Annotated in this window: 94 protein-coding genes, 3 tRNA genes and 1 pseudogene (1 of these 98 only partly in view); 29 read left to right on the top strand and 69 right to left on the bottom strand. The window is 45.9% G+C overall.

The window, feature by feature from the left end; all coding sequences use genetic code 11:
• Positions 1-1461 precede the first annotated feature (1461 nt).
• A complete protein-coding gene (locus V513_RS02015) occupies positions 1462-3126 on the top strand; it encodes a dipeptidase (protein ID WP_006487104.1) in 1665 nt (554 codons plus the stop codon).
• 283 nt (positions 3127-3409) lie between these two features.
• Here the strand turns inward: V513_RS02015 and V513_RS02010 are convergent, their stop codons facing one another.
• Positions 3410-4528, bottom strand: a complete 1119-nt coding sequence (locus V513_RS02010) for a YibE/F family protein (RefSeq protein ID WP_257211890.1) — start codon at positions 4526-4528, stop codon at positions 3410-3412.
• A 695-nt stretch (positions 4529-5223) separates the two neighbouring features.
• Here V513_RS02010 and V513_RS02005 point away from each other — a divergent pair.
• From V513_RS02005 to V513_RS01995, 3 genes and pseudogenes are all read left to right on the top strand, one after another.
• A complete protein-coding gene (locus V513_RS02005; RefSeq protein ID WP_099771470.1) occupies positions 5224-5478 on the top strand; it encodes a hypothetical protein in 255 nt (84 codons plus the stop codon).
• Positions 5479-5888: 410 nt separating this feature from the next.
• Positions 5889-6158 carry a hypothetical protein gene (locus V513_RS02000; RefSeq protein WP_099771469.1) on the top strand — a complete coding sequence of 90 codons (270 nt, stop codon included), beginning with the start codon at positions 5889-5891 and terminating at the stop codon, positions 6156-6158.
• A 184-nt stretch (positions 6159-6342) separates the two neighbouring features.
• Positions 6343-6810 (top strand): annotated as a pseudogene (locus tag V513_RS01995) (transposase); the annotation flags it as partial.
• 537 nt (positions 6811-7347) lie between these two features.
• Here V513_RS01995 and infB read toward each other — a convergent pair.
• From infB to V513_RS01960, 7 genes are all read right to left on the bottom strand, one after another.
• Positions 7348-9432: a translation initiation factor IF-2 gene (gene infB, locus V513_RS01990; protein ID WP_099771468.1), complete on the bottom strand. Its 2085-nt coding sequence runs from the start codon at positions 9430-9432 to the stop codon at positions 7348-7350.
• A 3-nt stretch (positions 9433-9435) separates the two neighbouring features.
• Positions 9436-9762 carry a L7Ae/L30e/S12e/Gadd45 family ribosomal protein gene (locus V513_RS01985; RefSeq protein WP_006487088.1) on the bottom strand — a complete coding sequence of 109 codons (327 nt, stop codon included), beginning with the start codon at positions 9760-9762 and terminating at the stop codon, positions 9436-9438.
• A 13-nt stretch (positions 9763-9775) separates the two neighbouring features.
• Complete coding sequence (locus V513_RS01980; RefSeq protein ID WP_257211883.1) at positions 9776-10402, bottom strand: MBL fold metallo-hydrolase; 627 nt, start codon at positions 10400-10402, stop codon at positions 9776-9778.
• A gap of 64 nt (positions 10403-10466) precedes the next feature.
• Positions 10467-10985 carry a phosphodiesterase gene (gene yfcE / locus V513_RS01975; RefSeq protein ID WP_257211882.1) on the bottom strand — a complete coding sequence of 173 codons (519 nt, stop codon included), beginning with the start codon at positions 10983-10985 and terminating at the stop codon, positions 10467-10469.
• Positions 10985-11632, bottom strand: a complete 648-nt coding sequence (locus V513_RS01970) for a thiamine diphosphokinase (RefSeq protein WP_099771466.1) — start codon at positions 11630-11632, stop codon at positions 10985-10987. The genes yfcE and V513_RS01970 overlap by 1 nt, the downstream gene beginning before the upstream one ends.
• Entirely contained in the window at positions 11629-12819 is a 1191-nt protein-coding gene (locus V513_RS01965) for an RNA polymerase subunit sigma-54 (RefSeq protein WP_099771465.1), read from the bottom strand. The genes V513_RS01970 and V513_RS01965 overlap by 4 nt, the downstream gene beginning before the upstream one ends.
• 13 nt (positions 12820-12832) lie before the next feature.
• The gene (locus tag V513_RS01960) at positions 12833-14320 is read right to left on the bottom strand and encodes an NAD(P)H-hydrate dehydratase (protein ID WP_099771464.1); all 1488 of its coding nucleotides are present in this window, start codon (positions 14318-14320) and stop codon (positions 12833-12835) included.
• Between the two features lie 77 nt (positions 14321-14397).
• On the opposite strand from V513_RS01960, the gene V513_RS01955 reads away from it, so the two are divergent.
• Positions 14398-15114, top strand: coding sequence for a hypothetical protein (locus V513_RS01955; protein WP_099771463.1), 717 nt, complete (start codon positions 14398-14400; stop codon positions 15112-15114).
• Here the strand turns inward: V513_RS01955 and V513_RS01950 are convergent.
• Positions 15105-15356, bottom strand: a complete 252-nt coding sequence (locus tag V513_RS01950) for a hypothetical protein (RefSeq protein ID WP_099771480.1) — start codon at positions 15354-15356, stop codon at positions 15105-15107. The two genes, V513_RS01955 and V513_RS01950, sit on opposite strands and share 10 nt — an antisense overlap.
• A gap of 168 nt (positions 15357-15524) precedes the next feature.
• Between V513_RS01950 and V513_RS01945 the strand changes: the two genes are divergently transcribed.
• Positions 15525-15932, top strand: coding sequence for a methylglyoxal synthase (locus tag V513_RS01945; protein WP_006487072.1), 408 nt, complete (start codon positions 15525-15527; stop codon positions 15930-15932).
• Here V513_RS01945 and V513_RS01940 read toward each other — a convergent pair.
• From V513_RS01940 to V513_RS01895, 10 genes are all read right to left on the bottom strand, one after another.
• Positions 15849-17087 (bottom strand): DNA polymerase Y family protein, encoded by a 1239-nt coding sequence (locus V513_RS01940; RefSeq protein WP_099771462.1) that lies wholly within the window; start codon positions 17085-17087, stop codon positions 15849-15851. The genes V513_RS01945 and V513_RS01940 overlap by 84 nt on opposite strands.
• A gap of 5 nt (positions 17088-17092) precedes the next feature.
• Positions 17093-17332 carry a hypothetical protein gene (locus V513_RS01935; protein WP_257211880.1) on the bottom strand — a complete coding sequence of 80 codons (240 nt, stop codon included), beginning with the start codon at positions 17330-17332 and terminating at the stop codon, positions 17093-17095.
• Positions 17333-17406: 74 nt separating this feature from the next.
• Complete coding sequence (locus V513_RS01930; protein ID WP_099771479.1) at positions 17407-17865, bottom strand: SprT-like domain-containing protein; 459 nt, start codon at positions 17863-17865, stop codon at positions 17407-17409.
• Positions 17866-17961: 96 nt separating this feature from the next.
• Complete coding sequence (locus V513_RS01925) at positions 17962-18387, bottom strand: biotin/lipoyl-containing protein (protein ID WP_099771460.1); 426 nt, start codon at positions 18385-18387, stop codon at positions 17962-17964.
• A complete protein-coding gene (locus tag V513_RS01920) occupies positions 18384-18734 on the bottom strand; it encodes an OadG family protein (RefSeq protein WP_099771459.1) in 351 nt (116 codons plus the stop codon). The genes V513_RS01925 and V513_RS01920 overlap by 4 nt, the downstream gene beginning before the upstream one ends.
• Positions 18735-18744: 10 nt before the next feature.
• A complete protein-coding gene (locus tag V513_RS01915) occupies positions 18745-20283 on the bottom strand; it encodes an acyl-CoA carboxylase subunit beta (protein ID WP_099771458.1) in 1539 nt (512 codons plus the stop codon).
• 12 nt (positions 20284-20295) lie between these two features.
• Positions 20296-20703, bottom strand: coding sequence for a methylmalonyl-CoA epimerase (gene mce, locus V513_RS01910; RefSeq protein WP_099771457.1), 408 nt, complete (start codon positions 20701-20703; stop codon positions 20296-20298).
• A gap of 5 nt (positions 20704-20708) precedes the next feature.
• Entirely contained in the window at positions 20709-21557 is an 849-nt protein-coding gene (gene meaB / locus V513_RS01905) for a methylmalonyl Co-A mutase-associated GTPase MeaB (protein WP_257211879.1), read from the bottom strand.
• Positions 21558-21562: 5 nt separating this feature from the next.
• Complete coding sequence (locus V513_RS01900; RefSeq protein WP_099771455.1) at positions 21563-21952, bottom strand: cobalamin B12-binding domain-containing protein; 390 nt, start codon at positions 21950-21952, stop codon at positions 21563-21565.
• A gap of 15 nt (positions 21953-21967) precedes the next feature.
• Positions 21968-23632: an acyl-CoA mutase large subunit family protein gene (locus tag V513_RS01895; protein ID WP_099771454.1), complete on the bottom strand. Its 1665-nt coding sequence runs from the start codon at positions 23630-23632 to the stop codon at positions 21968-21970.
• Positions 23633-23796: 164 nt separating this feature from the next.
• Between V513_RS01895 and V513_RS01890 the strand changes: the two genes are divergently transcribed.
• Together V513_RS01890 and V513_RS01885 are read left to right on the top strand one after the other, a co-directional pair.
• Positions 23797-24795 carry a M42 family metallopeptidase gene (locus V513_RS01890; protein ID WP_099771453.1) on the top strand — a complete coding sequence of 333 codons (999 nt, stop codon included), beginning with the start codon at positions 23797-23799 and terminating at the stop codon, positions 24793-24795.
• Positions 24795-26573, top strand: coding sequence for a radical SAM protein (locus tag V513_RS01885; protein ID WP_099771478.1), 1779 nt, complete (start codon positions 24795-24797; stop codon positions 26571-26573). Before V513_RS01890 ends, V513_RS01885 begins: the two co-directional genes overlap by 1 nt.
• On the opposite strand, the gene murC is transcribed toward V513_RS01885, so the two are convergent.
• The 7 genes from murC to V513_RS01850 are packed head-to-tail and all read right to left on the bottom strand — an operon-like array spanning position 26551 to position 35138.
• A complete protein-coding gene (gene murC / locus V513_RS01880) occupies positions 26551-27894 on the bottom strand; it encodes a UDP-N-acetylmuramate--L-alanine ligase (protein WP_099771452.1) in 1344 nt (447 codons plus the stop codon). The two genes, V513_RS01885 and murC, sit on opposite strands and share 23 nt — an antisense overlap.
• Positions 27891-28961 (bottom strand): UDP-N-acetylglucosamine--N-acetylmuramyl-(pentapeptide) pyrophosphoryl-undecaprenol N-acetylglucosamine transferase, encoded by a 1071-nt coding sequence (locus V513_RS01875; protein ID WP_099771451.1) that lies wholly within the window; start codon positions 28959-28961, stop codon positions 27891-27893. Before V513_RS01875 ends, murC begins: the two co-directional genes overlap by 4 nt.
• On the bottom strand, positions 28948-30063 hold the full coding sequence (locus V513_RS01870; RefSeq protein WP_099771450.1) for an FtsW/RodA/SpoVE family cell cycle protein: 1116 nt from the start codon (positions 30061-30063) through the stop codon (positions 28948-28950). The genes V513_RS01875 and V513_RS01870 overlap by 14 nt, the downstream gene beginning before the upstream one ends.
• Positions 30064-30065: 2 nt before the next feature.
• Positions 30066-31400, bottom strand: a complete 1335-nt coding sequence (murD, locus tag V513_RS01865; protein WP_099771449.1) for a UDP-N-acetylmuramoyl-L-alanine--D-glutamate ligase — start codon at positions 31398-31400, stop codon at positions 30066-30068.
• The gene (gene mraY / locus V513_RS01860; RefSeq protein ID WP_099771448.1) at positions 31401-32327 is read right to left on the bottom strand and encodes a phospho-N-acetylmuramoyl-pentapeptide-transferase; all 927 of its coding nucleotides are present in this window, start codon (positions 32325-32327) and stop codon (positions 31401-31403) included.
• Positions 32320-33645: a UDP-N-acetylmuramoyl-tripeptide--D-alanyl-D-alanine ligase gene (locus V513_RS01855; protein WP_099771447.1), complete on the bottom strand. Its 1326-nt coding sequence runs from the start codon at positions 33643-33645 to the stop codon at positions 32320-32322. The genes mraY and V513_RS01855 overlap by 8 nt, the downstream gene beginning before the upstream one ends.
• Positions 33642-35138, bottom strand: a complete 1497-nt coding sequence (locus V513_RS01850) for a UDP-N-acetylmuramoyl-L-alanyl-D-glutamate--2,6-diaminopimelate ligase (RefSeq protein WP_014731098.1) — start codon at positions 35136-35138, stop codon at positions 33642-33644. The genes V513_RS01855 and V513_RS01850 overlap by 4 nt, the downstream gene beginning before the upstream one ends.
• A 107-nt stretch (positions 35139-35245) precedes the next feature.
• Between V513_RS01850 and hrcA the strand changes: the two genes are divergently transcribed.
• The 5 genes from hrcA to tsaB are packed head-to-tail and all read left to right on the top strand — an operon-like array spanning position 35246 to position 39655.
• A complete protein-coding gene (hrcA, locus tag V513_RS01845; RefSeq protein ID WP_099771446.1) occupies positions 35246-36289 on the top strand; it encodes a heat-inducible transcriptional repressor HrcA in 1044 nt (347 codons plus the stop codon).
• 12 nt (positions 36290-36301) lie between these two features.
• The gene (locus tag V513_RS01840; RefSeq protein ID WP_099771445.1) at positions 36302-36976 is read left to right on the top strand and encodes a nucleotide exchange factor GrpE; all 675 of its coding nucleotides are present in this window, start codon (positions 36302-36304) and stop codon (positions 36974-36976) included.
• Between the two features lie 24 nt (positions 36977-37000).
• Positions 37001-38128, top strand: coding sequence for a molecular chaperone DnaJ (gene dnaJ / locus V513_RS01835; RefSeq protein WP_099771444.1), 1128 nt, complete (start codon positions 37001-37003; stop codon positions 38126-38128).
• A gap of 1 nt (position 38129) precedes the next feature.
• Complete coding sequence (locus tag V513_RS01830; protein ID WP_099771443.1) at positions 38130-38987, top strand: YitT family protein; 858 nt, start codon at positions 38130-38132, stop codon at positions 38985-38987.
• Positions 38988-38995: 8 nt separating this feature from the next.
• The gene (gene tsaB / locus V513_RS01825; protein WP_099771442.1) at positions 38996-39655 is read left to right on the top strand and encodes a tRNA (adenosine(37)-N6)-threonylcarbamoyltransferase complex dimerization subunit type 1 TsaB; all 660 of its coding nucleotides are present in this window, start codon (positions 38996-38998) and stop codon (positions 39653-39655) included.
• On the opposite strand, the gene V513_RS01820 is transcribed toward tsaB, so the two are convergent.
• The 5 genes from V513_RS01820 to V513_RS01800 form a co-directional block, all read right to left on the bottom strand.
• A complete protein-coding gene (locus V513_RS01820; RefSeq protein WP_099771441.1) occupies positions 39652-40836 on the bottom strand; it encodes an alkaline phosphatase family protein in 1185 nt (394 codons plus the stop codon). The genes tsaB and V513_RS01820 overlap by 4 nt on opposite strands.
• A 281-nt stretch (positions 40837-41117) precedes the next feature.
• Entirely contained in the window at positions 41118-43889 is a 2772-nt protein-coding gene (locus tag V513_RS01815) for an ABC transporter permease subunit (protein ID WP_099771440.1), read from the bottom strand.
• Entirely contained in the window at positions 43889-45631 is a 1743-nt protein-coding gene (locus V513_RS01810; RefSeq protein WP_099771439.1) for an ABC transporter permease subunit, read from the bottom strand. The genes V513_RS01815 and V513_RS01810 overlap by 1 nt, the downstream gene beginning before the upstream one ends.
• A gap of 93 nt (positions 45632-45724) precedes the next feature.
• Positions 45725-46915, bottom strand: a complete 1191-nt coding sequence (locus V513_RS01805; RefSeq protein ID WP_099771438.1) for a sugar ABC transporter substrate-binding protein — start codon at positions 46913-46915, stop codon at positions 45725-45727.
• Between the two features lie 202 nt (positions 46916-47117).
• Positions 47118-48512 (bottom strand): pyruvate carboxylase subunit B, encoded by a 1395-nt coding sequence (locus V513_RS01800; RefSeq protein WP_099771437.1) that lies wholly within the window; start codon positions 48510-48512, stop codon positions 47118-47120.
• A 48-nt stretch (positions 48513-48560) separates the two neighbouring features.
• Between V513_RS01800 and mnmG the strand changes: the two genes are divergently transcribed.
• Positions 48561-50447 carry a tRNA uridine-5-carboxymethylaminomethyl(34) synthesis enzyme MnmG gene (gene mnmG / locus V513_RS01795; protein ID WP_099771436.1) on the top strand — a complete coding sequence of 629 codons (1887 nt, stop codon included), beginning with the start codon at positions 48561-48563 and terminating at the stop codon, positions 50445-50447.
• Positions 50448-50468: 21 nt separating this feature from the next.
• On the opposite strand, the gene V513_RS13805 is transcribed toward mnmG, so the two are convergent.
• Positions 50469-50642: a hypothetical protein gene (locus tag V513_RS13805; RefSeq protein WP_006487012.1), complete on the bottom strand. Its 174-nt coding sequence runs from the start codon at positions 50640-50642 to the stop codon at positions 50469-50471.
• Between the two features lie 62 nt (positions 50643-50704).
• Here V513_RS13805 and V513_RS01790 point away from each other — a divergent pair.
• Positions 50705-50782 (top strand) — tRNA-Ile (locus tag V513_RS01790).
• A gap of 149 nt (positions 50783-50931) precedes the next feature.
• Here V513_RS01790 and V513_RS01785 read toward each other — a convergent pair.
• A complete protein-coding gene (locus tag V513_RS01785; protein WP_099771435.1) occupies positions 50932-52371 on the bottom strand; it encodes an amidohydrolase in 1440 nt (479 codons plus the stop codon).
• A complete protein-coding gene (locus tag V513_RS01780; protein WP_099771434.1) occupies positions 52371-53228 on the bottom strand; it encodes a pseudouridine-5'-phosphate glycosidase in 858 nt (285 codons plus the stop codon). The genes V513_RS01785 and V513_RS01780 overlap by 1 nt, the downstream gene beginning before the upstream one ends.
• Before the next feature lie 190 nt (positions 53229-53418).
• Here V513_RS01780 and V513_RS01775 point away from each other — a divergent pair.
• Together V513_RS01775 and V513_RS01770 are read left to right on the top strand one after the other, a co-directional pair.
• Positions 53419-53493: transfer RNA gene (locus tag V513_RS01775), tRNA-Arg, on the top strand.
• A 182-nt stretch (positions 53494-53675) separates the two neighbouring features.
• Complete coding sequence (locus V513_RS01770; RefSeq protein WP_099771433.1) at positions 53676-54929, top strand: Glu/Leu/Phe/Val family dehydrogenase; 1254 nt, start codon at positions 53676-53678, stop codon at positions 54927-54929.
• A 68-nt stretch (positions 54930-54997) separates the two neighbouring features.
• Here the strand turns inward: V513_RS01770 and V513_RS01765 are convergent, their stop codons facing one another.
• The 8 genes from V513_RS01765 to V513_RS01730 form a co-directional block, all read right to left on the bottom strand.
• On the bottom strand, positions 54998-55618 hold the full coding sequence (locus V513_RS01765; RefSeq protein ID WP_099771432.1) for a metallophosphoesterase family protein: 621 nt from the start codon (positions 55616-55618) through the stop codon (positions 54998-55000).
• Complete coding sequence (locus V513_RS01760) at positions 55615-56232, bottom strand: hypothetical protein (protein ID WP_099771431.1); 618 nt, start codon at positions 56230-56232, stop codon at positions 55615-55617. The genes V513_RS01765 and V513_RS01760 overlap by 4 nt, the downstream gene beginning before the upstream one ends.
• A gap of 3 nt (positions 56233-56235) precedes the next feature.
• On the bottom strand, positions 56236-58644 hold the full coding sequence (locus V513_RS01755; protein WP_257211872.1) for an efflux RND transporter permease subunit: 2409 nt from the start codon (positions 58642-58644) through the stop codon (positions 56236-56238).
• Between the two features lie 98 nt (positions 58645-58742).
• Positions 58743-59417, bottom strand: a complete 675-nt coding sequence (locus V513_RS01750) for a hypothetical protein (RefSeq protein WP_099771429.1) — start codon at positions 59415-59417, stop codon at positions 58743-58745.
• Positions 59414-60652, bottom strand: a complete 1239-nt coding sequence (locus V513_RS01745) for a S41 family peptidase (protein WP_099771428.1) — start codon at positions 60650-60652, stop codon at positions 59414-59416. Before V513_RS01745 ends, V513_RS01750 begins: the two co-directional genes overlap by 4 nt.
• Positions 60639-61424: a tRNA (adenine-N1)-methyltransferase gene (locus V513_RS01740; protein WP_099771427.1), complete on the bottom strand. Its 786-nt coding sequence runs from the start codon at positions 61422-61424 to the stop codon at positions 60639-60641. The genes V513_RS01745 and V513_RS01740 overlap by 14 nt, the downstream gene beginning before the upstream one ends.
• Entirely contained in the window at positions 61425-61700 is a 276-nt protein-coding gene (locus V513_RS01735; protein WP_099771426.1) for a metal-sensitive transcriptional regulator, read from the bottom strand.
• A gap of 9 nt (positions 61701-61709) precedes the next feature.
• Complete coding sequence (locus V513_RS01730) at positions 61710-63377, bottom strand: nucleoside kinase (RefSeq protein ID WP_099771425.1); 1668 nt, start codon at positions 63375-63377, stop codon at positions 61710-61712.
• Between the two features lie 56 nt (positions 63378-63433).
• Here V513_RS01730 and V513_RS01725 point away from each other — a divergent pair.
• A tRNA-Gln gene (locus tag V513_RS01725) sits at positions 63434-63509 on the top strand.
• A 32-nt stretch (positions 63510-63541) separates the two neighbouring features.
• Here V513_RS01725 and V513_RS01720 read toward each other — a convergent pair.
• From V513_RS01720 to V513_RS01670, 11 genes are all read right to left on the bottom strand, one after another.
• Positions 63542-65743, bottom strand: coding sequence for a peptidylprolyl isomerase (locus tag V513_RS01720; protein WP_099771424.1), 2202 nt, complete (start codon positions 65741-65743; stop codon positions 63542-63544).
• Between the two features lie 139 nt (positions 65744-65882).
• Positions 65883-67487, bottom strand: coding sequence for a glycoside hydrolase family 57 protein (locus V513_RS01715; RefSeq protein ID WP_099771423.1), 1605 nt, complete (start codon positions 67485-67487; stop codon positions 65883-65885).
• Positions 67488-67491: 4 nt separating this feature from the next.
• A complete protein-coding gene (locus V513_RS01710) occupies positions 67492-68232 on the bottom strand; it encodes a DUF4912 domain-containing protein (protein ID WP_099771422.1) in 741 nt (246 codons plus the stop codon).
• Between the two features lie 134 nt (positions 68233-68366).
• A complete protein-coding gene (hisS, locus tag V513_RS01705) occupies positions 68367-69629 on the bottom strand; it encodes a histidine--tRNA ligase (RefSeq protein WP_099771421.1) in 1263 nt (420 codons plus the stop codon).
• A 4-nt stretch (positions 69630-69633) separates the two neighbouring features.
• Positions 69634-71118 (bottom strand): TrkH family potassium uptake protein, encoded by a 1485-nt coding sequence (locus V513_RS01700; protein WP_099771420.1) that lies wholly within the window; start codon positions 71116-71118, stop codon positions 69634-69636.
• Positions 71119-71778 carry a potassium channel family protein gene (locus V513_RS01695; RefSeq protein WP_099771419.1) on the bottom strand — a complete coding sequence of 220 codons (660 nt, stop codon included), beginning with the start codon at positions 71776-71778 and terminating at the stop codon, positions 71119-71121.
• Positions 71775-72227, bottom strand: a complete 453-nt coding sequence (locus V513_RS01690; RefSeq protein ID WP_006486984.1) for a potassium channel family protein — start codon at positions 72225-72227, stop codon at positions 71775-71777. The genes V513_RS01695 and V513_RS01690 overlap by 4 nt, the downstream gene beginning before the upstream one ends.
• Positions 72228-72230: 3 nt before the next feature.
• Positions 72231-72836, bottom strand: a complete 606-nt coding sequence (locus tag V513_RS01685; RefSeq protein ID WP_099771418.1) for a response regulator — start codon at positions 72834-72836, stop codon at positions 72231-72233.
• Between the two features lie 77 nt (positions 72837-72913).
• Positions 72914-73309 (bottom strand): hypothetical protein, encoded by a 396-nt coding sequence (locus tag V513_RS01680; protein WP_099771417.1) that lies wholly within the window; start codon positions 73307-73309, stop codon positions 72914-72916.
• Positions 73306-75255 carry a ferrous iron transport protein B gene (feoB, locus tag V513_RS01675; protein WP_099771416.1) on the bottom strand — a complete coding sequence of 650 codons (1950 nt, stop codon included), beginning with the start codon at positions 75253-75255 and terminating at the stop codon, positions 73306-73308. The genes V513_RS01680 and feoB overlap by 4 nt, the downstream gene beginning before the upstream one ends.
• Before the next feature lie 8 nt (positions 75256-75263).
• Positions 75264-75710, bottom strand: coding sequence for a FeoA family protein (locus V513_RS01670; protein ID WP_099771415.1), 447 nt, complete (start codon positions 75708-75710; stop codon positions 75264-75266).
• 518 nt (positions 75711-76228) lie between these two features.
• Here V513_RS01670 and V513_RS01665 point away from each other — a divergent pair.
• On the top strand, positions 76229-77032 hold the full coding sequence (locus tag V513_RS01665) for a PhzF family phenazine biosynthesis protein (protein WP_099771414.1): 804 nt from the start codon (positions 76229-76231) through the stop codon (positions 77030-77032).
• On the opposite strand, the gene V513_RS01660 is transcribed toward V513_RS01665, so the two are convergent.
• Both V513_RS01660 and V513_RS01655 read right to left on the bottom strand, forming a co-directional pair.
• A complete protein-coding gene (locus V513_RS01660; RefSeq protein ID WP_257211870.1) occupies positions 77010-77819 on the bottom strand; it encodes a hypothetical protein in 810 nt (269 codons plus the stop codon). The two genes, V513_RS01665 and V513_RS01660, sit on opposite strands and share 23 nt — an antisense overlap.
• Positions 77820-77825: 6 nt before the next feature.
• Positions 77826-79556 carry a phospho-sugar mutase gene (locus tag V513_RS01655; RefSeq protein ID WP_099771413.1) on the bottom strand — a complete coding sequence of 577 codons (1731 nt, stop codon included), beginning with the start codon at positions 79554-79556 and terminating at the stop codon, positions 77826-77828.
• A gap of 194 nt (positions 79557-79750) precedes the next feature.
• Here V513_RS01655 and V513_RS01650 point away from each other — a divergent pair, with 194 nt between their 5' ends.
• The 6 genes from V513_RS01650 to V513_RS01625 all read left to right on the top strand — a co-directional run bounded on the left by V513_RS01650 (position 79751) and on the right by V513_RS01625 (position 85872).
• A complete protein-coding gene (locus tag V513_RS01650) occupies positions 79751-81067 on the top strand; it encodes a sigma 54-interacting transcriptional regulator (RefSeq protein ID WP_099771412.1) in 1317 nt (438 codons plus the stop codon).
• Between the two features lie 70 nt (positions 81068-81137).
• The gene (locus V513_RS01645) at positions 81138-82118 is read left to right on the top strand and encodes a PhoH family protein (RefSeq protein ID WP_099771411.1); all 981 of its coding nucleotides are present in this window, start codon (positions 81138-81140) and stop codon (positions 82116-82118) included.
• Positions 82081-83574 carry an HDIG domain-containing metalloprotein gene (locus V513_RS01640; RefSeq protein ID WP_099771410.1) on the top strand — a complete coding sequence of 498 codons (1494 nt, stop codon included), beginning with the start codon at positions 82081-82083 and terminating at the stop codon, positions 83572-83574. Before V513_RS01645 ends, V513_RS01640 begins: the two co-directional genes overlap by 38 nt.
• Complete coding sequence (gene ybeY / locus V513_RS01635; protein WP_099771409.1) at positions 83516-83944, top strand: rRNA maturation RNase YbeY; 429 nt, start codon at positions 83516-83518, stop codon at positions 83942-83944. Before V513_RS01640 ends, ybeY begins: the two co-directional genes overlap by 59 nt.
• Before the next feature lie 3 nt (positions 83945-83947).
• Entirely contained in the window at positions 83948-85189 is a 1242-nt protein-coding gene (locus tag V513_RS01630) for a DUF1015 domain-containing protein (RefSeq protein ID WP_099771408.1), read from the top strand.
• Complete coding sequence (locus V513_RS01625; protein WP_099771407.1) at positions 85186-85872, top strand: IspD/TarI family cytidylyltransferase; 687 nt, start codon at positions 85186-85188, stop codon at positions 85870-85872. The genes V513_RS01630 and V513_RS01625 overlap by 4 nt, the downstream gene beginning before the upstream one ends.
• Before the next feature lie 22 nt (positions 85873-85894).
• Here the strand turns inward: V513_RS01625 and V513_RS01620 are convergent, their stop codons facing one another.
• The 11 genes from V513_RS01620 to V513_RS01570 all read right to left on the bottom strand — a co-directional run bounded on the left by V513_RS01620 (position 85895) and on the right by V513_RS01570 (position 100773).
• Positions 85895-87064, bottom strand: coding sequence for an alpha/beta hydrolase (locus tag V513_RS01620; protein WP_143752410.1), 1170 nt, complete (start codon positions 87062-87064; stop codon positions 85895-85897).
• Between the two features lie 693 nt (positions 87065-87757).
• Entirely contained in the window at positions 87758-89581 is a 1824-nt protein-coding gene (locus V513_RS01615; protein ID WP_099771406.1) for a PfkB family carbohydrate kinase, read from the bottom strand.
• The gene (locus V513_RS01610) at positions 89578-90579 is read right to left on the bottom strand and encodes a hypothetical protein (RefSeq protein ID WP_257211869.1); all 1002 of its coding nucleotides are present in this window, start codon (positions 90577-90579) and stop codon (positions 89578-89580) included. The genes V513_RS01615 and V513_RS01610 overlap by 4 nt, the downstream gene beginning before the upstream one ends.
• Positions 90580-90610: 31 nt before the next feature.
• Positions 90611-91192: a D-sedoheptulose-7-phosphate isomerase gene (locus V513_RS01605; RefSeq protein ID WP_099771404.1), complete on the bottom strand. Its 582-nt coding sequence runs from the start codon at positions 91190-91192 to the stop codon at positions 90611-90613.
• Positions 91193-91195: 3 nt separating this feature from the next.
• Positions 91196-92125 (bottom strand): ROK family protein, encoded by a 930-nt coding sequence (locus V513_RS01600; RefSeq protein WP_099771403.1) that lies wholly within the window; start codon positions 92123-92125, stop codon positions 91196-91198.
• 22 nt (positions 92126-92147) lie between these two features.
• The gene (locus V513_RS01595; protein ID WP_099771402.1) at positions 92148-95264 is read right to left on the bottom strand and encodes an alpha-mannosidase; all 3117 of its coding nucleotides are present in this window, start codon (positions 95262-95264) and stop codon (positions 92148-92150) included.
• Positions 95265-95325: 61 nt separating this feature from the next.
• A complete protein-coding gene (gene aar / locus V513_RS01590; RefSeq protein ID WP_099771401.1) occupies positions 95326-96480 on the bottom strand; it encodes a bifunctional L-alanine/L-glutamate racemase in 1155 nt (384 codons plus the stop codon).
• Between the two features lie 19 nt (positions 96481-96499).
• On the bottom strand, positions 96500-97339 hold the full coding sequence (locus V513_RS01585; RefSeq protein ID WP_099771400.1) for a carbohydrate ABC transporter permease: 840 nt from the start codon (positions 97337-97339) through the stop codon (positions 96500-96502).
• Positions 97336-98220, bottom strand: a complete 885-nt coding sequence (locus V513_RS01580) for a carbohydrate ABC transporter permease (protein ID WP_006486938.1) — start codon at positions 98218-98220, stop codon at positions 97336-97338. The genes V513_RS01585 and V513_RS01580 overlap by 4 nt, the downstream gene beginning before the upstream one ends.
• 119 nt (positions 98221-98339) lie before the next feature.
• On the bottom strand, positions 98340-99590 hold the full coding sequence (locus V513_RS01575) for an ABC transporter substrate-binding protein (RefSeq protein ID WP_099771399.1): 1251 nt from the start codon (positions 99588-99590) through the stop codon (positions 98340-98342).
• Between the two features lie 31 nt (positions 99591-99621).
• Complete coding sequence (locus tag V513_RS01570; protein ID WP_099771398.1) at positions 99622-100773, bottom strand: ROK family transcriptional regulator; 1152 nt, start codon at positions 100771-100773, stop codon at positions 99622-99624.
• A gap of 295 nt (positions 100774-101068) precedes the next feature.
• Here V513_RS01570 and V513_RS01565 point away from each other — a divergent pair, with 295 nt between their 5' ends.
• Entirely contained in the window at positions 101069-101968 is a 900-nt protein-coding gene (locus tag V513_RS01565; protein ID WP_099771397.1) for a type II secretion system protein, read from the top strand.
• A 776-nt stretch (positions 101969-102744) separates the two neighbouring features.
• Here V513_RS01565 and V513_RS01560 read toward each other — a convergent pair.
• The 3 genes from V513_RS01560 to V513_RS01545 all read right to left on the bottom strand — a co-directional run bounded on the left by V513_RS01560 (position 102745) and on the right by V513_RS01545 (position 106870).
• On the bottom strand, positions 102745-104244 hold the full coding sequence (locus tag V513_RS01560) for a thioredoxin-like domain-containing protein (RefSeq protein WP_257211888.1): 1500 nt from the start codon (positions 104242-104244) through the stop codon (positions 102745-102747).
• A gap of 281 nt (positions 104245-104525) precedes the next feature.
• Positions 104526-105569 carry a LacI family DNA-binding transcriptional regulator gene (locus V513_RS01550; RefSeq protein WP_099771394.1) on the bottom strand — a complete coding sequence of 348 codons (1044 nt, stop codon included), beginning with the start codon at positions 105567-105569 and terminating at the stop codon, positions 104526-104528.
• A gap of 20 nt (positions 105570-105589) precedes the next feature.
• Positions 105590-106870 carry an MFS transporter gene (locus V513_RS01545; RefSeq protein WP_099771393.1) on the bottom strand — a complete coding sequence of 427 codons (1281 nt, stop codon included), beginning with the start codon at positions 106868-106870 and terminating at the stop codon, positions 105590-105592.
• 284 nt (positions 106871-107154) lie between these two features.
• On the opposite strand from V513_RS01545, the gene V513_RS01540 reads away from it, so the two are divergent.
• The 3 genes in view from V513_RS01540 to V513_RS01530 are tightly spaced (at most 44 nt apart) and all read left to right on the top strand, a layout consistent with a single transcriptional unit that may run on beyond the window.
• Positions 107155-108144 (top strand): Bug family tripartite tricarboxylate transporter substrate binding protein, encoded by a 990-nt coding sequence (locus V513_RS01540; RefSeq protein ID WP_099771392.1) that lies wholly within the window; start codon positions 107155-107157, stop codon positions 108142-108144.
• 44 nt (positions 108145-108188) lie between these two features.
• Positions 108189-108641: a tripartite tricarboxylate transporter TctB family protein gene (locus V513_RS01535; protein WP_099771391.1), complete on the top strand. Its 453-nt coding sequence runs from the start codon at positions 108189-108191 to the stop codon at positions 108639-108641.
• Positions 108642-108656: 15 nt separating this feature from the next.
• Positions 108657-109871, top strand: the 5' portion of a protein-coding gene (locus V513_RS01530; protein WP_099771390.1) for a tripartite tricarboxylate transporter permease. 297 nt of this gene lie beyond the right edge of the window; the window shows 1215 of its 1512 coding nt (coding positions 1-1215); the start codon lies at positions 108657-108659; the stop codon falls past the right edge of the window.

Below are 109871 nucleotides of genomic sequence, written 5' to 3'. Positions count from 1 at the left end.
TGATCCTTTCAGTCTGCCTTTTTTATAACTGTTGACATAGTAGAAGCCCATCGTCCAGGAGCATGGTCCCGTCCTTTGAAAGAGCCGCTGTGCGCTTAAGAACAAAAACCCGCTGGCCGGTGAACGCTCCGCGTCCACGTTCATTTCAAGAGTTCCACCATGCTCAGAAAGCCGGTCCTTCGATTGGATCGAAGAGATCCCGAAACAAGTTCGGGATGACAATGTTGTGACTGCGAATATGTCACATCATGAACTTGTTTCAGCATCCCGGCGGGCTTTCTGAAAACGTCTAATCGCGTCATGCTCGTTTCAGCATTACGGTTTTGAGAGCCGCTGGGCACTTGCTGAGAGTTGCTAAGCGCTGTGAAGAGCCGTCCTTGGTTTTTCATGAAGAGCAGTTGCAAACTGCGGTGTGCCAAAAGTAAAAACACTACATTCAGTTCTTTGCTGTGTCATCCTTCCACTTATATATTCATTCGTTGTAATTGTCTCCAAAGATCCCGAAACAAGTTCAGACGGAATCCCTGACGAAGACCAAGAACCTGGACGCGTAGCGTCGGAACGAAGAACTGCTCTTTTTTGGGATGGCTCTTCACATCGATCAGCGTCTCTAAGGATCGAGATTCTAAAACAAGTTCAGAATGACGGGCTGTTGTGTTTTTGCTTTCGGGTCTTTAACCTCCAACTAGGAACTGAGAACTTACGACTGATCTTTCAGTATGTCGGATTGCGTCGTTTGATCTCCATCTTCGTGCCTCTGTTCTCATGCCTCTTTCTTCCCTAACGATTTTGATCCAATCGGAAAGCAAATCATTGATTTTGGACGGCGGAGGACGTCTTTTCGAAGCGTTAAACGAGCAGCGAAATTCGTTTCTTATTCTGCGTCGGCAGACCAGGTTCGAATCGACTCCCTACGAAGTTATAATTGTCACCTGGAGAATTCGTTCCAGCTTCGCCTTCACGGATGCACTTCAGTGCATTTTATTCCGCTATCTCATATTCGAACAAATCGAGTCTGCTTCTCCTCATTTTCCACACTTTAGATCGGAGCAAATATATCCTATTTAAAACTTCTGTTTCAAATTCCAAAAAAGTTAGCTTGTCACAGTATTTCCTGTTATAATGTGGTTGAGAGATCTCATTGCAGGCAATCCTAGACAAAATGCTTCTGAGACAATAGAGCGATTTATCCTTGCATTGCTGTGGAGTACCTGTATACTATCTCATCAAAGCATCGAATTTTGTAAAACGGACTTGTCTCACAATGATTCTTACTTGCGCCTTTCAAACGACGCAATTCTCTAGGAAAGAGATGATACACCTCAATTCTTATGAAACAGCTAATGGGCTGTGTTTTCTTGACGTAGTCACATGGCGAGGTTTTTTCATGTGCTTTAAGAGGTCAAAGGCCTCTAAACTGGGGATGTTCCCCATAAATACATTTTGTAGGAGGGGTTTCATTTGCGCAAAACGTTGTTAGTCCTGATTGTGGTTGCCGCAATCGTAAGTCTTGGTTGGGCATGCACAACTGTAGTTGTGACCAAGGGTGCATCTGTTGATGGCTCAGTAATGACGAGTCATTCATGCGACTGTGGAGAGTGCGATTTCAGGTATGTTTACATTCCAGCGGCCGATTTCGAGGCAGGTTCAAAGAGACCGGTTTACCCGTTCCACGAACCGTATCCTCGATATATTGGTAAGGATATGGGTCCAACATACGATGATCCTAACTTCTCACCTTACGAACCACTTGGCTACATTGATCAAGTCGAGCACACTTTCGCCTATTACGAAGCTGCTTACGGAGTTATCAACGAACATCAGGTTGCCATCGGCGAATGTACCTGCTCAGCAAAGGTCTACGCTCAGCCCGTAGCAAACGAGTGTATCTTTGATATTTCGGCTCTTTCAAAGGTAGCTCTTGAGAGATGTACAACCGCCAGAGATGCAGTCAAGCTCATGGGAGATCTCGCCGTTGAATACGGTTATTACGGATGGGGAGAAACTCTTACAGTGACAGATCCTAACGAAGCATGGGTCTTCGAAGTCTGTGCATCACCGGACAAGAAGAGTGCACTATGGGCAGCCAAAAAGGTTCCCGATGGTGAAGTCTTCGTCGAGGCCAACATCTTCAGAATTAGAGAGCTAGATCCGGAAAATCCAGATATGATGTTCTCTCCAAATCTGATCGAAGTTGCAACGGAAGCAGGCTGGTATGATCCTAGCACGGGTCCTATCGACTGGATGGCAACAGTTAGCACAGGTGAATATTCTCAGCCATATTACAGTTTGAGAAGAATCTGGAGAGTTCTTGACAGAGTGGCTCCTTCAAAAGAGTTTTCTCCATGGGTAGAAGACGGCTTTACAACTGATTACCCGTTCTCCGTTGTCCCCGATGAAAAACTCTCTGTTGCCGACGTGATTTCTCTGTTCAGGGATTTCTACGAGGGTACGGAATTTGATCTTACCGAAGGACTCGCAGCAGGACCTTTTGGCAATCCAAATCGCTACGCAGGCTCCAGTAAGCTAATAAAGGGCAGCTGGGAAAGGGCGATTTCAATATTCAGATGTGATTATGTCTTTGTTTCACAGGTAAGAAGCTGGCTTCCCGATCCAATCGGTGGAGTAATATGGTTCGGCGCAGCTGCACCGCACGAATCGATACTAGTTCCTCTATACTGTGGTATCAACGACGTCCCCTACGCATTTGATCACGGAAATCTCCATGAATTCGATCGTAATGTAGCCGGTTGGGCAATGAACTTCATGGGCAACTGGGCAGAACTAAAATTCAGCTACATTTATCCTGAGATACAGGCCCTTCAACAGAAGATTGAAGACAAGCTCTTCGCGGTTCAGCCTGCAATAGAGGCTGCTGCACTCAAGCTTTACGAAGTTGATCCCGAACTCTGTAAGGAGTTCCTCACAGATTACGTTGCCGGTATCACTAATGATGTTATGGACCAGGTATGGGATTTCAACGAATATCTAATTACGAAGTACAGAGATGGGTACATAAACATTCCGAATGTTGGTTCTTCGGCAGGATATCCTGACTGGTGGCTTGATGCAGTTGGATACGACGAAGGTCACATCTTCGGAGATGACGGTTACAAAGCAAAATAGCGTCTCATAGCACTCCTTTCGTATTAAAGGTTGTTCAAAAGAGGCCGTCCCTAGTGGGCGGCCTTTGATTTTCGAAAATTATTACTGATTGCAAATCGCACTTTTTTTCGTTGAATTAGAAGATTGTTGTGACCTGTATTTACATATGATCAATCGATAAAAACGATTATCAGGAGCCTCTCTAGAGATAATGAAAATGGTTGACAGTATAGGTTGAAAGTTTACCATTATAAGCCTGAGAACACAGTAGTGTTTGTGCGCAAGAAAACGATGCGTACGAAAATCATTGCTTTCCGGTCGTTGAACCGTTTCTACCTCCGTACTTATTAAGAAGAAAGGCCGAAAGAAGAACAGTGGCAGGTATTGAGAGTATTATTCCTATGCTTCCGGAAACGGCTCTAATAATCTCCGTTGCAATTACATCCATGTTGATTATCCTTATGACTGTCGTCTCATACGCAAGAAAGACGAGCATGAGGAAAATTGAACTTCCCGTATAGGCGAGAATAAGGGTGTTAGTCATGGTTCCCATTATGTCCCTGCCAATATTGAAGCCGGATTTCACGAGTTTGCCAGTTGTCATTTCTGGGTTGATGGATTTCATCTCGTACATTGCCGAAGAGATAGACATGGCAACATCCATAACGGCACCGAGCGTTCCAATAATTATCCCTGCGAAGAGCAGGCCCATAAAATCGAATTCAATATTCTGGGGTATGTAGACAAGCATTGTTGCTTCATCGCTGCTTAGGCCGGTAAGGTTCGCCAGCGAACCGGTTACATATGCTATTAAGCTTGCAGAAAGCACACCACATAACGTACCGAAGATCGCTGATAGGGACTTTGTGTTCACTCCGGCAACGATTGCAAAGGTAAGAATAGTGATCACTGCCGCTGACAGCGAAGAAGCACCAATGGGGTTGAACCCCTTAAGAATCAAAGGCAGCATCACTTTGATTACTATCAAGCCCGTGAGAGTAAGAGTAATGAAGGACTTGAGTCCAGAGAGCCTCCCGATAAGAAGAAGCAGACAAATGAAAACCAGAACGATCACGAAGACGTATCTTTGCCTAACAAAGTCGATAATATGAAAGGTCACCTCACCCCTCTCATCCATATACAGCACCACAGTATCGCCCTTTTCAACTCGGATATCCATCGCCGGATTATCTGTGAAGTGATTCTCGATCACAACTTCTTCTCCGGCATAGGTCCCAGTCAGTACCTTAACTCTGAGAGTCTGTAGTCCCTTTGCCGAGTAGCCACCAGTTTCATCGAAACTGATTATTTCGATCACTCTTCCTTTTATTGTGCTTTGATCGTTTACCGAAGCATCGATGAACGTGAATAGCACATACCCAAACACAACCGCTCCAATGACGTAAAGAAAAACGTTTTTCATGCTCAACTTGAATCCTCCTGAATTCCCATGGTGACGTTAGAAATTATATCATCATCTCGAAGCCAAGGAAGTAGTATTGCCCTTTCAATTAGCTTCAGATGCGTCTCATAGCCATCGAATTGTTTGAGGCCATAGATCACCTACCGTGAGAAACGAAATCCATCAGCACCATTTTAAAAAAGACGCTTACTGGATCTTCCAAAAGAGTGATCTTAATGAGAGATCTTGATGCATAACGAAATCACTCTCTTGGGAGCCTCTCTTCTCGCTAACTTAAACGGTATTTCTAGGGCGAAGCAATAACTTCATTAGTTTCTGACAGTCAGTTCTCAATGCAGCATTTGCAGTATCTGGTGAGTTGAGTTTCTTTTCATTTCTGACATTCTCTTTGATTTCCCGGTTAAGAAGGCCCTGAAGATTTTCGCAAATGAGAAGGTAACAGGTGTCGAGATCTGCGCCGACATCTCTGGAAAGGAAAGAGAGATTTGCAGGCTACAGGAGAAACGCTGGACGACCTCGGTCTTAAGCGGACCGTTAATTCTCCAAGCAGGGATGTAAATATTACCTCTTCAAATCCCCGAATACGAAGGGAATCCATGCAACAGAGCATATAAGCTCTGGAAATTGCAGCGCAACTTGAAGCTACTGTTGTAACTATTCATCCCGGACGCATGTCCACCTAGAAGGATAGGTTCGTGCGTTGTTTCGAAGCGAATCTTGAGAGTTTTCACAGGATCGCCAGAAAGGGTAGAGATCTAGATTTGAAATTTGCAGCTGAAGTAATGGAAAAGAAGCCAGTGGAGATCATTGCTGAGCATGAACACCTTGACTCGCTTCTCGAGTACATTGACCTCGACTGTATCGAAACTGCTTTCGACATAGCACATTTGACAACCTGTTTGAAGAATCTTGTGGATGGAGAAGCCTTAAATAGGATGATCATTAATTAAATGCGAAGGACTTAGGAAGATATACATTGTCCAGCTAAGCAATGCTACATTGGCAAAGGTACATACTCCATTGCTAAGGGGTTAATACGATTTCTTCTCGGTTCTTAAAATCTTGCGAAAATCTACGAAGGCATTGTCACAATCGAAGAGTTTGCTCCCAGAGAAGGAATGCAGATTCTTCGTGAGGATGAGGTAGTCACTTCTAAGTGGAAGGAGATGCTAAGTGATGTCGAACAAAAAACTACCGACTCCTAAAGAATCGAATCATCGACAGTAGGAAGCTGATGAGACTAGTGATTACTGGATTTAACCCCCTGGTCGCCTGCTGAAGTGGAAGCGAAATAGTCAGAATCTCCGAACACAGCATCGTTCTCTTCTGCTGCCGCAGAGGCGAGGGGGAAATCCAGCTTATGAAAAGCTTTGTAGACGAAGAATTCAGTATTTTTCCAGTTACGCATTTCGGATGTCTTAGATTCGTGCCTCCAGTCAAGTATCACGAGAGATTTTCTAGAATCAATCCCATTATTGAGTCAGTGAGACCCTCCATTACACCGGGCAAGGTTCTTAGCCCTGAAGACTTCAAGCAGCTCCTGACAACTGATACAAGAAAGGAGTTTCGTGTTCCTTCTTCTTCAATGGAAGAAGGTCCAGACTTTTCTAACGCCAGGTTGCAGAGATAACACCCGCTGGCAAGATTTTGCCGGTCGTCCCGAGATGAAAAACGCTCAAGTAGACAGTTCCGTTGCAAGAGCAATGGACAGGCGCAATTTCATTCTTGTGAATTTTCCCGCGGGAGATGTCAGTCGTCGCTTCCCGATATGCAGCGGAAGGTTAGGGCTGCACAGAAATCGACAAAGCTCCTTTTCTGAGGTTCAGAAGTGCATAGTTCACCAGATAAGGAACACCATGAGATATGTTACCTTGAGGGATCGTAAACCTCTTGCACTTGATCTAAAGACAGTTTATCAGGCGCCTACAAGAGAGGCGGGATGGAATGCATTACTTGCACTCGAAGAGAAATGGGGGAACAAATACCTCTTGTCAATAAAAAGCTGGAAGGATAACTGGGAAACTCTATCAACCTTCTTTCAATATCCAGAGGAACTGAGAAGACTGGTTTATACAACTAATCCCATTGAATCAGTTAATAGACAACTCAGAAAGGTAACGAAGAACAAAGGAGTTTTTCCAACAGACAATTCTCTCTTAAAGATGGCTTATCTAGCAATAATAAACATAACAAAGAAATGGACAGTAAGAACTCTTGATTGGTCCAGGATCCTTACTCAACTTGTGATAAAGTATGAAAGATTAGCTAAGTATATAAGCTGATTCTTAAACCCATAACAAAAAAGGGGTTTACACAAAAAAAGAGACAGAACCTCGATATGACAAAATACCATCATCCCCTGTCGAAATATTCGATACTTGATCCATGAGCCGTGTACTCGGCCCGTACGCACCTTTCTGTGAGAGAACGAGGGGCTCCGCCCCTCTCCCACTTGTGGTACTTCTTTCCCATCTGTGGTCATACGCTGTTCTCGGCGAACGGGGAACCTCTCAACGGTCAACGAGTCTCTCTTGCTCTTACGAACCCCCGACCTCCGACCACGGTCTTACAACTCCAGATCCTGGAATAAATCTGATGACATAGTGAATGTGTTACGGAAAGTTACGGATGTTCGATGTGCTCGGTAAAACTGAGAATCATGAACGGTGCAGCGCTTCTGCTCGCCAGATTCAGACTCGGGACCTAAGATCCGCTCTGTTGATAAGAGTTTTCTCTTCTGAAACCGATGCCACTTTGTCCAGGCCTCTCATCCGAAAAAAAGTGGCCCCATAAAGGGACCTCTTTCATCTAACGGGGACTTATTCGGTGAAATCTATTGTTCTCTTTACGCTCTTTTTGCTGTGAAACTCTAACTGATCTTCTTCCTGGAAATCATCGAAGCCTACCGCCTTGATTCCGCACTCTTTTGGGGCGTCGACTCGGCTTACATCATCCTTGTAGTGTTTTAAGACTTCTATTGCAAGGTCTGCCACTTCCTCGTTTCTTCTGTAAACTCTCATCTTGCCCTTTTTCAATACATATCCGTCGTTGATCTGTACACCTGCAATGGTCCCAACCTTACTAATTTTGAAAAGCTGCTTTATATGGCCATGACCGATTACTTCATCGACTTCTTCCGGTTCTAAAAGCCCCTCAAGAGCTTTCTTCAAATCGTCTATCAGATTGAAGATTATCTCGTAGACCTTTATCTGAACTCCTTCAACTTCGGCCTGCTTTCTCGCCATTGCATCGGGTTTTACCTTAAACCCCATTATAACTGCGTCGGATGCAGATGCAAGCATCACGTCACTTGAATTCACTGAACCTATACCGGAATGAACTACTTCAATCTTCACGTCACTGTTCTCAAGCTTAGCCATTGCCTGTTTCAAGGCTTCGACAGTGCCAAAAGAATCTGCCTTTAATATAAGCTTAAGTTCCTTTTTCTCATCGGTGGTTCCGGTCATTGACAGGAACTCTTCGAGTCTGACGTGGCGTTTGGTGGTGACAGATTTCTCTTTCTGGGCTTGACTTCTCGCAAAGTCCGCCAGAGACCTGGAGGTATCGAGATCATCAACTGCGTATACTATGCTATGTACATCTGGCACCTCATCAAAACCAATGATCTGTACCGGGTCGGATGGATTAGCCTCCTTAACACGCTTTCCATATTCGTTTATCAGCGCTTTTACTCTGCCTGAAGCCGAGCCCGCAACAACATAGCTTCCCGGTTTCAGCACCCCATCTTTGATCACCAGAGTAGCTAGCGGGCCCACTGCCTTGTCCAGCCTGGAATCTATTATAATACCTCTTGCATTTCCTTCCGGGATGCATTTGATATCGGCTACTTCGGCAACCAGGAGTATCATTTCGAGGACATCTTCCACGCCCTTTCCAGTCTTGGCAGATACGGGAACCATTACTGTGTCTCCTCCCCAGTCTTCTGGAACAAGTCCAAGCTTTGAAGCAAGCTGCTGTTTTGTGAGGTCAACATTGGCGTTCGGTTTATCGATCTTGTTTATTGCAACTATTATGGGAACGTTCGCTGTCTTGGCGTGGTTATATGCCTCTATGGTCTGTGGCATAACTCCATCGTCCGCCGCGACAACAAGAACTACGATATCCGTCGCCTGAGCGCCTCTAGCTCTCATTTCGGTAAAAGCTTCGTGCCCTGGCGTGTCGATGAATGTTATCTTCTTATTTCTTATTTCGACCTGGTAGGCACCGATCGTCTGTGTAATTCCACCGATCTCGTCTTCAGCAACTTTTGCCTTCCTTATTCTGTCAAGAAGGGTGGTCTTACCATGATCGACGTGCCCCATTACAGTCACAACAGGTGGTCTCTGAACAAGTCTGGAGCTCTCCTTATAAGCATCGGAGTATGCACTTACAATAGCATCAAAAGGATTGATCTCCTGTTCATGTATCAGTTCCACTTCCCATTCGTAGTTCTTAGCAATGTTCATCGCGTCTTCAAGAGAAAGTATCTGACCGGGACGAAGTATTATGCCGTTCATAAACTGATCCTTGATCACCTTAGAAATAGGAACGTTCATTTTCTTCGCGAGTACATCGAGCTTGAATTCATTACTCTTTAGCTTGATTGTCCTTGCTTTATGTTCAACCGGTATTTTCTTCTCGGTTGGCGGCTCCTCTATGGAGACCAGTTTCTTTTCAAGTTTTTTTGCCTCTTTTTCCTGAATCTTGCTCTTCGCCTTTTCGGCCTTCCTCAGAGTCTCTTTCTTTTCTTCCTCATAGAGACCGACGATAATATTCACGGTCTCTTCGTCAAGAACTGACATATGGTTCTTGACGGTAACACCGAGCTCCTCAAGTTCATCCAGCAGCTCTCTTGCCGTTATATTAAGTCTCTTAGCAAGCTCGTACACTCTGGCTTTTGGCATAGCTCAGTCACCTCCCGCCTGTGTGATTATCTTTGAGATTTCGTCTGCAAGGCCGTCATCGGCAATTGCCACTGCAGATATGTTGTCCTTGCCGATGGCCCTTCCCAGAGCGACGCGGTCGTGTTCTTTGAGGAGGATACAGCTTGCCCCATGGCTCTTGCACCTCTTTACCCAGTCTTCCTTTATCGAATCGCTGGTATCGCTAGCCAGAATCAAAGATTTCCTCTTGAATGGCTGCCTCAAGTAACTTCTTAGTTGTTCTTTACCAAACACAACCTTGTTTGCCCTTCTACCTATTCCTAGGAGAGATAAAACTCTCTTTTCATCCATTTTATGCCCTCGATCAACGATATTTGAGGACTACTACTCTGGTTCCCACATTCGCCTTTTCTTTCAGTTCCAGCTTTTCACACTGTTCAAAGGGCTCTCCGGCAAGAAAGTCTTCAACTCCCGCAAGCTGGAAAGTGAGGTCCTTCGTCTTGAAGTGCATCGGCACGACGTAAGAGGGAGCTAGATCTCTAGTAAGCTCTCGAGCTAACCCTGCATCAATCGTATACACTCCACCGACAGGAACAAGGAGAATATCAGGACTCTTCAATGTCTCTGTTAAGTCTGGGCCCAGTCGGTGGCCAAGATCGCCGCAGTGAACAACTCTGAATCCGTCGGGAGTTGTCACCTCGAAGATGATATTCTTACCGCGTTTCTTTCCTTCAACATCATCATGAAATGTGGGATGGCCTTTGATAATGAAACCGTAAACTTTCTCGCTCACCGGCTGATTCACAAGTATGTACCCTGACTCAAATCGGTTGTGTGCATTGTGGTCGTGGTGCTGATGAGATTCCAGAATAATGTCCGGCTTAACCTCGGGCAACTCATAACCGACGCCTTCATCGAAGGGATCGATCAAAAGAGTCTTTCCATCGCACTCAAGCGAAAAACACGAATGTCCATGCCATCTCAAAACCATATTCATCACCCAGATATTTATTATATCATGGGTTCAGTCACATGTTTATCGAAAGCAAGCGCCGCTAGAGAGCCAAAGCCTTGAGCTCAAAGCCATTGCTGTTCCTGAGAGATATGATCCCCTTTTTGAAGTCGATTGTCCCGCAGGAGCCACCGGTCTGGTCTTTAGGCAGAGAAAGGCTGCCCGGATTCATGAAGATGATCCCATTATCTCTTCTGAGGAGGGAAATGTGGGTATGACCGGAAATTACAATTCCACGTTCGAAAGGCACCTCGTGTTTCATGTGGCCATGCGAAATGAAGATTCCTAAATCGTTTATCAGCAATGTGAGTGCGCTCGCCGCATTTTCCAATCCGACAAGTTCGAGGTCTATCTCGCTGTCGCAGTTACCTCTGACGCCTACAATTCTGCCGCTGAACTTTGCTAGAAGAGTTGCAAGTCCTTTTGGATCGTATCCTTCAGGCAAAGGATTCCTTGGACCGTGATATAGGAAATCACCACTATGCATGATCAAAGTATTTTGACCTACTTCTTCAAGTATTCTCGTCAAAGGCGATAAAGCACCGTGAGTATCGGACAGCACTAGTACCTTTTCAACCATCTGAAATATAAGGCAGTGCCTCCCTTGCAGGAAATCTGTATTTCTTCATCAACGGTTTCATTTGAAACGCCAAGCGGCTTTCCATAATCGAGAGATGCGTCGGTTAGTGGAAATTTGAAACCTTCAAGAGAGACTATTGTCTGCTGGCCGCCATATGGAAAGAGGGACCAGATCTCACCTCGATTTACAAAGAGGGTCATTTCTCTAGAGACCATACCGATTTCGACGTTCTCTTCGATAATAGTAGCTTTGAGAGTGTGTCTTAGACCATATATAGACGCTAAGGTCCCCATGAAATGATCTAGCCGGAGACCCGTTGCGCCAAAGATTTCTACATTTGAAAAACCACGCTCCTCAAGGGCTTGAAGCGCGATTTGGGTGTCTGTGTCATCCTTCTCGGGTGGATAAATTAACACAAGCGATCCTCTTCCTCTGCACCACTGGAGGGTCTCCTGGCTTACGGAATCCATATCGCCTACAAGGAGATCGGGATGTCTCCCCAGGCTTTTAAGCATTTCTGCCCCTGAATCGGCGGCCGAAACAAATGATGTCTCATTGAGTTTTCTGAAATAGAACTCAATAGTAGATATGTATTGTCCACCTACAAACAGCAGGGCCTTCGTCTTCATTTCGACTTCCCCAGTCCTAACTGATTTCTATATTTATTGACGGTTCTTCTGGCTATGCTGATATCTCTGTTGTTAAGCACGATAACAAGCTCTGCATCTGAAATGTCTGGGTTGCCTCTGACAATTTCGGCAATCACCTCAAGAGCCTGTTCCTTCTCCTGCAAATTTCCAAAGAAGTACCTGATCGGAAAAGTCCCTACAGGAGTCTGAACGAACTTATCCTTAACAGCTCTGCTTACCGTTGAAACTACAACTCCTATCTTGTCGGCAACTGAATTCATCTTCAACGGTCTTATCTTTTCGCTGGTCTTAAGTAGAAATGGCGCGTTCCTTATCACTATTTCGTTGCCAATTGTTATCAGCGTTGCCTTTCTCCTTTCGAGAGCGCTTATGTAGAACTTTGCTTCCTCGAGTTTCTCTTCAAGATATTTCTTTGCTGTTTTTTCGCCGTGTTCCATGATCTCCTCATACGACTCGTCAACACTAAGTACAAGTGAATAGTCCCTTACCGTAACAATGAACTTCTCATCGATAAACTCTATATAGAGATCTGGTTCAACGTATCTTACAAAAGCGCCGTCACTGTATCCCGAAGAAGGGAAGAGACCCGGTCCCAACAGGGCCTCTATCTCTTCCCTTGAAGATGCAAAGATGCCGTCGAAACCCCCGTCCCTCATAGTCGAGATGACACAGCAAAGCCCATCGACGGAACAGTGATTCTCGCGAGCAATCTTTTCCAGATCCTCAGTAAGCATTCCTAGATCGTCCATGTAATCAAGGAGTATTTCGAAAAGGGAGAAAAGATCATCGTCAAGGATATAGAAAGCGAAATCTCTGAGTATTTCTCTGAACGTTGGTTGCTGTGCTTCAATCCGGTCGAAGTCCCATCCATCCCTGTCAGTACTTTCAGGTTTCATGTAGATCGAGTTGTTTTCGGGAAGTGAGTAAAGATCTCCATCTTCTGTATTTTCCTCGTCTTCTGGAGAGCTTTCCAGATCGCTTTTCCCTTCTATTAGCTCATAATCCTCTCTCTTCATTTCAAGAAGCGGGTTGGCTTGAACTATCTCTTCTAACTCGGCCGTAATTTCCATTGAATTCAGTTGAAGGAGCTTCAAAGCCTGCTGAGCTTTGAGAGAAAGTCCGAGTTTTTGTTCGAGACGTTGAGAGACATTATGATTGAGTTCCATTAATTCTTCCCCTTCACTTCTGTTCCAGTTCCTTAAAAACCAGTGAGTAAAAATCGGCTATTTGAGAAGCTGAGTTGCAGGGCTCTGAAACAATCGATAGCTCTGCAGCTCTGCCCATGAAATACATAGCAAGTATCGCCGATTTGGTCAGTTCGCCCGTTTGTGAAGCGAAACCGGCAATAGTTCCTGAAAGAAGGTCACCGCTCCCTGCCTTTGCGAGACCGGTATTCCCCGTCGTATTTATGGTTATCTTTCCTTTGTCATCACATAGTACAGACGAAGCCCCCTTCAGAATGGCAGTTGTTCTGTTACCAACGCAAAACTGAATGAAGGATTTGAGATCAGTCTTACCTTCGTTCATCCGCGCAAACTCACCAATGTGCGGCGTTATTATGATTCTTTCAGATCGGGCGAGGACCGAGAGATCCTTTGAGAGAGCGTAAAGTCCATCTGCGTCTACGACGAAATTTCTATCCGGGAAACTCTGGAGCAATTTAAGAATGAACTCAATACTTTCTTTTTCTCTTCCAGCACCCGGACCAACAACAATCGAGTCGATTTTTTCCATGATTTTTGGAAGTAGCTCGATATCTCCTGGGATGAGGAAGTCCCCCCGACTTTCATAAGCGATGGCCTCGGGAAGGTTGTTTCTTATAACGGTTGCAGATCCCTTAGGGGTGTATGTGTAGACCATTCCACAACCAGATCGGAACGCCCCTAGAGCGGAGAGATACGGAGCACCTGTATAAATGTTGCTTCCCCCTACAACAAGCACGGAACCGAACGTGCCTTTGTAACTGTTAGGAGCTCTTTCCGGAATGAGTTTTGAAACCATCTCATCATCAATGATTTCTGGCTCAGCAAGAGAATCCATCACATTCTTTGGAAAGCCTGCACTTCCTACCACTATATCGCCGCAGAACTCGCGCCCCGGATAGAGAAAATGGCCTGTCTTGGCCAATCCAAAGGTAACCGTTTTGTGAGCCCTGAAGCAGGATTTTGAAATGCTGCCATCGAATCCAGACACTCCGGAGGGAATGTCCACGGCCAGCCTGATTACGTCCAGTCGATTAACAAAATCAAATATCTGTGCGACTCCTGATTCGAGGTCTCCGTGAAACCCAGTCCCAAAGACTGCGTCGATTACTATGTCAGCTTTTGAAAGGAGTTCCTCCACGTCGGTCTTCTCTCCGATTACTATGATCTGGCCGCCAAGCGAACTGTACAAAGTTGCGTTCGCTTTACAGTCAACCGTCGAGGGAACATAGCACTGAACAACCTTTACACGAATTCCAGCACATAGAAGCAACCTTGCAACTGTGTATCCGTCTCCCCCGTTATTACCTCCGCCGCATAGGACGACTGCGTTACTCAAGCTGAATCTTCTAATCTCTTCGAAGACACTGCGAGCTGCTTCTTCCATTAGAAGTAATGAAGGCACTCCGCTGTCTATTATAGTTTTATCTATTTTCCTCATTTGGTCGGGAAACGCTACTTTCAAATCATCACCCCTAAATCAGATCTTATCATTTTTCTCTTTCTCCTGGCATGTTATAATCTCGCGAAGAGGTGGACAAGATGAAACATTGCTTGGTACTCGTCATCGCTTTTTCTTTGCTTGTCGGAGCATCGTTGCTCGCTTCTGAAAGTGTATACGATGACCTGACCCTGTTTATCCAGCAAGTCGTTGAAGCGGGCGATATAGACGCACTGGTTGGGATTCACTTTCATTTAGCCGATACTGAAAGTGCCGATTCAGGATACAGAGACCTAGATTTGAAGGCAAGAATTATCATGGTCGGCGGTGAGGATTTTTACATAGAGTTTTTCGAGCCGGACGAACTGAGTAAGATAGCTCTGGTTTATCTTATCAGGGAGGAAGTGGTCTTCAGCGTTGTGGACGGCGACCCCTGGAAGCAGTACAAATCTACTTACCAGACGGATTTTATTGCGAAGTTAATTGAGGATTTCTTCAGCGGTCTCCTTGATTCGAGAAACTTCACCTGGACAGTAAGTACCGAAGAGGAGAGAAGGATTTATATGATCGATCCTTCCGAGCAAAGGCTGAAAGTTCTCGGCCTTCTCGGTGGTGGGGGTTATCTTCCAAATCTTATGCATATCCACGTCTCTTTGCTGAGAAAAGAAGGCTACTTTCCGAAAATAGAGTACGTGAAAATAACCGACAGGGTAGGCGACGAGTATCTTCTCATCGAAATAGAGGAGTTCAAGACTGTAGTCGATAGATCGATATTCACTGAACTCAGAAGTAAATACTACGAAACCTTTCAGAAGTAATCGCTCCTTATATGTATCAGTATTCTTGGAATGTCTATGTCTAGGTCTCTGTCGTGGGGTCTGGTTGTTACAGTGAAATCTCTGAGCCTTATATATACGCTCTTTCTTACCCTTACCTCACCTCTGATCAACAGATAGCAACCTTTATATATCTCGGCAAAGACTCTTTTTGAATTCCTTTCGTCAAAACGGATATCGAAGATCTCCTCTGTCTCCCTTGCACTTCTGTAACCGAAGATCATCACTCTAAAAAATCCTCCCCGGACAGTTGATTCCGGGTCTGTTATTGCCTCTCCGTATAGTGTTATCTCGTTAAATGAAAGGGACAGATCGACTCACCTCAGCTAACCGCTTGAAATTTCGATGGCCCGAATGTGTTATCATCTTCTTGTCAGATAACGGAGGTAGCCATGAGCGAAAAACCACGAATTGCTTTAATAGCTCACGATAAGAAAAAGATAGATCTGATAATGTTCGTAAGGGAGCACGTAGATGTCTTCAAAAAGTGCGCCCTTTTTGCAACCAGCACGACCGGTAACATCCTAAGGGAGAAAGTGAAACTAGAGCTCACTTCCTTCAAATCAGGCCCCTTGGGGGGAGATCTTCAAATAGGCTCCCTGGTTGCCAGCGATGAAATCGATTTCGTCATCTTTTTGAGAGACCCGCTAACGGCTCAACCTCATGAACCGGATGTAAGCGCACTTCTAAGAGTGTGCGATGTTCACAATAAGCCGTTAGCAACTAACCTCGCGACGGCAGAAGCCCTGGTAATGGAGATCAGAAGGTTTCTCAAGCTTTCTGATGTCGGGAAGGAATAGTATATTTCCCGGGAATATAGCGTATTCCCCAAACTTCTTCTCTATTTCCAGCACAGTTTCCAGAAGTTCTTTTTCTTTTTCAAAGAGAGAGAGCTGTCTTTGATTCTTCTTTTCGCTTAGAGCCCAGCACGATATTCCTATTGCCCTCACAGATGTACCGTTCCAGATTGATCTGATAAGCCAGGGGGTGATCTCCGTAATATCCTTTATCGATGAAATTGTGAAACTCAACTTCTTTGAAAGAGCCTTGGAGCTTCTATCTGCATATCTCAAGAAGAGACTGATACCGGAACCTTCCATCTTGTATCTTCCCATCCTGTAGATTACCCTTGCCGCCAGGAAATTAGTTACTCTAACTATGAGATCGAAATCGCTTATGTCTCCCGAAAGTGTCATTGAATGACCCACGGATTTTGGTCTTTCTTCTTTGAAAAACTCCTTTCTGGAAAACCTGTTGTTTTTAAGGCTCTGGAGAAAACCCATGAAGGCGTTCCCAAACATTGTGTAAAGATCCATCGGAGAGTCATCCAACCCTTTTAAAAGCTCCCCTGTCGTTCTGTACCCCATAGATTCCAACTTTATTAGTGTGTGTCTTCCGATCCCCGGAACGTCTTTCACGGGTATCTCGTTCAAAAACTCTCTTTCCATACCATCTTTGACAACTACAAACCCATTTGGCTTTGAATAATCACTTGCGATTTTAGATATTATCGGGTTTACCGATATTCCAACGGAGGCCGTTATTCCAAATCTCTCTTTCAAATCTCTTTTGAAGGAAATAAATCTATTTATGGATTCCTCCAGCCTGGTGTGAAAGCTCAGGTCTAGATAAGCCTCGTCCACACTTGCAACCATTACCCTGGGCGATACCGACGTCAACATCTTCATGATCTCTTTCGAGACATAGCCGTATTTCTTTGACTGTACTCCAACAGCTATCAGATCGGGACAGAGCTTAACAGCCTCGAAGAAGGCCATTCCAGATTTGACCCCGAATCTCTTAGCCTCGTAACTCGCCGAAGTCACTACCGAATGCCTCTTTCCGATTCCCGTTACGGCTATCGGTTTGCCCTTTAAAGTTGGATTTGCCGCCTGCTCGATACTTGCGAAAAACGCATCCATATCTATATGAGATACATAAGAAATTCCTTTCAAGACAATCAACCCCCAAGAGTATAGCTGTACCACTTCTTCGAATCTTCTTCGAATTCAAGATTGTAAGCTCCAAGTGTCGTCAATACGGAAAAATGGTAGACTTTCTGGGTTCCCACAGCCTCTACCCAAAAAGAAGTGACAGCATTTACGATTATTTTTATACCATCATAACTGAATTTTATCGGAACAAAATAATCTTCATGAAAATATACAAGCACCTTTGTAAGCCTCTTATAGGTCCCCATAAATATCACCACTTAGATATTAGGTATAAATAATTATAACAGATGAATTTCCAAAAAGGCAAGTATTGTTAGAATTATTTTCCTTGAAGTTCTATAGGAGCTTTACAGCAAGAAGACAAGCCGTTCTTCCTTCTACGGTTGAAGGAAATTGCGACTGTCCTCTTGCATACAGAGCATACCCATATGTGTACCGGAAGTCCTTCATATTCGGCCACAATATCGAATCCCAACTCTTGAGAGAGCTTGCGGAACTCCGGAGAATTATGAGAGAAGTCCCTGTCGTTCATCATCAAATAGAAGTGGGAAAGCTCATGAAGCAAGGTTTTCTTAAGAAGCTCCTCATTGTCGGATATAGAAGAAGAGATTTCGATCCTCAGCGGCGTCAGCATCTCACGGCTCTTAGAGTAAACAAGCCTGCCAAGTACCCTCTTAAGTCTGGAGTTGAAGGAGAAGGGTATGTCGGGAAAGACCCCGAAGGCCCTAAGGGAAAGCTCTCTAGCCTTTGTAGCAAGGTTTCTGTCTGCTGAATCCATCCTATCTCCCTTCTGTTGAAGAAGAACGGCTTGCACGAAATCAACTGCGAAAAGTAGTTGCTCATGCAAAAACATTAGGAGCGGTAATCACCGCTCCTATGACAGTACTATCATTACTTCGCCTGCGTCTATGTTATCTCCTTTTTTTACCCTGATCTCTTTCACAGTACCTGCATCTTCTGAAAGAACACTGTTCTCCATCTTCATGGCTTCCAGCATCACAACTTTCTGACCTGGGGAGACCGAATCTCCAACAGACACGAGCACGTCGAGTATAGTGCCTGACATCGGAGAAAGTATGTCGATCCCTTTTCCCGATCCACTGGTATGCTGTACGGGTTCAACCGATTTTTCAGCCTCCCTAACCGTCTCTGTAGGTTTGGGTCTTTCCACTGCTTCTACTTTTTGAGCAGTCTCCTGTTTCTGAGCTGCGCTCACCGGATTAGAACCTGCCGCCGAAGAAAGCTCCTCAATCTCGACGTCGTATTCCTTACCGTTAACTCGCACTATAAATCTTCTCAATTTCTGCTCCTCCTCACTTTCCAGTAGACGGTCGGTTCTCTACGTTTCCACTGCGAAGCTCTGGCCGAGGGAACCGGAGAGACACTTCTAATTCTGAAATCGCTGTGACCGATTACGGCGTTGACCGCCGCGGCTATCGCCGCAATAACTTCTTCCTCATCGTCCGCTATACTCCTCAGAGGCGCCAATACAGAGTTGAAAGTGGTCTTTTCACTAACGGCTTTCATTCCGTGCCCCTCTTCTCTGGATAGCAGTTTCCCTAGAACATTGAAAATTACGTACAGCATTGCGAGAACAAGAAAAACAATGGCAACTCCTATGAGGGTTATCTGAACATAATCTGGCATCAGATGCACCTCAAAGCGGAATATTCCCGTGCTTCTTCGAAGGTCTGCCTTCGACCTTCGTGTCCAGTGTCTCCAGGGCCCTGATAATCTCCCTTCGACTTTCAGCCGGGTCTATTATCGATTCTATATAGCCTCTCCCGGCGGCGACAAAGGGATTGGCAAACACATCTTTGTATTCCGTTATCTTTTCCTGTCTAGTTTTCTCGGGGTTGTCGGAAGCATCTATTTCTCTCTTGAATATGATATTTGCTGCTCCTTCAGGGCCCATCACGGCGATTTCTGCCCCAGGCCAAGCAAAAACGATGTCCGCGCCGAGATGCTGACTGCCCATTGCAATATATGCCCCTCCGTAGGCCTTTCGCAGAATTAGCGTAATCTTCTGGACGGAGGCCTCGCTGTAAGAATAGAGGAGCTTGGCTCCGTGACGGATTATTCCTCCGTGTTCCTGAGATATCCCGGGGAGGAAGCCGGGCGTGTCGACGAATGTGATAATAGGCAAATTGAAAGCATCTAGAAACCTTATGAATCTTGCGGCTTTGTCGGAAGCATTTATATCTAGAGAACCCGCAAATACTGAGGGCTGATTTGCCACAATTCCTACGGATCTACCGCCAATTCTTGCAAAACCTATGACCATATTCTTGGCGTAGTGTTCGTGTACTTCCAGAAATTTACCATCATCTACGACAAGAGAGATAACTTTCTTTATGTCGTATGACTGCTTCGGATTGTCCGGGACTATTTCTCGAAGTTCCAGAACAGGATCACTGACGGTCGATTCTGTCTTCAAAGGCTCTTCCGAGTTATTCTGCGGAAGGTATTCCAGCAACTCTCTTACCAAGAGCATTGCGTTCTTATCGTCTGGTACTAGGAAATGAGCATTCCCACTCTTAGTGTTATGTACGAGTGCTCCCCCGAGTTCTTCCATAGAGGTCTCTTCACCGGTAACGGCCTTTATAACCTGTGGCCCCGTGATGAACATCTGAGAGTGTTTGTCCGTCATTACAATGAAATCGGTAATTGCCGGCGAATAAACGGCTCCTCCAGCGCATGGACCACAGATAACAGTTATTTGCGGGATAACTCCTGAGGAAAGAGTGTTTCTGTGGAAAATTCCACCGTAGCCAAACAGTGAATCAACGCCCTCCTGAATTCTCGCACCACCGGAATCGTTTATGCCGACGATTGGTATGCCGAGCTTCATGGCCATGTCCTGTACCTTCATTATCTTTTTCGCGTGCATCTCTCCAAGGGAGCCGCCCTGTACCGTGAAGTCTTGAGAGAAGACGGCGATTTTTCGCCCGTTGACGGTTCCTATGCCGGTTATCACGCCGTCGGCGGGAAATTCCTTGTTTTCAAGACCAAAACTGGTGGCCCTGTGCTTCACAAATCTGTCGAATTCTTCAAAGCTTCCTTCATCGCAGAGAGCGTCGATTCTCTCCCTGGCAGTAAGCTTTCCAGATTTGTGATGCTTTTCAATCTTGTCCTGACCACCGCCTAGGGTGATCTTTTCGTTTTTTTCAAAGAAGTCTTCAAGTCTACCGGTCACATCGTTCGCCCCCTAGTGGTGTCCTTCGACAAGTTCCATTAGAACTCCGCCTGTGCTCTTTGGGTGGAGAAATACCACTCTCGTTCCTCCTGCCCCAATCTCGGCCTCCTTCGAAAGCGGTTTCAAATTCAGTGAAACAGCTTCTTCGATCGCAGCTTCAACATTGTCTACATGAAAGGCTATGTGGTGAATTCCCTCTCCCCTGCTTTCGAGGAATTTTGATATCTGGCTGTCTTCAGATATCGGTTCGAGTAGCTCGATTCTCGTATCGCCGGCCTTCACGAAGGCAACTCTCAAACCACGATCGGGAAGCTCTTCGATCCCGGTTAGTTCGAGCTTCAACAGATCTCTGTAAACAGAAAGTCTTTCCTCGATTGATCTAACGGCTATGCCTATATGGTCTATCTTGTCGGATCTCACTTCGACTACCTCCCGATATTCTCTAGAAGATATTTTATCAACTCTTCAAGTTTAGCATTTTCAGCGTAGTGTTCCTTTATAATCTGGTACGCGCTGTTCAAGTTATTGTAAAGGTCGCGCTTTCTTCGCTTTTCGGATAGCTTTCCCGAATTTATATAGTCTTCCAAAATTTCTCCGATCTTCTTGTGAAGCTCTTCAATTCCGTTGCCCTTGATGGAATTCGTTCGGACGACAGGTAATTGCTTTCCAGAGAGCTCAAGGATTGCTCTTGTTCTCGAAAACAGCTGATCGGAGCCGGGGAGATCACTCTTATTTACAACAAATATGTCACCGATCTCCATAATACCGGCCTTCATTGTCTGTACATCGTCTCCAAGACCCGGTGCCAATACGAGAACCACTATATCGGCGAGATTTGCAATATCCGTCTCAGACTGGCCGGCTCCAACTGTCTCGACATAAATCCAGTCGTAACCGCTTCTACCGAGAAACTCAACCGTGTTGTATATCGAAGGACTCAGTCCACCAACATTTCCGCGACTAGCCATCGACCTAACAAAAATCCCGGGATCATCGGTAGCCCTTCTCATCCTTATCCTATCCCCAAGAAAGGCTCCTCCTGTGAACGGGCTTGAAGGATCTATCGCAACAACGGCCGTTGACTTCTCAACTGCACTCATACATGCAAGGCGGTCGGTTAAGGATGATTTCCCTGCTCCCGGGCTCCCTGTAACGCCAATTACGAAGTAGTCTCTTTGAGGTAGTTTGTCGATTATCTTCCTGGCTTCGTCCGTGTCGTTTTCTATTATACTCAAAACTCTGGAAACCTTTAACTGATCTATCTTTAGTTCCATGGATCTCATTTCTTTACCGTTTTCTCAATCTTTTCTGCGATAGATTTCAGGGAAGTTCCCGGTCCAAAAACCTCGAAGATCCCTGCCTTCTTAAGCTCTTCGGCGTCTTCTGGAGGGATAATTCCACCAACAAAGACGGGCTTGTCTCCAATTCCCGAATCTTTCATCAACTGTAGAACTTTGCTGCAGATCTTCATGTGAGCGCCTGAGAGTATGGAGAGTCCTACGACATCGACATCCTCCTGAAGGGCGGCTTTCACAACAGATTCGGGAGACTGCCTGAGGCCCGTGTATATCACTTCCATTCCCGCATCCCTGAGCGCCATAGCAACAACCTTTGCTCCCCTATCGTGTCCATCTAACCCTGGCTTTGCCACTAGTACCTTGATCTTCATCGTCTCCACCCCTCTCTAGAGAATAACGGCTTCGGTGTATTCTCCGAAAACGTCCCTAAGAGCATTCGCGATCTCTCCCAGAGTAGCATAGGCTTTGACAGCCTTAAGTATGAACGGCATGAGGTTATCACTACCCCTTGCCGCCTCTCTGAGATCGTCAAGCAGACTCTCGACTTTGCCATTGTCTCTTCTGGTTCTGAGGATTTCGATCTTCTTTTTCTGCCTGTTTTCGATTGCAGGATCCAGCCTGAGAATATCTTTGACTTCCTTGTCTTCACTTACAAACTCATTTACACCTACGATTATCTGTTCTTTGTTTTCGATAGAAACCTGATATTTGTAGGCGCTGTCAAGGATCTCCTTTTGCACAAATCCATTGCGGACGGCCTCAACCATGCCCCCAAGGTCATCGATTTTCTGAATGTAGTCTATCGCCAGTTCTTCCATTCTGTCTGTAAGCTCCTCTATGAAGTAAGCTCCGCCAAGTGGATCGACAGTATCTGCAACGCCGGTTTCGGAAGCAATTATTTGCTGCGTTCTGAGGGCTATCGTGACGGAGTCTTCTGTTGGCAAACCGAGAGCCTCGTCGAACGAATTTGTGTGAAGTGATTGAGTGCCTCCAAGAACGGCCGCTAATGCCTGAAATGCCACTCTCACAATATTGTTCATGGGTTGCTGGGCGGTCAGAGTAGATCCTCCAGTCTGAGTGTGGAATCTCAGCATCATTGCCTTTTCGTCAGTTACACCGAATCTTTCTTTCATTATTCTGGCCCAAAGTCTTCTCGCTGCTCTGAACTTAGCTATTTCTTCAAGGAACCCATTATGTGAGTTGAAGAAGAAGGACAATCTCTTTCCAAAAACATTGGGATCGAGTCCTGCATCTATGGCCGCCTGTACGTAGGCAATACCGTCTGCCAAAGTGAAGGCGATCTCCTGGACTGAATTGGCTCCGGCCTCTCTTATGTGATATCCGCTAATGCTTATAGTATTGAAGTCGGGGAGGTTCTTTGAGCAGTATTCGAAGATGTCCGTGATCAACCTCATAGATGAATCTGGTGGAAAAATGTAGGTTCCCCTGGCTATGTACTCTTTGAGAATATCGTTCTGAATCGTTCCTGTCAGCTTTGAAGGATCCACACCTTGTTTTTCGCCAACGGCGATGTACATCGCAAGAAGAATCGCAGCTGTAGAGTTGATAGTCATAGAAGTACTGACTCTTTCGAGAGGAATTCCTTCAAAAAGTGTCTCCATGTCCTCAAGCGAGTCAATCGCGACTCCAACCCTTCCTACTTCGCCTTCCGACATGGGGTCATCTGAGTCGTATCCAATCTGAGTCGGAAGATCAAATGCCACCGAAAGGCCAGTTTGTCCCTGAGAGAGAAGATATCTGTATCTCTGGTTAGACTCTTCGGCTGTTCCAAAACCCGCATACTGTCTCATTGTCCAGAGTCTTCCACGGTACATGGTTGGTTGAACTCCCCGTGTGAAGGGATACTGGCCGGGGAATCCGATTTTCTCTTCGTAATCTTCGTTCTCCTTAGGTGTATAGAGAATCTCAACCGGTCCATCAAATGATGTCTTGAACTCCTTCTTTCTTTCGGGAAACCTTTTCAGGAGAGGTATGACTCTTTCTCTCTTCCAGTCGTCTTTGAGTTTTTCCAGTCTCTCTCGATTGCTCACAAAATCTCCTCCATTCATAGGATCTGAATAATGGTTCTAAGATGGACCAATTACTTTCCTCAGTCAAATGCTATCATCTTCGATTATAACTGTCCTGAACGTCTTTGTGAGTCTAACTTCCTAACTTCTTGGCCTTAGGCTATAATTGTTAGGGAGGTGTTTTCATGAATTTGGATAGGCTTACGGAAGTTGTATTTGTTCCGGGCATGACCGGAAGAGAAGAGATGATTAGAGCAAAGATTATCGAGATGCTTCCCGAGGGCGTAGAACCCTTTGTGGACGATCTGGGAAACGTTGTTTTAGAAGTAGGCAACGGAGATTCAACAATCGCTTTTGCAGCTCACATGGATGAAATTGGATTGTTAGTAACTGGTGTGAATTCCGACGGTTCATTGAGCTTCAAGAAGGTTGGAGGAATTGCCGATGAGCTTCTAGTAGGAAGACACCTGGATGTAATAACCTCTTCCGGCGAGTCCATAGATGGAGTGATAGGTATGACACCTCCCCATCTCCGAGAAAAAACCGATCTTTCCTGGCAGAACCAGGTAATAGATGTTGGCACTTCATCAAAGGAAGAAACTGCATCACTGGGAATAGAGGTTCTTGATTACGCAGTATTCAGAAAACAGATCTCAATACTTAACGATAAATATGTGGCAGTTAGGTCCCTTGATGACAGATCTGGCTGTCTTGCCCTTCTGGATCTTCTCGATATGCTTATGGAGACCGACCTCGACAGACGGATTGTTCTTGCTTGGACTGTACAGGAAGAGATCGGATTGATTGGAGCAAGGGCACTATCCGAAAGGCTGAAGCCGAATCTCTTTTTTCCCGTTGATTCTTTTGCATGCTGTTCAAGGCTTACAGGTCACGTTAGGCCCGGGAATGGACCGGTACTAAGAATGTCGGATACTTCATCACTGGGTGATTACGGTCTCGGAAAACGACTTATGGAGTTTTCAAGAGAAAGGGATATTCCTCTTCAGGTGGGGGTAACCGGCGGAGGAACAGATGGAATCCCCTTCCAGCAGAAGGGGACAAAGATGGTTCCACTCGCCATGGCAGTTAAGTATCTTCATTCCGAAACGGAACATATTTCGATGGAAGACTACGACAATCTCGTTAGATTGATGTTTCTTATTTCCACTGAATTCACGGTTTGATGATCAACTCTGACGACATTAGGAAATGGCTAGTCTCTTCGGGAGTGCTAAACAAAGTCGGAAAACCTAGCCGGTACATCGGCAAGGAACTGAATCGCGTCATTAAGGATCCAGACGGCAAGCTGCGTATCCTTCTCTCCTTTCCAGACACATACGAAGTCGGTATGTCACATTTAGGTCTGAAGATCCTCTATAAAGAGCTCAATAAAACCGATGAGTTCTATGCAGAGAGAGCTTACCTTCCGTGGAAGGACATGATCGACGAAATGATCAGCGCTCGTATCCCCCTTTATTCATTAGAGACATACACTGCCGCTGCCCAATTCGACATCGTTGGAATAACGCTTCAGTATGAGCTCTGCTACAGTAATGTGCTCGCGCTGCTTGAACTTGCAGGCATTCCCATTCTACAGAGAGAGAGAACTACGGAGCCCATAGTGTTGGGTGGCGGTCCATGTTCGACCAACCCAGAGCCAATGGCCGACTATTTCGACGCCTTTGTCATTGGAGACGGAGAGGCCGTAACACCTCAGATTTGCAGTGAAGTAAGAGAAAACATAGAACTACTTAGATCTGGCAGAAGAAGGGAACTTCTGGAACTGTTATCAAAGATTCAGGGAGTTTATGTTCCTTCACTAGGAAGAAGAAAGGTCGTCAAAGCAGTTATTGCCGACCTCTCTGACTACGAGATAGACCCCTCTCCACTGGTTCCTTACATGAAAACCGTTCACGACAGAGCTGTCATGGAAGTGATGCGGGGTTGTAATCGCGGCTGCAGATTCTGCCAGGCGGGGATGATTTACAGGCCTGTTAGAGAACGTGGAGTCGATGAGCTAAGGGAATCCGTGCAGAAGGTACTCAAGGCAACGGGATACGATGAGCTCTCCTTTCTCTCACTCTCGACAATGGATCACTCCTCTATAGATGTCCTGACCGAAGAGATCCTGCCTTTACTTGAGCCGCAGAGAGTTGCGCTTTCTCTTCCCAGTACTAGAATAGATTCTTTTGGAGTCGAGATAGCCTCACAAATCGCGTCAATAAGAAAGACCGGCCTAACATTTGCTCCGGAAGCAGGTTCTCAGCGCCTCAGAAATGTAATAAACAAAAATGTTTCCGAGGACGATCTGATGGCTACCGTTAAGGCTGCCAAAAATAGTGGCTGGCAAAGAGTGAAGCTATATTTTATGATTGGTCTGCCTACCGAGAGGGATGAAGATCTTGAAGAGATAGTCAGATTGGCTAGAAAAGTGAAGGCTGTCGGTTTTAAAGAAGTATCTGTTTCTGCTGCAATCTTCATACCAAAACCCCATACACCGTTCCAGTTCTCGCCCCAGATTAGCGAGGTAGAGGCTTCAAGAAGGCTTGGAATCTTGAGAAAGCTGTCGGGAAGGGGAATACAGCTCGGCTGCCACGATCCATCCAGCAGTACAGTTGAAGGTGTGCTAAGTAGGGGCGACAGAAAAGTAGGCAGGGCAATACTAAGGGCTTACAAGTCTGGAGCGATCTTTGACGAGTGGAACGAGGAATTCGATGCTTCAATATGGCAAGAAGCCTTCAAGGCAGAGGGAGTAGACGTACAAGACTATATGAAAGGCTACTCTACTCAGGATGAACTCACCTGGGACCACATTTCACTTGGTATTTCAAAACGCTTTTTTATCGAGGAATATGAAAAAGCCCTAAGAGAAGAGACGACCGGCGATTGCAGATGGGTGGGTTGCACAGGCTGCGCCGTCTGTCAGACTCTAAATGTCACTAATGTGCTTCGCAAAGCTTGAGAGCGCTCATCTTTGAGGCTTCGGTAATATCTCCCGCACCAAGAAAAAGGATTACCGCGTCTCTCTTCTTTTCCAACCACTCAAGTATTTCCGAGTAGTTAACTGCGTGGACAGCAGGAACTCCATAGCTGCTAAGACCCTTCAAGACCTCGGTCTCGTCAATCGCATACTGTCCTTTTTCATAGGCTTCGTAGAGCTTAAAAACACAAACTTCCGTAGCGTCCTTTAGGGAGTTAGCGAAACGGCCGTTCTCTCTTACCAGTCTTGAGTACCTGTGAGGTTGGAAAACCACGATGACATTTTTACCGGGAAAGAACTCTCGAGCTCCTCGAATGGTACTGCTTATCTCATCGGGGGTATGAGCATAATCATCGAAGAAGAAGAGGTTTCTGAAATCGTCGAGCCCTCTGAACGTGAACCTTCTGTCCACAGATCTATATGATTCAAGAGAATTTCTGATGGATTCAGTTGGGACCCCCATTTCATGGGTTAAAGCAATGGCTGCTGTGGCATTGTATACGTTGAACTCTCCAGGGATCATTAACTTGAAAAGACCAAGGTCTTCATTACCTCTAAAACATCTGAAAGTCTGATTCATTATTCCGGTTGATCTATCCGTGAAGCGGTAGTAGCCCCTGTCTCTACCAAACGTTAGAGTATCCGTGAAAATCCTCTCTGAAGCAGGATCATCGGCGTTTGTCACCAGTAGTTTTCCCACACTTCTGGAGAAGTATCTGAAGTGGCTCTTGAGATTGTCAAATGAGTTGTCGTAGTGCTCGAGGTGATCGCCTCTTACATTTGTTATCACGGCAAAGTCAGGCTTGAAAGAAGCAAAGAAACCGTCGCTCTCGTCCAGTTCGCTGACGATTAAATCTCTGCCCTTCCTGTAGTTTCCGTCCTTCAAAATGGGATTAATGCCACCGAGAAAGACTGTGGGATCTCTTCCAGAATCTATCAGTATCTTTGAAACCATTGCAGTAGTGGTCGTCTTTCCATCAGTTCCGGTTATACAAACAGAAGTATCTCTCAAAAGAAGACTCTTTAGAAGCTCCATCCTGTAAATTGTGGGGACGCTCTCGAAGATAGCTCTTTCCAATTCGGGATTGCCCTGTTTTATGGCTGTCGTTCTTACAACGACATCCGGTTTTTCGAAGTTCTCATAGGAGTGACCTATAAAAACACCAATACCCTTCCCCCGAAGGTAAGCTACTCTTTCATTTTCTTCATAGTTCGATCCATAAACCTGGTCACCCTCAGATGCTAAGTGCATTGCCAGACCGCTCATACCAATTCCGCCAATGCCAATAAAGTGATATTTCAAATCGATTCCTCCCGGAGTATATTATCCAATACAATCTCAACTGGTCTTCTTGGAGGTTTGTAGCTGATCTTTCTATGCAACATTTCATTTATTGCAATTCTCAAAGCTGTGGAGGTCAAATTCCCTTCCAGTATAACATAACCAAGTCCAACTCTTTCCAGTGAGCGAGCGTTGTAAAACTGGTGATTTTCTGCCGCGCCGCTCCACGGTATTATTATACCCTTTCTTCCAAAATACTGTAGCTCGGCGATTGTAGTAGCTCCTCCTCTTGACACAACTAGATCCGCGCACGCAATGGCGTCTGTAAGGTCTTCTATGTAAGAAAAGGCTCGCACAAAAGGAAACCGTCTAAGCGAAATTGCCGAGCTTTCATCGCCGGTTGAGTGAAGAAAACTGAGTTCGCAATCATTGCTCTGAATCTCTTCGTAAAGCCCTTCACACGCTCTGTTTATCAGTTCGGATCCAAGACTTCCGCCGAGCACTACAATGAGGGGCTTATTATCCGGAAGATCGAATCTCTTCATTACTTCATTTCTTGTGATCTTCGATTCTCTCACAGGGTTTCCAGAATAAACAATCCTTTCTTTTGGAAGTTCAAGATCTCTTCCACTCTCCTCAAATGAAATGAAGAACCGCCTTGCGTATTTGGCCAATCTCTTATTTGCTATCCCAACTATCGAGTTTTGTTCATGAATGTAAATGGGTATTTCAAGAGTCTTTGCCGCTCTGACAACTGGATAGGAAACGTATCCTCCCGTTGAAAAAAGGAAATCGGGGCTGAATTCGGCAAGCTGTCTCTTTACAGACCTTTCAGTTCTGAGATGCGAAAAGAAAATACTGGCATTGGCAGGACTGTACAGGGGCCTTTTCAGTCCAGTGAGCTTCAGTGACATCTTCCTTACCCCGGGGAAATCTCTCTCAACACTTCTATCATCTATCTTTCCCCAAACCGTGAAATACAATAGCTCTATTTCTCTTACACGACTCAGGGCATGCAGAATTGCAACTGCAGGATAATAGTGCCCTCCGGTTCCCCCGCCACAAAAGGCAACCTTAAGTTTTTTCATTCTGGAGTCCCTTTTCTTTTTCTTCTTCAGATTCTAAGAGTATTGAGAAGACCAGTCCGTAACCGATCATCAATGACATTATCGAAGAACCCCCCGAACTTACGAAGGGGAGTGTGACACCAGTAGGTGGAAAGAGACCCAAATTTACGGCAATATTAATCGTGGCCTGGATCATTATGTAAAGAGCGAATCCAATTATGTAGAGCTTGCCTTCGAGTGTTCTTGAGCCTCTGAGACCGACAACGATAAGCTCTCTTATAAAGCCAACATAGGCAAGCATTAGCACAAGCAATCCAACGAGACCGAGTTCCTCTCCAATAACTGCAAAAATGAAGTCGGAGTAGCTTACGGGCAGGTAATATTTGACAAGTCCCATACCAAGACCTTTACCGGTGAGACCGCCCGAAGAAATCGCCATAAGGGCGTATGAGACTTGCTCATGTTCCTCGCCGGTTAAAGAAGTCAAGAAGGAGGTTATCCTCTGAATCTGATAATCCTCCATGAATCCGCCACTGTACAGAACTAGCACCAAAATTACAACGAAGATAAGTGCTAGCGCTAAATAACGCATTTTGATACCGCCGATTATCATCATGACAAAGGCAATTGCAACGATAATCCCAGTGGTAGAGAGATCCGGCTCAATAAATACCAGTATGGCAAGTGGCGTAAGAATTCCTAGAGGGATCAGAAAAGTTGTCAGGAAATTTCTCTTCTTTAAACCTCCGAAATATTTTGCAAGAACTAGAAGCAAAGAGATCTTTGCAAACTCCGAGACCTGGAGTGAGAAGCTACCAATATCTATCCATCTGTTTGACCCACCCCTGTCTGGGAAGAAGAGCACGGCAACCAGCATGATAAGCGTAAGCGGATAATAGATGGTAAAGGCGTTCTTGAAATGCCAGGAACCTTTCATATATATCATTATGAGAGCACCCGCAAGACCCATTGCATAAGCTATCAGCTGCTTCTCTAGAAACTCGGAAGCAGTCACGTCGGGGTGTCTCGCCTCCATACTTATTCCGGCACTATAAATGAACACCAGCCCAAAAATTACGAAGACACTTGTGTACAGCGCCAGTACCAAATAGGTCCTCTTCATATTCACTCCAATGCCGTTACTATCTCTCTAAAGTGGTTTCCTCTCTCGCTATAATTCATGTAAAGATCATAGCTGGATCCCGCCGGACTGAGAACAACATTGTCGCCTTTTGCGGCAAGTCCCCTGCATATTTTTACCGCGTCGGCCATGTTTGCCGCGCCGGACACCGGTATTCCCCTCATCTGAAGTTTAGCAGATAATATCTTCATTGAACTCCCAAGCATGACCACGTGTTTAAGTTGACCGAGTTGTTCGATCAATTCCGAGTAAGTTTCGTCCTTTTCCTTTCCACCAAGAATGAGAATCGTCTTTGAGGGCTCGAAGCTCCTTAAGGCTGCACTGACAGCATGTGCATTAGTTGCTTTCGAATCGTCGTAGTATTTTACTCCTTCTAGCTCTCGCACAAGCTGCAATCTGTGAGAGAGAAAGGTATAGCTTTTCAGTTCCTGAAATACATCCTCGGCGGATAGACCTATAAGCTGCGAAATCAATAGCACTACCAGAACGTTTTCGTAATTGTGCAGACCGGTAAATGGAAGATCTGACGTCCTGAACTCAATGCCTCTCACTCTCAAATATTCCCTGTCAAAACTGTCAAATCCTTCCCCAAGTGCTACAAACGGACGGAGCTTACAGCCTTTCAAAAGCTCTATTTGACAATCGGCTACCGCCTTTGGAACAACAGTAATACCTTCGGTCATCTTTGCCAACCGCAATTTAGATTTGAAATAGTCGTCAATGCTTCTGTGATAATCTAGATGGTCTTCTCCAAGGTTTATTACGGCCGACAAGTGGAAGCGGACTCGTTCTTCCGCAAACCACTTTAACTGGAAGGAACTGACTTCGAGCACGTAGTAATCAAAAGCCTCTTCGGCCACACCGGCGAGAGGGTAGCCGAGGTTTCCGCCCTGAAAGACCTTTCGATTCTTTCCGGAAATAATGTGTTTGAGCATTGTAACGGTTGTTGACTTCCCATTTGTTCCCGTGACGCCGATCACCGTCCCTCTGGGCCTGGACCAAAGCTCATCAAGGGATACTTCAAGCTCGGTTGTGTAGTATTTTCCCGAATGGATAATTCTCTCTCCAACTTCGGAAAACGGCGAGACTCCGGGGGATACAATGAAGGCATCGCAGTCAAGGAGGCGATCCGTATGGCCGCCCTCCTCGTATTCTATATCGAACTTCTTGAGGAGCGTCCTGCCTTCCTCTTTAATTTTACCGGTGTCAGAAACAAAAAGCGATTTGGAATCTCTATCTTTTACCAATCTTTCAAGGAGTTTCTCGTTCGAAACTCCGAATCCAACAAGACCGATTCTTCCTTCAAGCAACTTTCCCACCTACCAGGACAGCAGACCGAAGACTGCTCCGATGAAAGCGATCAATGAAAACCTGAATGCAATTTTACTTTCTTTCCAGTTAGATAGTTCAAAGTGATGGTGTATTGGGGACATCTTGAAGACTCTCCGACCAAAAACCTTGAATGAGAATACCTGAATGATTACACTGAACATTTCCACGAGGAACATCAAACCAAAAAATATGAGAAAACCCTCTCTCCCGTCTAAAGCAAAAATCACGGCCATGATTCCTCCAAGCGAGAGCGATCCCGTATCGCCCATAAATATAGAAGCGGGAAACCAGTTATACCACAGAAAACCAGCCAAAGCGCCGCTGATCGGAGCGATCAAACCATTTTGCCAAACGGGAAGAGCGAGCATAGGGGCCAAGGAAAATATGTACACTGAGGCCGCCAATCCGTCAACGCCATCGGTAAGATTTACAGCGTTGCTCATTCCGGCAATGATCACAGCAGAAATCGGATAGTAAGCGAAGCCGAGACCGATTTTCCCGAGAAAGGGTATCTCTATATGTGTATGAGGATTGACAAGCTGAATTAAAAATACGATGAAGGCAGCCGAGACAAGTTGAAGGGCGAGTTTTCTCTTTCCGCTCAGCCCAGATGCATTCCTCTTCACGATTTTCGAGATGTCATCGACAAGTCCTATGAGGCCGAAAAGAATCCCAGCGAGGACAACTATCAAGATCTCTGCTCTAAAGGCAAAGATTGATGCAACTGCCAGGGCGATAGGAATAAAAACAATTCCTGCAGCAGTGGGAGTGCCCGTTTTATAGTTGTGGAGGTCAGGTCCTTCTTCGCGAATGTATTGCCCTATCCTTCTCCTTTTCTGGTATCTTTTTAAGGGCTCCATAGCTAGAACAGACAAAAGGAATGCCAGAAGGAAAGTGAATACTTCTCTATGCACTTTCGATCAGCTCCATAAACGATTTGTATACCCCTTCAAGGGCTATCGCACGCGAGGCTTTGAAGAAAACGAGATCACCACTCCTTACGTTACGGTGGAGCCATGCAGCGATTTCCTCTTCGCTGTCACTCACAAGCGCGGGCTTCACGTTCTTTGAAGCTGCGTTTATCGCCATATCTCTCGTAAAGAGAACTGTCTCATCAAACTTTGACAACAACTCACCAAGCCTTTCGTGAGTTCTCTTTTCTTCTCTCCCCTGTTCGAGAATAGAGCCGGCTACAGCGATCTTTCGAGAGCTTTTAAGCTTTTCTATGGATAGGATCGCCGATTCCCATGATTCAAGGCTGCTGTTGTAGAAGTCACTTATCACAGTGATTCCCTTCAGAATGCTGACGGTAAACCGGTCACTGAAGGGCAACTTGTAATCGTTCAAAAACACTGAAGGTTCTTCCACACCGACGAGACGAGCCACAAGATAGGCAGCGCCAAGATCCATCAGCTGACCGTAGCTCCATATACCTCTGAGTCTGACAAACCGGTCCCCATCGCAAAAGAAATGAAGCATAGTATCGCCTTTATCGTAAGCGAAATCTACTATTGAGAAATCAGCATCTTCTTTTCCAAATAGGAGGACCTCCACCGGTAGCCCTTTCGAGAACTCTCTCAGTCTCTCATCACACCCTCCAAGTACCGCCCTGGACAGCCTTTTCGACTTGAATATGGATAGCTTCTCTTGCAGTAACTCGTCGAAGTCTTTGAAATTTCCAACGTGAGCGCTTCCAACATTGAGAAGAACAGCGATGTCGGGCTGGACAATTCCGACGAGTTTTTCAATATCCCCCTTCGTACTCGTCCCAAATTCAAAGACACCGTACTGAGCTGAAAAAAGCTCTCTCCTATTTTCCAGCAAAGATAACGGCAATCCAATTTCTGTATTGAGGTTACCTGCAGTCTTAAAAACTCTGCCAAGTTTCGAGAGAAAAAAGGAGCTTATCTCTTTTGTCGTAGTCTTTCCATTAGAACCTGTAATACCTATCCTGTTACTAAGTTTCGATTTCGAGAGTATACTCTTTGCAGCTTCTATAAGTATTTCATTTGTGTCGTCTACTCTCAAGACTCTTTGGTCGTCGAAAGGCTTGTCCGAAAATACCAAAGAGGCCCCTTTGGAAAGCGCCTCTCCGACAAAGTCATTTCCATCGACTTTTTCCCCTTTCAGCCCAATAAAAACATCACCGGCAGAAACTTTTCTGGAATCGATGACTATATTTCTGCCTTCCGTTTGAAGCAAGAATTCTTCAACTGATGATTTGGATATCACTTTTTTATATGCCTCCGGAACTTGCTCTCCAGAATGTCCTTTACTACCTGTTTATCATTAAAGGGAATTCTCTTTTCACCAAGGATTTGGAAATCCTCATGGCCTCGCCCAGCTATCAAGACCATGTCCTGACGATTGGCAAGCGTAAGGGCAACGGATATTGCCTCTCTTCTGTCAGGAATAACGAGATAAGGTTTGAATTTATCGACGCCGCTCTCGAGATCCTGAAGGATCTCTGCGGGATCGTCCAGCTTTGGATCATCGGAAGTGAGAATAACTACATCGCTGTATTTTGAAGAGACTTCAGACATCAAAGGACGTTTTCCCTTATCGGCAGATCCTCCTGCGCCAAAAACCAGAATCAACCTGCCTGGAGTGAGTCTTCTTGCCGTCTTCAAAAGTTTTTCCAACGCATCTGGAGTATGGGCAAAGTCTACAACTACGTCAAAGCCGTACTTCGTAGCCTCTTCAACAAACTCGAATCTACCCGGAACGCCTCCGAAGGATGAGATAGCTTTGGCTATGTGATCCAGGTCGTAATTCAATGAATTGAGTGCGGCAACAGCTGCTGCTATATTGTACGCGTTGTGTTCTCCGATCAATCTAGAGTAGATCCTATGTGAAGACCCGTACGGCGTTTGTATAGTGAAATCCATGCCCGTTCTTGAGATATCGAGATTCTCGATTCTGTAATCCGATTCATCGCCAAAACCATAGGTCGTGATTCTGTTTCTAGAAATGTGGATATCCGCGATATTTATCTTGTCACCATTTACAACAGCTATTCCGTTGGTCTTCAATAAAGAGAAGAGTTTCATCTTCGATCTGTAATAGTCGTCGAAGGTAGGATGGAAGTCCAGATGGTCTCTTGTGACATTGCTGATTATCCCTACATCGAACCTCATTCCCTCAACCCTGTTCATCGAAAGAGAATGTGACGAGACTTCCATAATGAAGTACTCGCTTTTCAATTTCGTGGAAAGTTGAAGAAGCTTTGCAAGCTCGACCGGTCCGGGCGTGGTGTTCTTAGGATTGGTATATATGTTTTCTCCCACAACATTTCTCACGGTACCGATAAGAGATGCCTTCCTTTCAAATGATGATAAAACATGATAGATAAGAGTTGTGATCGTAGTCTTCCCGTTTGTGCCTGTTACACCGATAGTGGTAAGCTTCCTGTAGGGATGACAGTATTCCTCCATGGTAAGCAATGCCTCGACTAGACGAGAACTTTTGACGTAAACGATAGGAACTACCACTTCCTCGTCTTCAATGGGCATTTCCGCAACTAAAGCGACTGCTCCCTTTCTTTGAAGTTCCCTCGCAATTAGGTGTGAATCGAAATTTGTACCCTTAATGCATATAAAGAGGTTTCTCTCCTTTAGACCCCTGGAATCACTCTCAATATGATCGAATTCAGGATCGACATTTCCGGGATTCACCACCTGAAGAACACTGTTGCCGAGGAGTTCTATGACCTGAGATAACCTCATTGATCACACCCCTTTCGCTCTTAAAGATTGTATCATCGGTTTCTGAAGTTGACAACAGAGGCGGCATATGGTAACATTTATTAGCAGTCTATAGGAGGGAGTGCTAAGTGTCTAGAAGACGTACGGGTGGTCCAGAACTTAACCCGAGGCAGATAAGAGTGCTTTATTGCATCTCAAGAGAATACATCTCTTCTGGAAAACCTGTTAGTTCTAAGCAGGTTTTGGAGCACTCTAACCTCAAGTTTAGTTCTGCTACGGTGAGAAATGACATGCGAAAACTGGAGTTTCTTGGATATATCTACCAGCCACATACTTCGTCAGGTAGAGTTTTGACAGATAAGGGGTTCAGATTTTATCTTGATTCAGTCAAGACTATTACTGAAGACCTTCAGGAGAGTAATGTGGCTATTGCAATAAGGCGCACCAGCTTTGTCGGAGATATCGAGCATCTATTGCAGGGAATGACGAGGATTCTTGCACGAGCTGTATCGGGCTTTGTCGTCATCGAAAAGCCTAAGTTAGATAAACTTGTAGTTAACAGCGTTTCGATTTCAAGGATTACCAAGGGCTATCTCAACGTTTCGATAGTCACGGATCTTGGTGTAAGCCTCAATACAACAGTTTTTGTTGGCCCGGCCGAATTCGATATCGATAATTTCCAAAGGTATGTGAATCTGGCCGTTGTGGGAAAGACCATTGGTGAAATCAGAAATGGAATCAAGAACGTCGAACTTAGATATGACGAATGGCACGATAAGAGACTTCAGGATATTATAAGCTTTTTGCAGAGCATTTTCGATAAGGAAAATGAAGAGAAGTACTACAGATACGGCCTTGAGTTCATCATTGCAAATGAACACCTCGATTCTTCCGATGTATCGGGTTTGGTAAGATCCGTGGAGAATCCGAAAAATCTTGAGATGCTACTGAGCTCCTTCGGTGACGTTGACGAAAACATGGTCTTCATAGGTGATGAAGTGGGCAGAGACGAACTCAAGAATTTCGCTCTATTTGTCTCTCCCTATTCAAGAAAAGACGAAAAGATTGGAAATATTTTCGTCATTTCACCAAAGTTGACCTACTATGAAAAAATAAACGCATACTTGAGCTTTTCGATCAATAGATTATCAGAAGTTTTTTCGAATAGATAGGAGGAATGCAAAATGATAGATGAGAAGAACAAGAAGAATCCGGAAAGTATCGATAATGAGGAAGGGGTCAAAGAAGAACGAAATGCTGCTAGACTTCATGAATCTGATGAACTTGAAAATACTGCTGGAGCAGGGACTGGCGAAAAAGTCGGTGAGGGAAGTGAAGTGAGAGAAAAAGTTATGGAGGATAATGAAGTCCTTGACAAATCTGAGAAATCTGAAATAGACGAATCAAAAGCTCTGAGAGATGAGATCAAAAACCTGAAGGACGAAAACGCACGGCTCAGAGCGGAATTTATAAATTACAGAAATGCTCTGGTTCGTGAATCGGAGGAAAGCATAAGGAGATACAGAGAGAAGATTATTGTTCGACTGATAGAGATCTATGACAATTTGAGCCGCGCGCTGGAAACCCCCGACAATTCGAAGAAGAGTCTCATTTCCGGTATAAAGCTAATCCACAAGTCACTTGAACGGCTTATGTTTGATGAGGGGCTTTCAGTGATTATGCCTGAAGTAGGCAAGCCCTTTGATCCCTTTTCTCACGAAGTAGAGGGAACGATCTCTTCAAATGATGTTCCGGACATGGCCGTATATAATGTCATAGAACGAGGATACAATTTGAATGGCAAGGTTCTCAAGCCTGCTAGAGTGGTTGTTGCAGTAAACGACTCTTCCGAATCTTAATGAGAGCCTTCGGTGGTGATGTAGATGGCTCAATCTAGAAAAGACTATTATGAGATTCTTGGAGTCTCCAGGAATGCCTCTGACGATGACATAAGGAAGGCATACAGGAGACTTGTCAAGGAGTGGCATCCCGATGCCTACAAAGGTAGCAACAAGAAGGATGCCGAAGCAAAATTCAAGGAAATACAGGAGGCTTACGAAGTCCTCTCCGACAAGGAAAAGAGGGCCATGTTCGATCGCTTTGGCTATGTTGGTGACGCCGCTGCAAATCCTCGAGGCTCGGGAAGAACGCCGGGAAGTACCGGAGGAAGCTTCGACGATGTCTTTGGTGATTTCCAGGATGTGTTCGATGTGTTTTTCGGAGGAAGCAGGTCTGGAGGCAGCTCCAAAACACAAGGGCCAAGAGCTGTAAGAGGAGAGGACATTCATGCTTCCGTTGTGATCGATTTGAAAGATGTGATTCTTGGAAAGAAGGTAATACTGGAATACGACAGAAACAAGGTCTGCCAAAGCTGCAAAGGAACCGGTGCTGAAGGCGGGACAAGTTTCAAAACCTGTCCAACCTGTAACGGAACCGGTTACGTCAAAGAGGAACATAGATCTTTCTTCGGAATGTTCAGCAATACCCATGTCTGCAACACATGCAATGGTTCTGGAAGAATAATCGACAAGCGCTGTAGTGTGTGCGGCGGAAGAGGTTATGAAAAAGAAAGGCACCAGGTAAGCGTGACGATTCCCGCAGGCGTAGAGAACGGGGCTACTCTGAGAATCGGTGGTCACGGGAACGCTGGACAGAACGGCGGTCCATATGGCGATCTATATGTCAGTGTAAGGGTTGAAATGCCTTCGGAGTTTAGACGAAGCGGAAACGACCTCTATGTGAGCAAGGAGATAGATTACGTTGAGGCAGCACTTGGAACTACTTTAGAGATTTCACTTCCCGAAGGGGGAACGGAGATACTTAGAATCCCGGCGGGAACGAGTCCTAATACCGTCTTCAGGATGAAAAATCTCGGTGTTCCCAGCGTGTCTGGCGGAAGACGAGGTGACCTTCTTGTGACGGTCAGAGTAAATATAAGCAAGCCTTCAAGCAAGGAGAAGAGACTTCTTGAGCAGATTGCAAAAGTAAAGAATTCGAGGGTCGTAGAGTGAAGTGAGTAGGAAGACCTTTATAGATTATTTCCTGATAACCGTCGGTTCAATACTGACAGCCATGTCTATAGTTTCCTTTATGGTCCCGAATAACATTATTGCCGGTGGGGTGAGCGGCCTGGCAATAATCGTTTACAGAGTTTTCGGCCTATGGGTGGGAGCCCAGATGTTTGTTTACAACATCGTTCTCTTTCTGCTGGCCTTTGTCACTCTGGGCGTGGGTTTTGGGATGAAGTCGATCTACTCGGCCGTCCTGATGTCATTGACCGTCGATCTGCTGCAGAAACTGAGTTTTCCCGTGTTTGATGCTTCTTCGACTCAGGATGGATTTCTGCTCGTAGCAATCTACGGCGGGGTAATCGCCGGGGCGGGAATGGGGCTAGTCTTGTGGCGCGGTGCTTCTACCGGCGGTACCGACATTGTTGCAATGATTCTCTCTAAGTACCTGGGGTTCAGCACCGGCACCGGTTTGCTGATAAGCGATTCACTTATCACACTTCTAGCGGTTGTGGTTTTCGGACCGATAGCTGCCATGTACGGGATTATCACCATCTTTACAACCAGTAAGACTATAGACGGGATAATTGAAGGCATTGGAAACACTAGAACGGCATTCGTTATTAGCAAAGAAAGTGAAGCGATTAAAGAGAAAGTGATCAACGAAATGGAACGCGGAACGACAATGATAAAAGCTACAGGAGGTTTCTCAGGGGAAGATAGACCGGTTCTCATGGTTTCGATAAGGCGAAGAGAAATCGGGCAGTTGCGGCACATTGTCAAGACTACCGACAGGCGGGCCTTTGTGATAGTGGTGAATAACTCAGAAGTCTTCGGCGAAGGCTTCAAGGATCTCAGTTGAGGCATGCTGTGAAATACATCTGTTTTGACACATCTTCAAGAACGCTTCTACTTTCTGCCGTCAGCAATGCGGCAGAGATGGATATCAGATGCCGTGACATTGATAGATACGGTTCTATGCTAGCTGTAATAATCAGACAAGCCATTGAAAATCTCAAGATCGATGTGTCTGAACTGGAATTTATAGGAGTTGGAATAGGCCCCGGTTCTCTCACAGGTTTGAGGGTGGGAATCTCGACGGCAAAGGGTCTCGCATTTCCCCACGGTATTCCAGCCGTACCATTCAATTCCTTGGATGTGCTAGCCAAAACAGTTGATAGTGACAGATATCTGATCTTGAGAAAAGCAAGGGAAGACCATTACTACTGGAGGGAGTACAAAAGGGGATTGCCTGTCGGTGAGACTAGATTCAGCAATACAGGGATGCTCAAATCGAAGATCGAGCTGCCGACTATGGAGCTTTTCTTTGACGGCGAGATCGATCCGGCATTTGAAGACTTCAGATGTAGCCTGGTGAAGAATTATGATCCCTCTTCAATGAGGGAGATAGTTCTGGACACGTATGCTTCGGGTAATCAAGTTAGCTGTTCGGATCTTGCGCCGATATATCTGCAGAAATCAATAGCCGAAATCAACTGGGAGAAGCGAAGTAACGAGAAAGAGTCTTAGGGTTTTCTCAGGAGGATCAGCGGGACGTACATCTCCTCCTTCGCTAAACCCCCATGCCTTCCCTTGAGAGAGTGTTCCTGCCCAGTATACTTGAAGCATAGAGAAGAGTTCCCCTTGGAAACCGTTATCAATTCACCTCTCCTCTTTCTGAAGACACTGTTGAGAGGTTTTCCAAAGAGCTTTATCTCATCGAGTCCCGACGGTTCAATAATCTCAAGTGCATCACCAAACTGCCGCTCCATTTTCCTTTTCGTTTTCTCACCGTCATATGAGTAGATATATGACATCCTTTGCTCGCCACCGGGCATTGAGTACATCTCTTCGAAGAGATCATCGAATTTCGACCACCATATTTCTTGTTCCCAGGGAGTCTCTATTTGGCCGTGATCAGCGGTAATGAAGAAAGCCGTATTGCGTTCAGCTATGTCTTCGAAAAACTCTTCTATTGCTGAAATAACAGTGGCAGTTTCAGATGTGTAAGACAGGGAATTCGGTCCGTACCTGTGGCCGTAAGTATCTATTAATCCCCAGTAGACCAGTGTAACGCTGGCAATCTCTTCCGAGAGAAGGACCGTTCTCAGTTCCTCAAACATATCGCCGAGGCCGTGGACACCCCGTGCTATGCCGCCCCGTGAATGCATCCTTGTGAGACCTGTGTTGACAAAGCTTTTCGAAGTGAGATGATAACCTCTTACTCCGACTTCTTTGAGCAATTCGAAGATCGTGGGGTTGGGATTGTACTTCAGGGGATCGAATCCAAGTCTGGTCAGGTTATCTCGGTCTTGGGTGTACGGGGCTAGCTCAATCATGTTGACCAGTCCACCGTACTCAGGGACATTCAGAAGATAGCCAAGTACTCCGTGTTCTCCGGGTGGTGTTGCAGTGAATATCGATGTAAGTGCAGTGGCAGTTGTGGAAGGAAAGACGGAGGTTAAAATTCGGATATCTTTCTGGTTGAAATATTTGAAGCTTTTCTTCTCCAGTACCTTAATTAGATTGTAGTATCCCACCGCATCAATAATAAAGACTACTACTTTGTCTATTCCCTCAAGGCTGAGCCCATTATCCTTCAAAGAGTATGTATTGACGCCCTGAGGAATGTCGGCGTCAAAATGTTCCAGAATTGCGGCTGAGAAATTGACTATCGAGCTCCCGTCGTATCGAGGAAAGTTCAGCTCCATTGAAACTCCTTTCTATCAAGGGTAGACAACTCCGGTACGGAGCGATCTCTACTCCCTACTCCTTATCAACCATCACAATTCGTCAATTCTGTTCATCAATGTCGGCTCAATGAAATTATATACGACCACTTGTTCAACGAACAAAAAGACGAAACCCTCTTTGAACAAACTTTCGAAAAGACTCATTCTCAAAAGAGCCCACCCCGCTCGATATAGCTGGTGGGCTCCGAAAGAGCGATAGCCTTGAGAAATCTATGAAATAACAATCGAAAAAGCAGTCTTTACTCCTTAACTCCGCCCTGAGTAAGACCACCTACGATGTAATCCTGAAGAACGAGGAAGAAAATTACCATGGGAACCGCGCCAATCAGCGCAGCAGCCGTAAATGGACCCCAGCTTGTTTCGAATCTTCCAGAAAACTGCCAGAGACCAACTGCGTATGTCCACTTATTCATATCCTGCAGCAGTATTCTGGCGATCAGATACTCGTTGAAGATATTCATGAATGTAAGTATTGCAACTACAGCAAGAATTGGTCTTGCAAGGGGCAGGATTACCTTTGTGAAGGCCTGGAACTTCGTTGCTCCATCTATCATGGCAGCCTCTTCCAGAGAATTCGAGATGGTATCGTAGTAACCTTTGATAAGCCAGATATTGAAAGCTATCCCACCGGAATACGCGAAGATCAGGCCGCCAAGCGTGTTGAGCCCCAGAAATGGAATCAAGCTCCCAATGAACTGAAGAAGAGCGTAAAGTGCGACCATGAACATTATCGTCGGGAACATCTGAATCAAGAGCAACCCTAGAAGACCCTGTTTCCTCCCACGGAACCTCATCCTGCTGAAAGGATAGGCCGCGAGAGCGGCAACGGCGACACTTATCAAAGAAACGGAAAGGGCAACAATCACCGAATTCAGAAGCCACCTCACGAAATAGAAGTAGGTGCTCTCCTTCTGGACCCATATCTGATTGGCCCTGAAAAGGGCTTTGTCGATCTCCCTCAATTCTCCATCGTAAGATGCCGAGTAAGAGGCTGGTTTCTCTATCAAGTCTGATATTAGCCTGGAAGCACGTTGGTACCTCGCATTGACCTGCTGAAAGAGCGAATTATAGGTTTCCTGCATCGTTCCGAAGTCGTTTAGCGTCACAGTCGTACCTAAAAATCTAAGGTCGATATAATAGTTCACCTTTGAACTCAGTTCTTCCTTCATATCTCTCATGGTTGAAATTAACTGGTTCAACAAAGCCGTTCCATCCCGCGCTTCTTTGTTCGCCCTGTCGAAGTCATCGTACCAACCAAGTGTTCTATAACGATTCGAAGCCCTTATCCCAAAGTACGTATCGAGAATATCCGTCGTCTTTGAGACATAAGCCCTTCCATCTTCAAGAGAGGCAATTTCTTCTTCAATCAGAGCCAGGGTAGATTTTATTCTTATGGATTCAAGTGCCATCAAGTATTCAGTCTGTGCTCTATCGGCCTCTTCTTTAAGCTCAGCAATTCTGCTGCTGAGTATTTCACCCCTCTCCTCAAGAGATTTCAGTTCTTCCCTCAAAGAGGTCGTGTTTTCCGAAACTTCGACGTACTCAGAAATGCTTGTCTCGAGAACTGGAAGAATCCTGGAAAGATTTGAAATAGCGATGTTTATTACATCGATCCCCTTTGACACCTCAGAGTTTCCCGAGGCATTGGCAAGGGCCTCTTTGTTATCGGAAAACCAGGCCATTTCTCCAAAAAGCTCTGAAAGACTAGAAGACAGCTCCTGAACATTCTGCATCTCCGCGAGCTGCTGTTGGAGAAGACCGATAGTCTTTCTTGCTGAGTCGACCTCATCCAGTGAACTCTTAAGCCTAGCTTCTGAAACAGCCGTGAACTCTTCGACTCCTTTTGAGATCACAATCTGCAAAGGGGGAATCAAGGCCGAAAGCTTTCTCTTTTCGGAAAGTATTGTGGGAAGCGCGACCTCAAACGAATCTTCCAGCTCCGCCAATGCAGATTCATAAGTTGCCAGTGCCTTTTGTACCGCTTCTTCATCTGCTTCTACTACGCCAAGTTCCTCGGTCGCGGAAGCATACTCATGATACTCTGGACCAAAAGCCTCTTCAGCAATCAAAGACAGGTCTTGGGAGACTTTTTCGGCTGCAGCTTCGACTTCTTTCCAGGCATCTCCTGCCGCCCTGAAGGAGTCGTAGAGCTTCGTTCTTACTCCGTTCAGCGCATCCTGCTCTGCCTGGGGCATCGTTGATTCCACATCTCGCAAATATCTGTTAATTACCCTGAGCCACTCTACTCTTCGCCATTCCGAGTAATCGATTGAAGAGAGTGATATGTAATTCTCTATCGACTCAAGAGATCTGACAACTTCGTCTTTATTCTCGAACTCCAGTTCTTTTATTGAGTTGAGCGTCTCGTCCCTATAGAGAAAGACATCTTCGTATAGCTTTCTGTACGTCTCCAAAGATTTCACTATGGGATCCGCTCTTTCACCTAACAAATCGATGTAGAAGGGATAAACTCCTTCGAGCGAAGGGGCAGTTGTCTCGAGGAGTTCGCCGACGGCGTAGGCCATCTTCACTTCGCTTAGTTCACCTATCTCCAGCAATCTCTCTTCAAACAGCGCTTTATCACGCAGTCTCACCTCGTTCATCTCACGAATGATCAAACTCTCTTTTTCTTTCAGCTCTTTTTCTATGGCTGAGGTTCCGTTCTCGATGGAAGCGACCATCTCTTCGCTTTCATTCATGAGCTCCTCAAACTTAACAAGATACCTCTCTACAGTCTTCTTGAGGTCCTCCTGACTTCTTCCTCTGTATTCACCAGTGGCATATGTGGCGCTTTGCAGATCAAGAATCAGTCTTCCTACACTCCTCTCTGGAAAAAGAAGATTTCTGTAGTGCTGAAAGGTAATCCTGCTTGAAAAAAGATTAGATGAAAAGGCTGCCTGATCTCTCCTAACAGATGTGCTCACAAGCCAGACCATCGGGAAAAGAACTACAACAACAACGACAATAAGAATTAAGTGTCTGATCCAGTATTTTCTTCTCTCAACGGCCATTATCTACTCACCTCTTCAAAGGAGCCGGAAAGTTTGAAGTTTATCCAGCTGAAACCTGCGACGATGATGAATATTAGTATCGATATGGCGCTCGCGAAACCGAAGTCTTGGCCTCTCCCCTCAAACGCGAGTTTGAACGTATACGAAATCAGAATATCCGTAGCCCCCGCCGGCGTTGAAGCTCCCACGATTGCAGGCCCACCCTGGGTTACTAGATAGATGCCGGTGAAGTTGTTGAAGTTGAACGCGAAGCTTCCGACGAGTAAAGGAGCAACGGTAACCATCAGAAGAGGAAAAGTGATCTTTCTGAATCTCTGAAATTTCGTGGCTCCATCTATTGAAGAGGCCTCATAGAACTCTTCCGGTATGCTTTGAAGAGCCCCCAGACTGACGGTCATCATGTAGGGAAATCCAAGCCATGTATTGACAAGCAGGACAGAAACCTTTGCCCAGAAGGCATCGTTCAACCACTTTATTGGTTCAAGGCCGAAGAGTCCCTGGACAATGAATCGGTTCAATACACCATAGGTCTCGTTGAAGAAACCATTTCGCCAGACTAGAGCAGATATGAATGCGGGAACCGCCCATGGAATAATGAGCAGAGTTCGATATATCTTCTTTCCCCTAAGTCTCTTGTCATTGAGCGTGATGGCAAGAGCCAATCCAATAGTGAAGGAAAAAAGAACGCTAAGACCAGCCCAGGTAAACGTCCAGCCGAATACTTGGAAGAACGGTCCGCTGATCTTGGGATCCCTGAACATTCTCACGAAATTCCAGAAACCGACATCCGATATGTAACCCTCTACGGCGAACTCATTTCCGTTCTCGTCGATATCGTAGAAGAAGCCGCCCTCTTCCACGAGAGTCCTGTTTGTCTGACGGTTGTAAACTACCGTCTCCTGTACGGCCCTTCCCGCATCGAAGGTAGTTTCCGTTCTCAACGCATACTTCCTCTCGGTTGTGGCAAATGTTGTGTAAAGTGAGTTTGGGAACAGCCTCACTTGATTTCCTTCGCTGTCAGTAAACTCGGCATTCCGAAGCCAAATGCCTCTTATCTCACTGAAATAAAAGGGTGCATTCGGTCTCGTCGAGTCATCCTGAGGAGAGTAGAAATAGATAAACCGTTCACCGGAGGTTGCCCTGATTGCAAGAATCTTGTCGTCTGGTGATCGAGAGAGTGTGTAACTGACTCCGCCCGTGGAAAAACTGTCGGCCGATACCTGGACCATCTTGGCAGTTGCAAGTGTGATATTTCCTTCGGCATCTTTCGTTACTGGCTGAGGACGGGGCGCTGCATATAGAGCACCGGTTTCTTTGGACTTCAGAAGAGTAATGAACCTATCAGTCGGCTTGTAGTCATCAAGCTCAATGAAGATTGAAAACTCGAACTCCTCGGGGCTTTCAGAAATGTAGAAGTAGTCACTGAGAAGCTTCTGTATAGACTGCTGCCTAGTGAATAAATGGCCGGTACCGTAGTTTGTGAAGGCAGTTCTGAACGTGTAATACATTGGGTAAAGCGTAAGAATGAACAGCAGGATCATCGCGGGAATCATGTACCTGTAAGGATACCCCTTTGGATTCAGTGCAATAATATCGATCAACAAGGTTAGCACAATCATCGTAACCATAAGGCCGAAATTCCCGTCTGCAAAAAGCAGATACACGCTCCATAAGGAAAAGGCGTTGAATATTGCAAGAATGGCTAAAAAAAAGAGAAAGATTACAAATCGTTTTCTACTCAAGGTAATCCCTCCGGGCAATTAGAACTAGAGCGCGGGAAGTACCCGCGCTCAGCCTAACAAAATTTAGAGATGTGGATAAATCAAATATAGCAACTAATTTCCGATGCTGGTCTTTATCTTTTCAACCGCCGAATTGAAAGCGTTTTCAACGGTGTCTTGACCGTTGATGACTAGGCCAAGTGCATCGGCCATCGCTCCCCAAACGCTCGCCATTTCGGGAACATTAGGCATTGGGGTACCAACGGAAGCACTCTTCGAGAACTGGAGGACATCATAGAGCTCTGGCCCAGCATTTGCTTCAATGAAGGAAAAGACGTCCGCTCTGGCCGTTCCTCTTCTCTCTCCTAGGAACATACTATACTGGCCTTCGAAGCTACCTATGTAGTTTACCACAAACTCGGTCGCTTCAAGCTTATTCTTGGACTTGGCGTTAATCATGAATCCCTGAACTCCAACGAACGGCCTCGGAGTGGTTCCATCGTCAAATGTGATTTCGCTAAACGGAAGAATCGCGTAGTCGATTCCTGCGTCACGATAGCTTGGAGTGGCCCAAATACCGTTCACTATAAAAGCAGCGAGCCCATCTTTGAAAAGCGAGTCCATCAGATTGTAGTTCGGTCCTGCGGGAATGAGACCCTTGTCAAACCATGATTTTATCAACTTTCCACCGGCAATTGCGCCTTCGTTATTCAGTCCTATATCGGTTACGTCAAGACCATCTGCCGTTTCCTTGAAAATGTAGCCTCCTCTGCCCAGTATGAAAGGAGCAGAGTGATAGAAGTCGCCAGCGGTATAAATCAGACCTACGACTTCATCGTCTGATGCTTCGAGCGCCAACTCCTCGAGCTCAGATATTGTCTTTGGTTCTTCAAATACCAGGTCCTTGTTGTAAATTATCGCGATCGCTTCAATGGTGTAGGGAACACCGTATAGCTTACCCCCATAGCTGAAGGCATCGAGAGCAACTTCGTAATATTGATCCGAGTCTGGAAGGAATGGGATCGGTTCAATAAGGCCGTTGAGAGCGAGCTCTCCAACCCAGTCGTGGGCTCCAACGATTATGTCTGGTCCCTCGCCTGCGGGAGCAGCGGTTAGGAACTTAGGCTTTATATCCCCGAAGTTCACTTGTTGAATTTCCACCTGAATACCGTAGTCGCTTTCGAAATCAGCCGCCAATTTCTCAAGTGCCGGGATCTGGTTTTCTGAGGACCAAATAACTAGTTGTGCCCCTGCAAAAGACAAGAGCACGAATAGCATAAAAAGAACAGCTGTAAGCTTTTTCATCTTCAAAACCCTCCTTTGATAGAATAGGTGTACTGCCTGAATAAATTGTATCAGAAAGTTCCGTTTATTTTAAGATGTGTTACTGTGTCTACCACAGATAGAAGACGCCTTCATTCTCCGTGAAGGCGTCCATCCGTTCCTGATCTTCCCTAATCGATGATGATGATGCTTCTTTCCAGGTAAAAATTGTTAATACTACGAATTAAACTGGATATACTGTTATTCCCTCTTTGAAATTCTTAGCGACATCGAAGTCGACTCTCAGAGAGTCATTGTATCTTTGAGTCAAAAACCTCTTCCCGACTTCCCCAAGCAGCAAATAGATAAGCAGATCTTCATCGCTATTGACCAAGAGACCTAGTTCATTCCTGCCCTTCTCGACTTCCGGCTCTAGAGTGTCGCCCGGTCTATGCGAAATCGATTTCTCGTCACCCATCACCCGAGTCTTCAACGTGCTTTCGATCTCCGCGGGCGGCGAACCGTAGAAGCCTTTGATGTATCTTTCAACTTCCTTGGTTATAGTCTTGTATCTTTCATTGTTCATGACATTAAGAACGGCCTGAACACCTACTATTTGAGAGGTTGGTGTAACCAGGGGCGGATAACCCAGATCGGCGCGCACTCTAGGCACCTCTTCGAGTACCTCCTCGAATCTGTCACTCATATTTTGTGCCTTAAGCTGGTTGATCAGATTGGAGTACATGCCCCCGGGTATTTGATTTTCAAGAACGGATGTGTTTATAGTGAAACCGGCATCGGTTTCGCTATGGTTCTTACGAACGCGAACAAAATAATCGTTTATCTCTTTTAGCAGTACGTAATCCGGCTTGTCTGCAAGTCCCAAGTCGTGCAACGCCGTCCAGACACTCTCCACCCCGGGCTGTGAAGTTCCAAAGCCCATTGAAGAGGTTGCCGTATCGAGAATGTCTGCGCCGGCTTCGGCGCTCTTCAAATAGGTCATACCGGCAATGCCAGTAGTGAAGTGAGAATGAACTTCCAGCGGAATGGAGTGCCTTTTCTTGATCTCGCTTACGAGAGTCCATGCGGTTCCGGGTTTCAAGAGGCCGGCCATGTCTTTTATACAGAGTGAGTCTGCGCCAAGTTCTACCGCTTTGTCGGAAATCTCTACGAAGTATTCGACATTATGAACTGGGCTTGTTGTATAAGACATGGCTATCTGAAGGTGCATCCCGCTTTCCTTGACGGCCTTTGCCGCCTTCTCCAGGTTTCGGAAGTCATTAAGGGCATCGAAGATTCTCACTATATCGATTCCGTGTTTTGCCATGGTTCTCACAAACAATTCCACAACATCATCGGCATAGTTTCTGTAACCCAGGAGGTTCTGGCCCCTCAATAGCATCTGGAGCTTCGTTTCCTTGAATCTTTCCTTCAATATATCAAGTCTTTCCCATGGATCCTCGTTTAAGTATCGGACACATGAATCGAAGGTAGCCCCGCCCCACACCTCAACTGCGTGGTAGCCAACTCGATCAACAAGAGGAGCTATCTCCGCCAATTCGCCCGTAGTAACCCTCGTAGCAAGAAGTGACTGGTGTGCGTCTCTCATCGTAGTATCAACGAAACAGACTTTTCGCAATTTCATGCCTCCTCTCTGTGTACTATACTATGATAGAGGAGTGATGTTATGCGATCAAATAAAAGAGATTACGAATTCGACATAATTGTTATAGGCGCCGGCCATGCAGGTATTGAAGCGGCTCTTGCCGGAGCCAGAATGGGTATGAAAACTCTTATTCTAAATATCAACCTTGATACGGTTGGATGGACGCCATGCAATCCCGCAATGGGTGGTCCTGCAAAGGGGATAGTTGTAAGAGAGATAGATGTTCTGGGAGGCGAGATAGCAAAGTCGACCGATCAGGCATCACTAAATATAAGAATTCTGAACACCAGTAAAGGTGCAGCGGTTAGGGCGTTGAGAGCTCAGGTCGACAAGATTAGGTACAGCCAGACAATGAAGAGAAGCATGGAAATGCAGGAGAATCTCTTCATACAGAGCGGAATAGTAAAGGCTATAGAAACTGAAAAGGGGAGCGTAAAAGGTGTCATCACCAATTTTGGCCTCAGATACTCTGCTCGCTCAGTAATTGTGGCTTCCGGCACTTTTCTTGGTGGAAAGATATTTATCGGGCCTCATGAATTTCCAGCCGGCAGACTTGGAGAGTTTCCGTCTACAGAGTTGACCGGCTCATTGCGGTCCATCGGTTTTGAAGTAAGGCGTTTCAAAACCGGCACACCGGCAAGAATTGCCGGAAGGTCCATCGATTTTGCTGAGATGGAGCGTCAGGGAACCTCCGAAACTCCGCTTTGTTTCTCACATTTCTCAGAACCGTACGTGCTGGAAGACGATCACCCTTGCTGGCTTACGAGAACGAACAAAGAGACCCATGACATTATAAAGAGAGATCTGCATTTTTCTCCGTTGTATGGAGACTTAAAACTCATCGATTCGAGAGGTCCACGTTACTGTCCATCAATCGAGGACAAGGTAATCAAGTTTTCCTCCAAAGACAGCCATCAACTTTTCGTCGAACCGGAGAGCGCTTACAGCAACGAGTACTATTTGAATGGTCTTTCAACGAGCTTACCTTACGAGACCCAGCTCGAAATGATAAGAACAATTCCAGGACTAAGCAGAGCAGAAATAGTACGACCGGCTTATGCAATTGAATACGACTACATTAACCCCACTCAACTTTACTCAACCCTGGAGAGTAAAGTAGTCGAGAATCTTTACTTTGCCGGCCAGGTTAATGGAACGAGCGGTTATGAAGAGGCGGCCGGTCAGGGACTTATCGCAGGAATAAATGCCTCGGCGAAACTATTGGGAGAGAAGCAGCTTGTGCTCAGCCGATCCGAGGCCTATATTGGAGTGATGATTGATGACCTTGTGACAAAAGGTGTCGATGAACCATATAGATTGCTGACTTCCAGGGCAGAGTATAGATTACTTCTCAGGCACGATAACGCTCATATTAGGCTTGCCGAGTACGGTTATAGATATGGGCTGGTGCCTGCCTGGTTTAAGGAAAGAGTAGACAGTCTGACCAGAGAAATAAAGACTCAGTTGATAAGGCTCCAGAAGATCAATGTCAGACCTTCGGAGGGCTTGAACGAGCTGCTCATCCGTAAGGGCAGTTCAAAAATCGATTCGCCTGTGAAGTTTTCTTCGCTGCTGAAGAGGGCCGGCATTGGTTACAGGGATATCTCCATGTTTGATCCAGAACCAATATTGGATGACGATGTTATCGGACAAGTTGAAATAGAAGTCAAGTACAGCGGCTACATCGACCGACTTAAGGCAGAAGTTAAGCGACTCGAAGAGGTCGAGGAGGATTTAATTCCCTCGACTATGGACTATGATGACGTATCAAATTTGTCAACCGAAGCAAGAGAAAAGCTGAAGAAGACCAAACCTTCATCTATTGGCCAAGCTATGAGAATACCCGGCCTCACACCCTCCGACATAATGAATCTTTCATTTCATCTCAAACATGAGGGGGAAAAATGAGCACCGAACGATGTCCGGTGCTTATCCCGATAGCAAGGTCTGTAACGTTTTCTCCAGATCTCTATGTTCAATAGACTTTCCGTCTTTCAGAAGGCAAAATGCGGCCTTTATTACAAGAACTCGAGGATACTTCACAGTCATTTCCTGAACCGGATCAGTAGATATCCGAAGACCCACAGAACTGCTGTTTAGCATTAAACCATCTCCTAAACCTCTTGACACAAGCCACGAGGAATATTATAATCAAATCTGTGTCTGGGCTCGTAGCTCAGTTTGGTTAGAGCTTCCGGCTCATAACCGGGCGGTCGGTGGTTCGACTCCACCCGAGCCCACCAGATGTGGCGGCTTTACGCCGCCTTTTTCTTTATTAATTCTAGCAGTTTTGCTGGTATTCTTCAAGAGAGTTTGCCTATGTTTAACATTCAGGACATGAAACGTAAAGAAAGTTTAGGCAGCATTTATGTACAATATAGGTTTTTGTTTGTCAGCCGATTTCACTTAATGAAAAGACCAATCTTCCTCCAACGAATGTCATATCCGAAAGCCTGTCTTCATTGGCCTTCAATAAGTCAGCATCGATCACAAAGAGATCTGCCGGGTAACCCGGTTCAAGTGAGCAGCCTCTGCAACTATTGGCCAGAAGATGCCCGTTCGAAGTGTACATTTCTATGCTTTCCCTTCTCGAAAAGTATCTGTCTGCAGAGTTCAGATTTCTAATCACTGACGTACTCTCAACGGGAGAATCCGTTGACAATGCTAGAAGGACACCCATATCTCTCATCTTTCCAAATGGATATGCGTTCTCCATACGAGAAGGGCCGAATCTTTCCGGAACTATCAACCTGTCGGAATCAACGAAGACTGGCTGAATAGATGCAGTGAGCTTCTCTTCTACCATCCTTCGGATTTGCTCTTCAGAGGCGATCTGAACGTGAATCAATCTGTGCCTAAGCGTTTCGCTCTTCGATCCTTCGAAGGCCTTCAGTGCTTCTTCGAGGGCACGATCGCCGATTACGTGAACGCAAACCTGAATCCCTTCTCCGTCTGCCCTTTTCACAATCGGTCTAATCTCTTCAGCCTTCTTATAAAGAACGCCTCTTTCCCCGGGAGAATCATAGTACGGTTCAATCATAGCCGCCGTTCTCGCTCCAAGCGAACCGTCGAGATAGAGTTTTGCCGCATTCAATTGAAAGAATTCGTTTTCGAACTGTCGGCCGAGTAGTATCATTTCGATGTCTTCGTCTCGCGATACACAGAATTTCTCGTAAACTCTTAGATCGACAATGCCTGAGAGTCTTTGCATCAGGAGTTCGTATTCTATCCCGTGGTAGTCATCGCTGTGCACTGAGGTCACGCCGTATTTCAAGAAGGCCTTTGCTCCGGCTTCGATTGCAGCCTCTACTTCTCCAGAAGTTAGCAATATGTTTCTTTCGACCTCATCAAGTGCTCTCTCTTTAAGGATCCCGAGATCAATGTCCGTTCCGTCCAGTCCATGAAGTCGTTCGAGACTAAAGAGCTTTATGAAAGCCGAATTCACAGAGGCGATATGACCGCACCTTCTTGTAATTATTACTGGTCTAGATATGATTGAGTCCAGTATCTTTCTTACGGGCATGAAGCCAAGAACCTCCTGGTCCCAGCCCCGGGCTCGAACGATATCGCGTTCAACACTCAGAGCCGTTGCAAGCTTTTCTACCGAGTCACAGTTTTCGAGATTGACTTCAAGCTCCTTTCTTCCAGTTCCGATTAGATGAGCGTGAGAGTCCACAAAACCCGGGTAGACGAATTTACCGCTTACATCTATTTCTACCGCATCTTTTGCCTCTACTTCAGAAATTAGGCCTTCGCTAATGTAGAGATCTCGGGTGACGTATCTTCCATCGGGTACCGAGTAGACTCTGCCTCCCTTAAGTGAATATGCCATTATAGTTCGGCTCCCGAGCTCCCAGCAATTCGACCAGCGAGAGCCGCATTGTTTATCAAAAGAGAGATGTTCGCGTCGAGAGTCTTGCCGTTTGATAACTCAGCGATAGTGCTTAGGAGAAACGGTGTCAGAGCCTTACCGGATATCCCCTTAGCTTCGGCAGATGACAGAGCAGTCTCTATTAACCTGGAAAGGTCGTCGTAATCCATCGAATCGGTTTCTGGGATAGGGTTCGCTACAAGCACCGCACCATCGATCCCCAGTCTCTCTTTCTCTTTTAGAATCAGCAGAGCCTCTTCCGGTGAATTTATTGTAAGGTTGATTCTATAGGGACTTCTGGAGCAATGGAATAGTGGGAATGAGTCCGTTTTGTAACCGACCAGAGTGACACCAAAAGTCTCGAGAAACTCAAGAGTCTTAGGGACATCGAGGATGCTCTTTACACCAGCCGATACAACGATCATACTGGTTCGGGAAAGCTCGATAATGTCTTGAGAGACATCCCAGTCTTTACCACGATGAACTCCACCAATGCCTCCAGTAGCGAAGACCGAAATACCGTCTCTCTTTGCGATTGCCATCGTGGCACTTACCGTGGTCGCTGCATCTCTCTTCATCGCTGTGGCGTAGGGAATTTCAGCCGTTCCGACCTTCAAAACATCCGGAGCCGTTCCCAGCCTTATTATCTGCTCTTCCCGAAGACCAACGATTATTTCTCCGTTGAGAATTCCAACAGTCTTCGGTTCACCGCCATTTTTTCTGACTGCCCTCTCCATGCTTAGAGCAGTCTCGAAATTGACACCCCTTGGAAGACCGTGGGCTATCACGGTTGATTCGAGAGCAACAACATTGTTCAACTTCATTCACCTCTCAGACATTTAGGCATCGGAAGGCCCTTTGTTTTCAACCTCATTACTTCAAGATCCCTGGATTGGGCTGGTCAATTGAAGCTGACTTCCAAAAAAGCTTTCACGCGTCCCGTTTGAATCAATTTTATCAGAACGCGATTGAAAAGGATGGAGCGTAATGCTATAATTTCCACGTTGTGCCCCTATAGTTCAACGGATAGAACGGTGGATTCCTAATCCGCAGATGAAGGTTCGATTCCTTCTGGGGGTACCAGAAGCGAGGATATCCTCGCCTTTTTTATTGGCGATTAGCATACAGGAAAGTGGCACCGAAAAGGTTACCTAGGGTACGTTAATTAGTCGTAGATGCTGTCTTTTGCCGATATTTAGGTTTGAGAAGAATTCGAGATGATCATAGAATTCATATGAGGATCATTAAATTGAGGAGGTATTCTTGTGGCCGAAACTAGTTTGTTCCAAAATGCGTTAAAGCAATTCAATAAGGCAGCCGATGTGATGGATCTTAGCCAAAGTATGAGGCAGGTCCTGTCCTTTCCTAAGAGAGAGCTCACGGTAAACTTTCCTGTCAGAATGGATAACGGTGAAATCAAGGTTTTCACAGGGCATAGAGTTCAGCATAACGTCGCCAGGGGTCCCGCAAAGGGAGGAATCAGGTATCATCAGAACGTTACCCTTGACGAAGTGAAGGCTCTTGCTTTTTGGATGACATGGAAGTGCGCGGTTGTAGGCATTCCTTATGGGGGAGGAAAGGGTGGGGTCTGTGTAAACCCACAGGAACTTTCTATAAACGAGATTGAGAGACTCTCCAGGAGATACTTCTCAGAGATTCAGATAATCATCGGTGAAGGAGAAGATATCCCAGCACCCGATGTCAATACAAATGCACAGATAATGGCATGGTACATGGACACGTACTCCATGAACATCGGCCACTCCGTACTGGGAATTGTCACAGGAAAACCTCTGGAAATCGGAGGGTCAAAGGGAAGAACCGAGGCCACAGGCCGCGGAGTAAGGGTTGTTGCTGAAGAGGCGCTTAGGTACAAAGACATGGATCCAAAGAAGGCAAAAGTGGCCGTTCAGGGCTTCGGAAACGTCGGTTCCTACGCGGCAAAGCTGATTGCTGAAGAGATGGGTTCGAGAGTGGTTGGCTTGAGCGACGTTTCAGGCGGCCTATACAATCCCGACGGATTCGATATCGATGATCTGATGGCCTACAGAGACCAGAACAACGGAGTAATCGAAGGTTATCCCAAGGGGCAGAAGATCAGCAATGAAGATCTTCTCGGTCTCGACGTGGATATCCTTGTTCCTGCTGCTCTCGAAAACGCAATTACCGAAAAGAACGCCAGGAACATCAGGGCGAAGATAGTTGTTGAGGGTGCAAATGGCCCTATGACCCCTGAAGCCGAAGATATGATTCTTGCAAACAACATTTTTGTTATTCCGGACTTCCTGGCAAATGCAGGTGGAGTAACGGTATCATACTTCGAATGGGTACAGGGGCTTCAGCATTACTTCTGGGATGTAGAAGATGTTAGGAGAGCCTTGCATAAGATAATGAAAGAGGCTTTTGGTTCCGTAATATCGACAATGAACAAATACAGTATCGATATGAGAACTGCCGCATACGTTGATTCAATAGAGAAAGTCGCGCTTGCAACGAAACTTAGAGGTATCTATCCCTGATAGTCTTAACGGAGAGCAAATTAATCGAGCGGAAGAACTTTCTTCCGCTCTTTTGTTGAGATGAGTATTTATAGCCTTTCGGAAAGATAGAAATTGTCATCAACTCTGTAAGCCGTTAAGAAGCCACCGTAAACACAACCTGTGTCGATACCGATCTTGCCCTCCTGAATGAGTGGACCACTTATTAATGGCGTGTGGCCATAGACAACCGTTCGACCCTTGATCGGGTAGCTGCTCTCTAGAAAGGGTTCTCTAATCCAAAGGAGATCTTTTGGATCTTGCTTCTTCAGAGGAATTCCCGGTCTTACTCCTGCATGAACAAAGATGAAGCCCTTCTCTTCATAGTACAGAACTGTGTTGTTGAGAAACTCGATGTGATATTCGGGAATGGATCTTATGGTTCCGTAACTTCTTATCGTTGTCTCCATTCCGTTATATGCCCATATTGTGGAACCCTGAACGCCATTCAAGTAATCTAGGAACATCTGCTCGTGGTTGCCGCGAATGAAGTGGCACTCGTAATTCGCTGAAAGCGCAATGAGAAAGTCTATAACTCCTCTGGGATTAGGACCGCGGTCCACATAATCTCCTATGAAAACAAGTGAGTCGTCATCCTTGAGATCAAGGGCACTAATGAGTCTTTTCAAAGGCGAAAGGCAACCGTGAATATCCCCTATTGCATAGGTCAACCCAGAATGCCCCTCATCAACAACTGCCATAAGTATGATATAAGCACTCCTGCAACGGGACTGATAATCCATTCAATCTTCTTTTCTTTCGAAAACACAGCCCGGAAAGCAAGCCCCGCGGCTACAGATATTATCACCCAGGTCCATTGATTTGCGAGAATAAAGATGAATATAGACATTCTCTCGGCAATTCCAATTGAATCAGTCGCTTCTTCCTTTATAATCCTTCCCCGAAGAAAATAGGTTAGTCCAACCGTTGTCAGAAGCATTCCCATCAGATACCAGGAAAACTCCACGGTAACGAAGGATTCGATCAAAAAACTTCTTCCAAGCAATGTCAAGAAAAGCAAAAGGAAGAATGCAATTATCTCTATCAGTTCATTGGAAAGTCTCTTTCGTCCCATATCAAGAGTGACCGTCAAACCTATGGACAGTATTAGAATAAGAATTCCAAGCGGATTCGATAAAAAGACATCGAAAGTGAAAGCAAGAAAGACAAGAACAACCCATACAAAATGCATCCAGAACTTCTTGTCATCCATCTTTGCCAGTTTCTTGTTATTCACAAAAGCATGATCAACTACATAATAGGCCACTAAAAGATGTAATGGCATGTCTCAACCTCCGATCTTCTCTCTGCTGTTCCATGGTAGCACGGGAACAAGAAAAGTTGCAACAATCAGTGCGGCCAAAACACCAACCCCGAGACTGATACCGAACGCGCTCAAAAGCTTTCCCTTTGCAAAAACAAATGAGAAGAAGGTGAGCATCGTTGTGGCCGAAGACATGGTTATCGATTTAAGGGTTTTTGATAGCTCGGAATTTCCTTTCTTTTTAGAACTATGCATAACGTACACAAGACCGTCGACCCCAATACCGATTATCAACGGAGCGGAAATTACCGTGACAAATGTTGTTTCAACGCCCAACAGCTCCATCAAACCAAACATGGACATCAAAATCCCTATCATAAGAAGGAGTACTTTGAACCCGTCGATTAAGGACTTTCTCTCCGCCGCTACAACTACAAAGATCGCTAGAAAAGCGACAAGACATATGGAAAGTGAAACTCGCCTTACAAGATCCATCAGATAATAGAAGACCTTTGGATATCCCCCAAAGGTCTCCTTAAGTTCCGGACTTAGACTGTCGTATATTATTTTTATAACATTGTTCCTATATATATACGATGACGGCTCGGAGTTCAACAGAAAGTAAGTCTTTCCATCGCCACCTGTGTAAAGCAACTGGTCTCTAAGACTCTCCGGGATGACTTCAGTAACTAAACTTATAAGATCATCGGAGCTCTCCACAGTCCCGGCCCTATCGAGCAACTCGACGATAAAGTCATAGTAGTTTGCTTTCTTGAATACCGCTTCAACAAGCGGTGAGTCCCGCAGTGCGTCGATCTCTCTCACGACCTGCTCCATCTGACTCATGTAATCTCCCTTTCCTCCTTCAACAATCGAAAGAATGGAGAATGAGCTTTTGAAGTTAGGATTCCGAGCAATCTCCTCGTGTGCCTTTCTCAACGAATCAAGATCGGGAAGTATGAAAGGAACCGTGTTTATTATGCTGCCGCCAAATGTCCTTTCGATGAGGTTCGGAATCGCCACTTGCTCAGAGTCGGGTGACATCAAACCCGGAGGCGTGTAGGAAAAGCTCCTGATGTTATTCAATCCTAGATAACTCAGTATGAGGAGCAACGCAAAAACAACTCCTCCCGAGATGACTCCGAACTTTATGATTACTCTGGAAATCTTCTGAAAGAATCGATCAAGGAGATGTATGTTTGCAACCTTTGTTGAATTCATGAGGGTCTTAATTGATAAGGCCGGAAGAAAGACAATCATTACAACAAAGAAGACTACGATCCCAATCGATGAAAGAATCCCGAGTTCTCTTATGGCGGGCGAGTCGATTGCGGCAAGGATTATGAATACCAGCGCAGTCGTTACCATGCTCGCCAGAAGCGGTCTGGTAAGTGCACCATATGTATCTCTCAGCAGAGCGACCGCGTTCTTCTGCTTTGACGCTCCATCGGAAAGCCTTGTGATCATATGAATTCCGTAGTCTATTCCCAGGCCAAGGGTAATCGCAGTGACAAAAGTAGTTATTATGTTGAGGGATCCGAAAACAACATAGGAAATCCCTAGAGTGATAAACATGGAAATTGCCAGAGAAAAGAAGACATAGAGAGTAATCTTGAGACTTGAGTAGGCAAAAAAGAAGAGAAGAGATATTCCCACAAGAGAGATAATCGTGGTGAGCATGAAGTCACTGTTAACTTGCTTGTTTGAATCGTACGTCCCAAAGTGATCGCCTGCCATGCCGAAGGACAAACCATATGATCTGCATATCTCTCCTACCCACCGTCTCAGAACGGGTATGACTCTGTTTACATAAGACACGTCCGAAGAAGGACCATCAAGTCTTATACCCATTACCAGGACCATTGGATCGTTCGTTGGGATCGTTTCCGGCAACCTTACAAAATTCCAGAATTCGTCGGATTGCGGGGAATTCCCCAGAAGCCCTTTGAGCTCCTCAAATTCAACAAGCATCTGACCTATACTGCGGACAGCTGAAAAATCGTAATTGACGAGGCTTTGAACGGTTCTAGAGAGGTCCTGGTCTCGGCTTCTCATTGAAGAGAGTTCAGCGGGATCTACCATAAGAAGCCCGAGTGGCCCCAAATCTGACATAACATCGAATCTCACGAAAGATTCGATATTCTTCATTTCATTGGCCGTTTCATAAATCTGCCTTCCTGCAGAAATCAGATTCTCTATGCCCTTTTCAGTTTTATCATCAGTCTGGAGTACGATATATGTAACGTCTCCAGAAGTATCCCCGCTAATGAAACGATTGTATTGCTTCACAACAGGATTGTCTTTGGGTAGTATTTTGAGTAAATCTGAATCGATATTCAGCTTCGTGGAAAGATATGCACCGAAGGCGCCGAGTATAACGAAAAAAACGATGACGGCAACACGGTGTCTAATGACAAATTCACTCAGTCTCAACAACTAACCATCACTCACCATCGAATATTTTTGTCTTTAGAAAAGCATCTCAAGTATACCAACTTTGAAATGAAGAAACATCTTTTTCGCTAAACGCTTCAGTCTTTTATCAGAAAATACCTTACCGGAAGATAGGGTATTGAGTAGCGTTCCACAGTTTCAATGAAGGACTGGTTGATCGCGCCGCCCTCTCTTAAAACGACAACAGGACCACTTCCGGCAAAGACGTCTGAGACAAAACTCCCGGGACTTATAGAGTGCATAAAATGTACTCTGTAAAAGCTGAATCCTTCTTCCAGCAATGAATTGTAGTCTGACTCCATGACAAGCGTGTAACCAGGCAGATAAGTAAGTCGGAAAGCTCCGTAATCGATGGACTCTATTCTAGTTACCGTGCTACCGAAAAACTCTACTGTCTCGTGTTCTCTTGTACCGTTCTTCCCCGTTTCAATGTAGAAGAGAGTCTGTAACCTAGAGAAGACTTCCTTGTATGGGCAGGTAAATGTTCTAATACCTTTTTCAGCCGACATGATCCAGGGTCCGACACCTTCTCTCTCTAGTTGCAGGAGAACAGAGCTGAATTCCTTTGTCTCTTCGAGATGATTTCGGAACCTCTCAAGCAAAGGTATAAAGCTGTTTCTGAGAAAGAAATCGGGAGTCGCTCTCCGGCTCCCGACATTCTGAAGTGTTTCAAAATTCATGTATAGAATTACGAGAAGCCCACAAATCAGCGCGATAAGCGAAATCAGTATTGAAACACTTGCTATCTTCAATTTACAACCTTAACTCCCAGTTTCTCGAGAATAGTCTCGATAGCTTTCGAAAGTTGAAGATCGTGTTCCACATCTACAGTAGCCGTTGAAAGCGTCAGCTCTCTCCCGTCCTCGCTGGGAGCTTCCTCACCGGCTTCAACAATTATGTCTGGTTCTATTCCCTGAAGATGAATATCACTTCCATTCGGAGTAAAATAATGCGCGGTTGGAAGCCATATTTCTCCTCCGTTCGAGAGATTAAATACTGTCTGAACTGCTGCCTTCCCGAAAGTTGTCGTTCCTATCACCGTTGCCAGTCCGTGATCCTTAAGCGCCCCCGTGAGTATCTCTGATGCAGAAGCACTGCCATCGTTTACAAGCACAACAATCGGCTTGTCTGTGAAGTAGGAATTATATCTCGATCCCCAGGAATTGTAAACCTCTTCCTGACCGTCCCGATATCTTATCGTTATTACTCTCTTGCCCTTTGGAAGCATCAGTGATGATATGTTCAAAACGCTCTGTAGTAGCCCGCCAGGATTGTTACGAAGGTCGATAATGAACGCCTCACTCTCTCTGCTCAAATTTAGAGCATCCTGGAATTCATCATAAGTTGGCGCGTTGAAACCGGTTATTTGAATGTAAGAAATATCGGTATCTTCAACAGAAAGCAATTCCGTCTTGACACTCTTAATCTCTATGAAGGCTCTTGTGATCTCTACAAAAAAGGGATCCTCTACGGATTCTCTATAGACCTCAAGAACTACCTGAGTATCGGGGTCTCCTCTCAGCATATTCACTGCACCGTAATAACCGACTTCCGATACCGCCACTCCGTCAATTGTGAGAATCAAATCGCCTGCTCTAAGGCCAACTCTTTCGGAAGGGCTTCCGGCCATCGGGGCCACCACTTCTAGACAATCGAACTCAATGTTGTACTGCACCGTAGAGCCAATCCCACCGTACTTGGAGGTGGTATCCAGTTCGTTTTCCTTAGTTTGAACCGGGTCAAAATACCATGCAAAGGGATCGTCGAGTCCACGCATCGTGCCTGTCAAAGTCTCATTTAAAATCGCGTCATAATCCACCTTTTCAATGTCGTAATAGTTGCGATCTATGTACGTAAGAATCTCGAAAACGGGGCTGAACTTCTCGAACATTTCATCGTCTGTCATCGATGAAAGTGCGCCCAGAAAGAAAACTGCAACCAGGACTGAGACAGTCAACAATATCTTTAGGACTCTATTCTTTTCCATTTAATTTCCTCCCCTCTACCTTTATGCCAAACACCAGGTATGTAGTATGACCGACCATCCTATCTTCAGGTCTGAATCTTTCGGGGTTTGCCTTATAGCTTCTGGCAAGTATCTCCCACACCTGGATATCAATAACTCCCAATGTTCCAAGAATCGTTAAAGTTTCCTGAACCTGATTAGCTGTCGGGCAGAGAATGCAGATCCTGCCACTTTTCTTAAGAATGGCTACCGCACTCTCAAGGGAAGCGGAAGGTTCGGGAACATCAAGAAAGAAGGCGTCGGCTTTCTGACTTTCTTCGCATTCCGCAACATCCCCAGATGCGAACGTCACTCGTTCAATGTGGCCAAGATGGCGAACGTTCTTCTGCGCCTTTTCCAAGAAATCCTGTCTCTTTTCATATGATACCACCTTGCCCGACTCACCTACCGCTCGAGAAAAGACCGAAGTCATTACACCCGTCCCCGTTCCGGCTTCATAAACAACATCGCCCGGCTTTATGTCGAGGTATAACAAGATAAATGCGACATCCTTTGGATACACTATCTGTGTTGACCTCTTCAAAGAGAAGATGCCGTCAATCATTGATGGTTTTATCAAGAAGGCATCCCGAAGCCCCAATCTGATCTTCTCTCCGAATTCTCTTCCCACAAGAGAATCCATTATCAGGTTTCCATAATGTGTCTTCAGGACACTGCCTCTCTTCACCTCAGAGAAGTATTTCGCTTCTTCGTCTTCGAGCATTATCAGAACGCTGTCACCGTAATCAATCATCTAAACTCCTCTGAGTTTAATTATGTTCTCGATCAGAGTGTCAAGCTCTTCGATCTGACCAGATTTACTGGCCTCAATTACGCACTTCCTCGTATAGCCTTTGACTATCATTTCTGATACTTTTGAAAGTGCAGAGTTGACGGCCGACACCTGCGTCAGAATATCACCACAGACTCTGTCATTTTCAACCATTTTCTGCAGCCCTCTAATCTGGCCCTCGATTCTTTTCAGTCTGTTCAGGACAGCTTTCCTTGTTTCTTCGTCTACTCCTTGCATGGCTTCACCTCATAAGGAACCGAATACGCTGCCACCAATGAACTCCTTTATAATGGAGGTTCTCGGAATATCCTCGAGGTTCATCATTGGAAGCAGGTAATCAATGAACCTGAGAAGCCTCTTAGCTTCGAGATATTCTGGTACGGAATCATCAATCTGAACAAGTAGAGGCTCTGCAAACCCCTTTAACGCTGCTAGCTCATACACTATGGCAGAATTGAACATGACATCTGCCTCTTCCTGAAAGGGAAATATATACTTATCCTCTCCTCTTCGGACGCTTGGCCACATACGCATTGTGTCCAGTGCCGAGTGTCCTCTCGATCTGTTGTCACGCACTATTCTGCGTAGCAATCTGACGTCTGTAGTTGGTATTCTGTTCAGACTATCGAGATTCATTTGCGTCAGGGCGCTGACATATATCTTGAATTTCCTGTGCCTTGGAACGGAGCTGCTTAACAATTCATTAAGGCCATGAATCCCCTCTATGATCACCGGTTGACCCTCTGAGATTCTGATGGGTTTGTCATGGAAGCCGCTCTTGCCAAGCATGAAATCAAATTTGGGAAGTAAGACCTCTTTGCCATCCAAGAGTTGCGAGATCTGCTCGTTGAACAGATCGATGTTAAGAGCATGTATCGATTCGAAATCGTAATTACCGTTCTCGTCAAGCGGAGTTTTTTCTCTGTCGACGAAGTAATCGTCAATCGATATCTGCACGGGATTCATACCGAGTACCTTGAGATGAAGCATCAGCCTCTTTGAGAAGGTTGTCTTTCCGGAACTTGAAGGACCTGCTATAAGAATCAGACTGGGTTCCTTATGTTTGGCAATCTGGTCTGCGATGGCACCGATCTTCTTTTCATGGAGGGATTCCGTAATATTCACTATCTCTCGAATCTCTCTTGGGCCCTTACTTATTATTTCGTTTATCTCTCCAATAGTCTTCACTCCGAGGATCTCGCCCCATCTTTCATGTTCGAGGAAGATGGCAGAGATCTTTGGCTGATCGACGAACTTCGGTAGCCTGTCAGGCTGTTTTGTGTCGGGGAGATTCAGTATGAAATAATCTCCATAGGGTATTAGAGAAAAATTTAGTATAGCTCCGGTCGAGTAAGGCATATAACCGTAGAAGTAGTTCATGAATCCCTTACATCTGTAAATATTGACGGTCGATTTCTTTCTGTATTTGAAGAGCAGAGCCTTGTCTCTCTGTCCATCTTCACTGAAAAGCCGTATTGCCTCGAATTTCCTCAGCGTGGCTTTTTCGAAAACGATATCCTCTTTGACTAACTCCCTCATTCTCTCTTCGATTCTAATGAGATTCTCCGAAGTACTTTCTAATCCCTCGATATTGCAGACTAGTCCCGTTCCTCTGGAGTGATGCACATTCAACTGTGCCGAACCGAACAGCTCCCTGATTGCAATGAAGAGTATGAACAGAGTCCCCCTCGTATAGATCCTTATTCCATCGAGGGAAAAGAGATCAATAAATTCCACTTCCTTTTCGCCGTTTACATTTCTACAAAGCTCTATTAAAGAGTTTCCGGATTTAGCAGCCATTATAGGAGCCTTGTGGAATTCGCCGCACATTTTCGAAAGTTCAAAGAAGGAAGTCTCTCTCGTCACATGGATCTTCTTGCCCAATTCCTTTACAAAAATCTCGTGGTCAGCCATAGAATCACTCCAAATCATTGACACCACAAATCGTCGATGTTAGAATCTATTTGCTGTGGGGCGTAGCCAAGTTGGTAAGGCATCAGATTTTGGCTCTGACATCCGTAGGTTCGAATCCTGCCGCCCCAGCCAGAAAAGGGTGGCGTAAGCCACCCTTCGTTCTGCTAGTTAACAGTCTCTGTAGCCCCTTCGCTATCGAAATTCACGTCTAAATCAACGTCTCCGACAGAAGAAGGCTCATCATTGCCGAAAGGAACTTCCAGTTCGCCTGTACCTATCTCAGTGTCGATAACCGTTTCGGTTGAGGCTTCAGTAGAAGTAGCGTCAGCCGTTGGAGTTGCATCGACGGTATTCTGAGAATTAAGTTCGGAAATCTGGAATTCTATTGTTTCGATGAGCGATCCAATAGTTTCGTCTTCGGGATAGAGTTCGGCAAGTTTCTCAAGATAGTGCTTTTCACTGAGAAGGTATATCTGCGTTATCTGCTCGTTCTGCTCCATGTTCGCCATCTTTTCATATATATCCACAAGGAGGTATAGAGCGCTCATCTTGAGATCGGTAGCTGCTTCGGTGGAGTTGATAACCTTCTGGTTAAGATCGCTTTCAATTCCCTGAATTGGAGAATCCAGGAGAAGTGATCTTGCCTGAGCGCCGAAGTACTGTCCATAATATTCAAGATAGCTGTCGAGTAGCTCGGGGCTTTCGAGAAGAGGCCTTATGTTTGCGTTATAAGAAGTTTCGTTGTACATGTATACCACTTCGGGATTATCACCGTCTATCTGGTACATGTAGTTAATCACTCTTGTTGAATTTGGCATCACAGAATAAAGGTATCGCACCGAATTCTCGAATCGCAAGTTCTTGCTGTCAAGCAAATTACGTTTCTCCGTAAGAGCCTCTTCGATTTCTTCAGGAGTCTCTACGTTGAATTCACTCATGTACTCTTTGGCCCTTTTCGCGTCGGTAAGTACGCTTCTGGCCTCCGTATCTGTCGATGGGATCGTCTCGAGCCGGCTGTCAATTTCATCGATCGTCAGCGAAGTGGCCGTAGAAGGTAGAGTCAGCAATAAATCCTGAAGATCTTCAAGATCAAATATCTGGTTTCTAAGCTTCGTTATCTCGTTTTCGGCGAGTTCAGTGTAGAAAACAACGGGAAGATACGAGTCTCCAATCAGGAGATTGCCGGATTCGTCGAAGTAGTCTTTCTCGAGCTCCTCAAGAAGCGCACTTGACTTTTCTGGGTCGGAAATTGCCTCGTCATATCTGGCGTACATCTGCAAATCGGGATCGTTGACTGTATATGAGAGATTGTTCTCTTGCCGATAGTCGGCTATCCATTTATTGAACTCCTCATTTTCAAAGCGGCCTAGCTCAGTCTGATAGGCAGAAGTGCTGGCAAACTCCTCGAAAGTGTCGAAAGTTGTTTTGCTGTTAACCTGAATCAAGTGGTAGCCGAACTGCGATTCCACAGGGCCTATTACAAGACCGGGCGTAGCATCAAACGAGGCATCTTCAAATTCCTGCACCATCTGACCCCTTCCGAATTCACCAAGGGCCCCGCCGTTAACCGCGGAGCCGGTATCGATAGAAAACTGAGTCGCGGCATCTGTGAACGAGATCTCGCCGCTGTCTATCATCGACTTAATCTCAACCGCACTTGCTTCATCCGAGACGAGAATGTGGTTTGCATCGACTCTCTCATAGTTGATCTTCAGATCTTCCATATTTTCGTTGACGTAGTTCTCAAATCTCTCTTCCATGTCGGGAATAGCTTTCTGCGTGACATTAGTTGCAAGCATTTGTGTTGCCACATAGTCTCTTATCAGTTCAGAGAAAGCATCTACCGAACCGTACTGATAAACAATTGCGGATTTTGTTTCCTCATCTGCCACGTATTCATCGACGATTCTCTTCGTTTCCGCATCGACCTGTTCCTCAGCTGGAAGGACATCGTTCTCTGTCGCGTAGAGAAGAAGTGTCTTCTGATCTATCAATGACTTGAACAAATCATATCTGATTCCCATTTCACTGGGATAGTTTTCCGTTTCAAAGTATGGATCAAAGTTGTAACCCTGACTCCGAAGATTCGTAAGTGTGTCGCGCACAGACGTTTCGTATTCTGAATAAGTGATCCAGTAATCTGAGTTTGAGAGAGGGGTACCGTCTTTTGTAAGCCCTCCGACAGTTTCGCTAAAACTGATCTCCGTACCGATGCCCTGCTCATTGCCCTGGGAGCCCCCTCCAAGATACTGGGCAACCGACCACCAGACTATTCCAACTCCAAAGAGTATGGCCACGGCCCACACAATCGGCCGCTGAATGGATTTCATGAAATTAGAATTTCCTCTCGATTTTCTGTTTGGCATTTAGTTTTCAACTCCCTCCAAGTACCTAATACTCTACAACCAACAGGGGGAGGTTTATGCCTCCCCCGGCTTCACGAATTATACCATAGTAAGTATGCTCTTGTAATCGGCGCGATATCAAGAAAGATGGCCGATGTAACTAACCAACTTGCTTTGCGTAAACCCTGAAATCCAGGTATGGGAATATCGAGTCAATCCATTCAAGGGTCTTCAACCTGTGATCGTCGATCGAGTCACTCTCGATCTCTCTGTAAAGCGTCAGCAACCTGTCGATGTGAGTCTTTGTTCTGAAGACTGCATATTCTACGGTTGTGTTGGTAGTTATTATGAAAGCCCAATCGCTTGACTGAGCAAGGAGAAGCTCTCTCGCCATCTGATTTAGGGCCCTAATTTTAAGAGGATCTTCAGTTCTCTCATACTTCCTTGCAAGCTCTATCATTCTCCTAGAACCCTCGTCGAGATGCCTGTATATCCAGTCATTCCTACCGTTCAGCCAAACTTCATTGTAACCGTTCGCTCCCCATGTCGATGTATTTGGGGTTACAACCTGCGCCTGTTCCATGGACTCAATCACTTCGGGTGGTGTCGATGGAACAACGGTTTCGTCTCCATTTAAATCTCTGAATAGCTCTTCAATAAAGAGAGGCCCTTCGTACCACCAGTGTCCGAAAAGCTCGGCATCGAACGGCGCAACGATGACGGGTTCTTCTCCATCGAACTGCTTGGAAAGCCTTCTCACCTGTTCTCTCTTTCTATTTGCGAAGTCTCTTGCATGCTCGATCGTTGCCTTTTTTGCATCATCGATGTCGTAGTAGCTCTTATCGTTCAGAGGTACATCCTTTCCCGTTATCTTGAAATACTTGATGCCAGTATTGCACCGTTCACCACTCGGATCTATGTAGGGTCTTATATAGTCCTCTTCACGATCGAATCCAACGTCCCTGTAAAATTCTCTATATCTGGCATCTCCGGGATAACCTACCTCAGCGCTCCAAACTTGCTGGCTAGATTCCGGGTCTCTTGCAAATACAAAGACACTCTCCGGAGTAACCACTGGCCTGTACACTCCGTATCTTGGAGCGGGATCTCCGTACCAGAAACTGTGCGAATCTACGAAGAAGAACGACAGACCATGTTCGCGCAGGTAGGAGTCGAAGCCAGGAACGTAACCACACTCCGCCAACCAGATTCCTCTCGGATCCTTTCCTACATGTCTCTTGTAAGACTGCACCCCGATTTCAACTTGAGCATTGATTGTCTCCGGAAAGTTTGTCATAAGGGGGAGAAAACCATGAGTAGCGTTACACGTTACGATTTCCAACTCTCCGCTTTCCTGGAGTTGGGCAAACTCTCCAACAAGGTCTCTGTTGCACTCTTCATAGACTCTTTTTATCTCCTGGAGCTCTTTCAAATAGTGCAAGGCTAGTCTATTCGCAGCTGGATGCTCCGAGACCGTTCTCGAAATCTCACTCCCGGCCAATTCGATGGATGAACCAAGATAATTGATGTACTTCTTCTGCAGATCTTGATTGGCAAGCATCTCCATCAAAGGTGGAGTTATACTCATTGTCACTCTGAAGTTCACACTGTCATCTTTCAATCTTCTGAAAACCTGAAGCAAAGGAATGTATGTTTCCGTAATTGCTTCAAAAAGCCACCTTTCTTCCATGAAGCTTGGAAAGTCAGGATGGTTTATGAAGGGCAAGTGTGCGTGGAGCATGAGAATCAGTCTGCCTCTTTCCATTCAATCATCTCCCGCTCTTGCTCTTCGAGATAGTCTTAATGAACTCCTCAGAAGATGGATTGCCCGTTGGCCCCGAAGACTTAGTCGCGCGTTCGAAGACGAATTCTTCGTGAGATGTTTTGTACTCTTTCCTCGACCCCTTCTTGAGATCTACCCAAATTTCGTAATCGGAAAATTTTGGTGAGTTTCTAGGTGTTCTGGCAATCCTCGATTTCAAAACACTGTTGAAGTTACCACCGATATAATACCCAATCTCGGCAATGTAATCTGCATCGGGGAAATCTACCTGGAAGTACCAGTTTCCGGCATCGGCGGAGATGCTGGCCTCTTTGAATCTGTGAGCGTTCATCCCGTCATAGATAATGTTTGTAATGTCACTCACTCTCACTAGAAGCTTTTTTGAAGAATGATCTGAAATGCTTCTTGCAGTCCATTCGGACAGATCCCACATCACGTAAACCCAGTAGGGATTGACCGGGTGAATAACGACAAAGTCGCGTGAATATGATGAAGGAATTTGGGCATCTTCCGGCTTAGATGGGCGAAGTATTTCTGAGGGTCTGCTCTTTGCAGTAGTAGTGCTGGACGTCTGTTTGCTCTTTTGAACAAGTTTCTTCAAGGCGCGGGTGATATCCTTCTTTCTCATCGTTCTCTTCAAGTTGATCCCCATCATCTTCGCATAACGACGAAGGTCCTGAATCGTTGGATCTTTACTAAGGAAAGTTAGAATCTCTTCGTTGCTCATATGAAAAACCTCCCGGGCATGATTTCCTACTAAAGTAGATGATAACACACTCAAGGGAGAAAATTCAAGGTATTATAGGTGAATAACGGCGATTATTATCATTTTTCTTTATTAGACAACAAAACATGGCAGGTTTACGAAATATCTCTTAACTTATCGACCACATAATCGGACATATAATCGCTATCTACCTGAAACTGTGACCCGTCCCTCATAACCCTGACAGTTACAATGTCTCTCTCAATCTCTTCTCTTCCAACTATCAAAGAAATCTTTGCGCCGATTCTTGCCGCATGCTTCATTTTGTTGCGCATGTTTCTCTCCATAACATCAACGTAAGTTGAAATGCCCATCTTACGAAGTCTTCTGGAGTAGTCGAATCCCCTGATGTTTTCCTCTCTGCCAAATGCCAGTATTGCAACCTGAGGGATTTCGGGGACGTTCACATTTACCTTTTCGGATTTCAAGAGCATTACTATTCTTTCTAGTCCTATCGCAAATCCAACTGCCGGGCAGCTGTTTCCCCCTATGTATTCGACCAGACCGTCGTATCGACCTCCACCAACTAGTTGGTCCTGACTACCCAGTGATGAAGAGCGGATTTCGAAGGCCGTTCTGCTGTAATAATCAAGTCCGCGGACAAGCAGAGGGTCGACTTCATATTCAATGTCAGCCTTCCTTAGATACCACTGGAGTTCCTCAAAATGATTCCTGCAGTCTTCATCGAGGTAATCAAGAATACTAGGAGCGTTTTTAGCGTGCTCTTTATCGATCTTACAATCGAGTAGTCTCAACACGTTTGTATCAAATCTTCGCTGACAATCAGCGCACATTCCTGGCAGTTTGTCCCGATAATAATCTCTGAGCGCAGTTTTGTAATCCTCCCTGCATTTGGGGCAACCGATCGAATTGATGAAAAGCTTTGTCTTGCTTATCTTCAGCTCCTTAAGAAAACTATAGGCCATCTCGATTATTTCAAAGTCTGCCAACGGACTCTCGGATCCCAGTATCTCCGCGCCAAACTGATGGAACTGGCGCAGTCTGCCTGCCTGAGGCTTTTCATAACGGAACATGGGACCGTTGTAAAAGAGTTTTATTGGAGCACCAAGATTCACTAAGGAATTCTCGATAAAGGCCCTTGCGACACTCGCGGTGCCTTCCGGCCGCAAGGTTATCGATCTGCCACCCTTGTCTTCAAATGTATACATCTCTTTCTGAACAACGTCCGTTGATTCACCGACACTTCTCTTGAAAAGCTCTGTAGCTTCGAAGATTGGAGTCCGTATTTCGGTGAAGGAGTATCTGTGCGAGATACTTCTAATTGCCTCCTCCACATAGTGCCAGTATCCGATATCGTCAAAGGTTATATCCTGGGTACCCTTAATTCTGGTAATCATTATATTATGCATTCCTCCGTCTTCTTAATAGGATTCTCCCGTCTCTCATCAGTTTAGTTATAGCATATATTACGACTAGAAATTCGAGCCTTCCCAGAAACATGCCAATTGTTTCGGCCCAGATCAACCCGGCAGGGGCGTTAGGAGCTGTTATTCCAACCGAGAGACCGACAGTGCTAAGGGCAGACGCATATTCAAATGCTGAAAAAGCCATCGAGTGGCCGTAAGCCATCAAGACGCCAGTTCCAATGGCATACGTTAGGAAATACAGGGAGAAGACAAGCAGAATCTCTTTGACCAGAGAGTTGTCTATATACCTCTTCGTTTCACCCTTCCAGATTTCCTCTTTAAGGATTGCATCTTTCGGAAGGAAGTACTTTCTGATTTCCAGCCATAGAATCTTTATGAGAGCAAAAAGCCTGTACTGCTTCAGACCTCCAGATGTTGAATCGAGATCTCCCCCGAATATCATGAGCAAAATAATCAAATATATCCCGAAATGATTCCATGGTACGAAGTCCACTGTAGAGAAACCGGTTCCAGTCAAAGCAGAAACAGCCTGAAAAACGCTGTGGCGGAACTGCTCCGTGGCAGAGGAGTAGAAAATGGACAGCGTGCCTGTCATCAGTAACGGCGTGAAGATCGCCAGTATGACGAACATCAGCTTCGGCTCGCCGTTCTTCCAGAACGCTCTGAAGTTTCTCTTCCAAATAGTATAGTGAATCCCGAATCCCGTAGCTCCAAGCAACATCAACACAATGGTCACAATCTCGACTGAAACGCTGTTGAACTCTGCGATCGATCTGGCCTTTGTAGAAAACCCACCGGTCGCCAGGGCGGTGAGAGAATGATTTATGGCATCGAAGAGATTCATCCCGGCGATTCTATACATTATAATCCCTGCTATAGCATAGGAACCATATATTACCGCTATTGTCCGCGTCGAACTCTTGATATTCGGCACAAGATTGTCCATGCGGCCCTCGGCCTTATAGAGTCCAAGTCCCGCCGGTCCTAAGATCGCGGACATCATAATTATTGCGATGCCGGCTCCTCCAAGATACTGCATCATGCTTCTCCAGAGAAGAAAACTACCAGGAATCGTTTCGACATCTGTGAGAGTCAGACCCGTAGTAGTCCAGCCGCTTGTGGACTCGAAAACGGCCTGGGTAAAATTGAAGTATCCGGCAAAAATAAAGGGAAGTGCCGAAAGGATTATCGCCATCACCCAGGAGAACAAGACCACTATGGCCCCTTCCTGAACACTTATCGGAGATCCTGGCCGGACCTTCATAGTCAGCTTCAACGCCATCCCAATCACAAAACTGATCGAAGCAGCCTCCACAAAAGCGAGACTCTGCAGGAAGTCTTCGGGATACCATATGCAATACAGTAGTGGAATCAACAGCACAATGGGAAAGAAGACAAATAGATTCCCCAGGTACCCAAAGACAAGCCTGTATCGCTGTTTCAAAAGATTTAGAAACATTTACACCTCTCCCAGGAGAGTTTCGAAAACTGCAGACTGTACCGTTGGACTGCTAAGAACTAGAAGAACATCTCCCGTTTCAATCACAGTGTTCCCTCTTGGGATAACAACTTCATCCTCTCTGACTATTGCTCCAATAACACTTTCATCAGGGAGAGGAATGTCCTTAATCGCCTCTCCGAGTATAGGCGACTTATCAGTCATCTCTATTCTTAGAATAGAGACTTTTTCTGAAGAAGGGAGGAGATTCGTTATATGTTCTCTGAAAAGGCTGTCTTCAAGCGCGACACCAAGGATTTCAGTCGGACTAACCACACTCTTTATCCCCATTTTTTCGAAAACCGCTTTGTTGTCGGGGTCATTCACCATAGCAACCGGTCTCTCGATCCCATAGACACGCGAAGCCGTTAAACAGGCGACGAGATTATCCTGATCGTAAGGAGTCAGAGCAACAAACAGGTCGGTAGGGTCAAGCTCAAGCTGCTCGAGAACGTACCTCTTGCTTCCATCACCCCTTACGATAATGGCACGGAGCTTCTTTGCCATTTCGTCACAGAACCTCTCGTTCTTGTTGACCAGCATAACGTTGTGGCCTTTGGTCAAGAATCTTCTTGCGAGATGGTAGGCAATCTTCTCACCGCCAATTAGAACAATCTTCATTTGTCGTCACCGCCGATGAAATACAATGCGCTCTTAATACTCTCAACAGCCAGGAGAGTTGGACAAATCACTTCTATTCCAAAGTCCGAGAACATCTTGATGTTGTTAGGATCATAAGCTCTTGCGACAACTCGGGGCACTTCGAAATACTCTTTTGCCGACATCGAGACCATAAGATTTGTGTTGTCATCCGTAGTAAGCACAAGGGCAACATCGGCCTTGTCAAGCTTGGCCTCCTTAAGCACGTCGAGCTCCGTTGCATCGCCCAGAATATTGAAGCCGGTGAATTCGTTCGACAGGGCATCGAAAGAAGATTCATTTCTGTCGACAATGACGACGCTGCACCCCAAGGAGGAGAGCCAGTTTGCCATTCTAGAACCAAGCCGCCCACAACCGAAAATCACTACATAGTATTCATCTTTTTTTATCGCACCTTTCATGAAAGGCATTTTTTACTCCTCTAGTTTCTTAAGCTCGTCGGAAGCGTCCTTAAAATCCTCATCGAGTGAGAGCGAGGCCTTCAGATGTTTTATGGCTACTCTGGGATTGTCTTTGGCCACAAGAAGAGCGTAAAGAAAATGCGGAAAGGGTGAACCCGGAAAGTCGGAGAAAAGGTTTCCCATTAGGGACTCCGCCTTCGCCGTCTCCCCTTCCTCAATCAGTCTCTTGATCTCCCTCGCTCGTTTGTAGATGCTGTCATCTTCTCTAAGCGCAAGTTCTGCCGCATCCCTGATCTCCTGCGGCGTAAATGGTTTGGTCAAGAAATCAACAATTCCTGCTTTGAAAGCGCTCCTCATCGATTCCGGGGAAGTATCCGAAGATATTACTATTACAGGTATTGAATAACCTCTATTTTTAAGTTCTTTTAGAAACTGAATTCCATTCATCGAGGGCAAACTAATATCGGTAAATAGGAGGTCTGGCTTACGTTTCTCGATCTCTTCCAGGGCTTCCTCTGCTGTCACGAAAGTATGGACTTCGTTGTTTTCGTTCTCCATGGTCTTTTTGACGATTCGCCTTACATTTAGCTCGTCATCGACCACGTAAACGAGTGCCATGCAATCACCTCCATAACACAAATCATATTACCATATTAAGATGAATAGTGTTTGATGGTTTTCACAGCCAAAATTCTCTAGAGATTATTCGTCTCAAACTGCCTCTTTGCGAAGTCAAAGAGAAAGGATAATGCAAACCCGGAGATGATTAAAGGGAGATTCACCTCATCGAATACCAAAAGGCAAGTTGAAGTGAGTAGTCCCTCAAGCCAAATGCTAAACAAAACAAGGACCTGGTAAATAGAGAGTACATATGAGAAGAAACTACCAACGAGAAGATGCGAATACCTCTTTCTAAGGTCGCTTCTTTTCTCTGCCAGCCCTAAGAAGTAGATTGCTGAGTTAACTCCAGCAATCATTGCCAGAAAAGGCTCACGTTTGGTCAGAAGAAGGCCGAAAAAGGAGTTTACAGAAAGAGTCGCCAAAAGAGTTCCTCCGAACAAAAGCCAGAAAGTTATCACCCTCCCCTTCATAACAACCCTCCAACAACTCTTACGATCAGCGCAACCGCATATGCGACCGCAAGACTGTAAAAAGCCGAAAAGAAGACGAACTTATAACTTCCCGTTTCATTCTTAATCACCGCAAGTGTCGGCATACATGGTACATAGAGAAGAACGAACACCAGGAAACTTAAGGCAATCTCTGGACTAATGATGGTTCTCATAATTTCTAAAGAAGTGCCGCTCACGCTGGGATTGCCAAAAAAAGTCGTAAGAGAAGAAACTATAACTTCCTTTGCAGCTATTCCAAAGACGAGACTGGTTATCATCTCCCAGGTGTATCCCAGCGGAACGAAGAGAGGTTCAAGGGCTTTTCCTATCGTAGCGGCAAAACTTCCCGTTCCTTCCGTCGGAAAGTATGTCAAAATCCAGATCACTATTGAGGCGGCAAGTATTATCGTGCCCGCCTTCTCGAGGAAGTGTCGCCCTTTGTTCCATGTATAAAGCATTATTGAGGTCAGCCTGGGCTTTCTGTATCTTGGAAGTTCCATAATCAACGTTGACGGTTCGCCTTTGAAAAAGAGCTTGTTGATTAGAAGGGCCGAAAGCACTGTTATCACTATGCTTAGCAGATAAAGGAAGAAGACCACTATGCCGGCATTGGTTCCGAAGAACGTGCCTGCAATCAGTACGTACACCGGCAGTCTTGCACTGCAAGATATAAACGGAGAGACCAGAATAGTTACGAGACGTTCCTTGGGTTCTGAAATGGACCTTGTCGACATAATTGATGAAACATTACAACCGAAACCAAGCAGGAGCGATATAAAAGAGCGGCCACTGAGTTTCATTGCATACATAAGCCTATCTATTACGAATGCCGCTCTTGGTAGATAACCGGTTTCTTCGAGAACTCCAAGGGCAAGAAACAGTATGAATATGTTCGGCACGAACACTAAGATTGCCCCGACTCCTCCAATTACGCCGTCAACCACTAGTGACCTGAGCCAGTCTATAGCGATCCAGCCGCCCACAACTCTTCCAAGACCATCAAGTAGATTTTCGATCATTATAGAAAGGGGGCCCGAAATAGTGAAGGTCAACTGGAAAACAATATACATGATTGCGAGGAAGATCAAAATCCCCAGAAACTTATGGGTCATGACGTGGTCAATTGCTTCCGAAAGGTTCCAGCCGATCTTCTCCTTTCCCTTGACGGAAGAAGAGAGAATTCTCTTGATGTATTTATAACGCGTTTCGGCGATCTCTATCGAATAATCATAGTCCAGGCTTATACCTGTTAATTTCTCGACTTCCCTATCTCTCTCTAAAAGCTTTATGGAAAGCCAACGCTCGTCAAAGGCGGAAAGAGAGGCATTTCCCCTTATTCTATCGGACAGGTTTCTAAGATTGGCCTCTATTTCATCTGTGAAGAGATAATGGACATGACTGCTGCTCCTTGCGCTCTTAATCAGCGTATTTTTTAATTCCTCGATGCCTTCACCTGTAACGGCGGAAGTTAGTACAACAGGAATACCGAGTTGCTTCGAAAGCTCATGCTTATCTATTTCAAATCCCGCTTTTCTCGCTTCATCGATAGCGTTGACAGCCAGTACTACATCACCGCGAAGCTCCAACACCTGAAGCAGAAGGTAAAGACTTCTCTCAAGGTTAACGGCATCTCCAATTACAAGAGCAACATCAGGCCTTTCATTTATCAGGAAGTCTCGCGCTATTCTTTCATCAAGGCTGGTAGCCCCAAGAGTATATGTTCCGGGCAAATCCACCACGTCAACCGTATGGTTGGCGAGCTTCATTACTCCGGTTCTCTTCTCGACGGTAACACCCGGCCAGTTTGCAACTATCTGCCGTGAACCTGTTAACCCATTGAATATACTGGTTTTACCAACGTTAGGATTTCCGAGAAGTGCTACTTTAATTTTCTTTGACTCAATAGCATCGGCTTGGTTTTCCACGACTAAGTCTATCTCTCCCTAACAATAATTCTCATTGCCTGTCCACGGGAAAGAGCTGAACGAATACCCTTTGTGCTAACTTCAATTCTCTTCCCCAGATTACCGATCACCGAAATCTTTATACCTTCTTCTATACCGACCATCCTGAGCCTCTGCCTGAAACCCATGCCGCCGTTAATAAGACTTACCCAATAATCGCCCTCTGAAACGTAAGAGAGAGGGAAAGAAGAAGTTTCGACAAGAATCCACATAGAAATATCGTCTCTAAGGGTAATATCACTTCCTTTGATTCTAAAAACCTTAGGATCTCCGAAAGGTGCTACCTTCACCAGCTGGATCTCTTCTCCAGTGACGAAACCCAGACCGCACAGCCTCTCTCTTGTAACAGGCGGTAGCTCCAGTTTTCTTATCTTACCCTTCTCTCCTTCGCACATGCTTGACAGAGGAACGACCATCTACATCACCCTTATTGAGAATTTGTCTCAACAACATTTTATCATCAAACACTGACAGCTGCACGGTCCGATTATGACAAATTTCTGAAGATCGCCTTTCAAGGCTCCACTTGGTTACCCCTTGTCGTTCAGTTGAATTGTTGACCCTTGGAAAGCTCTTTATGCTCAAAGCCAAACGGATCTTGTCAGTTGCTCATTGCGGCGAAAGTGCCGCCCTTGATCCTTTTCGAAGTTTATCAATCAATATTCCTTTGAGACTACTCTGTGAAGAGCGTAGACGTATGCTTAGCCTGCGAGAGAGAGGAAGGAAGGTCGTTATCGATTCATCCCTGTCCGAGAAGATCGGTTGCGAGTTTCGGTGTGCCAAGAAGTTGCAAAATACAGAATACTTGATCTCTTAGCATTTTTAGTTCCTACTTACTCCTGAACATAAAAGCATTTGAGGAGTAAAGGCGAAAAGTGTAAAATTTGCTCTGAAGAACATTCGGTTTTCGACATAGGTAAAGAGGAGTGGTCTAATGCATAAAATCTATCAGGTTGATTCATTCACTGCTGTTCCTTTTTCAGGTAATCCCGCCGGAGTATGTATTTTGGAAGGGCAAATAGATGAAAATCTTTGCCTGAAAATCTCATCGGAAATGAATCTGTCAGAGACTGCATTTGTTTGGCCTGAAGGACCGAGTAATACTTTCAATTTGAAATGGTTTACGCCAAAAACGGAAGTCAAAATGTGCGGTCACGCAACTCTTGCAACTGCGTGGATTCAGTTTACGGAGTTGGGTATTAAAGGCGAGATCTTTTACGAAACACTCAGCGGGAGATTGAAAGTGAGGCTTGTCGATGAAATGATTGAGATGGATTTCCCTTCCGAGGATCCCGCAAGAATCGATCTAGACAGAAGGATCGGGGAGATAATCGGGATTGAAGGCGATGCCTATTATTCGCCAGGTACGGAAAAACTGCTCTACGAAATCCCGGCAAAAGATAAGCTTGAGACACTTTCGTTTGACACCAAAACACTTCTGAAAACAGATTTTGGTAAACAATCAAAAGGTCTTATCGTTACGTGCTCGGGTGACGAGAGATATGACTTTTACTCCAGATACTTTGCTCCGTGGGTTGGTATAGACGAAGATCCGGTTACTGGATCGGCACACACAGTTCTTGGCCCCTTTTGGGCTAAGAAGCTAAACAAGAAGAAGCTGAAGGCCTGCCAGCTTTCGGCTAGAAAGGGAGAACTCGAGACTGAGTTGCTAGATGACAGAAGAATCCTGATTCGGGGAAAGGCAGTCACTGTAATCAGGGGCGTGATTTCGATCTAGTCTCTTCTTGATCTAATTTGATCCTGAGCTCAGCCTCATCTATCGGTTCTGCGGGATTAACGGTTGCGAAGACTTTTCTAGATGGGTCTTCCTTTACGATAAAGATCGAAAAACTCACAAGCAGGAGGAAGATCGCTCCCAGGGAAAAACCGGCGACCGTTATGTAACTTGAAAGTTCGAGATTGACGAATCCCACAGCAAATGAGAACCAGGCGAAAACACCTCCCGAAAGGAGGTCTGCCTTGAAATGGGTAAGTATAATTGCCGGAACTAGAAGCAAAAAGAGAAGCAGCACCGAAGCGGCTTCCGAGGAAAAGAATAACGAGAGGCTACAAACCAGTATAACGAGACTAAAGGAAAAGGAAATACTCCCAAGATAGCTCGATTTTATGTGCTTCAGTATTCTGCCATAACTGGGTTTGGATAGCCTCAGAAACTGAGCCGAAAGATACAAGATCGGAATCGCCAGGATCATGGCGATACTCTTAATTTCAACTGCCGAAAAGATGATCCAGAAAGTGAAAGAAGCGTAAAGCGAAAGTAGCCAAACGTTGTCGAAATCTGCCTTCTCATACTTTCTAACAAACTGAAAATGGATTACGATGATGATCGGCCAGAGAAGACTACGGGAAACTGCACGATAGAGATATCCTTCATGTTCTGCTATAGAGCCTTCGGTTAAAATCACACCGAGTATGTAAGAAAGAGCCCATAGGGCAAGGAAGATCATAATCAGGGTTTTAGAAATTTTCAGTTTTGCTGCCTCCAATCCGGCGTTTTCAGGCAAGCCGGTCTACTCTACTGACTCTATTCTGCCAAGAACAATCCTTTCGATCCTGTCTACCTTTGACAAAGCTTCCTCTTTATTCTTTGATCTTGAGTAGATATATATTTTGAGCTTCGGCTCAGTTCCCGACGGTCTAACGGCATACCAGGAACCGTCGTCGAAAGAGAATTTGATCACATTCGAAAAGGGGATTCCAGTCTCTGATTCATTCCCGTTCATAATGTCGGTATCAACACCGCTTAAAAAGTCTAGATAGTGAGTAAGCTTCGAACCATCGATTTCGGAAGGGTAGCTCTTCCGGTACTCCTTCATTATTCTTTCGACTCTTTTCTGTCCCGAAACTCCTTCAAGAACGATCGAAATCTGCTTTTCGGAGAAGACTCCATATTTTGCAAAGAGTTCCTCCAGGACATCCAAAAGGGACTTTCCAGCCTTAAGGTAATACGCCGCCATTTCACATAGAAGCATCGAAGTAGATACGGCATCCTTGTCTCTTACGAAGTTCCCTGCTACGTATCCGATACTCTCTTCATAACCGAAGATGAATCTCCCCTCTCCTCGTTCTTCAATATCGAGCGCCCTACCGCAGATATTTTTGAAGCCGGTGAGTGCCTCATAGGTCCTGACATTAAATCCTTCGGCAATTACCTTCGCCATATCTCCCGTTACTATTGATTTCACAATGAATCCGTTTTCCGGAAGCAAGCCCTTCTCACTCATCGAAAGGAGAAGATAGTTGACCAGCAGCGCTCCGGTTTGATTGCCATTCAAAGCGACATAATCGTCGTCATCTCTGACCATTACTGCCAATCTATCTGCATCGGGATCCGTTGCAAGCAGGATATGAGCGTCCTTTTCAAGACCGAGTCTCTTGGCGAGCGCGAAGGCCTTTATATCTTCAGGGTTTGGGTATCCTACCGTTGTAAAATCGGGATCGGGCCATTCCTGTTCGCGAACTACGAAGACGTTCTTGAAACCTCTCTCATCCAGCACACGACGCACAGGAATGTTCCCAGTGCCGTTCAAGGGCGTGTAAACTATCCTTATTGACTTATCCAGCTCATCTTCGGAATCTCTCAGTGTTAGGGACAGGACTTTTGAAATGTATAGATCATCGAGCTCTTTGCCCACTTCTAAGAGCAACCCCTTCTTTCTCGCCACTTCAAGCGGAATCATCTTTGACCCCACGAATAACTCGGTTTTGCGTATTTGAGTGTAGACTTCATCAGCAATCTCGGGAAGAACCTGAGCACCATCATCCCAGTAGAGCTTGTAACCATTATATTCCTTAGGGTTGTGGCTTGCGGTAATCATTATCCCCGCTACAGTGGAAAGTTGGACTACAGAAAAAGAGAGGAGCGGAGTGGGTCTTATGTCATCAAAGAGATAGACCTTTATTCCATTACCCGCAAGAACGGCTGCCGAAATCTCTGCAAACTCTTTCGACATATGCCTCGAGTCGTGGGCAATCACCACACCCTTTTCTCTGTAAGCGGGGTCTCCTGAAAGAATGAAATTCGCCAGACCCTGTGTTGCCCTCGCAACAGTGTATTTGTTCATCCGGTTGTCACCGGCGCCCAACTTGCCTCTCAAGCCAGCGGTTCCAAACTCGAGCTCTTTGTAGAATCGATCCTTTATCTCCGTTTCATCGTCTTTAATCGATATCAGTTCGTTGCGAGTATGCTCATCGATAGTCGGGCTCTCGAGCCACTTTCTGTAACGGTCTCTGTGGTCCATCTTAACCTCCTCGTCTATATTCAATTATATAGCATCAGTTTGATCAATATCAACGAAGCGAAGGTTGAAATGCGTATACCATCTAGTAAGATCCTCTTCGCCTTTTCAGTTTTCACAGTAGTTTGGTCCTATTGCTGGCACCGACCAGCATTGTATAATCTCAGAGACGACTCTTCACATTTGGGGGTGTGATTTTGCTCTACAGAAAGATCGTGGTCGGGGAAAACCTTGAATCCATGCAGTGCGAAATGTACTTCGAAAGCCTTTTTGACGTTGATTTCGACTACCTTGTCGGTCTGGGGAAGGAGATGCCGACGATTCTCTTCATAGATGCGAGCAAGTACAGCGAAGATGTCCTTAATGATTGGATTTTCGCATTTACCAATATTATTCTCATCAATAACAATCCAATCAGAGCTTTCATTATTAGAGGTTATTCAGAAGAACGTCAGGAATTCAAGGGTTATTACCGTGTTGTCAGTAGTTACAAGAGCCCTAGACAAATAGTCCAGGAAATCACGGAGAATATAGACGAGAATCTAGATAAGATCATTGGAAACAGCAACAGGGTTCTGCAGATGAAGAAAATGATCGTTCTTTCGATGTTCTACGACGGTTCGATAATGATTCTTGGAGAGACCGGATCTGGTAAGAATCTTCTTGCCGAGATTATTGCAAAGCTCTCCCCGAGGGGCTCCAGACCTTTCTACTCTATAAACTGCGCAGCTATACCGGAGAATCTCCTTGAGAGCGAGCTGTTCGGTTACAAGAAAGGAGCCTTCACAGGTGCAACAACCGAGAAGGTCGGCCTTATCGAACAGGCCAATAACGGAACACTTTTTCTGGACGAGATCGGAGATATGCCTCTAAATCTCCAGGCGAAGATTCTTGCCATAACCGAGAACCGAGAGTTCTTCAAGATCGGCGCCACCAAGCCCATAAAAGTTGACGTACGCTTCATCACCGCGACCAACAGGTATGACGATGCTGCTATAAGAAATGACCTTAGATACAGACTATCGGCCGTAAAGGTCGACCTAGCGCCCCTGAGGGAGAGGAAGACCGATATCCCCCAGATCTTTGATGCAATTCTTGAAAAAAAGGGATATCTCGTAAAGTTTGAGAACATTCCTCAAGATCTCAAGGAGAGATTCCTTTCCTACAGCTATCCGGGGAATGTGAGAGAACTGATCAATATGATCGAAGAATACCTGGCAGTAAACGATGTTGTTCAGGCTTCAGTAAACTCCTCAATGTCGAAAAACGTCAAGCTTCTAGCCGAAGAAGCAATGGTGGCAAGAATGTTGAATGGCACAACATATAAAGACTTCCTTCAAGAGGTGTACAAGAGTGTTTCGCATGAACTTTTGGTGCAACGCTCAGAGGTCCTTGGAAACAACATGAACGAGCTTTCAAAGGAATTCGGACTGACAACCAGAAGAATACGAGATCTTCTTGCAGAGGCCAACAGCTACAAAAAAGATCAATCTACTGAAGTCGACGACGAGTGAAAGGGCGATCCTTGAAAACCTCCTTATCCTAGAATATTAATGTATAATCTCTGGAGTAGGAGGTGTTCTTTTGGCAGTACGAAAGCTCAGTCTTCCCATGGGAGTTGAAGTAGCCGAGCTTTTCGGAGAGTACGATCGAAAAGCGAAGTATATTCAGAAAAAACTCGACGTAAGAATCTCTATAATTGGTGACGAAATCTGGATAAAGGGTGAAGACGGTAATGGGATTGACATAGCTGAAAAGATTGTTGATGAACTGGTTCAAATGAGCAGAGACGGTCATCTAGTCGAGTGGAGGGAATTCGAGTACATTGTAGATCAACACCTGCAGCACGATGAAGATGATGATAGTTTCAAGGGAGTCTACAACGAAGTAAAGGAAACGACATTACTTTCCAATAGAATAAGGCCTAAAACAATCGGGCAAAAGAACTACATGGAGACAATGAAAGAGAGAGAGCTGGTCTTTTCCATCGGTCCTGCAGGGACGGGCAAGACGTATCTTGCCGTTGCCATGGCCGTTGACTTTTTGAAGTCTGGCAAAGTCCAGAGAATAATCCTAACTCGACCCGCGGTCGAAGCCGGAGAGAAACTGGGATATCTTCCGGGCACACTTCTAGACAAAGTCGATCCCTACTTGAGACCCCTTTACGATGCGCTCATGGAGATGATACCGGCCGAGAAGCTTTCCTATTACAGGGAGAGCTCGATAATCGAGGTTGTTCCGCTTGCATATATGAGGGGAAGAACTCTGAACAACTCGTTCATAATTCTAGATGAGGCTCAGAATACGACCTATCAACAGATGAAAATGTTCCTGACAAGAATCGGTTTTGGATCGAGGGTAGTTGTCACCGGAGACATTACTCAGATTGATCTTCCAAGGGATTCCGGATCGGGACTTGTCGTTGTGCAGAGAGTCTTGAAATCGGTCCCCACAATCGGCTTCTCCTATTTAACAGACCAGGATGTAGTAAGAAATCCTCTGGTGAAGGACATTATAAAGGCCTACGATGAATATGAGAGAGAAGAAAAAACTGAAGAAAAGTGATCTCTCAAAGGTCCAGTTCCCCCTCGAGAGACTTCTGAACATAAAGGATCTCACTAATTTCATAGTCTTCCCTGTGTTCCTTGCTTTACTAAACAGACTGCCGTTCCTTTCGCTTCCCTCAAAACCTTTTCTGTATTTCGTTGGATCGGCAATTCTTTGGTACATCTTTGCGGAAAGGTCCGTGAGAAGTAACAGGTACTTCAACCTTCACAGCGCATATAGAATAACGTTCTTTTCCGTAGTGTCCTTCGGTGTTTTCGTTAATTCCTTCGTTCCTTCTTTGGGAGATGAGGCGCTTCTGCCAGAAATGACACCTATCTTCTTGAGTGTTTCGATGGTTACCATACTGATAGGCTATCAGGAAGGCATTGGCAGCGGGCTGTTCATGTCGTTTCTTGCATCTGCAAATCTCGACAACTCTCTGGAAACCTTCATATTGTTGTCAGTGGTCGTATTGGCGACTGCCCTCACGACAAGAGCTATAGAGAGAAGGATTGAAATAGCAAGAGCAGGATTCGAAGTCAGTTTGATATTCGTGGCGATAAACGCGATCAGGATGTCTCTTCAGGGTGAGTCCATTAACGCGGTGGATCTTCTGATAGCTTTTGCTAACCCAATATTATCGTCAGTTATTGCTATCGGAATCATTCCCTATCTTGAGTATGCAAGCAGAATCTACTCGAATACGGGCCTCCTTGAACTGGGCAATCTCTCTCACCCACTTCTGAAAAACCTGTCGATTTATGCTCCAGGAACGTATTATCACAGCATCTCTCTTGCAAACCTTTCAGAAGCGGCGGCCGAGCGAATCGGAGCAAATGCAATTCTGGCCAGAGTCGCATCATATTTTCATGACATCGGAAAGTCCAAACGGCCCCAGTACTTCGCCGAGAATCAGCAGGAGGGAACGAATCCTCACGATAACCTCACCCCCTCAATGTCAAACCTTGTGATAAATGAACACGTGAAACAGGGGGTCGAGCAGGCAAGAAAGTACAGGCTTCCGCTTCTTGTTGAAGACGTTATCAAAGAGCACCACGGAACGAGAGTGAAGAAATTCTTCTTTCACAAAGCTAAAAACATTGGACAAGAAGAGAGAAGCGACGATTTCAGATATCCGGGGCCTAAGCCACAGTTCAAAGAGTCGGGGATAATTATGCTGGCCGATTCGGTGGAAGCTGCATTCAAGAGCATCAAAAAGCCCACACCTGCAAAGACCCAGGAACTGGTCGAGGAGATTGTCAATGGAATCTACAACGAGAGGCAGCTTGACCAGAGCGGCCTTGATCTGAACGATCTCGAGAAGATCATTGAAGCCTTTACTCGGGTCCTCATGAATATGAACCAACCAAGGATCGAGTATCCAAAAGAAACTACGGAAAAGGTGGTATCCATCAATGGAGATTCAAATTCAAAACAAGACATCGAAGAAGATAGAAGAGAGCAGAATATCTAATATTGTAGAAAAGGTCGTCAAGGCAGAGCTTGGAGAAAGGGAGATAGGAATGTTGAATCTCCTTTTCACAGATGACTCTGAAATTCGAAGCATAAACAAAGAATTCAGACACAGAGATGAACCAACGGACGTCCTCTCTTTCCAGTACGGGTTGGAAGAGGAGATAGTAGGTGATATAGTAATCTCGCTTGAGAGAATTTCTGAACAGGCCGGCGAGTTTGGCAACTCATTTGAAGAAGAGCTCTATTACATATTGATACACGGCGTTCTCCACGTCCTCGGCCACACGCACGAGGGGTACGACGATGAAGGAGAAGAGATATTCAGTCTCCAGAGAGATTACTATAAACGTTTTGTTGAGGAGGGATAGACGTTGTCTGATTTTAGGCCATTCAGGGCAGTGAGACCCGCTGAAGGAATCGAGCAGAAGGTCAATTGCCCCCCTTATGATGTTGTCTCATTTGAAGAGGCCAGAGAGATCGGAAGAAATTCCGAGAGCTTCATGCATGTTATCAGGCCTGAGATCGATCTGCCAGTGGACTCAGACCATTACAGCGATCTAGTGTACGAGAAGGCAAGAGAGAACTTTGAAACGATGCTTCAAACTGGAGTCCTAGTACAGGAAGAAGAGCCACTCTATTATATATACTGGCAGAAGATGAAGGACCATATCCAGATCGGAGTAGTTGGAGGAGCAAGTGTTGATGAGTATCAGAAAGACTTGATCAAGAAACACGAGCTCACCAGACAGGATAAGGAAGAAGACAGGATAAAACACATAAAAACGGTAAACGCGAATACTGGAATGGTCTTCCTGACATTCAGATCAAACGAGAAGCTCGAAACTCTCCTACAGAGTTATTGCAGAAAACTGCCTCTTTCCATGCGTGTTATCGATGAAAACGATGTCGAACACAGGCTTTATGCGGTGAAAGAGAGGGATGGAGTTGAAGAAATTCGAGAGGCATTTAAGGAGATCGACTGCATGTACATCGCCGACGGCCATCACCGGGCGGCCTCTTCCTCTAGAGTTAGGGAACTTCTGAAGGAAAGCAATCCCGGGCATACCGGAAATGAAGAATACAACTTCTTCATGGCAGTTGCCTTTCCACATACTCATCTGAAGATTATGGCCTACAACAGGGTAGTTCAGGATTTGAACGGAATGAGCGAAAACGAGTTCCTTGAAAAGGTTGAGCAGGTCTTTGAAGTCGAGGACGCTCCGAAATACCCGTATGAACCTGCCATGAGACATGAGTTCGGCATGTGCCTTATGGGAAGGTGGTACAAGCTCACCGCCAGAAAGGGTACGTTTGACGAGAATGATCCGGTCTCGAGTCTGGACGTCGACATACTTCAGAAGAACCTTTTGAGCTCTGTTCTCGGAATCGATAATCCGAGAAAGGACTCGAGGATTGATTTCGTTGGAGGCATTCGAGGTCTAAAGGCTCTCGAAAACAGAATAACCAATGGCTGGGCAGTTGCATTTTCAATGTTTCCAACCTCGATGGAAGAGCTTCTCGCCGTCGCCGATGAGGGAAAAATCATGCCCCCAAAATCAACCTGGTTCGAGCCAAAACTGCGAAGTGGGCTGGTTGTTCATTTACTTAAATGAAGACCGGGGCAATCATAGTTGCAGGCGGAACCGGACGAAGGATGAAATCGTCCCTTCCAAAGCAGTTTATGACTCTCGGTGGAAAAGAGATGTTTGTCAGATCCGTGGAGATATTCCACGGATCTGATTTTATTCACTTCACGGTACTAGTTGTACACAAAGATTGGATTGACAAAGCAAAGGAAATACTTCAAAAGAGGGGGATGAACTCGGTGATGGTTGTCCCCGGTGGAGAGAGCAGACAGGAATCAGTATACAAAGGGTTGCTCTCATGCAGAGAAATCAATCTAGAAGCAATAATGATTCACGACGCTGCTAGACCCTTCTTTTCGCGAAACCAGATTCCAGAGCTCCTTCGGCTTGTTGCTCCAGGTAAAGGGGTGGTAGTAACGGAAGGAGTAAACGACACAGTTTATCTTGTAGAGAACGACGAAGTTTTGGATGTACCGGACAGGAACCGTTTGAGGCTGGCAGAGACTCCACAGACTTTTCCATATGATGAAATATTGGAGGCCCATAAAAGGGCGGTTGAAGAAAACATACTTTCGTCTACGGATGACGTACAGCTTTTCGTCAGATCTGGTGGACAGGTGATCACTGTAAACTCGATCGCTCCTAATCCGAAGATTACGACCGCTTTCGACTTCGATATGGCAGAACTACTGATCAGCAAACGTTTATAGGGTGAAGAAGAGAGCGATCTTCTCACATAGAAAACTCCGGAACGGACTCGGAAAGAGCAAATAACTCTTCGATTTCTCCGCCGAAGAAAACACTGTCAAAGAAGAGCTTTACCGCGCTGTCAAGATATTTAATTGCATCTTCATCGTTCATGAACCTTCCCGTTTCGCCGAAGAAAAATGTCAGCGGCGAAAGATTTCTGACCATCGCGAAATCTACATGTCTCATACCGCAGATGCGAAGATTGTAAAAGGACTCGTTTCTATCTTTCGCAATCGTTGAAGAGTACTCCTCGCTGATACCGTGCTCCCATTCTTCAGTTGACATAAGCAGGATCCTATTTGAAAACGCAGTGTCGAGTTCTTGAGCCGAAAATCCCTCGAGAGTCGGATCGGCTAGAACCATGGGAACGTTTTTATTAGCCAGTGCATACTGAATGGCAACCGCACCTCCTCCCGAGTGTCCATACAGTCCGATCTCATTCATATTAAGCCTTTCGAAGAAATCCGAAGAGGGGTCTTCGTTCATTCCATTAAGGTATTCGATAACATAGTTTATATCGCGAGCCAGGTATTCGGAAAGCATTCTAACCTTTGACTCCCTTGTTCCTTCAGGCAATCTCTCAAGAAGATCATTGCCGAGGAAGTAGTGTACATCCCCGTTCGAAAATGAAACCACCGCGCAGGCTCCCGGATGTTCTATACCCACCACCAGATAGCCGGCGCTTGCCAGTGATTCTGCAAGAGAGGTATGCAACTCGCTTATAGAAGACCATCCAAGAAGCAAGATTATGATCGGCCAGGTCGACGAGTCGTCCACGGGAGGCGCATCGATAAAGGAATTCGTTTTTACCTGATATATATGTTCGAAGAGTTCCTTGGGATACCCGGTCATTATTTCGAAGCCCTGATAGACCAGAGGATCGTTATCTATCCATCCCTTTCTCGGAGCCGTGGAAACATCTCCAGCGGGATACCAGACCTCGAGACGGATCTTACCAGGATCGGAGTAGTCGATTCCGGCAACACTCATCGGTTCAGGATTAGATACTTCGTAGGAACGAAATCCAACATTATGGGGGCCGTCGGGCAAAGGCATATGATTCAACGGAAACAAATAGTTCAGAATCGCGATTACTCCCATAAGAAGACTGAATATCGCTACAATAGTTGAATGGCCACCCTTCGTCTTCATCACGGAACCTCCTCGAAGCTATGTCTTTCCGACCGCTACCCTCTCTTCTAAATTATATCAACTCTCACACCTAGAACAGAAGCTTACCTGTAAGAAAGATCCAGCAGAGCACCACTATCTACCGAGGCATGCAGACTTGCTGAGTGACCTCTGACACTTCTTCGCAAAAACCATTTCTGTCTCATGAGTAAAGATCCCGTTATTTATTCTCTAAAAGCCAGTTAGATTCATCCCAAAATTCTTTCACCTTTCCGGAGAAGGGAAGATTTGGAAGCAAACTGAAACAAGATCCACTGTAGTGAATCTTAAGCAGATCTGAACTGGTCAATTCGAGATCAAATTGCCATTGGTTCTGAGAATACGTCCCCCGTTTATAGGTTAAGACAACTGTGATCGACTTCTCGGTAAGCTGATTTCTCCCTGCATAGTTATCGATGATGACTGTACTGAAGCTAATTTACGACACCTAGACTCCTGTTCCTCCGAGCTTTTCTGCGGAAGCCTGAATTGATCATCTGAGATACGCTAAAAAAGAACAGTTATCTCATCTACTGCTCTTCAGCCTGAGCAAAGCCATCTACGACGATCCTTTAGTCGTTCGTTCTGAAGAAGGGATTGTCGCAGCTATCGGAACCTTCCAAAATGCGTACAGAGGATCATCCCCTTTTCACGCTGTTTCTGTGTCATGAACCGTTACGGAAAGATAAGCTCTATGAGTGCAGAAAGCGGGGAAAAGTCGGGAATAAGAACGTCGGCGCCGGCTCTCTTAAGTCTATTAAACTTCTCTTTGTTCCAGCCGAACCCTTTCCTTTCGTCGGAAGCCACCCCTATGGTGAAGGCTCCGGCTTCCTTTCCCACGCTAATTTCAACCGGACCATCTCCTATGACAATCAGCTCGTCGGGTTGCAATTTCCTATCCGTCAGTAGTCTCTGTATTACCTTCTTCTTCGAGTACTCCTCGAAGCTGCTCAAAGCTCCATAGACACCTCCGCCCATGAAGTCATAAACTCCCAGATATTTCGACTCTTCTATAACGTCTTCCAGATCGGTTCCTGAAGCAACAAGAAGAGTAATTCCCCTTTCATGAAGTGATTTTAGAAATTCCAGTGAACCGCAAACCAGGTACCTGTCTCTTGAATCCTCATTGATCCGCTTTCTGACTATCTCTTTCAGATGCGCAACGTAAACCTGCTTGTACTGATGAGGAGTAAGAATCTCTTTCTCAGAAACAAAGCCGTAGTGGATCACCAGTCTTTGAAGGCCTTCCATCTGGAGAATCGTCTGGAGTCCGGTAGTTTCGGCTATGAAGTCATTCACTTCTTCTTTTATCTTTTTACGAGTCTTTTCTTCAATGTCTCTATCACCGGTAATAAAATGAATCATGAGGTCTCCCATAATCGGCTGCCAGCCCTCCCTTAGAAGGGAAATGGTACCGTCGAAATCAAAGAGAACATACCTCGTCTTCCCAGGCAACCTTCGGGTATTCCTGAAGATAGACGGATCTTCGACTCTATAAGCATCAGGTTCTTCAAGCTTTGAGATTGATTCTCTCAGCAACACCCCCGTTCCTTTCTGAGAAACACAGAGCGAAGCGGCCTTTGTGGCCGTCTTGGCTGAGTCCAATAACGAGACTTTCTTACCGCACAACTCCAAAGTCAAGGCCGCAATGAATGCATCTCCAGCTCCGCAGACATCCCTCACTTCTCCTTCGAGATTGAATATTCGATTCAGTATACCGTTATTAAAGCAGAACGAGCCATCCTCGCTGGCGGTTACTACAACGGGTGAACCCACCAGTCTTGAAACCTCTGCGAGATGTTTCTGAACCAGTATTTGCTCAGGAATTCTGTTATTGTCATCTACAAGGCCTGCCCTTTCAAGGATCTGAGAAAATTCACCAAGGTTGGGCTTCAGAAGAAAACCTGAAAAGGCCTCGAGCCAGTTTCTCGAATCCGCGACGAATAATTTCTCAGGGAATAGCTTTCGCAACACAATCAGTTTTTTTCTTACCTCTTCGTCTATACAGCCTGTCCCAGGAATCTCAGACTGATCTTGGACAATTATGGCATCAACCTGAGGAACGAGAAATTCTAACATTTCGACAATCTCCCGTCTGTTTTCTTCGGCTAGACCGACCGGGGGAATATCAAGCCTTGGCAGATCCTCTTCCCCCGTCAAAGTATTGATGAATTTCATATACAGAGGGGTAACCTGTCTTTTCGACTTCACAAGGAACTGCGTGCAAATCCCATAACGATCGAGCTCCCTCTCCAGTTCGACAGCCCTAGCGTCCAGTCCCACCGGAGCGAGGAGAATCACTTTCCCATCAAGCGTGGCAAGATTTTTAGCCACATTACCGGCCGCTCCGGGAGAATACTCTTCTCTCACTCCCGTGATCGTCATAAGGCCGGTTTCAAGGCTCGGCCTCGACAGATTGGGATCGTAATAGACATACTTATCCAGGAAGACGTCACCGACTACGAGCACCCTGGCGTTCCTTTCCCAAGCTTGATTCATGGCATTCCCTTCATAATCAATCTGTAGAACGACGGCAGAGTCTCTTTATGGTTTCCCTTTATGTAATAACCTTTTCCACCAAAAGCATTCGGGATTCTCGTTACTATCGATTTCACATCTCTGAAGTAATAAGAAGCAACTTCCTTGTTATTTTTCGAAGCCTCATCTAGATCTGCATCTCTTATATCAAAGCTGGCCGTTGTGATTGACTTTGGAGCTCTTCCAACATTTGCCGCCATCGATATTGCCTTCAGAACAACTTCAGCGCCAATGACTGCAGAGCCTATCACTATACACACCCCGCCCTTTTCAAGCTTTGAAATTTCATTCGCGAATATGAGAAAGTCTCTTGCCGAGCATCCTCCAAGAGACTCACCGTCGAAGTATGGTGTCATGTGGTATATGTCAGTTCCCACTGCTGAGTGAACACAAAGCGGTATACTATCCCGATACGCATTGTACTGGACTGAGACGTCAGGGTACATGCAGTCAATCTTCTCTGGAAAGGCTTCTCCCGATAGAAGCCTGCCCATCGACTCTCCATATCCAAGAAAGAGCTTATTTCCATGAATCAGTGCGTTGTTAATATACTTATTTGTCTCTTCTGCGAAGCCGAAAAGCCCTCTAGAAAGAGCATTCGGAATACTTTCCGAGGTCCTTCCACAGTAAGCCAGTTCAAAATCATGTATCGTAAAGGCCCCGTTCACCCCAAGGGCAGTAATGATCTTTTCATGCATAAGCGACGAAAGCAACGGTCCCATTCCGTTCTTGATTACGTGCGCGCCGCTGAAAACAATAACGGGTAAACCCTTCTCTTTTGCCTCAAGCACCTTCTCGGAAAGCTCTTCCAGTTCGGGTGACCTGAAGCCATCAGACTCATTTACTATTTCCTTCATGTCTATCAGATCCGATATCGACACCTCACTAGGTCTGTTCAACAAAGAATACGTCTTCACATTAGAAGTATCGAAAACTGTGTACTTACCCTCGTATCTCATCGCCGCACCTTCCATTCTCACTACGCCATATTTACTTTCTTCCGACGGTAATCGCCTCGATAAGCTGACACAATACGTGACCGAGAGTTATGTGCGTTTCCTGAATCCTTGGAATGTCAGTAGAGTCTACTTTGAATAGATAGTCGCATAAGCCAAGCATCTCGCCGCCAGTCTTCCCCGTTAATCCAACTCTCAGCGAACGTCTCTCTATCGCCACTTTCAGTCCCCTTAAAATGTTTGTCGATTGTCCGCTAGTGCTAATTGCAATCACAATATCCTCTTCTCCCAGAAAGGCTTCGAGCTGTCTGGAGAAGACCTGGTCATATCCAAAGTCGTTAGGGATTTCTGTGAGAATCGAGTCGTTACTGGGTAGCGATACTGCCCTGATCGGTCTTCTTTCCAAATATAACCTTCCTACGAGTTCAGCCGCCAGATGTGCTGCATCTGCTGCACTACCGCCGTTCCCCATCAGGTAGACGGTTCCGCCATTCCCTGTTCTTCTGGCTATCTCGCGCGCAACCTCGTATATCAGCTCTTCATACTTGTCGATAAACTCACTCTTTACTCGTATGCTCTCCTCAAAAGCCATACGCGCTACACGATTAAACTCCATCTCCTATCTCCTTCTTCCCATTCCGCTTGCCACAATCAAAGCGGCATAGTCACCAATCCTGTCTTTGAGCTCCGTAATAACGACCCGATTTCTCGCCTCATCGCCGACAAGCGCTTCCTCCGCTGCCCTCTTTAGAGCAGCCTCAAGCCAGATTTTCGGAAGGCGCCAGGCAAGGTTACCGAGAATTATCCTGTCAGGGTCGAGAATATCCAGCAGTACGGCGAGACCTTCCCCGAAGTATGCTCCGCTTTCCTCAAGGACGGTGATGGCGTTAGGATCCTTCTTCAGTGCAAGACGTGAAATTTCCTGAGCAGTCATTTCTCGCCCAAACCGTTCAGGAAATCTGTAATGCGCATATAGTGAAATTCCCGTACCACCACAAAAAGACTCCCATGAACCGTTCTTTCCGAAGAGCGAGGGACCATCCTCGGCTACTCTCATATGACCAACCTCTCCAGCCAATCCCGTAGATCCACTATAAATACTCCCATTGATAATTATGCCTGCTCCCAGGCCGGTTCCCAGAGTCAGAAAGACAATGTTTAGAAAGCCCCTGCCGGCCCCCAGAATGCCTTCGGCAAGTGCACCGGCTCTTCCGTCGTGTTCGATCGTGATCGAGAAACCAAAACGCTCCACCAATGGTTGAACTATGTTAACGGTTCCCCATCGAAGGTGAGGAGGGTTGAACAAAGTACCCGTTTTACAATCCATAGGACCGCCGACGGATATTCCCACCCTGGATGGAATCAAATCTCCTGTCAGACCGATGATTTCGGAAGAGAGCCTCTCGATGAAGCTGTGAAAACCGAGCTCTGGTTCGGTCAGGAACTCTGCTCTTGCGAGGATGTTGAGAGTTTCATCTCCGAGAACGACGGCCGTTTTCGTACCTCCCACATCTATGCCAAGGAGGGTTCTTTCTTCAATCAACTCCATCGCTTTCCTTCATGATCTCGCCTCATTCAAACCTGAGCGTGTGGAGACCGAACTGCCTGTAGGGGAGCTCGACTTTACCGTCAATTACCGGGAGCTCGCGCACTTTATCCTCGAGAACGTTCGAAATCCAGCATCGTTCAACGGCCAGTGCAGTACTGATCTTTGCTACTCCCCGCCTCCCTTCTACTTCAGCGAGCCGGAGTATGTAACCGCTCTTCTCGGAATGCTTCAAGGCGAGTACCTTGAGGTTTCTCGTTGAGATTTGCAACACGGCTGTTTCAAGATCTATCTTTCCGTCAATCTTGATCATCTCCTTGTTAAGGTCCTCGGCTTCCTCGACCACCCTGACAGCATCCTCTCCATCATGAGAGAACAACGAGTAGGTGAAACGATGCCTTCCCTCATCTGCAAAGAAATCGGGATAAATGGGCGATCTAAGAAGTGTAAGAGATATATCTGAACCGTTGCAGGAATGACCATACTTTCCGTCATTGAGAATAGCTACGGCAAGACCTGGCTCTTCCAGCTCGACCCAGCGATGGGCCGGAAATTCGAATCGGGCATCTTCAAAAGTGTTTCGAACCCTCGTACTTCTCCTTGAGTATCCCGCGGAGAGATCACATCTTACTTCTCTAGAAAGAATGCTGACGGGAAAGTGAGCCTTGAGAAGAGTCCTTCTAGTGTGCCAGTCGATATCGTTTTCAATATCCAGTCTCCTTGAAGAGGCGTTCAATATGTATCTCTGCACTATAGAGCTTCCTTCATACTCGTATCTCGCCTGAACGACCTTTCTCACTGGACCGCTCTCAATCGTCCTCACATCGAGGGCGGTCAGTCTCTTGCCAGATATCTCGTAATCGTGATCGATATCCCACGCATCCCAAGCAACTGGAATGTCCTTGTATACGTAGAGACAGTTCCCTGGGCCGGAGGTTACTTCTCTTTGAAGTTGCTTATCAAAAACGGAAACACTTCCATCGGGGTTTACTTCAACACGCAAAAAGCTGTTTTCGAGGACGGGATCACTTTCTATAGCGTGTTCCTCGACCTCTCCACCGATACACTCGAAAACCTCGCTCGAAAACGGTTGAATATACAGATCTGAGCTGTAAATAAACCTTCCGTCATATGTTCTCTGGCTTGCCAGAAGTTTGCCCACCCGGTCATAGAGATTCATTTCATTGTCGTCAATAAATATTGATTGTTGAGGGTAAGATCCAACATTGATTACGGTCTTGAGAGAAGGATTTCCATCGCCAACAGAGTCAAGTAGAGTACCGGTTATTTCATTTGCCTCTCTGATTAGCTGACCAAGTTCATCTTCGGCCTGGATGTGAGCTTCATTTATGGATGAACCGGGAAGAATGTCGTGAAACTCGTTACGAAGTAGTATCTCCCACAGTTTTCTGACTTTTTTGAGCGGATACTTTTCTCTACTGCAGACCATAGCACCGACGGCTTCCAGTCTGTACAGAGCGTCTTCAGCATTCTTATGCAGCTTCTTTGTTCTTGCCTGGCTAGTATATGTTCCTCTGTGGAGCTCGAAGTACAGCTCGTCGTCCCAAACGGGCAGTTCCAGAGTGGAAGGCAACTCCTTGAAATAGTTCGTCAAGGGGGCCATTTCGAGTTTCGGCATGCCAGGATACTCTTTGAGCCTTTCATAGTATTCGATCATCTCGTCTGTCGGACCGCCGCCGCCGTCGCCGTAGCCAAAGGTGGTTATTGTCTTATCGTAAACTCTTTTATCCTGGAAGTTCTCCCATGTGCCAAGAATCGCTTCTGGATTAAGCATTCCGTTGTAACCCCCGAGAGGGTTATCGAAGAAATGGCAGACTACTTCACTGCCATCCAGCCCCCTCCACAAGAAGAGGTCGAGAGGGAAACGATTCTTCTCATTCCACTTCAGCTTGGTCGTCGAGAAGTATTCTATTCCCGCTTCCTTCATGATTTGAGGAAGTATCCAGGAGAAGCCAAAGACATCTGGAAGCCATGCCACAGAAGATCTCATCCCGAACTCCTCTTCGAAGAACATCTGGCCGTATAGAAACTGCCTGGCAAGTGATTCGGCGCTGGAGACGGTGCAGTCGCTCTCAACCCACATTCCGCCGATCGCTTCCCATTTGCCCTGCGAAATCTTCTCCTTTACCCTCTCGAAGAGATCGCGATCGTTCTCCTTCAAATCCATGAACATTTGAGCTGAAGACTGAAGATAAACGAATTCCGGAAACTTCTCCATCATTCTTACGGCATTGGCGAAGGTCCTTCTGATCTTCCTCTTGGTCTCATCTATCGGCCAAAGCCAGGCATAGTCAATGTGTGACTGACCGGTAACATGAACGGTGCCCATCGCACTATGCTTGTCTCTCAAGCTGGCTATATTACTCGCGAGTTTCTCACGGGCCTTCATGACCGTGCGGCGATAATTGTCGGTCAGTCTGTTCCCTTCAGACTTCTCAAACCTCGGGGATTGCCAGATCTCGTTTACGCTTCCATATGTATGGTGCCCGAAAAGAGTCGGATTGTCAGGGGCCGTCTTGAAGTACTGATCAGTAGATCTAGGAAGCTCGATCTCGGAGAGGCAGTCGCTTATGATTTTCAGTAGCTTCTCTGAGAGGAATTCATCTCTGGTTGCCTCAAGAACCTCGATCGCGACCGTAAAATCGAGATATGTGCTTGATACGGATCTATCTTGAAGGAGCAGCTCGGCGCCTTCAAAGACCGGATCGGGCAAGTGAGTACCGAACAGCCCCTTCGGCACTGTCTGTATATCAATTACGTGGCTCTTCCCATCAGCAAACTCTGTTAGGTCCAGAAACTGATGATATACATTTATCTCGCCAAAAGAACGGCCGTCAATCAAGACCAGACTCTCTCCTCCGGGAACCGCTTTAAGGTAGAGCCTCTCTCCGTCTTCAGGTTTTTCTGACTCTATGGAGGTTCTGAACCACACCGGGAATTTTGTCTCATCCCACCGGTAGCCCACGGAGATCTCCTTCCAGCCTTTCTCGGGCGGTCTTTCCGCGCCGGAATCACTGAATCTCCATCCGCCAATCGCTTTTCTCTCGATCAAAGTATACGGGAAAAGCTCAGCTAGTTCCTTTCTAAGCCTTGTACAGTACTCATTTCTAGAATGATACACGGTGCCCCCTCCAGTCTTTCACAAGTTATCTTTCCGCGTATTCGATTAACGAAATTCCAGTTCAGACGAGCGCTTTCATGGCGCTATCGAGATCCTCCGAAAGGACTTCAATTTCTTCTAGACCGGCATGAATCCTTATCAGAGATACATTGTCACCGGGGTCCCTGTGAGAAACGGCGTACGGAGAGATCAGACTTTCATATCCGCCCCAGCTGACGGCTCTCCTGAAAAATCTCAGGGAGTTCACGAATTTCTTTATCCTGTCGATATCCCGGGTCTTAAGCTTAAACGAGAAGAGACCCGATCCTCCCCTCATCTGCTTCTTGGCAAGCGCATATTGCTCCGAGCTCTCGAGCATCGGATACAAAACGGATTCAACGGCTTCACTCTTCTGTAGCCTTCTGCTGAGCTCCATAGCGTTCTGGAAATGCACGGGCATCCGGATATGCAGAGTCCGGATCCCCCTCAGAATAAGCCAGGCAGCAAAGGGGTCGGGAACGGCTCCGGTGTTGAGAAACTCCTTTTCGAATATTCTTCTGACGTCCTTATCGGATCCAGCTACAACTCCTCCTACGACATCGCTGTTTCCGCCCAGATACTTGGATGCGGAATGGACTACCAGGTCTATTCCAAAATCGATCGGATTTTGGTAGATGGGAGTCGCCCAGGTGTTGTCTATTATCGTCTTCACACCCCTCATCCTGGCCAGTGAAGATACTTCCGTCAAGTCTTGCAGCTTAAAAGTAAAAGTAGTGGGACTTTCGAGATAGATAATCTTCGTGTTGGTTTTAAGAGCTGCCTCGATCTCATTCACATCGTTACCTTCCACATAGGTATGTTCCACTCCAAATCTGGCCAGATACTGGGTTACATAGGTGGATGTCCAGCTGTAGCAGTCCTTGACAGTTACTATGTGATCACCGCTCTTCAAAAAAGCGGAAATGCTCGAAACGATTGCCGCAACTCCAGATCCGAAAAGCTTTGCCCTCTCCGCGTGCTCCAGCGCAGCCAGTTTCTCCTCGAGAATATTTACTGTAGGGTTGTTTCCTCTGGTGTACAGAAAGTGGTTCGTCTCGTCTGAAAGGGCCGTTGAGAACTCGTCAAAGCCCTTGAAGGAGAAGATCGAAGTTTGAAATATGGGAGGATTTACCGCCCCGCAAGGTAGATCGTCTTCACCCAGATGATGCAAAATCTCAGTTACGTACTTCTTTTCCATCCTCAAGATCCTCCAATCATTATCCTTTGACAGCGCCTTCGGTAAGTCCGGCTATTATATATCTCTGTGCGAAGGCGAAAACTATCATAGTTGGTAAGAGAGAAACAACAAGTCCCGCGCTCAAAACGTCCCAGCTTATCCCGGCCTTAGAAATGAACGAGTTCAACGCTACCGGAACAGTCATCTTTTCATCGGAGAAGATAAACATTGATGCCAGAAAAAGCTCATTCCAGATATTCACGAAGGCGAAACTGAAAATCGCTGCAAGTCCGGGCCTCGTTAGCGGGAAAACCACTTTGAAGAGCGCCTGCAAAGTATTGCAACCATCGATCACGGCAGCTTCTTCAAGGGAAACCGGTATCCTGTCGAAGAAACTCTTTGACATGATCGTGCTGAAGGCAATTACCATAGTTACATATAGGATAAACAACGTGGAAAGCCTGTCGGTCATACCGTAGTTTGCCAGCATGACAAACAGAGGAGCCATCAGAATGAACGGAGGAACCATCTGAGTGAAATACATGGCTAACAAGGTACCGTTTCTGAATCTCTTCGCTCGAATTCGCGACAGTGCATATCCACTGAACATAGATATTAGCATGGCGGCTAAAGCAGCCGCAAGCGCCACTATTGCGCTGTTTCGAAAGTAAACTCCGAAGTTAGCAAAGCCAAATAATTTCGAATAGCTTTCGAAGGACAGCTTTGAAGGGAGGTATTTCAAAGGAAATGTGTAGATCTCCCTGGGGCCCTTGAGGGATGTAACAACAACCCAGTAAAGAGGTAGTAGAGCCGCAATCAGATACAGCCCCAGAGCGATGACTTTGAAGACCTTACCCAGCACCTTCATGAGTGTCTTCATACAGTTACCTCCTTACGGGAAGAGATATTCAGGAAAACAATCGCATACAGTAACAGCATGGACATGATTATGAATCCTATCGCGGCTCCCTGACCGTAGTCATAGAACTGATAGATTCTGTTTATCATGTGTGTCGCCAGTATCTGAGTTGAATTGGCCGGCCCACCGCCGGTCATTCCATAGATTATCTCCGGGAAATTCATTATCCACATCGTCCTGAGCAGGACCGTGCTAACGATTGTCGGCCTAATGTACGGTATCGTGATCTTGAACAACTGCTTAAACCTATTTGCCCCATCTATTCTCGAAGCCTCATACAGCTCATTCGGAACGGACTGGAGTGCGGCAAGCAACATGATTGCGAAGTAAGGAATTCCGTACCAAACATTTGCGATGATCACCGACATCATGGCAAACTTAGGATCTGACAGAAAACCTATTGGGTTACTAATAATCCCAACTCTTACCAGAATGTCATTGATTATCCCAAACTGACCGTTGAACATCCACGCCCATATGAGACCTATGGCAAATCCCGACACCGCCCATGGATAGAAAACGAGAGCCGAGTAGATTCCTCTCCCCTTGAAGGGTTTTCTCATTAGTAGTGCCAGTCCGAAGCCAAGGCCGAACTGGAAAATCAGAGAAAAAAAGACCCAGACAAGTGTGTTGATCACTATTCTTACGAAGTCGAAATTTCTGTCGGTTATGATCGCTTTGAAGTTACCAAACCCAATGAATCCAGTATCAGAGAGGTCAAACATGTTATAGCGTTGAAACGCCATAACCCCGCCACGGATAATGGGTGTGTATGTAAAAACTATAAGAAGGATGAAAGCCGGAATCATCATTATGAAAAACTTCCAGAAATTCTTTCTCAAAATCAACACCTCTCAGAACATCTCTCTGCCTGCTCTAGAAAAACGGCACGGCGGGCAAATCTCGAACTGTCTCTGCGCCGTGCCGAATCGTCAATCAGTCAGTATCTTTCAGTTTCTTATCAGTCTTCCCAGTACTCGGCCCACTTCGCGGCAACGGCTTCGACTGTGGTATCACCGAGGAGCAGAGATTGCATGTCCTGCTGGTGAATCTCCGGCCAACCCGGCCACTTTTCGGAGTCAAGAGGATAGGACGCGAAGATGTACTTCTCCGGGTGACTCATCATGTAACTCCATGCCGTATAGACGCCGGAACTGAAGTATGGATCATTCTCATATGTGGAAGAATGGATTGGAAGCGGACCGTAACTCTTGCTGAAGTATGCGTTTACCTCGGGGCTCGAAATATACTTTATGAACTCCCATGCCTCTGCTTTGTGCTTGGAATATGAGGGGATTCCGAGTCCGCTGAATCCGTAGTCCATATAGGCCTTGCCGGAGGGACCTACCGGGATGGGCACCACAGTGTAATACTCTCTTCCGAGCATCTCATCCACAAGGGCGACCGTATCCGGATCCTGAATGAGGAACGGAGTGATACCCGATACAAAGGCATTCACCTGTTCGTTGAATCCCCAGTTGATTCCGTCTGCAGGGACTCCACCCTCGAAAAGCCTCACATACATTTTAAGACCCTCGATGGCTCTGGGGTCATCGAAATAGGCTTCTCCGGATTCCGTCTTATAAATATTGGTTGCATCGATGTCGCTTAGGAAAGAAGTGGCTATAAGATCTGAGAACTTGAACTCCCATGATTTTCCTCTGAACCCGAATCCATACTGGTTCTTATCGGGATCAGTGATGTCGATACATAGCTCGACAAGCTCGCTCATAGTCTTTGGAATGTAGCTTACGCCGAGTTTCTCCAGAATATCGGTTCTTACGAATAAACCCTTGATGAAGAAAAACTGAGGAACAATGAATGCCGTGTCATCGACGGTTCTTGCGGCCTGATTGGCGACAAAGGTAAGAGTATCATTGTGCTCCCAACCGGCAAGGTAGCTCTCGAGATTCTCTAGCTTTCCGTTGTTGACGAACTGCTTCACCGTATAATCCCTGACTTCGATAATGTCGAGTGGCTGATTCGTGTTGAGCATGAGAGTTGCCCTTTGATCCGCCTGCTCGTATGGAGGAGATATCAGGTTGATCTTGATATCAGGGTTCTTAGCCTCAAAATCTGCAATTATCTCCTTGATTACCTGTGTTCTTGCAGGACTGGTGAGAACCTCGATGAAGTTCAGAGTAACTACGCCAAACGAGAAGACTCCGATAAGCACTACCAGTAGTAGCGAAAGAACTACTTTCCTTTTCACTTGAATTCCCCCTTTTCTCAGTTTTTTGGTGCTAGTTTGAAAGCACTTTATCCATCAAGTAACTGAAAATCGCATAACTCGCAGCCCCCGTAGAGAATGCTCGAAACTGATTCGTAAAACCTTTTATGAGTTGAACACTGCCCCTCGAAAAAAGGTTAGATTCAAACGAATCCTTTAGTGCTTCGAAGAAAACTTTTCCAAACTCTAGAAGCCGCCCATTGACTACAACTGCTTCGGGACCTACAATGTTTGAAACAAGAGCTGCGATACGACCGAGTTCGTCACCCACTCTCCTCAGTACAGAATTCATTTTTTGCCCACCGTTGAATCTCCTGTCCAAGAAATCATCGATTTTCCCGCAGTTGACTCCGATTTCCTTGTTCAAGTCACTGACGACCGTATCCAGACTAAACCGGCTATTCTCAACTTGGCCGTTGCAGAAGCTCTTGATAAGAGCGTAACTGATCTGACCGGAATATCCGGAGCTTCCGCTGTAGATCTCGTCGTTCAATATGATCCCTGCCCCAACACCCTCATCAAAATACATACTGATGAACGATCTGATATCTCTGCATTTTCCAAAGCACTTCATTCCGAAGGCTGCGCCATCGGCATCATTGACGAGAAACACGGGCAGACCAAACTTTTCGCGGGTAATCTCTCCCACCGGGAAATCCTTCCAGTCGCTCAAACCGTAGGGGGCGTAAATCACTCCTTTATCTTTATCCAGAGGAGAGGGAGCTCCAATACCAATTACATCGACATCAATGCCATTTCTGAAACATTTGTTCAGCAACCTCTGAACGACTTCAAAGAGATGGGCAGTAGCATCAGCTCTAGTCAGGTTAGAGACTTCTTTGCTCACCGATTCAAGGAGCTTACCACAAGCCGTCATGACCACTCCAGATGTGCTTCCCCTTGCAAGATTCACTCCAATAGCTGCTGCAGCATCGTCCCGAACTCTCATAGGGATAGGTGTTTTGCCGACCAGACCCGTCTTCAAACCCGGGGTTTCTTCGACAATATTCAGATCCAGAAGCGAGGCAATTATGGCAGAAATTGTTGTCTTGGTGAGTTCGGTTTTCCTCGCGATTTCAACTCTTGAAATATCCGAATTTGCGAGCAGAAGCTGTATCACTCTTCCTATGTTCTTTTCCCTAAGATCACCGGGCTTCGTTATCACTTTCGGGCACCTCTGAAACTCAATTTGATTATTTAGTAATAGTCTCTTACTAAATATTATATAGGACACGATGCTGAGTTCAAAGAAGAATCAAGTCCGATTATTCCCGTTGAGTGGCGATTATCTCAGGCCAAAGGTGATTAAAGTCAATGGTTGCCATAGCGCGAAAAGCAATGATGAGAAAGATGCAAAGCACTTCTGAGAAATATCTCGCAGGCGCTTTAATCGCTAATCATAGATCCCCTGTTGGCACGAGATTGCATTGCATATAATGACAGAATTGGTGAGGGAGTGAGTGAACTTGACTGTGAGTTGTTTCATGTGCACTAGAAGACGAGGGTTTTCTCTTATCGAAATGCTTTTTGTTCTCGCGGTACTTGCCGGCCTTATCGCTGTCATTGCACCTATAGGGGTGAATACGCTTCGGAAATCACACGCTGTTTCAGTTGCAAAAGATCTTAAGACGCTTTCCAGTGTTTTTTCAAGTAAGATCTACCTGGGCGGGGAATTGCCCGAAGTTATCGGCGAACTCGGGAGAAATGTTGATGGCCGTTCCTTCGGCGCCGCATGGAAGAAGAACGATGATGGCCAGTACAACTACTTCGTATTCACAAATCGCAGTGTAGACTTCGAGACTGTCTCGGGTGTCCTGATCGATTCAAGACAGGGAATTCCCTTTGGAATAGACGACTTCACTTTTCTCGACGGTGGGTTGGGAAGAGAATCACTTGATTCCGAAACTATTTACTACAGTCTGGTAGGTGAAAATTCCGTCGCCCCGCTCACCGAATTCGGATCTACCTTCGATGAAATAAGCGAAGGATTGAAAACTCTTATTCAAGAGTTTTTCGTGAATCACGGACGATACCCCAGAGATTGGATAGATGGAAAGTCCGGCATAGACTATAGGTTTGAAGATCTCTCGCTTGACGCTTCTTTCTGGGCTAATAGTGCATTTGGTGGCGTTGTTTATAAGCCGGCAGGTAAACTTCTCAGAGTCAGTCCAGACAATGGTTATAAGTTTGTCTTTAACTTTCTGGGATCATCTGAAAAGGGAGAACTTACTGAGAGGCTAAATTGGGACCTGATTTACAACATCGGAAACGACTCCGCAGACACTGACTGCTGGTATTTTCACAGTCTCGAGGGAAGAAAGATAGATATCTCAACCCTGAAAATAGTGAAGATCAGCTAAATGGGTTAAATGGAGACACTAACTCGACCAAAACTTGACCGTTTCAGTTTTGACAAAGGACTGAGATGGTGAAGCAAGTTCAGATTATGGTATGCGACGTTTTACAGCTAGACAAACAAAGTCATTCGAACTTGTTTCGGGATCCGGGCTTTGAAATACAGTCGTCGGGGATTGAAGGTTCATTATAGGAAGAACAAGAGAGACTGGTTGGCCGTTGAGTGGTTCTCCGTTCTCCAAAGAGAAACCCCGTTCTTCCACAGCGAGGATCTGTTCCTCGTTTCTGGTCAAAGTCAATAAACAAAAGATTCTGAATCAAGTTCAGATGACGGAATGTTTTGTTCTTAAGAATCACAGGACGCTGTCATGTTCAGATGACGCATTGTTCGATTCTCTTAACGATCTTGATCTTTATACCTCTACTCCACAGATCTGACCTCTCTCATTGTTCCACCCTTCGACCTTATTACAGAAACCACGATAGCCTTGAGTCCATTGATGTTCTTCAGTAAATTGCGCCCAATAATCTATTCTTCCTCGCGCCAGCGAGCGTCGGTTCCTGCCGTAAATAACATCACTTTTGCCTTTGTTCATCGATTTCTGAGGACGGTGGACCGTTGACGAACAACGTGATTTTATCAGCGTTCACGGCTCTTTGCCCGGCGAAGTCGGCAATGGCCTCTGCAAAGCAAAGACTGCCGCATGAACTGCAACTTGCCAGGTGGAGCCGACTGGCTTTCTAATCGCATCTAGCTATGGCATACCCTAGCTCCGAGACTCTATGTCCATTTTTCTTGGCTCTCTATAACAAGTTCTTTCAGCTCCGTGCCGTCGAAGACTCTTATCAAGTGGTTATTGGTATCGGCTATGTACAGTAATCCTTTGTGAAACTTGACGTCATTGGGTTCGAACAGGCCGAGGTTTGAACATTTATCGCCGTCCAGAGTACATGTACCCTCCCTTAGGTTCTTTATTACCGTCTCGACGCGCCTGATTCCGAGATCGATCTTCCTTATTGCGTGATTGTAAGTGTCGGCTACGTAGAGAAATCTGCCTTCACCGTGAATTCCAATAGGATGCTGGAACAAAGACCTCTTGAGAATCCCGTCCACATAACCGAAGGAGAATAGACCACTTCCGGCAACTGTTTGTACCGTCCCGGCTTCCAGATCTATAAATCTGATTCCAGAGACTTCAGAGTCGGCCACATATAAGCTGTTTCTATCGAGAAACAAACCGCTGGGCTGCGCAAAATTAGCGTCTTTCAGCCGCCCGTCTTCGACGTTCTCTATTCCGCTTCCCGCAAATGCACTTATAGTGTTGCTTTCAAGATCCAATCTCCATATTTGGTGCATTCCCGCCATTGCAATGTACAAGAATCTGCCATCAGTTTGGAGATCCCAGGGCGAGTTAAGTCTTGCTTTCGAAGCGTCTCCATTGTAGTTCCAATCGTAGTCCTGAAATCCGTCGCCGGACAGTGTACTGAGATACCTTCGGTTCATATCTGCGATACGTAATGCGTGGTTTTCGGTGTCGGCAACGTATAGTCTGCCATTACAGTAGACTATTCCTTGAGGTTTGTTGAGGCGCGCATTTTCGAAAGACCCGTCCTCTAAGCCACTTTGACCGCTCCCGATCTGATCTATTGCCTTCGCCACAAAAGGAGTAGAAAGCTCCGTTAAGAGTATCCGATTGTTATTCGTATCGCTTATGAATAGATTCTCTCCGTCGCCAAAGGCAATCTTCCCGGGGAAAGAGAGATTGGATTCACTCTTGGTAAGCTCTAGCTTAACCGGAATTCTCTTCTCGCTAAGAACTCCCTTCCTCTTTCCTTCTTCGAGAGCCTTTGAGATTTCACGTGAAAGGTATTCTCGCTTTCCCTCTCCCGATGTCTTAGACAGTATCTTTCCATCAGGCCCAATAAGAACATATGAGGGCCACGCACGGATCACATATCTTTCCCAGAGGAAGTAATCATTATCGATTACCACCGGATGTTGGATCTCATATCGATGGACTGCCGCTCTTATGTTACGCTCATCATGCTCATTTTCGAATTTCGCCGAATGGACGCCAATTACTACGAATGGGCTATCCTCATACTTTTTTTCGATCCATTTGAGGTCCGGAATGACATGAATACAGTTTATACAGCAGTATGTCCAGAAATCGAGTAGAACCACATAACCCTTCAGATCAGCAAGGGTCAGAGGTCTCTCGACATTTATCCACTTGCAAGACTCCGGAAATTCTATCGCTCTTCCATACAAATCGATCACCTCTTTCGAGCTTTGACTATAGAAGAAGGATAATGGATCATGCTCTTCCGTTCCAATGGAAAGGATCGCCTCTGTTATTAAAGAAGCTTTCAAAACATTCTATTTGCTTGCACAGAGTCAGCCAAAGAGCCCTTCTCAACAGCGCCTTCTTACAGATAGTCTTGCAGATGAATTCCAAATGATCAGGCTCCTTCAGGAAGGAGAATCAAGGCGGTCGAAGGAGACAATGAGCATAAAAAAGCAGCGATGTTAGGCCCTTGAAAACCTTCAATTGGAGCACTTCACTTATGCATTACGCTTGTGGAGTTCCTTATCGTAAGCTTGACATCGATAATCGTATCGGGGACTTCCTTTCCAGACAGTATCTTTGATAGAGCAACCACCGATTCCGACCCGAGGGTTCTGGGATCCTGATCGACGGATGTTAGCGTGGGAATCGTTATCGGAGCGATGAGGTTGTTGTCATAACCCACCACAGATACCTCATCAGGGACGTTGATTCCCTGATCAGTTAAGAAACCTATGACGCCTGCCGCGACAAGATCGTTAGCCGCGATCACCGAGTCTACTTCAACCATTCTCTCAAGAAGCTCTCTCGCTCCGCTGTAACCGGCCTCGTAATCGTATCCACATATGACAATGAGCGACGGGTCGTACTCTATTTTTTCCTCTTCGAGAGCCCTTCTGTACCCCGTGTACCTATCGAGCGTCGTGTATTTGCCGGCATCCTCGCTCGAAGCCACTTCACCAATCGTGTCTATGGTACATGGGCTGGACCAGAAGCCGGCGAGGAAGCCAACCCTCTTCCTTCCCAGTCTGATCAAGTACTTTGTCGCAAGATACCCGCCCTTAACGTTGTCAGTATAAACATGAGGCTTAGACTTGAAGACGTTTCGCCTTCCGACAACTACTATCGGGAGCTCCTTGAAACTCTCTATTTGCGGAAGAGGATCCCCGGTGGAAACCGGGCAGTAGATGAGACCATCTACAACCGTTCGAGAGAGACTGTCGATCGCAGCTTTTTCGACTTCCCTCTTTCCGTCGGAAGTGGAGATAATTATTACATGATCGATCTCTCCGGCCTTCAGAATGGCTCCCGCAATCATCGCGCTGAAAAAGGGTTGGGAAACATCTGGAACTAGCATGCCTATGACATTAGTGGTCTGGCCCTTCATGAATCTGGCTCCAACATTTGGTTTGTAATTGAGCTTTTTGACTGCATCCCAAACTTTTACCTTCAAGTCTTCTTGCACAGGCCTTGAACCATTTAGGACTCGAGAAACCGTTGCGGCCGAGAGGCCGGCGTAATCAGCAACCTGTTTTATGGTAACCCTGTCGCTCTTTCTTACAGCACTTCACCTCCTTGACCGGAAAAGGACTTGAGAAAAGGCAACGCCACTAAGCTTATTATAACCAGAAGAGTAACTATGCCAAAGGTCGAATTGAAAGCTGCAAGGTCAATCTCCGCTCCCCCACTCGAAGAGAAACGCTGCATTAGGAATCCCGTGCCAGACTGAAAGATGATTACAGAGATGAAAGTGAAGAGGTTCATACTTCCAAAGAGAGAACCTCCACGGCCTCTGGCTGCCAGATCGTTGACACCTGCAGTAAGATGATCGTAGGTTATACCGGCAAAGAATCCCAGAAAGAATCCGACCAGTCCCGGTATAAGAATCGGCAGCTGGCTTCTCATAGAAAGCCAGAAGAAAACCCACGAAGCACCATAGGAAACACATGAAACGGTTATTGCAAGAAGTCTCAATCTTGCCGGCCTTGCGATGTATGCCCCTACAAAGTTTCCGACCATCACTCCTATGCTTATCAGCGTCGACCATAGACTCGCCGTTCCATACGAAACACCGTAAGAAGTCTGGTACCAGGAGACAGCCCAGAGACCTTGCAGTGACATCAGGGCACCAAACGACGTTCCCCAAAGGACAAGCATCAGCTTTAGCTGCCTCGACCTGAGGATCTTTCGGAATGAATTCTTTAGATTATCTAAAAAACCTTTTCTTTCAATTTTGCCAACAATTGAGATCACAGGATCTCTCCTCCTGAAAGCGATTAGAGACACGGCAAGAGCAAAATTCAAAAAAGCGAGAAAGACGAAGACATTTCTTCTGCCAAACTCGTCGAGAGCAAAGGCAAGAGGAGCGACTGAAATCACCGCGCCAAAGTTCCCAAGAGTGTAAGTGATTCCCGAAAAGAATGAGTATTTGTCTCTGTGAAAGGAGTGCGACTGGTAAACAAGCACTCCGGAAAGCATTGGCGCAAGTCCAAAGCCCGTTAAAAGACGACCTACACCTAGCATCGTCGGATTCGAAGCGAAACCGAAAAGTAGCGCCCCGATTCCGGTTGTAAGCATCCCTAGCGAAACTATCCTAAGCGGTCCAAATCTGTCGTTGAGTGCGCCGCTTATCGGTTGCATGAATGCGTACGCGTAGAAATACAGACTGGAAATGAATCCGACAAGGGAAGCACTCATTCCCCATTCCGTCGAAATCGCAGGAAGGCTTACAGAAGCGGATACCCTGAAAAAATACGAAAAGAAATATGCCGATACAAGCAGGCAGTATATTGGAATCTTACCCTTATTGTTTGAAATCATGGCTTCTCTTTCACTCATATATTGCCTCCAATATCTGGAAAAGCTTTTCCCAACATCGTGGAACTGGACCATTTTCCCCCATACAATTCGAATTATGTCTCTGAAAACTCACAGAAGCCTAAGTGAAAAACTCTCGTAAAAAGAACAGTAGCTTTCTTCTTTACTTTTCGTAAATAGTATACATTAAGAGTTTGGTGAAAACAAATATCTGTCTCAGCTTTTTGGAATTTCCCCATCTTATGAAGTATAATCTATCTAATTGAAATGGCAAACGTTTTCCGATTTCGAGGAGGTGGATTGTTGTGAAGAAAGTTCTTCTGTTTTCGCTAGTTCTTGTTATTGCTGCATCAGTTCTTGCATCGTACCCTAACAGGTCAGTAACTCTCGTTATTCCTTGGGCGGCCGGCGGGATCACCGACAGAGTGGGAAGGGCATTTGCACCTTATCTAGAGAAGTACCTGGGAGTTCCCGTTGTCGTTCTGAACCAACCGGGCGCTTCCGGAGCAATTGGAACGGATTTTGCTTACTCCAAGCCGGCAGATGGGTACACGCTACTTCTCTCGGCAGAGACTCCAGGAGTCTTCAGAGTTATGGGAACGGGCAAGCTTGGCTTCGATAACTTCGAAGGAATTATGATGCTTGTGGAAGATACGAAAGTGGTAGTCGTTCCGGGCAACTCGCCGTACCAGACTATGGATGAACTCGTTACCGCAATTAAGGAGAACCCCGGAAAGATAAAGATGTCATACTCTGGCCCTGGGGCCAGCGGACACATCCAGGGACTTCTGCTGGAAGAGGTTGGTCTTGATGTTTCCATGACTCCGTTCGGCGGCGGCAGCCCTGCCATGCTCGCAACAATAAGCGGTCAGGTTGATTTCACATTTGGCAACATCGGCACGGTTCTCGATTACTTGAAAACCGGTGATCTGAGAGCCCTTGCCGTCTACACAAAGGAAGAGAGATCTCCTGCGATTCCAGATGTTCCTCCAATTGCGGACGCGATTCCCGAAATGGCGCGTTACCTGCCTTTGACATTCCCGAACTGTATTCTTGTAAAGGAAGGAACTCCGCCCGAGATCAAACAGGTTATTCTCGAAGCCGCTCAGAAGGCAGTTCAGGATCCGGGATGGATCGAATTCACCGAGTCAAGCTTCTACAACAGAATGCACGACGTTCAGGGCGACGCTGTTATCGAATACTGGAACCGCTGGACCTCGATCGTTGCATGGCTTCTCTATGACGCTGGAGTGGCTCCCAATAGTCCTGCAGACTTCGGAATAGAGAGATTCTGATCTATCGACGGTAGACTTCGTGTCTACCGTCTTTGGAGGTCATTATGAAAGAAAAAACGAGTGGTAGTCTCAATTTCCAGATAATCGAAGGAGCCTTCTTTGCTGTAATCGGCGTCTTCATAATTGTAGTCTCATCTGGGATGAACCCTTACGGTTCCTGGTCACTTGCGCCCGGTCTCTTTCCATTGATAATGGGTGTAATACTTTTAGTGCTTGCAATATCTCTAATATTCCAGGCGGTAAGAAGCAAGAGTTTCAAATCGGGTGGTTTTGACAAGGTTGATTGGCTCAGAATTACAATTTCAATGGCACTTACGTTCATATATGTCTGGCTTCTTCCGATGATTGGCTTCATTGCTATTTCAATTCCTTATCTGGCCTCGATGCTGCTCCTACTTGGAGAGAAGCGTTGGTGGCTGCTGGGCATAATCTCTGTGGGGACTACTCTTGGCCTGTATTACGCCTTTGGTGTTCTACTGAGTGTCTACCTGCCTTGAGAAGGTGATGTGCACATGGTTGAACAGATACTCGCCGCGATAGATCTCAGGTTCATTTTCCTGGTATTTGTCGGTGCCTTTGCCGGACTTGTTGTAGGCGCCATGCCGGGGCTTTCGGTGACTATGGCCACCGCGATTCTTGTTTCGGTAACCTTCACGTGGACGGTCAACGACGCTATGGCTCTTATGATGGGAGTTTATGTCGTCGGAGTCTTCTCCGGGGCTATATCCGCGATACTCATAAACATCCCAGGAGCTCCCGCATCGGTCGCAACGACACTTGACGGCTTTCCTATGACCATGAAGGGACAGGCCAGAAAGGCTTTACGAGTTGCTACCGTCTATTCTTTTGTAGGTACTCTTTTTGGTCTGATAATGCTGGCCTTACTCGCAAAACCAGTTACAAAGATTGCCCTACAGTTCTCGCCTATGGATTACTTTCTACTTGCCCTTTTCGGCCTTACAACTGTTGGATCCCTGACGTCAAAGAACTTTCTCAAAGGATTGATCAGTGCAACACTGGGAGTAATAATAAGCTTAATTGGAATCGATCCGATTATGGGCACACCGAGATTCACATTCGGCTCGATGAAGCTTCAAGCAGGTATTTCGCTGATAGCTGCTCTGATCGGCCTGTTCGGTTTTTCGGAGATTCTCGTTCAGATAGGGCAGCGCTCACTCGAACCGATAGCCGGTAAGCTGGGGAAAGAGAAGGTCGGCTTTCGGGAGCTGTTGAGACACCTTCCGCTTTCGATACAGGCCTCTGTGATTGGAACATTGATAGGCGCGCTGCCAGGCACCGGAGGCCCAGTAGCTTCTCTAATTGCTTACGATCAGGCAAAAAAGACGGTCAGAAAACCCGAAGTTCCGTTTGGCGAAGGGGCCGTAGAAGGGATAGTTGCAAGCGAATCTGCAAACAATGCCTGCATAGGAGGCGCACTTATACCCATGCTGACACTCGCTGTGCCCGGAGATGCCGTTACTGCCGTTCTTCTGTCCGCAATGTACGTCCACGGCTTGAGACCCGGTCCTCTGCTTTTCACGCAGACTCCCGACCTCTTCTACGTAATACTGGCTGCAGGAATAATTGGATCTCTTTCGATAATTGCTCTTGGAATCGGTGTGGCTCCACTAATGGCAAGGATGGTACTGATTCCGAAGAAGATCCTCCTTCCTGTGGTCGCAATCTTGTGTATAATCGGCGCTTATGCGATAAACTCAAGTGTTTTC

It is taken from the genome of Mesotoga sp. H07.pep.5.3 (assembly GCF_002752615.1).
In the GTDB taxonomy this organism is placed as follows: Bacteria; Thermotogota; Thermotogae; order Petrotogales; family Kosmotogaceae; genus Mesotoga; species Mesotoga prima.
This window is presented reverse-complemented; position numbering and strand designations above follow the sequence as displayed.

Excerpts from the sequence above, each read along its gene's own strand:
- V513_RS01680 (WP_099771417.1), bottom strand. The coding sequence starts at position 73,309 with ATGAAGGGGAGGGTGATAACTTTCTGGCTTTTGTTCGGAGGAACTCTT.
- V513_RS01965 (WP_099771465.1), bottom strand. The coding sequence starts at position 12,819 with ATGGAACTCAATCATAATGTCTCTCAACGTCTCGAACAAAAACTCGGA.
- V513_RS01615 (WP_099771406.1), bottom strand. The coding sequence starts at position 89,581 with ATGAATCAAGCTTGGGAAAGGAACGCCAGGGTGCTCGTAGTCGGTGAC.
- V513_RS01850 (WP_014731098.1), bottom strand. The coding sequence starts at position 35,138 with ATGAGGTTATCTCAGGTCATAGAACTCCTCGGCAACAGTGTTCTTCAG.
- V513_RS01730 (WP_099771425.1), bottom strand. The coding sequence starts at position 63,377 with ATGGCTGACCACGAGATTTTTGTAAAGGAATTGGGCAAGAAGATCCAT.
- mnmG (WP_099771436.1), top strand. The coding sequence starts at position 48,561 with ATGCGATCAAATAAAAGAGATTACGAATTCGACATAATTGTTATAGGC.
- V513_RS01815 (WP_099771440.1), bottom strand. The coding sequence starts at position 43,889 with ATGGCCGTTGAGAGAAGAAAATACTGGATCAGACACTTAATTCTTATT.
- V513_RS01930 (WP_099771479.1), bottom strand. The coding sequence starts at position 17,865 with ATGGATTCAGCAGACAGAAACCTTGCTACAAAGGCTAGAGAGCTTTCC.
- V513_RS01820 (WP_099771441.1), bottom strand. The coding sequence starts at position 40,836 with ATGGAGCTGAACTTTCCTCGATACGACGGGAGCTCGATAGTCAATTTC.
- V513_RS01970 (WP_099771466.1), bottom strand. The coding sequence starts at position 11,632 with ATGAAGACGAAGGCCCTGCTGTTTGTAGGTGGACAATACATATCTACT.
- V513_RS01620 (WP_143752410.1), bottom strand. The coding sequence starts at position 87,064 with ATGAAGACGAAGGGTGGCCATTCAACTATTGTAGCGATATTCAGTCTT.
- V513_RS01760 (WP_099771431.1), bottom strand. The coding sequence starts at position 56,232 with ATGCCATTACATCTTTTAGTGGCCTATTATGTAGTTGATCATGCTTTT.
- hisS (WP_099771421.1), bottom strand. The coding sequence starts at position 69,629 with ATGATTACCAGAATTAAGGGTACCCAGGATATAACCTTTGACGATATC.
- V513_RS01640 (WP_099771410.1), top strand. The coding sequence starts at position 82,081 with ATGAATATGAGAGAGAAGAAAAAACTGAAGAAAAGTGATCTCTCAAAG.
- V513_RS13805 (WP_006487012.1), bottom strand. The coding sequence starts at position 50,642 with ATGCTAAACAGCAGTTCTGTGGGTCTTCGGATATCTACTGATCCGGTT.
- V513_RS01610 (WP_257211869.1), bottom strand. The coding sequence starts at position 90,579 with ATGAGATACGAGGGTAAGTACACAGTTTTCGATACTTCTAATGTGAAG.
- V513_RS01890 (WP_099771453.1), top strand. The coding sequence starts at position 23,797 with ATGAATTTGGATAGGCTTACGGAAGTTGTATTTGTTCCGGGCATGACC.
- aar (WP_099771401.1), bottom strand. The coding sequence starts at position 96,480 with ATGGAAAAGAAGTACGTAACTGAGATTTTGCATCATCTGGGTGAAGAC.
- V513_RS01745 (WP_099771428.1), bottom strand. The coding sequence starts at position 60,652 with ATGGAAAAGAATAGAGTCCTAAAGATATTGTTGACTGTCTCAGTCCTG.
- V513_RS01870 (WP_099771450.1), bottom strand. The coding sequence starts at position 30,063 with ATGAAGAGGACCTATTTGGTACTGGCGCTGTACACAAGTGTCTTCGTA.
- V513_RS01985 (WP_006487088.1), bottom strand. The coding sequence starts at position 9,762 with ATGGATGAAAAGAGAGTTTTATCTCTCCTAGGAATAGGTAGAAGGGCA.
- V513_RS01600 (WP_099771403.1), bottom strand. The coding sequence starts at position 92,125 with ATGGAGTTGATTGAAGAAAGAACCCTCCTTGGCATAGATGTGGGAGGT.
- V513_RS01920 (WP_099771459.1), bottom strand. The coding sequence starts at position 18,734 with ATGCCAGATTATGTTCAGATAACCCTCATAGGAGTTGCCATTGTTTTT.
- V513_RS01900 (WP_099771455.1), bottom strand. The coding sequence starts at position 21,952 with ATGAAGATCAAGGTACTAGTGGCAAAGCCAGGGTTAGATGGACACGAT.
- V513_RS01955 (WP_099771463.1), top strand. The coding sequence starts at position 14,398 with ATGAAACATTGCTTGGTACTCGTCATCGCTTTTTCTTTGCTTGTCGGA.
- V513_RS01690 (WP_006486984.1), bottom strand. The coding sequence starts at position 72,227 with ATGCCTTTCATGAAAGGTGCGATAAAAAAAGATGAATACTATGTAGTG.
- V513_RS01735 (WP_099771426.1), bottom strand. The coding sequence starts at position 61,700 with ATGCAAGGAGTAGACGAAGAAACAAGGAAAGCTGTCCTGAACAGACTG.
- V513_RS01585 (WP_099771400.1), bottom strand. The coding sequence starts at position 97,339 with ATGAAGACACTCATGAAGGTGCTGGGTAAGGTCTTCAAAGTCATCGCT.
- V513_RS01715 (WP_099771423.1), bottom strand. The coding sequence starts at position 67,487 with ATGGAAAGAGGCAGACTGATTCTCATGCTCCACGCACACTTGCCCTTC.
- V513_RS01935 (WP_257211880.1), bottom strand. The coding sequence starts at position 17,332 with ATGGGGACCTATAAGAGGCTTACAAAGGTGCTTGTATATTTTCATGAA.
- V513_RS01885 (WP_099771478.1), top strand. The coding sequence starts at position 24,795 with ATGATCAACTCTGACGACATTAGGAAATGGCTAGTCTCTTCGGGAGTG.
- infB (WP_099771468.1), bottom strand. The coding sequence starts at position 9,432 with ATGCCAAAAGCCAGAGTGTACGAGCTTGCTAAGAGACTTAATATAACG.
- V513_RS01695 (WP_099771419.1), bottom strand. The coding sequence starts at position 71,778 with ATGAAGATTGTTCTAATTGGCGGTGAGAAGATTGCCTACCATCTCGCA.
- V513_RS01875 (WP_099771451.1), bottom strand. The coding sequence starts at position 28,961 with ATGAAAAAACTTAAGGTTGCCTTTTGTGGCGGGGGAACCGGAGGGCAC.
- V513_RS01945 (WP_006487072.1), top strand. The coding sequence starts at position 15,525 with ATGAGCGAAAAACCACGAATTGCTTTAATAGCTCACGATAAGAAAAAG.
- V513_RS01670 (WP_099771415.1), bottom strand. The coding sequence starts at position 75,710 with ATGGTCGTTCCTCTGTCAAGCATGTGCGAAGGAGAGAAGGGTAAGATA.
- V513_RS02010 (WP_257211890.1), bottom strand. The coding sequence starts at position 4,528 with ATGAAAAACGTTTTTCTTTACGTCATTGGAGCGGTTGTGTTTGGGTAT.
- V513_RS01625 (WP_099771407.1), top strand. The coding sequence starts at position 85,186 with ATGAAGACCGGGGCAATCATAGTTGCAGGCGGAACCGGACGAAGGATG.
- V513_RS01655 (WP_099771413.1), bottom strand. The coding sequence starts at position 79,556 with ATGGACCACAGAGACCGTTACAGAAAGTGGCTCGAGAGCCCGACTATC.
- V513_RS01710 (WP_099771422.1), bottom strand. The coding sequence starts at position 68,232 with ATGAGCAACGAAGAGATTCTAACTTTCCTTAGTAAAGATCCAACGATT.
- V513_RS02000 (WP_099771469.1), top strand. The coding sequence starts at position 5,889 with ATGAAAAGCTTTGTAGACGAAGAATTCAGTATTTTTCCAGTTACGCAT.
- V513_RS01665 (WP_099771414.1), top strand. The coding sequence starts at position 76,229 with ATGCATAAAATCTATCAGGTTGATTCATTCACTGCTGTTCCTTTTTCA.
- V513_RS01950 (WP_099771480.1), bottom strand. The coding sequence starts at position 15,356 with ATGATCTTCGGTTACAGAAGTGCAAGGGAGACAGAGGAGATCTTCGAT.
- V513_RS01545 (WP_099771393.1), bottom strand. The coding sequence starts at position 106,870 with ATGAGTGAAAGAGAAGCCATGATTTCAAACAATAAGGGTAAGATTCCA.
- V513_RS01840 (WP_099771445.1), top strand. The coding sequence starts at position 36,302 with ATGATAGATGAGAAGAACAAGAAGAATCCGGAAAGTATCGATAATGAG.
- V513_RS01605 (WP_099771404.1), bottom strand. The coding sequence starts at position 91,192 with ATGGAGTTTAATCGTGTAGCGCGTATGGCTTTTGAGGAGAGCATACGA.
- ybeY (WP_099771409.1), top strand. The coding sequence starts at position 83,516 with ATGGAGATTCAAATTCAAAACAAGACATCGAAGAAGATAGAAGAGAGC.
- V513_RS01535 (WP_099771391.1), top strand. The coding sequence starts at position 108,189 with ATGAAAGAAAAAACGAGTGGTAGTCTCAATTTCCAGATAATCGAAGGA.
- meaB (WP_257211879.1), bottom strand. The coding sequence starts at position 21,557 with ATGGAACTAAAGATAGATCAGTTAAAGGTTTCCAGAGTTTTGAGTATA.
- V513_RS01700 (WP_099771420.1), bottom strand. The coding sequence starts at position 71,118 with ATGTTTCTAAATCTTTTGAAACAGCGATACAGGCTTGTCTTTGGGTAC.
- V513_RS01685 (WP_099771418.1), bottom strand. The coding sequence starts at position 72,836 with ATGGCACTCGTTTACGTGGTCGATGACGAGCTAAATGTAAGGCGAATC.
- V513_RS01980 (WP_257211883.1), bottom strand. The coding sequence starts at position 10,402 with ATGGTTTTGAGATGGCATGGACATTCGTGTTTTTCGCTTGAGTGCGAT.
- dnaJ (WP_099771444.1), top strand. The coding sequence starts at position 37,001 with ATGGCTCAATCTAGAAAAGACTATTATGAGATTCTTGGAGTCTCCAGG.
- V513_RS01720 (WP_099771424.1), bottom strand. The coding sequence starts at position 65,743 with ATGCCAAACAGAAAATCGAGAGGAAATTCTAATTTCATGAAATCCATT.
- V513_RS01805 (WP_099771438.1), bottom strand. The coding sequence starts at position 46,915 with ATGAAAAAGCTTACAGCTGTTCTTTTTATGCTATTCGTGCTCTTGTCT.
- V513_RS01785 (WP_099771435.1), bottom strand. The coding sequence starts at position 52,371 with ATGGCATATTCACTTAAGGGAGGCAGAGTCTACTCGGTACCCGATGGA.
- V513_RS01740 (WP_099771427.1), bottom strand. The coding sequence starts at position 61,424 with ATGATTGATTACGGTGACAGCGTTCTGATAATGCTCGAAGACGAAGAA.